The organism is Lacinutrix chionoecetis, from assembly GCF_053604665.1.
The window spans coordinates 115,343-230,685 of the sequence record NZ_JBSHNQ010000087.1 but is presented as its reverse complement, the minus strand read 5'-3'; the positions used below and the strand labels follow the sequence as shown (position 1 = coordinate 230,685).

The 115,343-nt window shown below is 33.1% G+C and carries 112 protein-coding genes and 1 tRNA gene (2 of these 113 running past the window's edge); 22 read left to right on the top strand and 91 right to left on the bottom strand.

Features of this window, described 5'->3' with window-relative positions; genetic code table 11:
* Together ACVC43_RS15930 and ACVC43_RS15925 are read right to left on the bottom strand one after the other, a co-directional pair.
* On the bottom strand, positions 1 to 502 hold the 5' portion of the coding sequence (locus ACVC43_RS15930) for a hypothetical protein (protein WP_452225537.1). Its footprint begins 125 nt before the window's first position; 502 of the gene's 627 nt are visible here — the first part of the coding sequence; it begins with the start codon at positions 500 to 502; the stop codon falls past the left edge of the window.
* Between the two features lie 29 nt (positions 503 to 531).
* On the bottom strand, positions 532 to 1,185 hold the full coding sequence (locus tag ACVC43_RS15925; RefSeq protein ID WP_452225536.1) for a CoA transferase subunit B: 654 nt from the start codon (positions 1,183 to 1,185) through the stop codon (positions 532 to 534).
* Between the two features lie 119 nt (positions 1,186 to 1,304).
* On the opposite strand from ACVC43_RS15925, the gene ACVC43_RS15920 reads away from it, so the two are divergent.
* A complete protein-coding gene (locus tag ACVC43_RS15920; protein ID WP_452225535.1) occupies positions 1,305 to 2,006 on the top strand; it encodes a hypothetical protein in 702 nt (233 codons plus the stop codon).
* A gap of 24 nt (positions 2,007 to 2,030) precedes the next feature.
* Positions 2,031 to 2,294 carry a hypothetical protein gene (locus ACVC43_RS15915; protein WP_452225534.1) on the top strand — a complete coding sequence of 88 codons (264 nt, stop codon included), beginning with the start codon at positions 2,031 to 2,033 and terminating at the stop codon, positions 2,292 to 2,294.
* 23 nt (positions 2,295 to 2,317) lie between these two features.
* Here the strand turns inward: ACVC43_RS15915 and ACVC43_RS15910 are convergent, their stop codons facing one another.
* The 5 genes from ACVC43_RS15910 to ACVC43_RS15890 all read right to left on the bottom strand — a co-directional run bounded on the left by ACVC43_RS15910 (position 2,318) and on the right by ACVC43_RS15890 (position 8,010).
* A complete protein-coding gene (locus ACVC43_RS15910; RefSeq protein ID WP_452225533.1) occupies positions 2,318 to 3,130 on the bottom strand; it encodes a response regulator transcription factor in 813 nt (270 codons plus the stop codon).
* Positions 3,090 to 3,788 carry a CoA transferase subunit A gene (locus tag ACVC43_RS15905; protein ID WP_452225532.1) on the bottom strand — a complete coding sequence of 233 codons (699 nt, stop codon included), beginning with the start codon at positions 3,786 to 3,788 and terminating at the stop codon, positions 3,090 to 3,092. Before ACVC43_RS15905 ends, ACVC43_RS15910 begins: the two co-directional genes overlap by 41 nt.
* Before the next feature lie 111 nt (positions 3,789 to 3,899).
* Positions 3,900 to 6,254, bottom strand: a complete 2,355-nt coding sequence (locus ACVC43_RS15900) for a penicillin-binding protein 1A (RefSeq protein WP_452225531.1) — start codon at positions 6,252 to 6,254, stop codon at positions 3,900 to 3,902.
* Between the two features lie 60 nt (positions 6,255 to 6,314).
* The gene (locus ACVC43_RS15895; RefSeq protein ID WP_452225530.1) at positions 6,315 to 6,794 is read right to left on the bottom strand and encodes a gliding motility lipoprotein GldH; all 480 of its coding nucleotides are present in this window, start codon (positions 6,792 to 6,794) and stop codon (positions 6,315 to 6,317) included.
* Entirely contained in the window at positions 6,784 to 8,010 is a 1,227-nt protein-coding gene (locus ACVC43_RS15890; RefSeq protein WP_452225529.1) for a PSP1 domain-containing protein, read from the bottom strand. The genes ACVC43_RS15895 and ACVC43_RS15890 overlap by 11 nt, the downstream gene beginning before the upstream one ends.
* Before the next feature lie 320 nt (positions 8,011 to 8,330).
* On the opposite strand from ACVC43_RS15890, the gene ACVC43_RS15885 reads away from it, so the two are divergent.
* Positions 8,331 to 9,713, top strand: coding sequence for a peptidoglycan DD-metalloendopeptidase family protein (locus tag ACVC43_RS15885; RefSeq protein WP_452225528.1), 1,383 nt, complete (start codon positions 8,331 to 8,333; stop codon positions 9,711 to 9,713).
* Between the two features lie 35 nt (positions 9,714 to 9,748).
* Here ACVC43_RS15885 and trhO read toward each other — a convergent pair whose 3' ends face one another.
* Entirely contained in the window at positions 9,749 to 10,816 is a 1,068-nt protein-coding gene (trhO, locus tag ACVC43_RS15880) for an oxygen-dependent tRNA uridine(34) hydroxylase TrhO (RefSeq protein ID WP_452225527.1), read from the bottom strand.
* Positions 10,817 to 11,437: 621 nt separating this feature from the next.
* Between trhO and recA the strand changes: the two genes are divergently transcribed.
* The 4 genes from recA (at position 11,438) to ACVC43_RS15860 (ending at position 15,129) form a co-directional block, all read left to right on the top strand.
* Positions 11,438 to 12,442 (top strand): recombinase RecA, encoded by a 1,005-nt coding sequence (recA, locus tag ACVC43_RS15875; protein ID WP_452225526.1) that lies wholly within the window; start codon positions 11,438 to 11,440, stop codon positions 12,440 to 12,442.
* Positions 12,443 to 12,557: 115 nt separating this feature from the next.
* On the top strand, positions 12,558 to 12,965 hold the full coding sequence (locus ACVC43_RS15870) for a hypothetical protein (RefSeq protein WP_452225525.1): 408 nt from the start codon (positions 12,558 to 12,560) through the stop codon (positions 12,963 to 12,965).
* Between the two features lie 18 nt (positions 12,966 to 12,983).
* Entirely contained in the window at positions 12,984 to 13,529 is a 546-nt protein-coding gene (locus tag ACVC43_RS15865) for an RNA polymerase sigma factor (protein WP_452225524.1), read from the top strand.
* 1 nt (position 13,530) lies between these two features.
* Complete coding sequence (locus ACVC43_RS15860) at positions 13,531 to 15,129, top strand: outer membrane beta-barrel protein (protein WP_452225523.1); 1,599 nt, start codon at positions 13,531 to 13,533, stop codon at positions 15,127 to 15,129.
* 98 nt (positions 15,130 to 15,227) lie between these two features.
* On the opposite strand, the gene ACVC43_RS15855 is transcribed toward ACVC43_RS15860, so the two are convergent.
* On the bottom strand, positions 15,228 to 15,977 hold the full coding sequence (locus ACVC43_RS15855; protein ID WP_452225522.1) for a lysophospholipid acyltransferase family protein: 750 nt from the start codon (positions 15,975 to 15,977) through the stop codon (positions 15,228 to 15,230).
* A gap of 180 nt (positions 15,978 to 16,157) precedes the next feature.
* Between ACVC43_RS15855 and trpS the strand changes: the two genes are divergently transcribed.
* Positions 16,158 to 17,126 carry a tryptophan--tRNA ligase gene (gene trpS / locus ACVC43_RS15850; RefSeq protein WP_452225521.1) on the top strand — a complete coding sequence of 323 codons (969 nt, stop codon included), beginning with the start codon at positions 16,158 to 16,160 and terminating at the stop codon, positions 17,124 to 17,126.
* A 69-nt stretch (positions 17,127 to 17,195) separates the two neighbouring features.
* On the opposite strand, the gene ACVC43_RS15845 is transcribed toward trpS, so the two are convergent.
* Both ACVC43_RS15845 and dprA read right to left on the bottom strand, forming a co-directional pair.
* Positions 17,196 to 19,301 carry a T9SS type A sorting domain-containing protein gene (locus tag ACVC43_RS15845; protein ID WP_452225520.1) on the bottom strand — a complete coding sequence of 702 codons (2,106 nt, stop codon included), beginning with the start codon at positions 19,299 to 19,301 and terminating at the stop codon, positions 17,196 to 17,198.
* Between the two features lie 78 nt (positions 19,302 to 19,379).
* On the bottom strand, positions 19,380 to 20,483 hold the full coding sequence (gene dprA, locus ACVC43_RS15840) for a DNA-processing protein DprA (RefSeq protein WP_452225519.1): 1,104 nt from the start codon (positions 20,481 to 20,483) through the stop codon (positions 19,380 to 19,382).
* A gap of 103 nt (positions 20,484 to 20,586) precedes the next feature.
* Here dprA and ACVC43_RS15835 point away from each other — a divergent pair, with 103 nt between their 5' ends.
* Complete coding sequence (locus tag ACVC43_RS15835) at positions 20,587 to 21,525, top strand: HU domain-containing protein (RefSeq protein ID WP_452225518.1); 939 nt, start codon at positions 20,587 to 20,589, stop codon at positions 21,523 to 21,525.
* A gap of 111 nt (positions 21,526 to 21,636) precedes the next feature.
* Positions 21,637 to 22,146, top strand: a complete 510-nt coding sequence (locus ACVC43_RS15830) for an acyl-CoA thioesterase (RefSeq protein WP_452225517.1) — start codon at positions 21,637 to 21,639, stop codon at positions 22,144 to 22,146.
* 4 nt (positions 22,147 to 22,150) lie between these two features.
* On the opposite strand, the gene ACVC43_RS15825 is transcribed toward ACVC43_RS15830, so the two are convergent.
* The 21 genes from ACVC43_RS15825 to ACVC43_RS15725 form a co-directional block, all read right to left on the bottom strand.
* Positions 22,151 to 22,948: a hypothetical protein gene (locus tag ACVC43_RS15825; protein ID WP_452225516.1), complete on the bottom strand. Its 798-nt coding sequence runs from the start codon at positions 22,946 to 22,948 to the stop codon at positions 22,151 to 22,153.
* Positions 22,949 to 23,002: 54 nt separating this feature from the next.
* Positions 23,003 to 24,235 carry a murein hydrolase activator EnvC family protein gene (locus ACVC43_RS15820; RefSeq protein ID WP_452225515.1) on the bottom strand — a complete coding sequence of 411 codons (1,233 nt, stop codon included), beginning with the start codon at positions 24,233 to 24,235 and terminating at the stop codon, positions 23,003 to 23,005.
* A complete protein-coding gene (locus ACVC43_RS15815; RefSeq protein WP_452225514.1) occupies positions 24,232 to 25,011 on the bottom strand; it encodes a DUF4292 domain-containing protein in 780 nt (259 codons plus the stop codon). Before ACVC43_RS15815 ends, ACVC43_RS15820 begins: the two co-directional genes overlap by 4 nt.
* The gene (locus ACVC43_RS15810) at positions 25,012 to 26,376 is read right to left on the bottom strand and encodes a tetratricopeptide repeat protein (protein WP_452225513.1); all 1,365 of its coding nucleotides are present in this window, start codon (positions 26,374 to 26,376) and stop codon (positions 25,012 to 25,014) included.
* A 49-nt stretch (positions 26,377 to 26,425) separates the two neighbouring features.
* Positions 26,426 to 27,445: a sugar phosphate nucleotidyltransferase gene (locus tag ACVC43_RS15805; RefSeq protein ID WP_452225512.1), complete on the bottom strand. Its 1,020-nt coding sequence runs from the start codon at positions 27,443 to 27,445 to the stop codon at positions 26,426 to 26,428.
* 41 nt (positions 27,446 to 27,486) lie between these two features.
* Complete coding sequence (dut, locus tag ACVC43_RS15800; RefSeq protein WP_452225511.1) at positions 27,487 to 27,921, bottom strand: dUTP diphosphatase; 435 nt, start codon at positions 27,919 to 27,921, stop codon at positions 27,487 to 27,489.
* A 33-nt stretch (positions 27,922 to 27,954) separates the two neighbouring features.
* Positions 27,955 to 29,415: an oligosaccharide flippase family protein gene (locus ACVC43_RS15795; RefSeq protein ID WP_452225510.1), complete on the bottom strand. Its 1,461-nt coding sequence runs from the start codon at positions 29,413 to 29,415 to the stop codon at positions 27,955 to 27,957.
* A 62-nt stretch (positions 29,416 to 29,477) separates the two neighbouring features.
* Positions 29,478 to 29,954, bottom strand: a complete 477-nt coding sequence (locus tag ACVC43_RS15790) for a hypothetical protein (RefSeq protein WP_452225509.1) — start codon at positions 29,952 to 29,954, stop codon at positions 29,478 to 29,480.
* 36 nt (positions 29,955 to 29,990) lie between these two features.
* A complete protein-coding gene (locus ACVC43_RS15785; protein WP_452225508.1) occupies positions 29,991 to 30,500 on the bottom strand; it encodes a hypothetical protein in 510 nt (169 codons plus the stop codon).
* 120 nt (positions 30,501 to 30,620) lie between these two features.
* Positions 30,621 to 31,481: an ATP synthase F1 subunit gamma gene (atpG, locus tag ACVC43_RS15780; protein WP_452225507.1), complete on the bottom strand. Its 861-nt coding sequence runs from the start codon at positions 31,479 to 31,481 to the stop codon at positions 30,621 to 30,623.
* 98 nt (positions 31,482 to 31,579) lie between these two features.
* Positions 31,580 to 33,160: a F0F1 ATP synthase subunit alpha gene (gene atpA / locus ACVC43_RS15775; protein ID WP_452225506.1), complete on the bottom strand. Its 1,581-nt coding sequence runs from the start codon at positions 33,158 to 33,160 to the stop codon at positions 31,580 to 31,582.
* 42 nt (positions 33,161 to 33,202) lie between these two features.
* The gene (gene atpH, locus ACVC43_RS15770; protein WP_452225505.1) at positions 33,203 to 33,739 is read right to left on the bottom strand and encodes an ATP synthase F1 subunit delta; all 537 of its coding nucleotides are present in this window, start codon (positions 33,737 to 33,739) and stop codon (positions 33,203 to 33,205) included.
* 5 nt (positions 33,740 to 33,744) lie between these two features.
* Positions 33,745 to 34,245 carry a F0F1 ATP synthase subunit B gene (locus tag ACVC43_RS15765; protein WP_452225504.1) on the bottom strand — a complete coding sequence of 167 codons (501 nt, stop codon included), beginning with the start codon at positions 34,243 to 34,245 and terminating at the stop codon, positions 33,745 to 33,747.
* Positions 34,246 to 34,339: 94 nt separating this feature from the next.
* Positions 34,340 to 34,528, bottom strand: a complete 189-nt coding sequence (gene atpE, locus ACVC43_RS15760) for an ATP synthase F0 subunit C (RefSeq protein WP_013993139.1) — start codon at positions 34,526 to 34,528, stop codon at positions 34,340 to 34,342.
* Positions 34,529 to 34,565: 37 nt separating this feature from the next.
* Positions 34,566 to 35,711, bottom strand: a complete 1,146-nt coding sequence (atpB, locus tag ACVC43_RS15755; RefSeq protein ID WP_452225689.1) for a F0F1 ATP synthase subunit A — start codon at positions 35,709 to 35,711, stop codon at positions 34,566 to 34,568.
* A gap of 141 nt (positions 35,712 to 35,852) precedes the next feature.
* Positions 35,853 to 36,239, bottom strand: coding sequence for a DUF6168 family protein (locus tag ACVC43_RS15750; protein WP_452225503.1), 387 nt, complete (start codon positions 36,237 to 36,239; stop codon positions 35,853 to 35,855).
* Entirely contained in the window at positions 36,232 to 36,453 is a 222-nt protein-coding gene (locus ACVC43_RS15745) for an AtpZ/AtpI family protein (protein WP_452225502.1), read from the bottom strand. Before ACVC43_RS15745 ends, ACVC43_RS15750 begins: the two co-directional genes overlap by 8 nt.
* Positions 36,425 to 36,826 (bottom strand): bactofilin family protein, encoded by a 402-nt coding sequence (locus ACVC43_RS15740; protein ID WP_452225501.1) that lies wholly within the window; start codon positions 36,824 to 36,826, stop codon positions 36,425 to 36,427. The genes ACVC43_RS15745 and ACVC43_RS15740 overlap by 29 nt, the downstream gene beginning before the upstream one ends.
* A 29-nt stretch (positions 36,827 to 36,855) precedes the next feature.
* Positions 36,856 to 39,405: a type IX secretion system periplasmic lipoprotein PorW/SprE gene (gene porW, locus ACVC43_RS15735; RefSeq protein ID WP_452225500.1), complete on the bottom strand. Its 2,550-nt coding sequence runs from the start codon at positions 39,403 to 39,405 to the stop codon at positions 36,856 to 36,858.
* Between the two features lie 124 nt (positions 39,406 to 39,529).
* Positions 39,530 to 40,237: an ABC transporter ATP-binding protein gene (locus ACVC43_RS15730; protein WP_452225499.1), complete on the bottom strand. Its 708-nt coding sequence runs from the start codon at positions 40,235 to 40,237 to the stop codon at positions 39,530 to 39,532.
* Positions 40,238 to 40,261: 24 nt separating this feature from the next.
* Positions 40,262 to 41,734 (bottom strand): DUF5687 family protein, encoded by a 1,473-nt coding sequence (locus tag ACVC43_RS15725; RefSeq protein ID WP_452225498.1) that lies wholly within the window; start codon positions 41,732 to 41,734, stop codon positions 40,262 to 40,264.
* Positions 41,735 to 41,837: 103 nt separating this feature from the next.
* On the opposite strand from ACVC43_RS15725, the gene ACVC43_RS15720 reads away from it, so the two are divergent.
* A complete protein-coding gene (locus ACVC43_RS15720; protein ID WP_452225497.1) occupies positions 41,838 to 42,893 on the top strand; it encodes a 2Fe-2S iron-sulfur cluster-binding protein in 1,056 nt (351 codons plus the stop codon).
* 241 nt (positions 42,894 to 43,134) lie between these two features.
* Here ACVC43_RS15720 and ACVC43_RS15715 read toward each other — a convergent pair whose 3' ends face one another.
* Positions 43,135 to 44,151, bottom strand: a complete 1,017-nt coding sequence (locus tag ACVC43_RS15715; RefSeq protein WP_452225496.1) for a glycosyltransferase family 9 protein — start codon at positions 44,149 to 44,151, stop codon at positions 43,135 to 43,137.
* An 87-nt stretch (positions 44,152 to 44,238) separates the two neighbouring features.
* Positions 44,239 to 44,844, bottom strand: coding sequence for a DUF4254 domain-containing protein (locus ACVC43_RS15710; RefSeq protein WP_452225495.1), 606 nt, complete (start codon positions 44,842 to 44,844; stop codon positions 44,239 to 44,241).
* A 75-nt stretch (positions 44,845 to 44,919) separates the two neighbouring features.
* On the opposite strand from ACVC43_RS15710, the gene upp reads away from it, so the two are divergent.
* A complete protein-coding gene (upp, locus tag ACVC43_RS15705; protein WP_452225494.1) occupies positions 44,920 to 45,579 on the top strand; it encodes a uracil phosphoribosyltransferase in 660 nt (219 codons plus the stop codon).
* Here the strand turns inward: upp and ACVC43_RS15700 are convergent.
* Positions 45,568 to 46,491 (bottom strand): DUF6427 family protein, encoded by a 924-nt coding sequence (locus tag ACVC43_RS15700; RefSeq protein WP_452225493.1) that lies wholly within the window; start codon positions 46,489 to 46,491, stop codon positions 45,568 to 45,570. The genes upp and ACVC43_RS15700 overlap by 12 nt on opposite strands.
* Positions 46,492 to 46,537: 46 nt before the next feature.
* On the opposite strand from ACVC43_RS15700, the gene ACVC43_RS15695 reads away from it, so the two are divergent.
* Positions 46,538 to 46,765: a DUF6341 family protein gene (locus ACVC43_RS15695; protein ID WP_452225492.1), complete on the top strand. Its 228-nt coding sequence runs from the start codon at positions 46,538 to 46,540 to the stop codon at positions 46,763 to 46,765.
* Here ACVC43_RS15695 and purD read toward each other — a convergent pair.
* Complete coding sequence (gene purD, locus ACVC43_RS15690; RefSeq protein WP_452225491.1) at positions 46,760 to 48,031, bottom strand: phosphoribosylamine--glycine ligase; 1,272 nt, start codon at positions 48,029 to 48,031, stop codon at positions 46,760 to 46,762. The genes ACVC43_RS15695 and purD overlap by 6 nt on opposite strands.
* A gap of 64 nt (positions 48,032 to 48,095) precedes the next feature.
* Between purD and ACVC43_RS15685 the strand changes: the two genes are divergently transcribed.
* Entirely contained in the window at positions 48,096 to 49,406 is a 1,311-nt protein-coding gene (locus tag ACVC43_RS15685; protein WP_452225490.1) for a phenylacetate--CoA ligase family protein, read from the top strand.
* Here the strand turns inward: ACVC43_RS15685 and ACVC43_RS15680 are convergent.
* The 32 genes from ACVC43_RS15680 to ACVC43_RS15525 all read right to left on the bottom strand — a co-directional run bounded on the left by ACVC43_RS15680 (position 49,387) and on the right by ACVC43_RS15525 (position 82,852).
* Complete coding sequence (locus ACVC43_RS15680) at positions 49,387 to 50,166, bottom strand: glycosyltransferase family 2 protein (RefSeq protein ID WP_452225489.1); 780 nt, start codon at positions 50,164 to 50,166, stop codon at positions 49,387 to 49,389. The two genes, ACVC43_RS15685 and ACVC43_RS15680, sit on opposite strands and share 20 nt — an antisense overlap.
* 2 nt (positions 50,167 to 50,168) lie before the next feature.
* Positions 50,169 to 51,578, bottom strand: coding sequence for an exopolysaccharide biosynthesis polyprenyl glycosylphosphotransferase (locus ACVC43_RS15675; protein ID WP_452225488.1), 1,410 nt, complete (start codon positions 51,576 to 51,578; stop codon positions 50,169 to 50,171).
* A 3-nt stretch (positions 51,579 to 51,581) separates the two neighbouring features.
* Positions 51,582 to 52,574, bottom strand: coding sequence for a UDP-glucuronic acid decarboxylase family protein (locus ACVC43_RS15670; protein ID WP_452225487.1), 993 nt, complete (start codon positions 52,572 to 52,574; stop codon positions 51,582 to 51,584).
* Positions 52,574 to 53,872: a UDP-glucose dehydrogenase family protein gene (locus ACVC43_RS15665; RefSeq protein ID WP_452225486.1), complete on the bottom strand. Its 1,299-nt coding sequence runs from the start codon at positions 53,870 to 53,872 to the stop codon at positions 52,574 to 52,576. The genes ACVC43_RS15670 and ACVC43_RS15665 overlap by 1 nt, the downstream gene beginning before the upstream one ends.
* A 70-nt stretch (positions 53,873 to 53,942) precedes the next feature.
* Positions 53,943 to 55,070 carry a DegT/DnrJ/EryC1/StrS family aminotransferase gene (locus ACVC43_RS15660; protein WP_452225485.1) on the bottom strand — a complete coding sequence of 376 codons (1,128 nt, stop codon included), beginning with the start codon at positions 55,068 to 55,070 and terminating at the stop codon, positions 53,943 to 53,945.
* Positions 55,070 to 55,669: a sugar transferase gene (locus tag ACVC43_RS15655; protein WP_452225484.1), complete on the bottom strand. Its 600-nt coding sequence runs from the start codon at positions 55,667 to 55,669 to the stop codon at positions 55,070 to 55,072. Before ACVC43_RS15655 ends, ACVC43_RS15660 begins: the two co-directional genes overlap by 1 nt.
* A 4-nt stretch (positions 55,670 to 55,673) precedes the next feature.
* The gene (locus tag ACVC43_RS15650) at positions 55,674 to 56,765 is read right to left on the bottom strand and encodes an MraY family glycosyltransferase (RefSeq protein ID WP_452225483.1); all 1,092 of its coding nucleotides are present in this window, start codon (positions 56,763 to 56,765) and stop codon (positions 55,674 to 55,676) included.
* Between the two features lie 56 nt (positions 56,766 to 56,821).
* A complete protein-coding gene (locus ACVC43_RS15645; RefSeq protein WP_452225482.1) occupies positions 56,822 to 57,916 on the bottom strand; it encodes a glycosyltransferase in 1,095 nt (364 codons plus the stop codon).
* Between the two features lie 4 nt (positions 57,917 to 57,920).
* Positions 57,921 to 59,183: an O-antigen polymerase gene (locus tag ACVC43_RS15640; protein WP_452225481.1), complete on the bottom strand. Its 1,263-nt coding sequence runs from the start codon at positions 59,181 to 59,183 to the stop codon at positions 57,921 to 57,923.
* 25 nt (positions 59,184 to 59,208) lie between these two features.
* Complete coding sequence (locus ACVC43_RS15635; RefSeq protein WP_452225480.1) at positions 59,209 to 60,390, bottom strand: O-antigen ligase family protein; 1,182 nt, start codon at positions 60,388 to 60,390, stop codon at positions 59,209 to 59,211.
* Positions 60,391 to 60,437: 47 nt separating this feature from the next.
* Positions 60,438 to 61,682: a lipopolysaccharide biosynthesis protein gene (locus ACVC43_RS15630; RefSeq protein ID WP_452225479.1), complete on the bottom strand. Its 1,245-nt coding sequence runs from the start codon at positions 61,680 to 61,682 to the stop codon at positions 60,438 to 60,440.
* Between the two features lies 1 nt (position 61,683).
* A complete protein-coding gene (locus tag ACVC43_RS15625; RefSeq protein ID WP_452225478.1) occupies positions 61,684 to 62,769 on the bottom strand; it encodes a hypothetical protein in 1,086 nt (361 codons plus the stop codon).
* Positions 62,741 to 63,694: a hypothetical protein gene (locus tag ACVC43_RS15620; protein WP_452225477.1), complete on the bottom strand. Its 954-nt coding sequence runs from the start codon at positions 63,692 to 63,694 to the stop codon at positions 62,741 to 62,743. The genes ACVC43_RS15625 and ACVC43_RS15620 overlap by 29 nt, the downstream gene beginning before the upstream one ends.
* Before the next feature lie 58 nt (positions 63,695 to 63,752).
* The gene (locus ACVC43_RS15615; protein ID WP_452225476.1) at positions 63,753 to 64,484 is read right to left on the bottom strand and encodes an acyltransferase; all 732 of its coding nucleotides are present in this window, start codon (positions 64,482 to 64,484) and stop codon (positions 63,753 to 63,755) included.
* 24 nt (positions 64,485 to 64,508) lie between these two features.
* Complete coding sequence (locus ACVC43_RS15610; protein ID WP_452225475.1) at positions 64,509 to 65,825, bottom strand: O-antigen polymerase; 1,317 nt, start codon at positions 65,823 to 65,825, stop codon at positions 64,509 to 64,511.
* Position 65,826: 1 nt separating this feature from the next.
* On the bottom strand, positions 65,827 to 67,134 hold the full coding sequence (locus tag ACVC43_RS15605) for a capsular polysaccharide export protein, LipB/KpsS family (protein ID WP_452225474.1): 1,308 nt from the start codon (positions 67,132 to 67,134) through the stop codon (positions 65,827 to 65,829).
* A 19-nt stretch (positions 67,135 to 67,153) separates the two neighbouring features.
* Positions 67,154 to 68,170 carry a pseudaminic acid synthase gene (pseI, locus tag ACVC43_RS15600; RefSeq protein ID WP_452225473.1) on the bottom strand — a complete coding sequence of 339 codons (1,017 nt, stop codon included), beginning with the start codon at positions 68,168 to 68,170 and terminating at the stop codon, positions 67,154 to 67,156.
* Positions 68,170 to 68,592 (bottom strand): MaoC family dehydratase, encoded by a 423-nt coding sequence (locus ACVC43_RS15595; protein ID WP_452225472.1) that lies wholly within the window; start codon positions 68,590 to 68,592, stop codon positions 68,170 to 68,172. Before ACVC43_RS15595 ends, pseI begins: the two co-directional genes overlap by 1 nt.
* Entirely contained in the window at positions 68,567 to 69,121 is a 555-nt protein-coding gene (pseH, locus tag ACVC43_RS15590; protein ID WP_452225471.1) for a UDP-4-amino-4,6-dideoxy-N-acetyl-beta-L-altrosamine N-acetyltransferase, read from the bottom strand. The genes ACVC43_RS15595 and pseH overlap by 26 nt, the downstream gene beginning before the upstream one ends.
* Complete coding sequence (pseG, locus tag ACVC43_RS15585; RefSeq protein WP_452225470.1) at positions 69,118 to 70,134, bottom strand: UDP-2,4-diacetamido-2,4,6-trideoxy-beta-L-altropyranose hydrolase; 1,017 nt, start codon at positions 70,132 to 70,134, stop codon at positions 69,118 to 69,120. The genes pseH and pseG overlap by 4 nt, the downstream gene beginning before the upstream one ends.
* Positions 70,112 to 70,816 (bottom strand): pseudaminic acid cytidylyltransferase, encoded by a 705-nt coding sequence (pseF, locus tag ACVC43_RS15580; RefSeq protein ID WP_452225469.1) that lies wholly within the window; start codon positions 70,814 to 70,816, stop codon positions 70,112 to 70,114. The genes pseG and pseF overlap by 23 nt, the downstream gene beginning before the upstream one ends.
* On the bottom strand, positions 70,809 to 71,960 hold the full coding sequence (pseC, locus tag ACVC43_RS15575; RefSeq protein ID WP_452225468.1) for a UDP-4-amino-4,6-dideoxy-N-acetyl-beta-L-altrosamine transaminase: 1,152 nt from the start codon (positions 71,958 to 71,960) through the stop codon (positions 70,809 to 70,811). Before pseC ends, pseF begins: the two co-directional genes overlap by 8 nt.
* Complete coding sequence (gene pseB / locus ACVC43_RS15570) at positions 71,960 to 72,979, bottom strand: UDP-N-acetylglucosamine 4,6-dehydratase (inverting) (protein ID WP_452225467.1); 1,020 nt, start codon at positions 72,977 to 72,979, stop codon at positions 71,960 to 71,962. Before pseB ends, pseC begins: the two co-directional genes overlap by 1 nt.
* A 131-nt stretch (positions 72,980 to 73,110) precedes the next feature.
* A complete protein-coding gene (locus ACVC43_RS15565; RefSeq protein ID WP_452225466.1) occupies positions 73,111 to 74,379 on the bottom strand; it encodes a nucleotide sugar dehydrogenase in 1,269 nt (422 codons plus the stop codon).
* A 16-nt stretch (positions 74,380 to 74,395) separates the two neighbouring features.
* Positions 74,396 to 75,247 (bottom strand): dTDP-4-dehydrorhamnose reductase, encoded by an 852-nt coding sequence (gene rfbD, locus ACVC43_RS15560; RefSeq protein WP_452225465.1) that lies wholly within the window; start codon positions 75,245 to 75,247, stop codon positions 74,396 to 74,398.
* Positions 75,244 to 75,792, bottom strand: coding sequence for a dTDP-4-dehydrorhamnose 3,5-epimerase (gene rfbC, locus ACVC43_RS15555; RefSeq protein WP_452225464.1), 549 nt, complete (start codon positions 75,790 to 75,792; stop codon positions 75,244 to 75,246). Before rfbC ends, rfbD begins: the two co-directional genes overlap by 4 nt.
* 14 nt (positions 75,793 to 75,806) lie before the next feature.
* Entirely contained in the window at positions 75,807 to 76,670 is an 864-nt protein-coding gene (gene rfbA, locus ACVC43_RS15550) for a glucose-1-phosphate thymidylyltransferase RfbA (RefSeq protein ID WP_452225463.1), read from the bottom strand.
* Positions 76,671 to 76,673: 3 nt separating this feature from the next.
* Positions 76,674 to 77,699 (bottom strand): dTDP-glucose 4,6-dehydratase, encoded by a 1,026-nt coding sequence (gene rfbB / locus ACVC43_RS15545; protein WP_452225462.1) that lies wholly within the window; start codon positions 77,697 to 77,699, stop codon positions 76,674 to 76,676.
* Entirely contained in the window at positions 77,677 to 78,744 is a 1,068-nt protein-coding gene (locus ACVC43_RS15540) for a hypothetical protein (protein ID WP_452225461.1), read from the bottom strand. The genes rfbB and ACVC43_RS15540 overlap by 23 nt, the downstream gene beginning before the upstream one ends.
* Before the next feature lie 17 nt (positions 78,745 to 78,761).
* The gene (locus tag ACVC43_RS15535) at positions 78,762 to 80,450 is read right to left on the bottom strand and encodes a DUF6909 family protein (RefSeq protein WP_452225460.1); all 1,689 of its coding nucleotides are present in this window, start codon (positions 80,448 to 80,450) and stop codon (positions 78,762 to 78,764) included.
* A gap of 28 nt (positions 80,451 to 80,478) precedes the next feature.
* Entirely contained in the window at positions 80,479 to 81,978 is a 1,500-nt protein-coding gene (locus tag ACVC43_RS15530; protein ID WP_452225459.1) for a GH3 auxin-responsive promoter family protein, read from the bottom strand.
* 4 nt (positions 81,979 to 81,982) lie between these two features.
* The gene (locus tag ACVC43_RS15525; RefSeq protein WP_452225458.1) at positions 81,983 to 82,852 is read right to left on the bottom strand and encodes a M23 family metallopeptidase; all 870 of its coding nucleotides are present in this window, start codon (positions 82,850 to 82,852) and stop codon (positions 81,983 to 81,985) included.
* Between the two features lie 126 nt (positions 82,853 to 82,978).
* Between ACVC43_RS15525 and tatA the strand changes: the two genes are divergently transcribed.
* On the top strand, positions 82,979 to 83,158 hold the full coding sequence (tatA, locus tag ACVC43_RS15520; protein ID WP_452225457.1) for a twin-arginine translocase TatA/TatE family subunit: 180 nt from the start codon (positions 82,979 to 82,981) through the stop codon (positions 83,156 to 83,158).
* 68 nt (positions 83,159 to 83,226) lie between these two features.
* Here the strand turns inward: tatA and ACVC43_RS15515 are convergent, their stop codons facing one another.
* Genes ACVC43_RS15515 through ACVC43_RS15500 form a run of 4 tightly spaced genes read right to left on the bottom strand, consistent with a single transcriptional unit; the run spans position 83,227 to position 88,637 of the window.
* The gene (locus ACVC43_RS15515) at positions 83,227 to 84,213 is read right to left on the bottom strand and encodes a DUF4837 family protein (RefSeq protein ID WP_452225456.1); all 987 of its coding nucleotides are present in this window, start codon (positions 84,211 to 84,213) and stop codon (positions 83,227 to 83,229) included.
* Between the two features lie 20 nt (positions 84,214 to 84,233).
* Complete coding sequence (locus tag ACVC43_RS15510) at positions 84,234 to 85,817, bottom strand: LysM peptidoglycan-binding domain-containing protein (protein ID WP_452225455.1); 1,584 nt, start codon at positions 85,815 to 85,817, stop codon at positions 84,234 to 84,236.
* 59 nt (positions 85,818 to 85,876) lie between these two features.
* Positions 85,877 to 87,064, bottom strand: a complete 1,188-nt coding sequence (locus ACVC43_RS15505; RefSeq protein ID WP_452225454.1) for a phosphoglycerate kinase — start codon at positions 87,062 to 87,064, stop codon at positions 85,877 to 85,879.
* A gap of 10 nt (positions 87,065 to 87,074) precedes the next feature.
* Positions 87,075 to 88,637, bottom strand: coding sequence for a hypothetical protein (locus tag ACVC43_RS15500; protein WP_452225453.1), 1,563 nt, complete (start codon positions 88,635 to 88,637; stop codon positions 87,075 to 87,077).
* Positions 88,638 to 88,800: 163 nt separating this feature from the next.
* On the opposite strand from ACVC43_RS15500, the gene ACVC43_RS15495 reads away from it, so the two are divergent.
* Both ACVC43_RS15495 and ACVC43_RS15490 read left to right on the top strand, forming a co-directional pair.
* Positions 88,801 to 89,955 carry a DNA polymerase III subunit gene (locus tag ACVC43_RS15495; RefSeq protein WP_452225452.1) on the top strand — a complete coding sequence of 385 codons (1,155 nt, stop codon included), beginning with the start codon at positions 88,801 to 88,803 and terminating at the stop codon, positions 89,953 to 89,955.
* Entirely contained in the window at positions 89,956 to 90,873 is a 918-nt protein-coding gene (locus ACVC43_RS15490; RefSeq protein ID WP_452225451.1) for a diacylglycerol/lipid kinase family protein, read from the top strand.
* Positions 90,874 to 90,875: 2 nt separating this feature from the next.
* Here the strand turns inward: ACVC43_RS15490 and ACVC43_RS15485 are convergent, their stop codons facing one another.
* The 7 genes from ACVC43_RS15485 to ACVC43_RS15455 form a co-directional block, all read right to left on the bottom strand.
* Positions 90,876 to 92,774, bottom strand: coding sequence for a hypothetical protein (locus ACVC43_RS15485; protein ID WP_452225450.1), 1,899 nt, complete (start codon positions 92,772 to 92,774; stop codon positions 90,876 to 90,878).
* 140 nt (positions 92,775 to 92,914) lie between these two features.
* Positions 92,915 to 93,427, bottom strand: coding sequence for an OmpH family outer membrane protein (locus ACVC43_RS15480; protein ID WP_452225449.1), 513 nt, complete (start codon positions 93,425 to 93,427; stop codon positions 92,915 to 92,917).
* Between the two features lie 228 nt (positions 93,428 to 93,655).
* Complete coding sequence (locus tag ACVC43_RS15475) at positions 93,656 to 94,510, bottom strand: class I SAM-dependent methyltransferase (RefSeq protein ID WP_452225448.1); 855 nt, start codon at positions 94,508 to 94,510, stop codon at positions 93,656 to 93,658.
* A gap of 13 nt (positions 94,511 to 94,523) precedes the next feature.
* Positions 94,524 to 94,766, bottom strand: a complete 243-nt coding sequence (locus ACVC43_RS15470) for a hypothetical protein (protein WP_452225447.1) — start codon at positions 94,764 to 94,766, stop codon at positions 94,524 to 94,526.
* 58 nt (positions 94,767 to 94,824) lie between these two features.
* The gene (gene mnmG, locus ACVC43_RS15465; RefSeq protein ID WP_452225446.1) at positions 94,825 to 96,696 is read right to left on the bottom strand and encodes a tRNA uridine-5-carboxymethylaminomethyl(34) synthesis enzyme MnmG; all 1,872 of its coding nucleotides are present in this window, start codon (positions 96,694 to 96,696) and stop codon (positions 94,825 to 94,827) included.
* A 172-nt stretch (positions 96,697 to 96,868) separates the two neighbouring features.
* Complete coding sequence (ybeY, locus tag ACVC43_RS15460; RefSeq protein ID WP_452225445.1) at positions 96,869 to 97,279, bottom strand: rRNA maturation RNase YbeY; 411 nt, start codon at positions 97,277 to 97,279, stop codon at positions 96,869 to 96,871.
* Positions 97,272 to 100,787, bottom strand: coding sequence for a DUF4175 family protein (locus ACVC43_RS15455; RefSeq protein WP_452225444.1), 3,516 nt, complete (start codon positions 100,785 to 100,787; stop codon positions 97,272 to 97,274). The genes ybeY and ACVC43_RS15455 overlap by 8 nt, the downstream gene beginning before the upstream one ends.
* Positions 100,788 to 100,985: 198 nt before the next feature.
* Here ACVC43_RS15455 and gltX point away from each other — a divergent pair, with 198 nt between their 5' ends.
* Positions 100,986 to 102,494, top strand: a complete 1,509-nt coding sequence (gltX, locus tag ACVC43_RS15450; RefSeq protein WP_452225443.1) for a glutamate--tRNA ligase — start codon at positions 100,986 to 100,988, stop codon at positions 102,492 to 102,494.
* 78 nt (positions 102,495 to 102,572) lie between these two features.
* On the opposite strand, the gene ACVC43_RS15445 is transcribed toward gltX, so the two are convergent.
* Both ACVC43_RS15445 and ACVC43_RS15440 read right to left on the bottom strand, forming a co-directional pair.
* Positions 102,573 to 104,402 (bottom strand): T9SS type A sorting domain-containing protein, encoded by a 1,830-nt coding sequence (locus ACVC43_RS15445; protein WP_452225442.1) that lies wholly within the window; start codon positions 104,400 to 104,402, stop codon positions 102,573 to 102,575.
* A 53-nt stretch (positions 104,403 to 104,455) separates the two neighbouring features.
* On the bottom strand, positions 104,456 to 105,142 hold the full coding sequence (locus ACVC43_RS15440) for a hypothetical protein (protein WP_452225441.1): 687 nt from the start codon (positions 105,140 to 105,142) through the stop codon (positions 104,456 to 104,458).
* A gap of 106 nt (positions 105,143 to 105,248) precedes the next feature.
* On the opposite strand from ACVC43_RS15440, the gene ACVC43_RS15435 reads away from it, so the two are divergent.
* Positions 105,249 to 106,184: an SPFH domain-containing protein gene (locus ACVC43_RS15435; RefSeq protein WP_452225440.1), complete on the top strand. Its 936-nt coding sequence runs from the start codon at positions 105,249 to 105,251 to the stop codon at positions 106,182 to 106,184.
* Positions 106,185 to 106,218: 34 nt separating this feature from the next.
* Here ACVC43_RS15435 and ACVC43_RS15430 read toward each other — a convergent pair whose 3' ends face one another.
* The 5 genes from ACVC43_RS15430 to ACVC43_RS15410 all read right to left on the bottom strand — a co-directional run bounded on the left by ACVC43_RS15430 (position 106,219) and on the right by ACVC43_RS15410 (position 111,667).
* Positions 106,219 to 106,419, bottom strand: a complete 201-nt coding sequence (locus tag ACVC43_RS15430) for a hypothetical protein (protein WP_452225439.1) — start codon at positions 106,417 to 106,419, stop codon at positions 106,219 to 106,221.
* Between the two features lie 65 nt (positions 106,420 to 106,484).
* Complete coding sequence (locus ACVC43_RS15425) at positions 106,485 to 107,654, bottom strand: GNAT family N-acetyltransferase (protein ID WP_452225438.1); 1,170 nt, start codon at positions 107,652 to 107,654, stop codon at positions 106,485 to 106,487.
* A 99-nt stretch (positions 107,655 to 107,753) separates the two neighbouring features.
* Positions 107,754 to 108,230 carry a DUF1761 domain-containing protein gene (locus ACVC43_RS15420; protein WP_452225437.1) on the bottom strand — a complete coding sequence of 159 codons (477 nt, stop codon included), beginning with the start codon at positions 108,228 to 108,230 and terminating at the stop codon, positions 107,754 to 107,756.
* A 75-nt stretch (positions 108,231 to 108,305) separates the two neighbouring features.
* Positions 108,306 to 109,610 carry a TPM domain-containing protein gene (locus ACVC43_RS15415; protein ID WP_452225436.1) on the bottom strand — a complete coding sequence of 435 codons (1,305 nt, stop codon included), beginning with the start codon at positions 109,608 to 109,610 and terminating at the stop codon, positions 108,306 to 108,308.
* Between the two features lie 53 nt (positions 109,611 to 109,663).
* On the bottom strand, positions 109,664 to 111,667 hold the full coding sequence (locus tag ACVC43_RS15410) for a glutamine--tRNA ligase/YqeY domain fusion protein (protein ID WP_452225435.1): 2,004 nt from the start codon (positions 111,665 to 111,667) through the stop codon (positions 109,664 to 109,666).
* A gap of 137 nt (positions 111,668 to 111,804) precedes the next feature.
* Between ACVC43_RS15410 and ACVC43_RS15405 the strand changes: the two genes are divergently transcribed.
* From ACVC43_RS15405 to ACVC43_RS15395, 3 genes are all read left to right on the top strand, one after another.
* Positions 111,805 to 112,005 carry a zinc ribbon domain-containing protein gene (locus ACVC43_RS15405; RefSeq protein WP_452225434.1) on the top strand — a complete coding sequence of 67 codons (201 nt, stop codon included), beginning with the start codon at positions 111,805 to 111,807 and terminating at the stop codon, positions 112,003 to 112,005.
* Between the two features lie 63 nt (positions 112,006 to 112,068).
* The gene (gene folB / locus ACVC43_RS15400) at positions 112,069 to 112,431 is read left to right on the top strand and encodes a dihydroneopterin aldolase (RefSeq protein ID WP_452225433.1); all 363 of its coding nucleotides are present in this window, start codon (positions 112,069 to 112,071) and stop codon (positions 112,429 to 112,431) included.
* 82 nt (positions 112,432 to 112,513) lie between these two features.
* Positions 112,514 to 112,584: transfer RNA gene (locus tag ACVC43_RS15395), tRNA-Cys, on the top strand.
* Positions 112,585 to 112,825: 241 nt separating this feature from the next.
* Here the strand turns inward: ACVC43_RS15395 and ACVC43_RS15390 are convergent.
* The 5 genes from ACVC43_RS15390 to rnr all read right to left on the bottom strand — a co-directional run.
* Positions 112,826 to 113,512 carry a LysE family translocator gene (locus ACVC43_RS15390; RefSeq protein ID WP_452225432.1) on the bottom strand — a complete coding sequence of 229 codons (687 nt, stop codon included), beginning with the start codon at positions 113,510 to 113,512 and terminating at the stop codon, positions 112,826 to 112,828.
* Positions 113,513 to 113,662: 150 nt separating this feature from the next.
* A complete protein-coding gene (locus ACVC43_RS15385; protein ID WP_452225431.1) occupies positions 113,663 to 114,343 on the bottom strand; it encodes a head GIN domain-containing protein in 681 nt (226 codons plus the stop codon).
* Between the two features lie 62 nt (positions 114,344 to 114,405).
* Complete coding sequence (locus ACVC43_RS15380; protein WP_452225430.1) at positions 114,406 to 114,738, bottom strand: YbjQ family protein; 333 nt, start codon at positions 114,736 to 114,738, stop codon at positions 114,406 to 114,408.
* A gap of 4 nt (positions 114,739 to 114,742) precedes the next feature.
* Entirely contained in the window at positions 114,743 to 114,919 is a 177-nt protein-coding gene (locus ACVC43_RS15375) for a hypothetical protein (RefSeq protein ID WP_452225429.1), read from the bottom strand.
* A gap of 125 nt (positions 114,920 to 115,044) precedes the next feature.
* On the bottom strand, positions 115,045 to 115,343 hold the 3' end of the coding sequence (gene rnr, locus ACVC43_RS15370; protein WP_452225428.1) for a ribonuclease R. 1,900 nt of this gene lie beyond the right edge of the window; only the last 299 of its 2,199 coding nucleotides appear in the window; its start codon lies beyond the right edge, outside the window — the gene reads right to left on this strand; the stop codon is at positions 115,045 to 115,047.

Below are 115,343 nucleotides of genomic sequence, written 5' to 3'. Positions count from 1 at the left end.
AAACTTCTTCTGCGTTTGGAAAAGATAAATCGCGACCATCGGCATCTATTTTCTCACCTTTAGAGGTGTGGTCTTGTTTTCGCTTGTGGTAATCTTCGGGATCGAAGATTTCGTTGTAGCAATGAATGAGTTCATGAGACAATAAAGCGACTGGAGAATTGTAGCCCTTGTTACTTCTAAACCATTTCTTTCTATGATTTTTTCTAAAAACAACACCATGCGTATCGTAAAATAAAACGGCATTTTGTGACGGACTATAAGCGTTTTTTTCAGCAGGAATAATAGTAATATTGTTCTCTTTGTCTGCCACCAAGACATCCATAATGTCTATAGTTTTTGGTATACCGTTGTCTATAAAGCTAATAGTTAGCGTGTTATTCTTCATCAAAAAATCGAGAGCAATGGTAGTATTTCTAAGAAAACGATCTTCAATTTTCGTGTAGTCTCGATTGTCTTTGTAAGCGTAGTCTATGTAGTGGTTAGCAAGCGTTTTAATACGCATAACAATAATTTAATAAAAGTTTAGAAGAACTATAAGCTCATTTCAGGGATATCGCCTTCTACAATAAGCGTGCCTTCGGTAGCATTTTTTATGTCTTCAACCGAAACGCCTGGAGCACGTTCTAATAGTTTAAAGCCTTTATCTGTAACTTCTAAAACAGCTAAATTGGTCACTATTTTTTTTACACAGCCAACACCTGTTAATGGTAATGAACACTTTTTTAATAATTTAGATTCTCCTGCTCTATTGGTGTGCATCATTGCAACAATAATGTTTTCTGCGCTTGCCACTAAATCCATAGCTCCTCCCATTCCTTTTACCATTTTTCCTGGAATTTTCCAATTGGCGATGTCTCCATTTTCTGCTACCTCCATGGCTCCTAAAATGGTTAAATCGACATGCTGACCACGAATCATCCCAAAACTTGTAGCACTGTCAAAAAAACTCGCTCCTGGTAATGTGGTAATGGTTTGCTTTCCAGCGTTAATGATATCTGCATCTTCTTCACCTTCAAAAGGAAATGGACCCATACCAAGCACGCCATTTTCACTTTGAAATTCTACTTCTATATCGTCGCGTACATAATTTGCTACTAATGTTGGAATACCAATTCCTAAGTTTACATAGTAACCGTCTTGGACTTCTTTTGCGATGCGTTTTGCTATTCCTGTTTTGTCTAACATAATGTCTTTTTATAAAGTATAAATATAATTGAAATGATTTAGTATAACAACAAAATACCGCATTTGAGGTATTGTAAGACCTATTCTTTTTAAGTTACTTGTTGGCAAATAATTACGCCATGCATAAATATATACTTTTACTTACCTTATTACTTTTTTCTTGTGACAAAGAGGATGACACAAATATAAACCAACTTGAAGCTGTTACTTATACAGATATTTTTACCACTGCTACTGAACACGACAGTACATATAAACTCGAACAAGGTCGACTTACACTAACCATTGTAGGTAGTGGAGGTGGTGGAGGTGGTGGCAGCAGTAATCAAGGCTCTAATGATAATGCTGCATTTGCATCTGGTGGAGGTGGCGGCGCAGGTGAGGTTGTAGTAATAGAAAACTTAGCACTTGGAAGGAACCCAAATTTAAAAGTGATTATACGCTCTGCAGGATTAGGAGGAAACGTCAATAACTCGGGCTCTAACGGAGGTACTACCGAAGTACAATTAATAGGAAACTCTACAAACCTAATTGGTTTAGCTTTAGGTGGAAAAGGTGGAAAAGGTGGAGATATATTTGAAGCAGGCGAAGGTGGCATAGGTTATCCAAATGGACAAAGTGGTTTAAATGGTAACCTTTCAACAAGCCCTCAACAACTGCCAGGTGGTTCTGGTGGTGATAATGGTGCCAATTATGGTTCTGGTGGTTCAGGTGGTCTTGGAGAAGCAACAAATAATGGTGAAGCTACTTTAGGAGGCAATGGAGCTATTGGTTATGTTAAAATTGAAATTATTGGAGAAAGACTTGTTGAAGCCAATTAGATCTATAGCAATAAAAAAATTATCATGAAAACTACAAAAATTATACAACGACTTTTTTTAATTTTATTTGTAATTCTTTTTGAATGCAAATCTGATGATGATAATCAAGATGCACCTATTGCAGAAATATGTTCAAATGGTTTAGATGATGATAATGATGGTTTTATAGATTGTGATGATTTTGACTGCGAAAATTTTGAATGTAATTGCAATGACAGTATCGATAATGATGGTGATGGCAGTACAGATTGCGACGATAGTGATTGTGCAGGTAGAGAAGGTTGCTAAATTATTATTTTTTAAATCCTAATTTATTTAATAATGTGTAATAATTCGACAATGTTTTTACAATCTAATTTTTTGAAAATATTTTTTCGATGTGTTCGTACGGTATGAAAACTAATACTCAATTTATCGGCTACCATTTGGTTTGTCCAGCCTAAAGCTAATAGTTCGATAATTTCTTTTTCTCGATCTGATAATACATTTAATGTTACATTAATTTCATTAGGCCTTTTTGGGTGTACAATCTTGTTTAATTTTCGGTTATAAATATAATATCTAAATTTACCATCAAACTTTAGATGATCAATATTCGTCTCAAGAGTGACAATGGCAAATATTTCTCCTTGTGCATTTACCAAATGTTTAATAGTTTGTTGTAGTACCCAGCGTCTTGAATTTTTATTTCTATATGAATATTCCCTGTTTATAATGTAATGAGAATATTCTTCAACATTTATTTTAGAAAGAAATTTTCTCTCATGAAATGTGGAGCTTATCAAAGCTGGAATATTATCATAAGACACTCTGCTGAATAAGTATTTAATACCTCTATTAAGGTAGGTTTGCTTGGAGATTCCTGTAACTTCTTCTATCGCATCTTCAACATAAAGAAACTTCTTTTCTTCAATATCGAATACACTAAGTGCACAGGTACCTAAACCATTGGTGAAGTTTTTTAAAACAGGTATTTGCTGTGTTATTATATCCTGCTTAATTTGTGATAGCGTACTTTTATTCCCAGAAATAAAGCGATAATTTCTGGCTAATAATGTAAACGCTTCCTCTATGTCTGGAGCATCATCGTTTTCTAACGGTTCGTTGTTCGATTCTCTTTTCATATCGCTCTCCTTGAAAAATACGCTGTACAAATATGCCTGGAATATGTATTTGATTAGGATCAAGCTCACCAACTGGCACAAGCTCTTCTACTTCGGCAACTGTTATTTTTGCTGCTCCACACATAACTGGATTAAAATTTCTGGCTGTTCCTTTAAATATTAAATTTCCTGCTGCATCGCCTTTCCATGCTTTTACAAAGGCAAAATCTGCTTTAAACGCATGTTCTAATACATGCATTTTACCATCGAACTCTCGTATCTCTTTGCCTTCGGCTACTTCGGTTCCAAAGCCTGCTGGTGTATAAATTGCTGGAAAACCAGCTTGAGCTGCTCTACAACGCTCGGCTAAGGTGCCCTGTGGAATAAGTTCTACATCTAATTCTCCCGATAGCATTTGGCGCTCGAACTCATCGTTCTCACCAACGTAAGACGACACCATTTTTTTTATTTGTTTTTTATGTAACAATAAACCTAAGCCAAAATCGTCTACTCCTGCATTATTAGATATGCATGTTAAACCTTTTACGCCACTTTTTACTAACGCTGCTATAGCGTTTTCTGGAATTCCAGATAAGCCAAAACCTCCAAACATACACGTCATATTATCTCTTATACCTTCGGTAGCTTCTTGTATAGAATTTACTTTCTTATTAATCATAATTGTGTGCTTCTTTTGTGCCTTAAATTTATGAAATAAAAAAGCCATTCGGTAAAGAATGGCTTGTAAATATTTTTAAGCTATTTAATTATGGTGTTAAGAATCTTGTTTTTAAAGTTCTAAACCATCTGGTAACTCTTCTGTTGGTGTGTCGTTATCTCCATCTGGATTATCTTCTTGGTATTTTGCGCAATCTACTTCAATAGATAAATTTGTTGGTTTCTCGAAGTTTCCTTTAGATACGTCTAACGTTTCGTCTTCGTAACAGCTTTTCATATACATACCCCAAATAGGTAATGCCATGGCAGCGCCCTGACCGTAGCTTATACTTTTAAAGTGTGCTGCTCTATCTTCTGCACCAACCCATACTCCAGTTACTAAATTAGGTACCATACCCATAAACCAACCATCACTTTGGTTTTGTGTTGTTCCTGTTTTTCCTGCAATTGGGTTTGTTAATTCGTAAGGATATCCTGTAATAATTTCTTTATATAATGTCTGGGTAGCTCGCCACTTTCCTCTTAAACGACTACCAGATCCAGATTGCACCACACCTTCCATGAGGTTTACAGTAACATACGCAGATTCTGCACTTAGTACATCTTTAGTTTCTGGTGTAAATTGATATAGAACTGTTCCGTTTTTGTCTTCTATACGCTCAATCATTACTGGTTTGGTATAGACACCTTTATTCGCAAAAGCAGAATAGGCACCAACCATTTCGTAAACACTTATATCTGGTGTCCCTAAAGCAATGGATGGCACTTCTGGAATCTCGGAAGTTATGCCTAAATTTCTTGCTAATTGTGCAACCGGCTGCGGGCCAACTTTGTCCATTAATCTTGCAGTAACAGTATTAATAGAACCTGCTAAAGCTTGCTTAAGTGTTTTTTCTCCACTGTAGTTACCTCCATCATTACTTGGTGTCCACGGTTCTGGATTCCCAAATTTATTCGCTTCTATTGTTATTTGAGACAAAGGCTGTTTATCGCACGGCGACATATGTAACTGGTCTATAGCTGTGGCATAAACAAATGGCTTAAAGGTAGAGCCAACTTGTCGAGCTCCTTGCTTCACCATATCGAATTGAAAATGACGATAATTCATACCACCAACCCATGCTTTTACGTGTCCCGTCTGCGGATCCATACTCATCATTCCTGTTCTTAAAAAAGATTTATAATAACGCATAGAGTCTATGGGCTTCATAATTGTATCTACTTCGCTGGCTTCGCCTTTTTCCCATTTAAAAACCGTCATTTTTGTTGGTTTTTGGAACGAGGCTTCAATTTCTTTGTCACTTTTACCTTGCTTTTTTAGTATTCTCCAACGTTCTCCACGTCGCATCCCTTTATTCATTAAGTCTTTTTCTTCTTCTTTAGTTAGACCTAAAAATGGTGCTGTAGGATTGCGGTCTGGTGTATTCTGGTTAAAAAATTCTGCTTGCAATCGTGGCATGTGCCTGTTTACAGCTAATTCTGCATATTTTTGCATGCGCGAATCTATGGTTACAAACACTTTTAAACCGTCGCTATTGATGTTGTATTTTGTACCATCTGGTTTTCGGTTTGCTTTGTCGTTTGTCCAGTCTTTCATCCAGCTTCTTAAATATTCTCTAAAATAAGTTGCTGTACCATCGCGATGCGATTGTGGTGAATACCTTAAATCTAATTCGGTTTTTTGAAGGGAATCTTTTTCAGTTTCAGAAATAAAACCATAATTATACATTTGGTACAATACCACGTTTCTTCTGTTTTTTACTCCAACCGGATTTTTATTTGGCCTTGGATTATATAATGACGAATTTTTAAACATCCCAACCAACATGGCAGATTCTTTTACATTAAGTTCTCGTGGTTCTTTATCAAAATATATGTTTGATGCTGAACGAATACCATCTGCATTATTACCAAAATCGTAGATATTAAAATATTGTGCAATAATTTCCTCTTTGGTGTATTGGCGCTCTAAACGTATGGCAATAATCCATTCTTTTGCTTTCTGAAGTACACGTTCTACTATATTTGAAGACCCTTCACCATGAAATAGCTGCTTGGCAAGCTGTTGAGAAATTGTACTTGCTCCACCACTTCCTGGCTTTAAAATAGCTCTTAAAGTTCCTCGAGCATCTATCCCAGAATGATCTTTATATCTCGCATCTTCTGTTGCTATCAAGGCTTCTACCAAATGCGTGGGCAACTCGTTATAACTAACAGGTGTTCTGTTATCATCAAAATAGAATTTTCCAAGTGTTTTACCATCGCTTGAAATAATTTCTGTGGCTAAATTTGTTTTTGGGTTTTCTAAAACTGTATGATCTGGCATTTCCCCAAAAACACTCCATGATGCTAAAAGAAATAATAAAATAAGGGAAACGATTCCGCCTAAAAATATCATCCAAAACCAACGCACGTATTTTTGAAACTCTTGCGGGTCTTGTGTCTGTTTTGTTTTTGTCTTTGCCATCAAACTAATATATTACTTAAAAAACCATCTTGGTTTAAAACCATTTTGGCTATAAAAATTTTATTCTGTTTTTTCGATTCTAAAACCAACATCTGTTATGCCTTCTAAATTTGCAACGCCGTTAACTTCGCCGTTTTCACGCATAGCATGTTGGATATTTACTGTGTATTCTCCACTTTCATTAAACACAACGCCTTCTTTATACCACAATTTATTTTCTTTAATACTCGACATTCCCGTGCCTAAAAACTCTCCATTTGGCTTTGTCATCTTATACTCTAAAGTATCTACAATGTTTTTTCCGTGAGGAAAATTCATTTCAACAATTAAAAATAAATTGCTGTATTTATAAGCATTGGTGTTACGTAAATTAACAAATAAATTATACGGGTTTATTGAATCTGGCGGATTAACTTTAAAACTCACCACTTTGTCTTTATTCCACACTTCTGGAATACTTTCGTACTCATCGAACACTCTTTTAGAGTCACAAGACATTAAAATAATACCTAATAAAATATAAAACAACTTACTTTGCATTATTTGCTTTGTTTTGAGGCTTATTGGGTGACTTAGCGCGTGGTTTATTTTGTTTTTTATTTTGAGGCTTGTTTTTATTTTTATTACGATTACGATTCTTATTATTTCTACGTTTTTTATTGCCTTTTGGACTATCGAATCGTGTTAAACTATCTTGCCCAACAACGTTTTCGAACTCTACTTTGGTCTCTTCAATTAAATCTGAAGCATATTCCTCTAAACTCGCTACTTTTTCTTTTTTCTTATTTAATTCTATAATTTCTCTGGCTTGATCTGTTGTTATTTTATGCCAATTCATCCACTCACCTTCGTAAGCATACCACATGTGACCTTGGAAAATATCGGTTTTTTGGCAAACAGCTGTGCCTTTTTCTGTATATAATTTGGTGTCTGTTTTCGGGAAGGCCTTAAGGGCATCTTGATACGAATCTAATTCGTAATTTAAACAGCATTTTAACTTACCACACTGTCCAGCGAGCTTTTGTGGATTTAAAGATAATTGCTGGTAGCGTGCAGCACTTGTACTTACAGACCTAAAATCTGTTAACCAAGTAGAGCAGCACAACTCGCGGCCACAAGAGCCTATGCCTCCAAGCCTTGAGGCTTCTTGCCTAAAGCCAACCTGTTTCATTTCTATTCGCGTTCTAAACTCGCGTGCAAATACTTTTATTAATTCTCTAAAATCTACACGTTCTTCGGCTGTGTAATAGAATGTTGCTTTACTTCCATCGCCTTGAAATTCGATGTCTGAAATCTTCATTTGAAGCTTTAAATCGATAGCAAATTGCCTCGCACGAACCTTCATGGGTTCTTCTCTATCGCGTGCATCGCTCCATATGTCTATATCTTTTTGTGATGCTTTTCTATATATTTTTAATACTTCTTCTGGCTTTTCATTAATTTTTTTGCGCTTCATTTGTACGCGAACCAATTCACCAGTCAAGGTAACCATTCCAATATCATGTCCTGATTGTGCCTGAGTAGCTACAATATCTCCTATCGATAAGGATAGGTTTTCGGTATTTTTATAGTAGTGTTTTCTTCCGTTTTTAAAACGAACTTCAACAAAATCGAAAGGTTTTTCTCCGTTGGGAACAGACATATTTGCTAACCAATCAAAAACGGTTAGTTTGTTACAACTGTCTGTACCACAAGTACCATTATTTTTGCAGCCTTTAGGTTGGCCGTCTTTAGTTGAGCAACTTGCACAAGCCATATATTATGTAGATATATTGATTCTGAATATGTGTAGGTTACTTTAAGCACCTGTATAATACCAGAAGACGATTAATATTATTCTATTTTAATTAAAGTATTTAACTTTAATCTTCTATAAAATCTAACGGTAAAGATAAGATTATTATTATGACTAATAAAATATAAATTTTTTAAGACTTTGGTCTGGCTGTAAATAAAATTAGAATTTATTGTATTTAAATTTACAAAACTGTGAATCAACACTTTAAACTAAAAATATTTTAAAATATTAAAAAGATTTAATTAATTTTGAAACATTGTCTATTAACTCTTTTTATCATGAAAAAAACGTATTACTTTTTTGGTTTGCTACTATTTATTTGTTGTTTAGGTTATACTCAAACACCTAATGTAAAAGTTAGTGGTGGTGATTACACATTTAATGCAGCAAAAACAAACTGTTTAACAAAAGCGCAGCGCAATAGCATAATTTCAGAACTAAAATTAAGTCATAATAAACTCAAGGCTGAAAATAAATTAGCTTACCAAGGACAAAAAATTCCTAACCCATTATTTATTTGGCCTGTTCAAAAATCAGCAACAAATCCGTTTAATGATGTATGGTCTATTTCTGGTTATGCAGACCACAATGTTGGCTTTGGCGGCCAGTTACAAGATTATGATTGCGGAACAAAAACATACGACACCTCAAACTATAATCATCAAGGTGTTGATATTTTTACATGGCCTTTTCCTTGGAAAATGATGGATGATGACACAGTAGAAATTTTGGCAGCTTCTAATGGACAAATAATTGCTAAAAACGATGGTGAATTTGATAGAAGTTGCAATTTTAATAGTAATATCTGGAATGCTGTTTACATACAACATAACGATGGAAGTGTGGCTTGGTATGGACATTTAAAAAATGGCTCTATTACCACAAAAAATGTTGGAGATATGGTAACTCAAGGCGAATATTTGGGTATTGTTGGGAGTTCTGGCAATTCTACAGGACCGCATTTACATTTCGAAATATGGGAAGATGCTACATACACCAACTTAATAGATCCTTATGCTGGTCCATGTAATAATTGGAATACACAGTCTTGGTGGCAGAACCAAAAACCGTATAGTAATCCTGGATTAAATGCTGTTTTAACTGGTACCGCAGACCCAAACTTTGGTACCTGTCCAACAACAGAAATCACAAATGAGTCCGCAACATTTTCTATTAACGAAGAAATTTATTTTACTATTTACCTACGAGATCAATATCCGGGTTCTTCGGTTAATTTAAGAGTTATAAAGCCCGACAATACAGATTTGTATAATTGGAATCATAATTTAAACGACAACTATCAAGCTTCTTGGTGGCGATGGAATTTTCCTGTTACAGAATCTGGGAATTGGAAATGGCAAGCAACATACGAAGGGCAAACAGTTACCCAGGATTTTTTTGTTGGCACATTGTCTACAGAAGATTTTAATTTTGAAAATATTAGCATTTACCCAAATCCTGTTAAAGATGAATTGTTTTTAAAAGCTAAGATTAATATTACCAAGGCAGTAATTACAGATGTATTAGGAAAAATTATTGTTGAACTTAATAGTAAAGCTATTACCACAATAAATACGCAATCGCTTTCACATGGTCTCTATTTTATAACTTTAACGAATGCACATAATCAATTAAAAACGATTAAAATAATTAAGGAATAGCAAAAAAAATCCCGAAGCAGTGCTTCGGGATTTTATTATTTCTGTTTAAGTGTTTCGAAAATATTTCTTAAATCTTTTTTATAAGGTAAATGGTCTGCTCTTCCTTTTTTAAATATATCGTTGCTATTAGCCTGTCCTTTTCGTAATTCCTTTTGTTCTTCGTAGGGTAAAGCATGAATTTCTTTACAATTTGTAGAACAACAGTTATTCATTTCTTCTTTACAAGCATCGCATTGTAAAAAAAGAAGATGGCAAGCATCGTTTGCACAATTTGTGTGCACATCGAAAGGGTTACCACATTGGTGGCATTTAGCAATAATATCCTCACTTATTTTTTCGGCACGTCTGTCGTCAAAAACAAAATTTTTGCCAATAAATTTGTTTTCAATGCCTTCTTCGTTTACTTGTCTGGCATACTCTATAATGCCGCCTTCAAGCTGATAAACGTTTTTAAAACCTTTGTGTTTATAGTATGCGCTGGCTTTTTCACAACGTATTCCTCCTGTACAATACATTAAAAGGTTTTTATCTTCTTTATGCGCGCTTAAATCTGCTTCAATAATATCTAAGCTTTCACGAAAAGTGTCCACATCTGGCGTTACTGCGCCATCAAAGTGTCCTATTTCACTCTCGTAGTGGTTGCGCATATCTACACAAACAGTGTTTGGGTTATCGAGCATAGCATTAAAATCTTTTGCTGAAAGGTGAACACCTTTGTTGGTAACATCGAAGGTATGATCGTTTAAGCCATCGGCTACAATTTTATCCCTTACCTTTATTTTGAGCTTTAAAAAAGACATGTTATCGTGTTCGACTGCGATATTTAAACGAATTCCATTTAAAAAATCAATACTGTCTAAATGTGTTTTAAAAGCTTCAAAATGGTCTGCAGGTAAAGATAATTGTGCATTTATGCCTTCGTGTGCAACATAAATACGTCCTAAAACGTCTAAACTATTCCATTTAACAAATAAATTGTCGCGTAATTGTTGTGGATTGCCAATTTGAGCGTAGGCATAAAACGATAATGTTAAACGGTCTTTTCCTGCTTTTTCTATAAGCTCTGCTCTTTCTTTGGCGCTTAATTTGTTGTACAGTTGCATGCTATACTAAGTTTTTAAGGTTAAAGAATATAGTATTCACTTCCTTACGGAAGCAATAGATTTAAGTGCAAAGGTATTGATTTAGTTGGATTTGGCAAGTAACTTTTACAAGGAGCACTAAAACACTCTCAAAATATATTCATTTTAAAAACATGCTATCTAAATGAGGGTATAATATTAAATACCAATCGCTTTATAAAATCCAAATTTAAAATTGGGATGTTTTTATAAAATCTTCATTTCTCTTAAATTTATAAAAACAAAAAAAAGTCCGTTGTTTGCGCAACGGACTTTTAATAGACTAACTCGTTATTAATTGTTTTTTATTTCTAAAAACAAAAACGAGCTAACCTCCATCGGCTTTACAGCTGCTGTTTACTAAAACGGCTACTGAAACACCTAATGTTTTTGATGTTAATACTTTTTTTAAATACCTCATGCTATTATCACTTAAAAATTAAACATGAATTTTTAAAAATGCGGCTAATTTTTCTTTTTCACAGCTAAATCTTTCCCGCTTTTATTAGTAGATGCAAAAAGTTTAAAAAGGTTGCGTGAGAAATTAAATAAAAGATTAAAAAAATAGTATTTTAGCACGACAAACAGTTAAAAAAAGAAAAAATGAGCAATGAAAAAGACGCAAAACTAAAGGCATTAAAGCTAACATTAGATAAATTAGATAAAGCATACGGAAAAGGAACGGTAATGAAAATGAGCGACGCTGCAGTTGTAGATGTTGATGCTATTCCGTCTGGTTCGTTAGGTTTAGATATTGCATTAGGTGTTGGTGGTTATCCAAGAGGTAGAGTAATCGAAATATATGGCCCTGAATCTTCAGGTAAGACAACATTAACTTTACACGCTATCGCCGAAGCGCAAAAAGCAGGAGGAATTGCTGCCTTTATTGATGCAGAACACGCTTTCGACCGTTTTTATGCAGAAAAATTGGGTGTTGATATAGATAACCTAATCATTTCTCAGCCAGACAATGGAGAACAGGCTTTAGAAATTACAGATAATTTAATTCGCTCTGGTGCTATTGATATTGTAGTTATCGATTCGGTTGCCGCTTTAACACCTAAAAGTGAAATTGAAGGCGAAATGGGAGATAGTAAAATGGGTTTACATGCACGTTTAATGTCTCAGGCTTTAAGAAAGCTTACAGCCTCTATTAGTAAAACTAACTGTACCGTAATATTTATTAATCAATTACGTGAGAAAATTGGAGTAATGTTTGGAAATCCAGAAACTACAACTGGTGGTAATGCTCTTAAATTTTATGCTTCTGTACGTTTAGATATTAGACGTTCTACACAAATTAAAAGTACAGATGGTGTAGTTATGGGTAACAAAACCAGAGTGAAAGTGGTTAAAAATAAAGTGGCACCTCCATTTAAATTGGCCGAATTCGATATCATGTATGGAGAAGGTGTTAGTAAGGTAGGAGAGATTTTAGATGTGGCAGTAGAAAAAGAAATTATAAAAAAAGCAGGTTCTTGGTTTAGTTATGATGATACTAAATTAGGGCAAGGACGAGACGCTGTAAAAGCTATTATTAAAGACAATCCAGAATTGTTTGATGAGCTTGAACAAAAAATAAAGAAAGCCATTAAAGACGATAAGTAAAATTATATAAATAGAAAATCCCGAAAAAATCGGGATTTTTTTATTTTTAGACGCAACCTTTTAAAGATGTCTGCATCTTCTAATAGAATACACGTATGGAAAAATAAAAATGAAAATGAAAAAGCTCCTTATTTTAATTATTGGTTTAGTAACATTCTCTTGTAGTTTAAGTGACGATTCTCCCACAGATTATCAGGAATTATTACCTGTTGAAGAAGCGGTATTGCCTGAAGAGTTTGTATTAAACGAAACTTACGAAATTACTCTGGTTTATTTAAGACCAACAACTTGTCATGCTTTTAGCGATATTTATTATCTCAAGGAAAATAATGAAAGAACAGTTGCTGTAATTAGTACAGTCTTTCAAAGTAATGGCAATTGTACAGCATTAGGTACAGAGCTTGAAGCAACTTTTAATTTTAAGGCTACCCAAACTGGGTCTTATGTTTTTAAATTTTGGCAAGGAGAAGACGATAACGGAGAGGACACGTACTTAACTGTAGAAGTTCCCGTAGTAGAATAATTAATACATGTATTTAATTTGAGTTTAGATCAACTCATACATAAATGTAAAATTAATGATACTAAAGCACAAGGCGAACTATATAAGCTCTTTTCGAGTAAATTGTTTTCAGTATGCTTAAAGTATTCAAGAAATTATGTCGAAGCGGAAGACAATCTGCAAGACGCTTTTGTTACTATTTTTAATAAGATAGAGCAATATAAAAATAAAGGTTCTTTTGAAGGCTGGCTAAAACGAATTACTATAAATACTGCTTTGCAGCGTTATAGAACTCAAGGCGTTTTCGATATTGTAAATGACGATTTAATAGAAGAAGAAGCAGTTACAATAGATGATGATGATTCTATTTCTATAGATTATCTGTTAAAAATCATTCAAGAATTGCCAGACCGTTATCGTTTAGTATTTAACCTTTATGTAATGGATGGTTATTCTCATCAAGACATAGCCAACATGATAAACGTATCAACAGGAACCTCAAAATCTAATCTTGCACGCGCCAGACAGATTTTAAAAGATAAAATAACAGACTATAAAAAGGGCTTAAATTCCCAATCTTTATAAGATGAGTGAAAAAAAACATATAGATAGACTTTTTCAAGAAAAGTTTAAGGATTTTGAAGCAAAACCAAGCGATAGTGTTTGGGCTGGTATTCAAAGTAAAATAAAACAACCTGAAGAAAAGACCAAATCTGGCGCGCCAATATGGTTGCGTTATGCAGGAATAGCTGCTGCTTTACTGTTACTAATTACAGTTGGAAATGTAGTGTTCAATTCTCAAGATACCCAAAGGAATACTAACGATACCATAGTAGATACTAATACTAAAAATAATACAAAGACAGCACCTTCTAAAAATGATAATAACAATAACGACGATGCTTTAAACGGAACCGTTACAACTTCAGAAGATGAAAACAATAGCTTCAAAAATAAAAGCGAAGCATCAACAAATGAACCCTTGGTAAATGTCAAAAATGATTTAGCAAATGATTCTGAAACTAACAATTCAGCGCAACCGCTCCATAACAACAATGCACCGTATTTAAATACTCAAAATTCAGAAAACCAAAAAGCATCTAATACCTCTAAAAATACTGTAAACCGTTACGCTTCTACTAAAACAAACAGTACTGCAATTGGCATAAATAATAAAGCAGATTCAAATTCGCAAAACCAAGCGTCATCACCCATAAAAAATAATACAGCAGATAATTCAACCATTGCGTCGAACACTACAAATAAAAAAGAATCGAATGGTAACACGCAACAAAACAATTTAAATAAGAACACGGCAACTCCCAATACAACAGTTGCAACAACAGATAATGAAAAAGAAGAAGAAAAAATGATGGAACCAGACAGCGCAAACTCGTCTAACACCATCGAAGAGGCTCTTGCCAAGATTGAAGATTTTGATGAAAAAGAAGAGGAAGAAAACGTAAACAGGTGGTCGGTTAGCGCAAATGCCGCACCTGTTTACTATAATACTCTTGGCAAAGGTTCTCACATTCACGATCAATTTATAAACAATCCTAAAAACGGAGAAATTAATACCAGTTATGGTGTTAATGTTGGCTATGCTTTAAACGATAAATTAAAACTTCGTTCTGGAATTAATAAATTAAATTTAAGTTACGATACTGCAAACGTAATTATTTACGAAAGTGTTGCTAACACTCCAAGCAGTTCGCCATTACGTAATATTAACTTTGTCCCAACCAATCAAGGCGAAAATATTGCTGTTTTGAGCGCTAATAATTTATCTGTACAACAAATTAGCGGTGTTGTTAACGACAATTTAAATGCGGCTTTAAGTCAGCGGTTAAGTTATATGGAAGTGCCTTTAGAATTAGAATATGCTGTCTCAAACAAGCGTTTTGGAGTTAATGTAATTGGCGGTTTTAGTACTTTTATTTTAAATGATAACGAGGTTGTAACAGAAGTAGAAAATAGAAAAACAAAAATTGGTGAGGCTAATAATATTAATAATGTAAGTTTTAGTGCTAATGCTGGAATTGGTATAGATTATAAATTTAGCAAAGCGCTTAAATTTAATTTAGAACCTACTTTCAAGTATCAAATTAATGCTTACAGTGAAACCTCAGGCGATTTTAAACCATACATTATTGGAGTTTATACTGGTTTTAGTTATAAATTTTAAGTTTTAAGTTTTTTAGTTGGTTAGACTTTTACTAAGTATCTCAACACATTGAGAACTCCAATAATTTTAAGCTGCTCTGTGCCAAGGGCAGCTTTTTTTTATAGTTTTTTCTTAGACTGAAACGCCAAAAGCTGATTATAAATAACAGCCTTAGACTGTGCATTAACTTGAGCAGTATCTTTAGTATTTAAGTTTTTTGTTTCTATAAATTTATGAATTTTTACCCTCATTTTTCCTGGACCTCCACTAAAAAAAGTGTAAGAAAAACGTTCTTTATTATCTGCAAAAGTTATAGGAACAATTGGTATTTGGTGATTAATAGCCAACCGGAAAGCACCATCCTTAAACTCAGCAAGCACGATATCCTCCTCTGGCACTAAACCTTCTGGGAAAATACAAATACTCAAGCCTTGTTTTAAACGTCTTTGTGCTCTTAAAAAAACGGCTTGTCTGCTTTTTTGACTATTTCTATCTACCAATATACACGTACGTTTATAGAAAAATCCAAACAATGGAATTTTAGCTAACTCGGCTTTACCAACAAAAACAAACGGGTTTTTAACCGTAACCAACATGAGCATAATATCTGCCATAGAAGTATGGTTGGCAACAAACATATAACTCTTATTTTTATCTGGAGTTTCCTCTCTTATAATTTTGGTTATAAAACCCATTCCTATTAAAATAAATCTTGCCCATATACGCGCTAGCTTAAAAAAATAAGGATACCAGGATTCTTTTAAAATTGATAAAACCAAAAATGGAAATAGAATAATAATTGGCAGTGCAACTAAAATATAAAACCAAACTCTATATAAAATCCAGAAAATGTATTTAAATACAATCATAAGCGCCAAAAATACATAATTGTTTTGAGCTATTTTAATTGAAAAAAAATACCTTTGCTTACCGAATAAAATTTTAGTTTAATAAAACGAGTTTTTGGCTTAATATATTTAGTTAAAACTCTAAAACGCAAATCTATTTAGCGTTATTAAAAAGAGATACCTGCATTCGCAGGTAATGTTATGGCAAGAATATTAACAGGAATACAAAGTACAGGCACACCACATTTAGGAAATATATTAGGCGCATTAATGCCCGCAATGGCTTTAGCAAACAATTCTGCAAACGAATCCTTTTTGTTTATTGCAGACATGCATTCGCTAACCCAAATTAAAGATGCTAACACACTCAAAAATAACACGTATTCTACTGCAGCTACCTGGTTGGCGTTTGGCTTAGATATAGAAAAAACAGTGTTTTACAGACAGAGCGATGTACCGCAAGTAACCGAATTGTCTTGGTACTTAAGTTGTTTCTTTCCATATCAACGCTTAACCTTAGCGCATAGTTTTAAAGATAAAGCAGATAGATTGGAAGATGTAAACTCAGGCCTGTTTACGTACCCAATGCTTATGGCTGCAGACATTTTATTGTATGATGCCGAAATAATTCCTGTTGGTAAAGACCAATTACAACATATAGAAATGACACGTGATGTTGCCTCGCGTTTTCATGCAAAAATGGGTGAAACCTTTGTATTGCCAGAAGGGAAAATACAAGAAAACACCAAACTTGTTCCTGGAACCGATGGCGCTAAAATGAGTAAAAGTAAAGGGAATATTATCAACATTTTTTTACCAGAAAAGAAACTGCGTAAACAAATTATGAGTATTGAAACGGATAGTACGCCACTTGAAGACCCAAAAGACTGGGCGTCTTGTAATTGCTTTGCTATTTATAGTTTATTAGCTTCTGAAGCCGAAATAACAAGCATGAAAGCTAACTACGAAAATGGTAATTATGGTTATGGTCATGCCAAACAAGCCTTGTTTGAATTGATTTTAAAAACATTTGAAACACCTCGTGAACGTTATGATTTTTATATGAATAACCTTGACAAAGTTGATGAAGCTTTAGCTAAAGGTGCTGAAAAAGCAAAGCTGGTTGCTGATAGTGTTTTAAAGCGTGTTCGCAAGAAAGTAGGATACTAAATGTATAAATTAACAAAAAAACTGAATGCTATTAGTATTCAGTTTTTTTGTTAAATATCGGCTACTAACTTACTTCACCATCACTTTTTGTTTCACTGTTTTACCATCAAATTCCGATTGTAAAATATACATGCCTTGTGGTATTCCGCTTAAATCTAACTGGTAATTAGATTGTTTAAATTTACCATCTTTAGTGACTTCTTTTACTTTTTGTCCGTTAACAGCATAAACCGTAAAACGAACAGGTTTAGAGGTTTCTGTGTTAAGACTAACGTTAAGTATTGGCTCTGTTTGAGACACTGGGTTTGGATACACTTTTAGTCTATCTATAGTATCATTTTGTTCTTTAACAATATTATTCGTTTCGTTAATAACTCTATCAGACGATACCGTTACCACAACTGGATCACTTTGTATTATTAATCCAGATATTGCTGGATTACTTGTTGCACAAGAATAGGTTCCACTTGAAGTGGCAACATAAGGATTTCCTGTTCCAGAAGGCGACCAATTATAGTCTGTAGCACCTCCAACACTTACAGAAACAGTATTACCCGAAACCTGAGTTGGTACATTTCGCTGTGGCGCGTAATAAAAGTTAGTTGTATTAAAAATGCTGGTGTATGGCATAAGATCATTAAAATGTAAGTTATTGTTTCTCACATCTATGTGTGTCAAATAACTGTCAACATCCGCAAAATTAGTAGGTAGGGTCAAGTTTTCGTACAAATTATTTCTGGCATAGCACAATCTTAAATTTGACATTGTAGATAAATCTAAATCTCCTATAATATTATTATCCTGAACAATAAAGTAATACATATTGCTATACGTTCCAGACATAATTAATTCGTTTAGCCCTAGACCCTGAACTCTAAAATCCAATAATTCTCTCATAAGAGAAATATCCATGGTCTTTCCAGGTGTAATTGGGTTGTTATATAAATATAGACGTCTTAACTCTGGGTTATTACCTACGCTAAAATCTGTAAATAAATTATTGTGAGCATAAGCTAACGATACGATTGGCATATTAGAAATATCGAATGTTCCAGAAATTTGATTATTATGAATCATAAAATATCTCATATTATCATAATTTCCAGCAACAGTAAGATTCGATATTCCTAAGCTTTGAATTCTAAAATCTAATAAATCACGCATTGTGGATATGTCTAAAGATTTTCCAGGTGTAATTGGGTTATTATACATATAAAAGCGCTGCAGCTTTGCTCCAATTCCCATATTAAAATCTGTAAATTGATTGTTATGAGCATAGACCGTGATAATGTTAGGCATTGCAGACATATCTAAAGTTCCGGTAATCTCATTATCTTGAATTATTAAATATCTTAAATTATTATAATCTCCAGACATAATTAATTGGCTTAAACCTATTCCAACAGCTCTAAAATCTATGAGTTCTCGCATTGCAGAAAGATTAATAATTTTACCAGGAGTAATTGGGTTATTAGAAATATTAACTCTTTGTATGACGTCGTTTGCACTAATTTCAATATCGTTAAAGTTATTATTTTGCGCTCCAAGTGTAACCAAGGAGGTCATTAATGACGTATCTAATACACCCGAAATATTATTAACATTTAAGTGTAAATATTTAAGCCCTGTTAAATTACTAAATGAAGCAGGTAATGTTCCATTTAAATTATTGTCTTGTAAATTGAGTTTTGTTACCCTACAATTTGTAACCGTTACACCTTCCCATGTTTCTATGGGTCCTGTTAGCCAATTCGCATTATTTGTCCATGCAGGTCCGTTTGTGCTATTGTATAAATCTATTAGAGCTTCACGATCAGTGTCGTACGCGCTAATGGTATTTTCAAGTATTGATAAATTTACTGCATTGATTAAAGTTGTACCATCAACGCTAACGGTATATTCTCCAACATCTATATCGTCGAAATTATTAATTATTAAGTGTTGCGTGTTAGCTCCAGAGATATTAACACCGTCCTTAATCCATTGATAACTTAATCCTGTAACAGGAGAAGTGAGTGTGGCAGCTGTGCCTTTAATAATTGTAGCACTCGATATGGCTTGAGCTTGAACACCTATATTTGGAGCATTAGGATCGCACTGCGAATAACTGCTGGTTTGAATGCTTAATATAATTAGTAAGAATGCAAATTTAAGTTTGAAAAATAGCTGTTTCATGACATTAAGTTTTAAGATTAACTATTCTCTTAATGTATTTTGCTATTATAAGGTTAACACAACCTGTTTAAGTATGTACTAAATAACCTCAAACAATTTTCCTGGTAAAGGTCTTACAACTCCTTTTAATTCCATATTTAATAAAACACCAGCAACTTTAAAAGTTGGCATATTACAGTTTAAGGCTATAACATCCAGTAATTGTTTATCATTATCTTTTAAATAATTATAAATTACTTTTTCGTTGTCGTCAAGCTCTACAAATAATTGTTTTTGCACGGCTGGTTTCTGGTCATCTTCCAATTGCCAATTCAATAAATACGGCACATCTAAAGGTGTGGAAAGTAAATGTGCCTGCTGCTGTTTTATAAGGTTATTGCAGCCTACACTTTGCGAATCTGTCGTGCGGCCTGGCACGGCAAACACGTCGCGATTATAAGAATTAGCAATATCTGCCGTTACTAAACTGCCTCCTTTTTCGGCACTTTCAATAACTATAGTTGCTTCACTAATACCTGCAATTATTCTATTACGTTTTAAAAAATTATTTCGATTAAAAGCATCGGTACTCCAAAAATCGGTATAAAAACCACCATTGTTTTCTACCTCAGCCATGTATTTTTTATGTGTTTTGGGATAAATCTGATTTAAGCCATGCGCTAAACAACCTACTGTTTGTAAATTGTGTTTAATCGCTGCCTTTTGTGCAGTAATATCTGTACCATAAGCGAAACCAGACACAACTACCGGATTATAAATGGCAAGTTCTTCAACTAATTTTTCGCAAAATGCAATACCAGAAGTAGTTATTTTTCGTGCACCAACAATACTAATAATATGTTTTTTGTTAAGGTTTATATTTCCTGCTTCAAATAACAAGATAGGACTGTCTATACAATGTTTTAATTTTTCAGGATAAGTTTCAGAATTAAAATAATGGGTTTTTATGCCTTCAGCTTTAATAAATTTTAGTTCGTTTTCTGCAGCTTCGAGGTGGTTTTGTTTGTATAAATCTGAAATATTAACCGTTCCAATCCCATCAATTTTTAATAAATTTTGCTTTTTTTCTTTTAATACAGCTTCCGCAGAACCACAATGTGCAATTAGTTTTTTAGCGGTTACATCGCCAATTTTTACAACATTTTGGAGCGCCAAGGTATAAAGCAAATCGTTTTCACTCATTTTATAATATTGATTTTGAGACTACAATAAAAGAATTTTCACGCTTTTAATAATTAACAAAGTCTATCTTTTATTTTTAAATAAAAAGGTTAACTTTGTTTTTATGCAATTAGAAACTTACATAAGCGATTTATTATACCGTTACGAATGTGTTACTGTGCCTGAGTTTGGTGCTTTTTTATCACAACGTGTTCCGGCAGTTTTGCACGAATCTACCAATGCGTTTTATCCGCCAAAAAAGAAATTATCTTTTAATGAGCAAATACAAACTAACGATGGTTTACTAGCACATTATGTAGCTGATGTGGAAAAGATTCCTTTTGAAGCTGCCACAAGAAAAATTGCCAAACGTGTAAAATCATTAAAATCTTATCTAACAGAAGGCGAAACATTGTCTTTTGAAAATATTGGTGAACTTAAATTAAACAACGAAGGTAAGATTGAGTTTAACCCGAGCTATAATTTAAATTATTTAACGGACGCTTTTGGGCTTTCTCAACTGGTTTCACCTACTGTAACCCGAGAGGTTTACAAAGAAGAAGTAGAAGCTATTGAAAAAGTGATACCATTAACGGTTACGCCAGAAAAACGTAAAGCAAGACCTTATTTAAAATACGCTGCAGTTGCATTAATAGCATTAACTTTAGGTGGCTTGGTTTCTGGTAATTATTATGTTAATGAGATAAACGCGCAAAACCAGATTGCACAAGAAGAAGCAAATAAGCAGTTAGAAAACCAAATACAAGAAGCTACTTTTGTTATAAGCAACCCTTTACCTGCAGCAACTTTAAATGTTAGTAAACAATCTGGAAATTACCACATTGTTGCAGGAGCTTTTAGAGTAGAGAGTAATTGTGATAAAAAAGTAGCTCAATTACAAGAGCAAGGTTTTAAAGCCAGAAAAATTGGTATTAATAAATATGGTTTACATCAAGTAGCTTATGCAAGTTTTAATGATAGAAACGAAGCGCTTCGTGAGTTAAAAACCATACGTGACACTAACAATGACGCAGCTTGGTTGTTGGTTAAAGCCTTAGATTAATATTTCTGTTAATTTCCACTAAAATTTAGGGCTGAAAAATTCTAAATCAGCTTACCTTTGCATCTTACAAATTTTTCCTATTTACCGGAACAATAAACTATTTTTTTTTCGATGGAAGCAAAAGCAGCAAAACACTCAAGGACCATAATGACAGATATGGTTTTACCTGGTGAAACCAATCCAATTAATAATCTTTTTGGTGGTGAATTACTTGCCAGAATGGATCGTGCTGCTGGTATAAGTGCACGTCGTCATTCGCGACGCATCGTGGTAACCGCTTCTGTAAATCATGTCGCGTTTAATCGTGCGATTCCACTTGGTAGTGTGGTAACGGTAGATGCTAAGGTTTCTCGTGCTTTTAAAAGCTCTATGGAAATATACATAGATGTTTGGATAGAAGACCGAGAATCTGGAGTAAAAGCTAAAGCTAATGAAGCTATTTATACCTTTGTTGCTGTGGATGAAACGGGAAGACCTGTTCCTGTTCCAGAGTTAATTCCGGAAACGAAAATAGAAATAGAACGTTTTGAAGGCGCCCTAAGACGTAAACAACTAAGTTTAGTACTTGCTGGTAAAATGAAACCAAATGATGCCACCGAATTAAAAGCACTTTTCGAGTAGCAGACTAATCTGCAAAGCCTGTATATTCTATTTTAATACTGCTTGCCTCAGGTTTAGTGATTACCACAAAATATCCACTTCCTTCTGCTCGCCAGTTGTATTGAATAGTATCTAATCGAGATGCTGCTCTACTTATAAACAAATCGCTCGACCAGATATTAGAATCTTTATCTTTTTCACTAACAGTTTCTTTGTCATTCCCTTTATGACCTGGAAAGTTAAAGGACTTTGGGATGTTATAATTGGCTTTAGCCAAATAAAAAGCTTCATGCCATTGTGTAGCTGGTAATGTAAGAGTTTCGACTGTGCCTTGATGAAAATCTTGAGGTGTATCTTTAGATTCGAAAACCGCATTAGGATTTACTGCTTTTAACCGTGTTATGTAATCCTCGTTTTTTTCTTCTTTCTCCAGAGGTGGAAAAGCACTTAAAAAGCCACTAAAAACATAACCGGTTTTTCCTTCGTAAAGTACTTGCATCATACTACCTTCTATGTTTTCTACTGCTAAATCTACGGTGTAAATGGGTGCGGTTTGTTTTAGTTTTGCACCAAATGGAATGGTGAGGAGCTTTTCGCTACTTAGTATATCCGATTTTCTTAAGGATAATCCGTTAGGCGCTAAAACATAAAAATAAGCATTTGCTAAATCGCTCTCTTGTTCGGCTTCAATTACATCTATAGGGTTTTGTTCTTTGTCGGAAAGGTATATATTGTCATCAATAGTTTTATCTGTTTTAGAAGTATTATTACAGCTAACACACATAAAACTGGCTAATAATAGGATTAAAATGGCTCTTTTCATTCTTGGAATATAGTTTAGCAAACGCTTTAATACTATTAAGATAGTATTTTTAGATTACATCTTATAAATCCAGCTCGAAGGGTCTTGTGTTTTATTATCCTTATCAATCCTGAATTTTAAAATAGTTTCACCAGTAGATGGATTTGTAAAGACTTCGCCAATCTCTTGTTTAGTGGTTATTTTATCGCCAGTTTTAACAAAAATCTTACCTAAATTCTGGTATGTAGTGATATAATTTCCGTGCTTAATCATTACAATAGGATTGCTTCGTTTCGGCGTTAAAATTCCCATAACTTCACCATTAAATACAGCACGTACTTTCGCACCTTTTTCAGTAGAGATTCTAACACCATTACTATTAATAGTTAAAGAGCGATCTACAGGCGATGGTTGTTTACCATACCGTAGTTTTACTATTCCTTTTTCTACTGGCCATGGTAATTTACCTTTACTGCCTAAAAAATCGGCAGCTAATGCCTTGGCCTCTGCAGTTAGTGCAAAGCTTTTTGTTTTAGAAGTGGTTTTTACACCAGCCTTTTTGTTAGATGCGGCAATAGCCTCACTAATAAGTTTGTCTATTTCTCTGTCTATGCGCTTAGCTTCTTTTTGTTTTGCTCTAATTTGAGCATTATAGGTGTTTAAATTCTTTTTAATAGACTGCATGATTTCTTCACGCTGCTTTCGCTCTATTTCAAGTGCTATTTGTTCTTTTTTATTTTCGGCAATGAGTTTACTTTTTGCTTCTTTTTGTACTAATAATTGTGTGTTAGCTTCTTGTAGAGCTTTTGTTTTTTCCTTTATCTTTTCGGCCTGCTCTTTTTGGTAATCGGCATATTGATTTAAATACTGAATACGTTTGTAAGCCTGCTTAAAATTTGCCGAAGACAGCAAAAACATAACACGACTCTGCTTATTTTTATTTTTATAAGACTTTTGGAGCATTTTAGAGTAGCTTGCCTTTAAAACCTCTAATTCATCTCTATTATTAGAAATTTCTTTTTGATTATTATTAATCTGGCGCGTCAATAAATTTGCCTGCTGATTTGTTACTTTTATCAAGTTTTCGCGCACACTCAGTTTATAAGTAAGGTCCTCAATTTGTGTTATCTGCGATTTCTGTTTCGTTTTGTTAGAAGATAATAAAGCATTTATTTTTTCAATTTCTCGAGAGAGTTCTAAACGTCTTGCTTCTAATTCTTTTTGTTTACCACCTTGAGAAAAAGCAAAAATGCTACTTAAAAAAAGCAGGCTAAAAATTAGTATTCTATTCTTAAAAATACGCATCATTTCTTAAGTATTATCTCATCGTAACCTGAAGGAATTGTAAATGGAAAACGAAGGTTTTCATCCAATTCAATGCCTTTAAGTTCTAAGTCTATTTGTAACTGGTCGTCGTTTTCTAAAGCAATCACTTTTATGCTTTCCGGGAGTATTTCTTCTTTTACTTTTTGATAGGCCGTATAATCTATTTGAAGCAAACGTTGCGCTTGAGATTGTGCAATTTGCTGAGAATCCATTTTAAAATGGGTAGGATTGAACAATAAGAATAATTCGAACACATTGTCTTGATTTGTGGGCTTAAGCATGTATGAGTTTTCATAAACTGAAGCGTCGTAATCCTTAGCGTTAGGCTTAAAAATTGGTTCTCCCAACAATAATGCTTGTACTTTATTAAAATCTAATTCTGTCCCTAATAACTCGCTTAAATAAGTAAAATCGCCATCGAAATAGGTGCCATCTAATTTATTGTAAAACGCTACTCTTTCTGGCGTGATTAAAGCTTTAACAATTCCTAATTTACTCATCCAAATGGTTTTATCTTTTTCCATTCTTAAAGACACAGAAACAGATTGTGATTTTTTACCATCGTTAGACTCAATTTTTACTCTTGCGCTAAGGGTGTTAAATTTTGAAAGATTTTTGCTGCTGTTTTTAACAATCTGCTTGGTAGAAAGGTTAGGGTTTAACGCGCCATTTTCTGTGATGGTTTTAGATGTTTTGCAACTTACCAAACCAATACAAAGCACAAGTATTAGCGTAATTGTTTGAGGTTTAAATATCATTTAATTAGGGATTTCTAACTTTTTAGCTTTATCACTAAACGTTTTTGCTTTAGCTAAATTGTTTAAACCAGTATAAGCTTTACTTAATTGTTTATAGAAATCGGCTTCCATTTTATTATCTTCAATAATGTAGTCCAATCCTGTTTCGAGAATTTCGACAGCGTCATTGTACCGTTTTAATTGATTGAGTGCAACACCGTTAGTGAGGTATAAAACAGGTTGCGAAGGGTATTTTTCTAAACCTGCCGCACTTTTTTCTTCGGCTATATCAAATGCTTTTAAATCGATATGCAGTAATATGATATTTCTTAAAATCCCGAAGTTATCTGGCTCAATAGCCTGTGCTTTGGCATAATATTCTATGGCTTTAGTCTTATCATCTTTCGCTAAATAATACTGTGCAATTTCCACAAAGGTTTTTGCGTCTGCTGCACTTTCGCTTACTAAAGTAGTGATATCAACCAAATCTTTTTCGTACTCGGGATTTTTACTTACAAAATTTACAAAATCTGCTAATACTTTTAACTTGGCTTCAGGTTTGATTTGTCTGCTATTTAATACTACTCGCATAGATTTAATAGCTTGTTGTGCTTTGCCATCGTCTAAATAAAACTTATACAATGCCAAATGTACTAATTGCGACTCTGGATTTATTTCAAGTAGTTTTTTAGCTGTCTCAAAGGCTTTATCCTTATCATTATTTTCGCTATACCTGAAGATTAAAGCAAGGTAGTTTTTTTCGGCATCTGGATTTTCATCAACACGATCTTCAAGATTTCTAATTTGCTGTTTCTTTTGTCCTGTAGCATTGTAAATCTGGTTTCTTAATCGGTCTCTCATGTCTGAAATACCTAATTCTTCATCCAATTCGTCTAAAACCTTTAAAGCGTCTTTATACTTTTTTGTCCGTACGTATAGAGACGCTAAATCTTCCTTATAATCAGGGTGGTATTTTACCAGTTGTTTTATGGTTTTAATTGCCTTGTCGTAATCGTTTTGCTGCGCATAACTTTCGTAGAGCTCGTCTAAATACCACTCGTTATCCGGCTCCTTATTAACTGCTTTTTTAAGGGCATCTTCGGCAGCACCAAAATTTTTAAGCTTGTTATAATTTTTCCCTAACTCAAAATACAGAATAGATTTAGAATCGTCTATTTCTATACATTTCTCAAGAGCGATAATAGCTTTGCCGTAATTTTCGATGGCTTTTTCCTTAAGCGCTTCGTAGAACAGTTCCTGGAATTCATCAGACACATTACCCAAGTCGTCATCAGGTGTTGCATTAAAATCAACCTGTGCATTGGAAAGTTGCGGAAACAGAAGCATTCCGAAAATAATTAATAATATGTTTAGTTTGTTTTTCATTGTTAAGAGCTCATTAAACAGGCTCAGCATGACATTCAATAATCAATAGTTATTCCAAAACCGAATAATCACCTATGCTAATTTTGGTGAATTTTCCATCGTACTTTACGTGGTTCCCAATCATGGCTTCGTCTAAATTAGCATTTTTTATTGTGGTTTCGTTCTGAATTAGACTATTTTTAACTGTTGAATCTTCAATTACACAATTATTACCAATCGATACGTTTGGACCTATCGTTGCATTTTTTAAAATTACATTATCGCCAATATAACATGGTTCTATAATTTTTGAGTTCTCTTTTTTTACAGAATTTGCAATTAATTGCTCCTCTGCATCGGCTTTTAAAAAGCCCAACATACGTTGGTTAGTTTCAAGTGTTACTGCTTTATTCCCGCAATCCATCCATTCGCTAACTTCTCCGGTTTTAAAGACTTTTCCGTTTTTCATCATGCCTTTAATACCATCGTTAATTTGATACTCTCCACCATTAATAATGTTATTATCAAGTACTTTCTGTAACTCGGCTTTTAAAACCGCAACTTCTTTAAAATAATAGATTCCTATTACGGCCAAATCGCTAACAAATTGCTCTGGTTTCTCTACCAGTTCTACAATTTCTTTCTTTTCATTGAGTTTTACAACGCCATAGGCTTCAGGTTTATCTACCTGCTTCACCCAAATTACAGCATCTGCTTCTGGATCCAAATTAAAATTGGCACGAATAAGCGTATCTGCATAAGCAATTACTGCTGGTCCAGAAAGCGATTCTTTAGCACACATAATTGCATGTCCCGTTCCTAAGGGTTGGTCTTGTCTGTAAATAGACGCTTTTGCTCCCAAGCTTTTTGCTAAGGCTTCTAAACTTGAAACCACGTCGTCTCCAAACCAGGCAGGATCGCCTAAGACAAAGGCTATTTCCTCAATTGGTTGGTTTAATACTTTGACAATATCTTTAACCAGACGATGTACAATTGGTTGTCCAGCAACTGGAATTAAAGGTTTTGGTACTGTTAAACTATGTGGACGCAGTCGAGAACCTCGACCTGCCATTGGTACTATTATTTTCATATTAATGCCTGCGAAAGCAAGTATTTTTAAATGTTAAACTTTTATTTTACTCCTGTACTTCCAAAACCACCAGAACCTCTTTTGGTTTCAGAAAGTGTTTCTACTTCTTGCCACTCTGCACGTTCATGTTTAGCAATTACAAGTTGTGCTATGCGTTCGCCATTTTCTATGTTAAAAACTTCGGTAGATAAATTAATTAATATTACACCTACTTCTCCTCTGTAATCGGCATCCACCGTTCCGGGTGCATTAAGCACTGTAACTCCTTTTTTAACCGCTAAGCCACTTCTTGGTCTTACTTGGGCTTCTATACCAATAGGCAGCTCTAAAAATAGCCCTGTTGGTACAATGGCTCGTTCCATTGGCTGCAATGTTATACTCTTATCTATGTTAGCTCTTAAATCCATACCTGCCGATGCTATGGTTTCGTAATGTGGTAATTTATGAGCCGATTTATTTATTATTTTTATCTTCATATTTCAATCTTTAGTCTACCCAAAGCAAAGGAATTATTTGGCCTGTAATATTTGTTTGAATTCGTTTTTTTCAAGTTGAAAAACCATGCCTAAAAATACAATTAATACACTAATTCCTATAACATAATTACCTCTAAAATTATAGAAATATACCATAGAAATTACGGTTGATAGGCCTAAGTAGAGTACTATTTTTTTAAGGTTGTAAGGTACTGGGTAATATTTTCTTCCAAAGTAAAAAGACAACAGCATCATGACTGCATAAGCCGAAAGTGTGGCAATGGCAGATCCTTTAAAACCAATAACTGGGATTAAAGCAATGTTTAGTACTAATGTAATAATTGCACCAAATACAGAAATGTAAGCACCAAACTTTGTACGATCTGTAATTTTATACCAGACCGATAGATTGTGATATATGCCTAAGCAGAAATTAGCCAATAAAATAAAAGGCACAATCCACATGGCTTCATAATAGGCTTCGCTTCTAATAATGTACGGTTTTATTACATCTGCAAAAACAACAACAGTTAAAAATATAATAGAACCAAAAGCGACGAAAAATTCTAAAATTTTTGCGTAATTTTTTTGAGGATTTTCGGTTTTAGAATGACTAAAAAAATAGGGTTCAATACCTAAGCGAAATGCTGTTGCAAATAACGTCATAAACAAGGCTAATTTGTAACAGGCAGAATACATACCAATTTGTTCATCGGCTATGTTGGCTGGCAGAAGTTTTTCTAATAAAATACGATCAAACGTTTCGTTTATAGAAAAGGCTATACCTGCAACTAACACTGGCATGGCGTAACGCATCATCTTTTTCCATAAAGCGGCATCGCATTTAAACTTAATTTTGGTGTAAAAAGGCAATAGTAATAGTAATGTTATTCCGCTTGCAATTAGGTTAGAGATAAATATGTAACTAATTTCAAAATCTGGTTTGTAGATGCTGCTAAAAAACGAATGCTCTTTGGCTAACCCTTTTAAATACAATAATAAAAAGACATTGAGGCCTAAATTAATGGCAACATTTAAAATTTTGATAACAGCGTAACGCATTGGTTTTGCTGTGGCTCTAAGCCACGCAAAAGGAATTATTACTAATGCGTCTAAGAGTAAAATAAAGAACACTAAGTTTAGGTACTTAAGTTCAATATCGATTAACACTGAAATTTGATTTCGGAAAAGGAACGCTAATCCTAATAGAGCAAAAGAACTTAATATAATTGAAACTGCTGAGGTATTTATAACTTTTTCTTGGTTTTCCTCTTTATTAAAAAACCTAAAAAAAGCCGTTTCCATACCATAGGCCAGAATAACATTAAACAGTACGAAATAGGCAAAAATAAAAGAAACACGTCCATATTCTGCAGTCGATAACACTTGCGGATCTGTGTAAAGAGGTACTAAAATAAAACTTAACATTCGTGGCAGCACCGTTGCTAAGCCATAAATAAAAGTTTGTTTAAAAAGAGATTTGAATCCGCTCAAAATGCTATTTAATAATTAGCCTAAATGTATTGATTCTATTAGACCTATAAAAGTATTTTACTTTACATTTTGTCTTTTGGTAATCCGTTTGCGTAGTACACACCTTCGCGCTCAAGAATTTTATCGACAAGGAAATATTTTATCACTCCGTTTTCAATATAACTTACTACACACTCGTTGTTCAATAAATCGAATGGGAAATCTCTTGCTGCCTGTGCTCTATCGTCTGGTGCAGCTCTTGTTAGCGTTGCTTCGTACAACCCTCTTCCTTTTTTAAGTTTACCAATCATGTTTCTAAAAAAAACATCTTCGATTGTAATTCCCTTATTGGCTTGTAAATTGGGTATGTAAATGTGCACACCATCCGTTCCAATAGTAATTGGGACCACCCAAGCTTGAAAATAGGGTGTTGTGTAGTCAATTTTTTTCTCTGTTTCTACTGGTAATTTATGTGCTCTTTTTGCGCTTGAACATTGCAATGTAGTTGCTAAAAGCAAGCACAGTAGCATAATTTTTACTGTTGATTTAAAAAAAGTCATTTTGGTTAAATTTGGGTTGGTAAATATAAGTTATTCTTAATTATTTTTTGGAGGCGCAGTAGGATAGTATTGACTTTCCTTCTCAACAATCCCATCAATTTGAATATATTTTATTGTATTATTATCTTCGTAACTTATTACACATTGGGTATCTTTTAATTTAAACGGAAAAGGTTCAGAATTATTTGGAAGGGTATTTCCATATTCTGCGTTTTCTTCGTTACTCATTATAAGATCCTTTTTCTCTGACTTTAAGCTTGCAAAATATGAAGCTTTGCCAATTTGTATTTCACCAATCATTCCTCTAAAATAAACTTGTTTCAGTGTGTAGTTATTTTTATTTATAAGGTTTGGAAAAAATAGAGTGATACCAGAACCTCCTGCCTCTTGCCCTGCAATCCATCGTTGAAAATAGGCTCCCTTAGCTTCAATCGATGCATTTTTTTCAATCTTCATTTCATTTGTGGTAACTGCTTTTTTTGAGTTCGAGCATTGCATTGCGCTTAGGCTAAAAATAGCTACAAATAATACAGTTAAAAGTTTCATTGTCTGTTTGTTAAGAATTGATAAAGATAAAAAATAGAAAGTAAACACATAAAAAAACCTTATTCAAATTGAATAAGGTTTTAAAATATTGGGTATTCCTGTCTGTGCAGGATTAAAAAATTAGTTATTTAAAGCTTCAGCACCACCAACAATCTCAAGAATTTCGTTTGTAATAGCTGCTTGACGCGCTTTATTATATGTAAGTTTTAATTGATCTCTAAGTTCTGTTGCGTTATCTGTTGCTTTGTGCATCGCTGTCATACGTGCACCATGCTCTGAGGCAAAAGAGTCTCTAATACCTTTATACAATTGCGTCTTTAAAGATTTAGGAATAAGTGCTTCTACAATTTCTATTTTAGAAGGCTCGAAAATATAATCAGTATTTACTTCGGCACCTCCTTCAATAGGAACAATTGGTAAAAACTGCTCTGTCATTACAATTTGAGTTGCTGCGTTTTTAAACTTGTTGTATACAATTTCGATTTTATCGAATTCACCACTAACAAATTTATCCATTAACATTTCAGCAATATCTGCAACGTTATCAAAAGTTAAATCATCGAAAAGTTCACTTTTATTTTCGATAACAATTCCTTTTTTAGCAAAAGCGTCATTCACTTTTTTTCCAATAGCTAAAACAGAAACTTTTTTTCCTGCATGTACATTACTTACAAGGTTTTGTGTTTGCTTTATAATGTTTGAGTTAAAAGCTCCTGCTAAACCTCTGTTAGAACTTATAGCAACAATTAATACATTTTTAACTTCACGTTGTTCAGAATACTGGCTTCCTGTATCTGCATCTAAAGTTGCGCTTAAGCTTTGTAAAAGCTCTGTTAATTTATCTGAATAAGGTCGCATTGCAGTAATAGCATCCTGGGCTTTCTTTAATTTTGCAGCCGATACCATTTTCATGGCACTGGTAATCTGCATGGTTGAAGATACCGATGATATTCTGTTACGTATTTCTTTTAAATTTGCCATTTTTTCCTCTCCTTACCTCTCCAAAGGAGAGGGATTGATTAGTGTTAAATAAAAATTCCGTTCCAACTACTCCTTCCTTACCGAAAGTGTGGTATGGATTAAGCTCTATATTTAGCTGAAAGGTCTTTACTTACAGTTAATAATGTATCTGTAACCTCATCAGTTAATTTACCTGCTTTTAAAGTATCTAAAACATCTCTATGTTTAGCGTTTAAGAATTCTAAATAATCTCTTTCGAATTCTTTTACTTTATCTACTGGTACGTCTTTTAATAAATTTTTAGATCCAGCATAAATAATTGCAACTTGATCTTCCACTTTAAATGGATCGTTTTGCGCTTGCTTTAAAATCTCAACGTTACGTTTTCCTTTTTCAATTACATTTAAAGTTACAGCATCTAAATCTGAACCAAACTTAGCGAAAGCTTCAAGCTCACGATATTGTGCCTGATCTAATTTTAAAGTACCAGATACTTTTTTCATAGATTTAATCTGTGCGTTACCACCAACACGAGATACAGAAATACCTACGTTAATTGCTGGTCGTACACCAGAGTTAAATAAATCTCCATCTAAGAAAATTTGTCCGTCTGTAATAGAAATTACATTTGTTGGAATATAGGCCGATACATCTCCTGCTTGCGTTTCGATAATTGGTAATGCAGTTAAAGAACCACCACCTTTTACAATTGGTTTTAAAGAATCTGGTAAATCATTCATCTCTTTAGCAATATCATCATCATTAATGATTTTTGCAGAACGCTCTAATAATCTTGAGTGTAAGTAAAATACATCTCCAGGATATGCCTCACGTCCTGGTGGACGTCTTAATAATAAAGATACCTCACGGTAAGCAACAGCTTGTTTTGATAAATCATCAAAAACAATTAAAGCTGGTCTTCCAGTATCTCTAAAATATTCTCCAATAGATGCTCCTGTCATTGGTGCATAAACTTGCATTGCAGCAGGATCTGATGCATTTGCAGCCACTATAGTTGTGTAAGCTAAAGCTCCTTTTTCTTCTAAAGTTTTAGCAATTAAAGCTACTGTTGATGCCTTTTGGCCTACAGCAACATATATACAGAATACAGGTTCACCTGCATCGTAAAATTCTTTTTGGTTTAGAATGGCATCAATACAAACAGCAGTTTTACCTGTTTGACGGTCACCAATTACCAACTCACGTTGTCCTCTACCAACTGGTATCATAGCATCAATTGCTTTAATTCCTGTTTGTAATGGCTCGGTTACTGGCTCTCTGTAAATAACACCTGGTGCTTTACGCTCTAAAGGCATCTCGTACGTTTCGCCTGTTATTGGCCCTTTACCATCGATTGGGTTACCTAAAGTATCTACTACACGTCCTACGATACCTTCACCTACTTGAATAGATGCAATACGTTCTGTACGTTTAACAGTCGAACCTTCTTTAACACCTACCGATGTTCCTAACAATACAATACCTACATTATCTTCTTCAAGGTTAAGTACAATTCCTTCTGCACCACCATCGAATTCTACTAATTCTCCGTATTGCGCGTTAGCTAATCCGTAAGCACGTACAATACCATCACCTACAGTTAATACTGTTCCAACTTCGTCTAATGTAGCGGTTGCTTCAAATCCTGAAAGTTGTTGTTTTAAGATTGCTGATACTTCAGCTGGTTTTACTTCTGCCATCTTTATTTAATTTTAAATTCAAAATTCTGAATTCTGAATTATTTAATTTAATGTAAATTCTCTTTTTAATTTGCTTAGTTGATTTGCAATACTTGCGTCGTATTGTAAATCGCCCACACGTAAAATAAAACCACCTATAATGGCTTCATCTATAATATTTTCTACCTCGACGTCTTTACCTGTTAGTGCCTTTGCCTTTGCTAAAACTTTTGCTTTCAATTCTTCTGTTAGAGGTAAAGCTGTTGTTACTTTTGCAACTCGAGTTCCTTTTAAATCATCGAATAATAATGAATACTGCTTAGCTACTTCTGGTAGTATGTTAATTCTCTTATTGGTAATTAACGTCTTTATAGCGTTTTCAGACAATGGATTTATGCCTTTAAAAATCTCCAGTAAAGCAGATTTTTTAATTGAATCGCTAACTACAGGGCTATTAAGTACATCACTCAACTCTTTGCTTTGTGCAACCGTATTTGCAATTAGCTTCATATCTTCATTTACAGCGTCTACTGCATTTTGATCTTGTGCCAATCTTAATACCGCTTTAGAATAACGTATTGCTGCTCTTTCTCCTGCCATAACTATTAGTTAAGTGTTGCTTCTCCTAATAAAGAATCAACTAATTCTAATTGTTTGTCTTTGTTAGATAATTCTTGACGTACTACTTTCTCTGCAATATCAATAGATAATCCTGCAACGTGGCTTTTTAATTCTGCCATAGCTGCTTTCTTTTCGCTTTCTATAGCTGCCTGTGCCTGAGCAATCATGCTGTTTGCCTGTGTTTGTGCTTCTGCCTTAGCATCATCAATCATAGCATTTTTCATCTCACGTGCTTCTTTAAGCATTGCCTCACGCTCTGCACGTGCATCGTTTAATAACTTTTGGTTATCTGCTTGAAGATTTTGCATTTCCAACTTTGCTTTCTCAGCAGCGTCTAATGCATCCTGAATGCCTTCTTCTCTTTCATTTAAAGAATTCATTATAGGTTTCCATGCAAATTTCACCATTAAGAATATTAATAGTAAAAGTAATATCGTTTGAACTACGAATAAACCTGGTGAAAAATCATTTAGTAATTTATCCATTTCTAAAAGTGTTTATTTTGTTTTCTTTTTTTAATTTAAAAACACAACCTGCAACCAACCGTTGCAGATTTGTGTTCTAAAGTTTGATTGCTGCTTATTTTCCTAAGAATAAAGCACCGAATGCTAAACCTTCTAAAAGTGCTGCAATAATAATCATCGCTGTTTGGATTTTTCCTGTTGCTTCTGGTTGACGTGCAATACCTTCCATTGCTTTTCCACCAATTTGACCAAGACCAATTCCTGCTCCGATTACGATTAAACCTGCTCCAATTAAATTGTACATAGTAAAAATATTTATAGTTAAATTAAAAAAACTCTTATTAAATGAAATCGCCTCTTACGTCTTCCGCATCAGGTATTTCGTTGCCATGTGCATCATGCTCATGATCATGGTCGTGCTCTGCTACAGCCATACCTATAAATAATGCTGAAAGCATTGTAAAGATATACGCTTGTAAGAAAGCTACTAAAACCTCAATTAATGTTATAAAAAATGATAATATTAAAGACAGTCCTGTTGCACCTGCAACCCCTAAAGATTCTTTTAAAGTGAACATAATAGCTATTAAACTCATTACTACAATATGTCCTGCAGATATGTTTGCAAACAAACGTACTAATAATGAAAATGGTTTTATTATTAATGCACCGGCTAATTCTATTATTGCCAAAACCGGACGGATTAAAATAGGTACGCCTGGCATCCATAAAATGTGCATCCAGTAATCTTTATTACCACTTGCAGTGTAAATAATTAATGTAAATATTGCCAAACATGCTGTAACTGCCAACTGTCCTGTTACATTAAACCCAAATGGTGTTAAACCTAACATGTTAAGAATCCAGATAAAGAAAAATACTGTTAATAAATAGCCTGTAAAACGTCTGTAATGTTTTTCGCCAATATTTGGTTTTGCAATTTCATCTCTAACGTATAATACAAGAGGTTCTAATACGCGTGCAAAACCAGTTGGTATTTGCTTTTTCTTGTATTGTCTTGCTAAACCAGAAAACCAAAATAGCATTAACAGTCCAATAATTAAAACACCAACTACACTTTTAGTAATAGAAAAATCTAAAACTCTGTGTGCATTAGTGGCGTGTTTTTCTGCATCATAATTTACAGTTGTGGCTCCAGCATCTAACTCGTAAATTTTAGAATGGATTTTTACGAATTTAGAACCGTTTTTTTCAACAATTACGCTACCATTGTCATTATGATGAAATGCAGACGACATAAAAGTTGTTAAACCATTGCTCCCCCAAACAATTACTGGTAATGGAAAACCAACGTGTTTACGTTCGCCAGCATCGTTTGTATAAGAAAATAAATGAAAATCGTGAGAATCTTGAATGTGATGAAGAATATAATCTTCAACCTCCTGTTTTGTATCCACTTGACCACCATTGTCACCTCCTTTATTTGCAGGGTTTTCTGCCATTGCAAGTGTGCTTGCAAAAAGCATAGAAATAATGACAAAAAATTTAAAAGTTTGTTTAGCTACCTTCATTGTTAAAAAAATCAAAAAAACTGCGTTTTTAAATTCCGTGCAAAGGTAGGTAATTATTTGAAAATAAAATTAATTTTTTGTGAATAAGTTTTTTAGCTATTTTTTATTTAAAATCTTGGCTATAAAATACACTTCGAGTGTTAAAAAAAGAAAGAGCGGAATTAGTAAATTTAAACTTTCTGTTTTTGTAAAGCTTTCTGTTTTAAATAGATGCTCTTTAAAAGCCGCTGCAAAAAACAAAATCTTTGTTATAAGTGCGAAGAGGTATAAAAAACCTAATTGAGAAATCCATTTTTCGGATTTAGATAACAACAAAAAAACACTACATATTATAAGTGAAGCAAAAAAATGAAAAATATAAATATGAAATAGTGAAAATGATAACTCAATTTTTAAAAGGTCTATAACATACCGTTGAGAAAAGTATGTAATCCCAAACAACGCTAAAAAAGAAAAAAAATAGAGACTAATTTGTTTAGTCATTGTCTTTCGAGATTTTTAAAACCTGACTAATTACTAAATACATGGCAGCAAAAACGGCAAGCATAGTAATGGTATTTTCCCAATAGGTGGTTTGGTATTTGTTATCTAACCATGCTCCAAGCATATTACCTAACCAAATGGCTCCTCCCATTTGAAAAGCAACTGATGTAAACCTTAGATAAGGACTAAGCTGTTTTTTTGGTTTTTTGGTCACCTTTTAAGTCTTTTACTGTAGATTTCATAACGCAAGATACGTTAAACGTGGCGCCTGGCTCTACTGCTAATTTTCCGGTTACCACCTCTCCTTCTATAAATGCGGTAGATTTTAAGGTTAGCGTTTCGGTTAAATTTAATTTTCCAGAAAACTTGCCTTCAAAATGTGCATTACTGCTTTGCAACGAGCCATTAATTTCTCCAGACTTACCAACAACCACTCTGCCTGGTGTTTTAACGTCGCCTTCGATTACGCCATCTATTCTTATATCGCCTTCGCTCTCGAATGTGCCTACAATTTTAGTGCCTTTGGCAATTAAGTTTTGTATTGAGCTAATTTCTTGTTGTTTGCCTTTTTTACTATCAGAAAACATAAATGTTAATTTTTAAAGGTTGTGCGAATTTATGGGTTAGTTGTATAGTCTTGTAATTTTTTATGTATTTGAAGCACCCTGTAATTTGATGAGGATATCCCGAAAAACGGACGCTCTATCTTATATTTTAATTCTGAAGGAAACAATGCTGTAAATCCTTTTGCTGTTTCAATGCTTCGTAAACCATGTACTACAACAAACGTTTTGTCTTTACTGTAAACATCTATTGAAGTGTACATATTATTGTATCCTCCTTTACTAATCGTTTCATCAAGCGTTTTCTTAAAGTTCTCCATTTCGGTATTAGCTGTGCTTGAGAATTGATAAACCACCTTGTTATTTGTCGAGCTAATATCGTCTTCAAACGTAGCATTTTCTAATGCTTTTATAGACGTATCTAAAATAGCTTGCGCCTGTACGCCTTCCTGCGTATTAGCATAGTTTACAGCAACATCGTTAATAGCGTTTTTATAGGCTTCGAAACCGCGTAATCTTCCAATTGAAAATGCTTTTAGCAACTCGAATTTAGGTACAATGGCATCGCCTTCGAATGTTGAAATGTACTTAACACTTTTTGTAATTACCTCCTCGAATTGTTGTTTTTCGAAAAGCTTGTAGGTGTCTTCGTAAATACTTTCCGGACTACTATCGTCTTTAGCTAAGGCTATTTCAGGATTGTTTAAAATTTGAGCGTAACGTGAGTCTGGGTAATTAGAAATGATTTCGTTTTTAAGGATATCCATTTCGGCAGTTCTTCCTAATGTTTCATACATTTTAAGAAGATTATATTTTGAAGGAAGTACTAAACGCTCCTCTGGCTGGTTGTTTAATAAATCTGTAAACTTAGCCTTGGACAATTCATATTCTTTAAACTTTTCCTTATAGATTAATCCTAATTGGTAGTATGCAAAATTGCGTTCTTTTACAATGCTATCTACAACTTTTTCATCGGAAGGTATCTGCGTTAAATAATAATCTACGTCTAATAATTGATTATCGTTAGTTGCTCCATCGTTATTGTCATTACTGGTAATTATTTGCGCTGCTCTTGACACGTCGGACCATCTCCAATTATCTCTGTTTTCGCGTTCTCCCCAAATACGTTGAAACTCATTTTTACCGTAAGCTACTGTTTGGTCATTGTAAAAATAAAATGATGAAGCGCCTGGAGGCCCTCCTTTCGGTTTGAAACTAGCAGCTTGATTTTGCCCTGCGTTATTTTGCGCTAAACCTTTTTTCTGAGCTTCTATTGCTAAACGCTCTTCTTCTGCTTCTTTTTCTAATTTTAGTTTGTTAACGTAATCTTCGAAATAGCGTTGTCTGTCAAACTCACCCATATTAACCAAACGGATAATACTGTCGTTAACTTCTGCTACGCCTTCGTAATAAATAACGTCGTCTAAATTTTCTCTTTTACGCTTTATAACTCTAAAAGGTTTGCTGTTTTCAACCATTTTAGTCATCGTGCTGTCGTAATAAGCTCCTGCTACCTTATAGTTGTTAACATCAAAACTCATGTCGCCAAGTGTCTCGTAGTTTCTCGCCATTAATATTTTATCTGGTGAGTTGGTACGAATAGATTTATTAAAGTAAGCTATCGCGATAGAGTCTTGTTTCTGGTTTAAATGATATTGGGCAACCTGATGATAAATCTGGTCTAAAAAAGGTCTGTTTTCTCTGTCTTTTTCAAGTTTAGTTAAGTGTTTAACAAACTCTAATTTATTACCCTTTTCGTAATCGAAATTCTTAGCCTTTTCAATATGTGCACTAATTAAATATTTACGTGGGATTTTTCGGTTTAAGTCAATTACTTTATTAAACGCAATATTTGCGCTGTCTTTATCCTGCAAGGCATTGTAAAGCTGGCCTTCTATAAAATGGTATCTGCCTTCTTCGTTGTGTTTCTTGGTAGCCTCTGCAGCTATAGCAATTTGCGTTAGCGCGCTATCTAAAGATTTTGTGTTAATATATGCCTGAGCTAAAATAGAGGTGGCATCTGCTAAGTCTTGGCCTTCTAATTCTTCCTGTTCAATTAGTCGCTTTAAGTTTTTTATAGCCAACTCATCGTTCTCTAAGCGCATGTTTGTTTTTTCTCTCCAAACCTTTGCCTGGTTAATATTACTACTGGCTGGATATTTATATAAAATATAGTTAAAAGCCTCTAAAGCAGGTACAAAACGCTGATCGAAATAACGCGCTTTACCTAACAACAAATACGCTTCGTCCATTTGCGGATTGTATTCCTTGCCCTGAATATTCATACTGTGTTTTTGGATGGCTTTTACCGCTTTTTCTTCGGCAGTGGTAAAGCTTGCGTTTTTAGATTGCCCTGGCAATGTAATCTCTTCCTCAATTTGCATGCGCTCTACTGGCAAAATATCCCAGTAATTGTCTCGGTAAGCATCGTTAAGTGTTGTACGGCCTTGCTCTAATGCATTATTACCATTGTATAAGGTGTTGTATTCTGCACCAACAGCATGCCAAGTTCTATTAACAAAACTGTCGTTTTTTCTGGAACACCCAGTTAAGATTAATGCAGCAACTGCTGTAAGTAGTATGAATTTCTTAGCTATTTTCAACGTAATGATTTTTAGTCTAATACATAACTATAAAGTTAAACGAATATTGTTAAGTAGTAGATAAGCGTGTAAAAATAAGCATCTTTTTGAGTTTATGCCAAAAAATGGGTTTAAAGTTGAATATCTAAACTGTAGCTTCACCAGAAAAATGAGCCTCCAATTCTTTTAAAGTAGCTGCACTGGTGGCTAAATCTTTTATAACTTCTCCTTTTTCTAATACCACAATACGCTCGCAAACGTCTGTAACGTGCATTAAATCGTGGCTTGACACTAAAACTGTCACTCCTTTTGTTTGGGCTAAATCTTTAATAATACCTTTTAAACGAATTTGAGTTGTTGGGTCTAAATTAGCGAAAGGCTCATCGAGAATTATAACTTCTGGATTACCAATAAGTGCCGCAACAATACCTGCTTTCTTTTGGTTTCCTTTGCTAAAATCTCTTAAGTATTTTTTCTTGTTTAATATTTCGTCATGGAAAAAATCTTCAAATTGCGATAAAAGGTTATCGACATCTACTTTGTTTTGATTGCGAAGTTCTCCAATAAAATAGAAATATTCTTCGGCTGTTAAATAACCAATTAAAAAGGATTCGTCTATAAATGCAGAAGTAAATGGTTTCCAATCTTCACTTTCATTAACCAGTATATTATTATTTTTTATGTGTCCTGTTGTTGGTTCAATTAAATCTAATAGCAAACTAAAATAGGTTGTTTTTCCTGCTCCGTTATTACCAACTAAACCAAAGCTTTGGCCTTTTGGAATATCTAAATCTTCTATATTTAATACCGTTACTCCGTTGTATGCTTTTGTAAGGTTAGATGTTGTTATCATGATTGTAATTTATTTTTCTTTTGGTTATTTTTTTTCTGAAAATGCTGCGATGGTTTTATATTTTCCTTTTTGGTAAATACCAACAATAAAACTGAAAATATATTTTCTAAAGACAATACCTAACACACCACTCATGGCAACTGTAATAAGTCCTGCATTGAAATTAATTAACTTGTAGGGTATGTAGAATAAAATCATTGGCAAGAAGACTTTTGGTAGCCCAATCATTAATTGTACTGGGTTAAAGCCATTGGTATTGCTAAAGGCTTTTGCTTTTACATTAAGCTCTATTGGCACTCTGTTTAAGGCGCCTCCAAATAATGTAATGAATGAATTTAAGCCCACATTAAATAGTGCTCCGGCAGCAATCATAGCATAAATATCCCAACCAAAGTATATGTAAGGCGTCGCTAAAATAAATGAAAGAACCACGGCAAAAACCATCAAGTACCACTTAGATTCTAAATATTGTTTGTAAGGAATATTTTGGCTCATTAAGAGTTTATAGTATTCGCTATCCCAAGAAGGAACTAATTGCCCAAAAGAGATTAAAAAGCCTCCCGTTATAAACATTGCAGCAAATGCTAAAATTGCTGGCATTTGGTTATAAGTATCTTGCGTAAAGAAAAATAATCCATAAAATAAAAACATGAAAGACATCATCATAACTTGTTTAGGTCTTACATTTCTCCATATTAGCTTCACATCGTTTTTAATAAATGGCGCTACGCTTCCAAAACGGTTCATCCAGGATAAATCGGTTGTATTAACTTCTTTTACTTTTTTAGAGACTGCATCATCTAAATAAAACCCTCTTTTTATAAAATTAAATGTCGCTTTATACAGCAAAACCAATAGACCAAGTGGTAGTAATGCTACATATGGATTATTATATAAAAAGTTGAAGGCTTCACCAATTGGTTGCGAAACATTGAAAATGTTATAATATTCTAATCCCACAAACACTACTAAAATGGTAAGTAAAACATAGAATACCATATTGTTTTTATTTACTAAAAAATTAGTAAAATTTAAACAGAGCGTAATAGCTGTAACCGCTACTAACCAGCCCAAAACGTTAAGTACTGGATAGCCTTTAAATAACATAACAATACTAAATGGGATAAAAACAAAAAGAGGTAAAATATTAAAAAACGAAATACTGGTTTTACCCAATAAATAGTGAATTACTGTACTGCGCTTTATAGGTATAACCATTAATGGTTTTACATTCATTACTGGTAGTTGTTGCATAAAATAGCGAAACAGCAAATCGAATAGAAACCAGAAAATTAGAAACTTGTTTACCGTTTCTACAGGATCGACATTTGGCACTGCTTTTTGAGCGATAAAAAACACACCTGCTCCAAAAATTAATGCAATCCCTCCAAAGTACAGTACTAAAAATGCCATTAAAATTTTTATAGCAAGTCCTTTCTGGAAATAAGAAGCGCGACGAAACTGTTTCCATTCGAGATCAATAAATCGTTTAATCATAATTAGTGGTCTTGGTTTAATGTATTAGTAATATTAACATAGTTTTTGTTACAATCAAAATAGAATTAATTTCTTGTTCACTATTTTTGTTAAAAAACAAAGTATGTCTCATTTTCATAAACTCTCAATAAAAAATATTCAACGTTTAACAGAAGACGCTGTAGCAATCAGTTTTTTAATCCCTGAAAGCCTAAAATCTAATTTTAGTTTTACCGCTGGACAGTACGTTACTTTAAAAACCACCATAAACGGTAAAGAAATACGACGAGATTACTCCTTATGTGCATCGCCAAAAAGTGGTGACATAACTGTAGCTATAAAAAAAGTGGAACATGGAACGTTTTCAAAATTTGCTAATAGTACACTACAAAAGGGAGATACAATAGAAGTTGCCGAACCTCAAGGTCGTTTTATTTTTAAACCCAACCCATTAGAAACAAGAACAATTGTTGCTTTTGCAGCCGGAAGTGGTATTACTCCTGTTATAAGTATTGCAAAAACTGTTTTAGAAGAAGAACCCAACAGTAAATTTGTTTTGGTTTACGGCAATAAATCTACAGATGACACGATGTTTTTAGAGCAATTGCTTAAACTACACCATGACTACAAGGAGCGTTTTGATATTCAGTTTGTGTTTAGTCAAGCTAAAGAGCCTGATGCTTTATTTGGACGTATTGAGAAAAGTACAGTCAATCTTATTATAAAAAACAGGTATAAGCACAAAACCATTGATGCCTTTTATCTTTGCGGACCAGAAGCAATGATTAATACGGTTAAAGACGTATTATCCGAAAATGGAATTGCCATAGACCTCATTTTTTATGAACTTTTTAAAGTCGCAAAAGCACAACAGGCTATTGAAAGCGAAGTAAACACTGGAGAAACTAAAATAAAGGTAATCGTTGACGATGAAGAAGAAACCTTTACAATGCCTCAATCTCAAACCATTTTAGAAGCTGCATTAGATAACGATTTGGACGCTCCTTATTCTTGTCAAGGTGGTATTTGCAGTAGCTGTATAGCAAGAGTTACAGAAGGTACTGCTGCCATGAGACAAAACAATATTTTAACAGATAGTGAGGTCGCAGAAGGGTTGGTTTTAACATGCCAAGCACAACCAACAAGTGCTAATATTGTTGTAGATTATGACGATGTTTAAAACAATAGTTTTACAAAAGAAGCACATTAGCTGTTTTTTTAGCATTTTATCGATTTAACAAAAAAACATAACATATTCAAATATTTATGACGTTTAACTGTATAGATTTGTCTACAGGTTCTAACGCTAAATTTATTAGTTTAAGGGATAAAACAGTTTATATTTTTATAATGTTATGCAACCTAAAAGCCTCACTTAATCGTGAGGCTTTGCTATTTTAGGTATTATTTAGGAACAAAGTTTACAGCAGGGCTTCAATCTTTTTTATTACCGTTTCGGGTGCAATAGTTCTTGCCGCTTCTTTATAATGTTCTGGATATTTATTACCATAAACAGAGGTAGGAATTAATGGAAACTGACTTCTATTTGGTAATAAGCTGTAGTCTTCGGGTTGGTGAAAAGGTGCAAAACCAGCAAAAGGGTGCGTAACACTCCATATGGTTACAACTTTTCTTCCCAGGAAGGCTGCGATATGAGCGTTACCAGAGTCCATGGAGAGCATAACATCTAAATTTGAAATCACGTCAAGCTCTTGATCTAATGTGAGTTTTCCTGCAAGATTAATAACATTCTCATATTTATTTTGAAACTCATTAAGCATTTTTATCTCTTTTTTTCCACCTCCAAATAATAAGATTTTATGGTTTTTAGATAATTGAGCAATAACACGCTCCATTAAATCTAAAGGATACATTTTAGATTGGTATTGTGCAAAAGGCGCAATACCAATCCATCGCTTATTATCTTCTCCTAAAAGTGCTTGTGTACGTTGTTCCAGCTTAGATTGTTCTGGAAAATTTGGGTTAGAAAGATTTAAGGTATACCCTAAACTTCTAAAAACATCTGCATAGCGTTCGTGCGTTGTTTTTAATTGCTCGAATGTTTCACCTGCTATCAAGGCTTGTTTTTCGCTTCTACCCTTATTAATTTGCTTGAAAGTTTTTCCGAAGAAAAAAAACTTTAAAATGTTTGTTCTTAACACATTATGTAAATCGGCAACTTGATCAATGCCTAAAATTTTTAATTCTTTAGAGAGTTTGTAAAGACCAATTACACCTTTGTGTTTGCCTTTTAAATCTGCCGAAAAAACAGTAACATTTTTTAAATCTTTAAAAAAAGGTTTGAAAAATTCCCGCGTTAAAACTGTGAGTTTAATATTAGGATATTGCTGTGTAAAAGCGCGCAAAACAGGAACAGACATAGCTACGTCTCCCATTGCCGAGAGTCTAATAACTAAAATATGTTTTGGTTTTGGCATTATAAATGGCTGTAGAATACTGCGCTGTCGATGTATTGTCGTTTGTAATAATAATTATCGACTGCGTACAGACTACGCGTACACGTTTTACTTTTCTCCTCTCAATACAGGATTAAGCTCATCGTCATTATACATTTTCATTTGCTTATACACTTTCATGTATTTATCGCCATTACTAATATCCTGTAACAGCGTGTCTATTGCTGTAGATAAATCCACGCGTTGCTCTAATAATATGTCGAGTTTTTTCTGGCAGGCAGCTCGGTGCGCATCAGAGGCATTTGTTCTATTGGCCTCTTCTTCCATATGGTATACTTTAAGTGCTAATATGGACAACCTGTCTATTCCCCAAGCTGGACTTTCGGTATTTATTGTTGCATTTTCTTTAACTTCAACATCTTTATATTTCTCTAAAAAATAACTATCAATATACTCTACCATGTCTGTTCTGTCTTGGTTCGAGGCATCGATTTGGCGCTTAAGTTTTAAGGCAGCAACAGGGTCTATTTGTGGATCGCGAATAATATCTTCGTAATGCCATTGTACGGTATCTATCCAACATTTTCTGTATAGCAAATGCTCCAGTAAATCGGTTTTATCATATTTATTTGTAAAAGTCTGATCTACAGTGTTGATTTCGTGATATTTGGCAATTACACCTTGAAAAATAGCATTGGCTTTTGTTGAAAACATATTCATTTAATTTTTAAGTCTGTAAAATTACGTATAAATATTTAACTTTACCATTCTCTAAAATAGTTATAGCGCATGCACATTCATAATTTAACCCAAAACAATTCTATTTTAAATACTTTTATTTCAGAATTACGGGATGTTAATATTCAAAAAGACCGAATGCGCTTTAGACGCAACATAGAACGTATTGGAGAGGTTTTAGCGTTTGAAATGAGTAAATCTTTCAGCTTTAAATCACAAAAAGTAAATACACCTTTAGCTGAAGCTGAAGTACAAATTCATACTAACACTATCGTTTTATGTTCCATTTTAAGAGCAGGAGTGCCCTTGCACAATGGGTTATTAAATTATTTTGATGATGCAGATAATGCCTTTATTTCTGCCTACAGACATCATTTAAAAAATCCTGAAACGTTTGAAATTGTTGTAGAATATCTGGCTTGCCCAAATTTAGAGGGTAAAACGCTTATTCTTGCAGATCCAATGGTTGCGACTGGGCAGTCGCTAGTTGCCACTTACGAGGCTTTAAAACCTTTTGGAACGCCTAAAGAAATACATTTGGCTGCTGTTATTGGTGCAGAAGAGGGCATTAATTTTGCGGCTAAACATTTTCCCGAAAATACCCATTTATGGATTGCTACTGTAGATAAAAAACTAAATAATAAAGGCTATATAGTACCTGGTTTAGGTGACGCTGGCGATCTGGCTTTTGGTGAAAAATTACAACAGTAGCAGGACAACTGGGATAATAAAAATTAATAAAACAAACAGCTCTTTAAACCACCGCTCTTCGATGGTTTCTACATAGTTTGAAATTATAATGGTTAATGGCGCAAATAAAAACAAAAATTCACTGCCATTTTTATTAGGCTCTATAACCACTATTACCAAAGCTATTACACAAGCTATAAATACTACTTTGTAAGAAGGCCTGAAGGTTTTCATTTTCTTCCTAATATCCTTTAAATAAAAGAGCGAAGACCATATCCCAAAAGATAATAACATAGTAATGACCACAATAAATTGAATAGAATTATAGGCACTAAAATCTAAACTCATTTGTGGATTTACATTTAGCGTAGTAAAAAAATCGTCATTATATATAATTGAGAAACCTATGGAAATGACTGCTATGGCTGCCAGCCCTAAAAACGGAATAATCCAGTTTTTAACTTGAGATTCGGCGTAAAATAACAGGGCAAAAAAGACTAAAATAAAAAAGAGCAAGGCCCAAAAATAAAAAACACTTGCCAAGCCTATTAAAAAACCAGCGTCGAAAAGTTTTTTAACATGTTCTTTTTGTGTTCGCAGGCTAATAATTCGTCTTAAAGCTAATAGTATAAAAAAATTAGACAAAATTATTTCCCAATTTAAAAATATTTGTGGCACAGCCAGTATAAAAGCGCTAAATAAAAGCACTTCGGCGTTTCCTTTTTGAGATAAGGAGTTTTTAGTAACTATAAAATCGACAAGTAAAACCGACACGTAACAGCATATAAAAATAGCTGTAAATTTAAAAATTGAAAGCGTAGATAAAGGTATTTCAGCAAACTTATAAATAGCAATTAGTAACGCCAGAAAGGACAACACAAAAACAATTAAAAAATTAATTGGTTTAGATTTACTAAAAATACTTGTTATCATTATCTGTTTTTGTATTTTTGCTCTTTAAAGATACTACAAATTTATTATGAAAGACTTATTTTACGCCATTCAGGACTTCTTTGTAAACGTTGCTTTTGCTCCTTTAGATGCTTTAAGAGCTTTAGAACTTGAAAATTGGTTTCTGGCTAACTTTTTTAACTGGATATTAATGATTGTTGGCGCTGTAGCGATGGTTTACTGGATGTTACAACTAAAGAAATTTAACGATAATAACGAAGAAGATAAATCTATCTCTTCACATTCTTATTTATAAATCGAAACCAATATCTTTTCGATAATTCATCTTATCAAAATGTAGTTTTTCTATATTTCGGTAAGATTTTTTTATGGCTTCTTTGTAGGTTTCCCCATAGCTTGTAATGGCCATTACACGTCCTCCAGAAGTAATAATTTTACCATCTGTTTTTTGTGCGCCAGCATGAAAAACAATGGAATCTTCAATCTTTTCCAACCCTGTAATTTCTTTTCCTTTTTCGTAAGCTTCAGGATAACCTCCAGATACTAACATGACTGTTGTTGCAGCACGTTCATCTATTTCGATGTTGATTGTATCTAACGTTTGATTAGCAACCGCTTTAAAAACCTCAACTAAATCGTTTTTTAAACGTGGTAAAACCACTTCTGTTTCTGGGTCACCTAAGCGCACGTTGTATTCTATAACAAAAGGATCGTTTCCTACTTTAATAAGTCCAATAAATACAAATCCTTTATATGGTAAATTATCTTTTATTAAACCGTTAATAGTAGGGACAACAATACGTTCTTCTATTTTGGATAAGAATACTTTATCTGCAAAAGGAACAGGAGAAATGGCTCCCATTCCACCAGTGTTTAAACCTGTATCTCCTTCGCCAATACGTTTATAATCTTTTGCGGTAGGTAAAATTTTATAGTTTTTACCATCGGTTAACACAAAACAGCTTAGTTCAATTCCGTCTAAAAACTCTTCAATAACAACTTTGGTACTCGCCTCTCCAAATTTGGCATCAACAAGCATGGCTTTTAGTTCTGTTTTAGCCTCCTCTAAATCTCCTAAAATAACTACACCTTTTCCTGCTGCCAAACCATCTGCTTTAAGTACGTAAGGTGGGTTTAATGTTTCTAAAAAAGCATAGCCTTCTTCTACGTTATTTGCATTGAAACTTTTATAGGCTGCTGTTGGAATATGGTGTCTAAATAAAAATTCTTTTGCAAATTCCTTGCTGCCTTCTAGTTCTGCGGCTGCTTTTTGCGGACCAATAACGGCTACGTTTTTTAACGCTTCATCATTTAAAAAGAAATCGTGAATGCCTTGCACTAAAGGGTCTTCTGGCCCTACAACAACCATTGTAATATTATTACTTAAAACAACCTCTTTAATGGCTTTGAAGTCGGTTACACTCACAGGAACGTTAGTTGCGATAGTAGCTGTCCCAGAGTTTCCTGGTGCTACATAAAGGTTTCTGCAATTATTACTTTGTGCAATTTTCCAAGCGATGGTATGTTCTCTTCCTCCAGAACCGAGTATTAAAATGTTCATTGTTGTAGTTGTTTGCGCAAAAATAATTATTTACTTTACAAATTCATATTTATATAATTTTCTTTTGAATCTATTTGAACTTTCTTTAAAATTAAAAGGCTTTCCTATTAAAAAAGCTAAACTTGCTTTAGAAAAAATTATACTATTAAGCACCACAGAGAAAGCAGACTATATTTTAAACAAAAGGCAGGCTATTGTAGCTCACCATTTACAGCATAATGCCTTTTATAAATCGTTTATTGGTAATGTGGATGTAACAGATTGGAACGCTATTCCTGTGTTGTCTAAACGCGATTTACAACAACCATTAAACAATAGATTATCTCAAGGGTATTCCACTAAAAATTGCCAGGTTAACAGTACTTCTGGGTCTTCTGGATACCCATTAACCTTTGCAAAGGATCAATTTTGCCATGCGTTATCATGGGCTATTTTTATGGACCGTTATTCGTGGCACAAATTAGATTTAAACAACTCGAAACAGGCACGCTTTTATGGGATTCCGCTAAATAAAGTGAGTTATTACAAAGAACGATTAAAAGATAAATTAAGTAAGCGTTTTCGGTTTTCGGTTTTTGATATGAGTGATAAGCAACTGGCTAAAAATGTGGAGTTATTGAGCCATTCTGATTTTGAATACCTTTACGGTTATTCTAATGCATTAACACTTTTTGGAAAATTTTTAGAACGAAAAAACATGGTGTTAAAAGATAAATGTAAAACTCTTAAAGCTTGTATTGCCACCTCTGAAACGTTATTTGAAAATGACAAAAAATTACTTGAGAAACAGTTTGGAGTGCCTGTTATAAACGAATATGGTTGCGCCGAATTGGGTTTAATTGCGTTTCAAAATTTAAACGATGAATGGCTGATTAATAGTGACGATTTATACATTGAAATTTTAGACGATAACGGTAACATTTTACCCTATGGAGAACAAGGTAGAATAGTAATAACATCGCTCTATAACAAAGCGCATCCGTTTATTCGTTACGATTTAGGTGATATAGGAACGCTTTCTAAAAACAGTACTTTAAGTAGACCAATTCTAAAATCTTTAGCTGGCAGAACTAATGATACTTTGCATTTACCAAGCGGAAAAACTGCTGCAGGTTTTACTATGTACTATGTCACAAAAACGGTAATTGAAGATGCATCTAAAATTAAAGAGTTTATGTTAGAGCAGTTTAAACTCGACACTTTTAAGGTGAGTTATGTTGCTGAAGAACCTCTTTCTGAAACACAAAAAACAACCATAAAAAAAGCACTTAACGACTATTTAGAACCAGGATTAACGGTGTCTTTTGAAAGAAAAGAAAGTTTACAACGCAAAGCAAGCGGCAAAGTGAAGCAGTTTATTTCTTATGTAGAGTAACTGTTTGTTTCCTTTTTACCACAAAATGTTCCCATAAAAAAATAAGCATAAAATACAGCGATTTAACTGTAGAAAAACCTAAACCTTTTTTATATACCCAATAGTTGTGTTTTAATAATTCTACTTTATTCGAAGACATTGAATTCTCTCGAACCCGATAATAGGCTAACGATTCTTGAATACCTTGAGCAGGTTTCTTTGACGTTTTTATAGCATTGAGCCATAGTAACCAATCTTGACGTTTACGCAGGTTTGGAGACATTATCTTTCCTAAGGTTTTAGCATTATAAATACCTGTTAGGTTTCCTATATAATTACTTTTAAGATATTTTTTATAGGTTAAAACGGGTAAAGCTTGCACTAATTTATGGCGTGGCCTTCCGCTTTCGTCTATTTGTTCGTAACTGCTATAACTAACATCGCAGTTTGCTTTTTGCATAAATGTAATTTGAGTTTCAAGTTTAGCAGGTTTCCAAAGATCGTCTGCATCTAAAAATGCAATAAAATCGCCATTAGCCTCCATTATGCCCTTATTTCTTGAAACGGCTGCACCTTGGTTTGTTGAGTTTTCAAGCAACTTAATGTTATTGTATTTAGTAAGATAATTGTTTATAACAGCAAGTGTATTGTCTGTTGAACAATCGTCTATTAAAAGCAATTCCCAATGAGGGTAGGTTTGATTTAATACTGACTGAATGGTCTGGCTAATAAACGCTTCGGAATTATATAGTGGTGTAATGATAGAAACGAGTGCGCTCACAATTAATAGGCTTTTTCTTGTCCTCTAAATATATTTAAAACCGTTTGAATAATGATTTTAATATCTAATAATATAGACCAGTTCTCTATGTAAAAAATATCGTATTTAATACGATTAATAATATCTTCGTCTGTTTTTATTTCTCCTCTATAGCCTTTAATTTGTGCTAAACCCGTTATTCCTGGTTTTGCATTATGGCGGAAAATAAAATTGTATTTATCAATTTTTTTCGAATAATCTTCGGTGTAGGATAGCATGTGTGGTCGCGGTCCAACAACAGACATATCGCCTAAAAGCACATTTATAAATTGCGGTAACTCGTCGATGCTAGTTCTGCGTAAAAACTTACCAATTTTAGTTACTCTGTTATCATTTTGCTTAACATAAGTTCCTTTTTCCTCCTTTATTGTTCTAAGCGACCTGAATTTATAACACGTAAATTCTTTATAGTTTATACCGTTACGCTTATGAGTGTAAAACAATGGGCCTTTAGATTCTAATTTTATTAAAATAAATAAAATTAAAGACACCCAAGACAAAATAAATACAATCACTACTAATGAAAACAGCACATCGAAGGTTCTTTTTACTAGTTTGTTAAAATCGTGGTTTAAAGCTACTTGTTGTATAGATAATACGGGTAAATAGTTGTAAAAATCTGTTTTTAAACGCTTTGTAAATAGTTTTTTTGTTTCTGGAATAAATTTAATATTACAATGGTGTATGTTAGCGTATTTTACAAACTTATTTACTTCATTTTCAGAAAGCTCGTCTATGGCGCAGTATATTTCGTCTATACCAGTAGTATCTTCTAAAAACTGAAAGCTTTCTTTTATATTTCCGGTAATGTCTTTTGCTAAGCTATCACTAAAGCGACCCAAGAGCCTATATCCTAATTCTTTTTTATTTTGAAAAATAAATTTAAGTTCCTTGGCGCCTTCAGTATCACCTATAATAACAACACGACGAATGTTGCCTTTTAGTTTTAAACGGTAAGTTTTAAGTAAATAATAGCTTAATAATTTAACAAATCCTATAATGGCAAAAGAGCCTATTAAATATTTAAAAGTAATAAATGCCTGAATATTTATACTTCTAAATACACCAATAAACGCATAAACTAATATGCCAAAAATTAGAAATTGTTTAATTAAAAGTGAAATAATATTTAATACCGAAGTATACCGATATACTCTGTAAAAACTAATAAACGATGTAGAAAACATCCACACAATAATAGAATAAACAATAAATAATAAATGCTTATTATTAAAGAAAGCTGATGAAAAGAAGTATAGGTTTTCCTGATTAAAATTGAAAGAATAAAACGCCAGAATGTTAATAATAAACAAGTCGAATAGCACCAACAAAGGCCTTATTAACCACGAATATCTTCCGCGTGTGTATTCCATTGACTATTTGTTATTATAGCTTGAAAAATCTTTGTGCTCACTTTTGTAAAGTTCATCCTCACTTAAATTTTTAAAATAATCAAAAGTCATTTTCATTCCTTCTGCTCTCCCAACTTTAGGTTGCCAGTTTAATATTTTCTTTGCCAAAGAAATATCTGGTTGACGTTGCATTGGGTCGTCTACTGGCAAATCTTTATATATAACTTTTTGGGTTGTGCCTGTAAGTTTTATAATTTCTTCAGCAAAATCCTTTATCGTAATTTCATGAGGATTACCAATATTTACAGGGTAACTGTAATCGCTTAATAGTAACTTGTAAATGCCTTCAACCTGATCATCTACATAGCAAAAAGAACGCGTTTGAGAACCGTCTCCAAAAACGGTTAAATCTTCTCCTCGTAGTGCTTGTCCCATAAAAGCCGGAATTACACGACCATCGTTAAGCCTCATTCTTGGGCCATACGTATTAAAAATACGTACGATTCGTGTTTCTAACCCGTGAAATCTATGGTAAGCCATTGTAATGGATTCTTGAAAACGTTTGGCTTCATCATACACGCCTCGTGGACCAATTGTGTTTACATTGCCATAATAGTCTTCGGTTTGTGGGTGTACTAATGGATCTCCATATACTTCGGATGTTGATGCAATGAGTAATCTTGCTTGTTTGGCTTTAGCCAAACCTAACAAATTATGTGTACCCAAAGAGCCAACTTTTAGTGTTTGAATTGGAATTTTTAGATAATCTATTGGGCTTGCAGGAGATGCAAAATGTAAGATGTAATCTAAATTGCCTTCAAAATCTATAAATTGTGTGACATCGTGTTTTATAAAACGAAAATTGGGGTTACTGTAAAGATGCTCAATGTTTTTTTTATCGCCAGTAATAAAATTATCCATACCAATAACCTGGTAACCTTCTTTTATAAGGCGATCGCATAGGTGAGACCCCAAAAACCCAGCTGCTCCTGTTATTAGTACTTTTTTTAATTCCATTATCTTCCTATTGAAATGTATTTAAACCCTTCGCTCTCAACATCTTTAACATCGTAAAGGTTGCGGCCATCGAAAATGACATTGCTGTTCATTGCAGCTTTCATTTTTTCGGTATTTGGTGTTCTAAAAATGCTCCACTCTGTACAAATTAATAATGCATCTGCATTATCTAAAGCATCGTACATGCTATTGGCAAATGTAATTTTATCTCCTAATTTTCGTTTTACGTTAGGCATGGCTTCTGGATCGAATGCCTTGATATTAGCACCAGACTCTAGTAAACTATCTATCATATACAGCGATGGTGCTTCTCGAATATCGTCGGTTTCGGGCTTAAATGCCAGTCCCCAAATGGCAATATTTTTTCCTTTTAAATTATTATTGAAATGGGCTTTAATTTTAGGTATTAATATGAGCTTTTGTTTAGCATTTACATTTATAACTGCATCTAAAATTTGAAAGTCGTAATCATTGTCTTTACCAGATTTGTGAAGTGCTTTTACATCTTTTGGAAAACATGAGCCTCCATAACCAATTCCAGGAAAAAGGAAACGTTTACCTATTCGGGAATCTGTTCCCATACCTATTCTCACTTTATCTACATCTGCACCAACTTTTTCGCAAAAGTTGGCAATCTCGTTCATGAACGTAATTTTTGCTGCTAAGAATGAATTTGAAGCGTATTTTGTTAATTCTGCAGACTTCTCATCCATTATAATTATTGGGTTTCCTGAACGTACATAAGGCTTATAAAGCTTCTCCATAAGCTTTATGGCTTTGTCGCTACTAGCTCCCACAACAATACGTTCTGGCTTTAAAAAATCGTCTACGGCGAAACCTTCTCGCAAAAATTCTGGATTAGAGACTACATCGAAATCTACTGTTGCATGCTTTGCAATTGCTGCTTTTACTTTGTCTGATGTGCCTACGGGAACTGTACTTTTATCTACTATAACTTTATAGTCTTTTATAATCTTACCAATATCGTCTGCAACACCTAAAATATACTTTAAATCGGCAGAACCGTCTTCGTCTTCTGGTGTTGGTAAGGCTAAAAACACAATGTCTCCATGTGCTAAACCATCGGCTAAATTAGTTGAAAATTTTAATCGGTTTGCTTTAATATTTCGTTCGAATAAAACATCTAAATGCGGTTCGTAAATAGGCACTTTGCCTTTTTGCATTTGTTTTACTTTATTTTCATCTATGTCTATACAAAGTACATCATTACCTGTTTCTGCAAGGCATGTTCCTGTAACCAAGCCAACGTATCCCGTACCAATTACTGCTATTTTCATTTATTATTAAATCTTATTGAGCAAATATAAATAAAGTGTAGGGAATAATAACATCTGTAAGACTTTAGACTTATATAAACTCATTTAATGCAGATGAAATTCTGTTTTTATCGTCTTTGGATAAATTAGACCCAGATGGCAAACACAATCCTGCGTTAAACAAATTTTCGGAAACTGAGCCACCAAAGTATTTAGCGTTTTTAAATACTGGTTGCAGGTGCATGGGTTTCCAAAGTGGTTTGGCTTCTATATTTAATGTTTGTAAATGCACAATAACATCGGTAACGGTGAAGTTCACTTGTTCATTTATAAAAACAATGTTAAGCCAATAGTTGGATGAAAAATCTATTCCTGGAGCTTTAAATAAGGTAAAGTTCTTTGATTTTTCAAATAATGCATCGTAGAAATTATAGTTTTTTTTAAGTTGTTTTAATCTGGTCTCTAACAATTTAATTTGTGCGCAACCAATACCTGCTAAAACATTACTCATTCTATAATTATAGCCTATTTTAGTGTGTTGATAATGTAGCGCATCTTCCTTTGCCTGAGATGCCAAATGAATAATTTCATCTTTTTCTTTTTGTGACTTACTAATTAAAGCGCCTCCTCCGGTTGTGGTAATAATTTTGTTTCCGTTGAAGGAGAAAATAGCATAATCACCAAAAGTACCGCATTTTTCAGATTTATATGTGGAGCCTAAAGCTTCTGCTGCATCTTCAATTAGAGGAATATTATAGTGTAAAGAAAGATTTTTAATGGCATCGATTTTTGCAGGCATACCATATAAATGAACTACTATAATTGCTTTTGGTTTTTTATTTTTTTTTATGCCCTCTAAAATTGCTTTTTCTAAAAACTCAGGACACATATTTAGTGTCTCTTTTTCACTATCAATAAAAACGGGATTAGCTCCTAAATAGGCGATTGGGTTAGCCGATCCACAAAAGGTTAGGCTTTGGCATAATACCTCATCGTTGGGTTTTACTCCTAATTTAATTAATGCTAAATGGATGGCTGAGGTTCCAGAATTTAAAGCGGTAACCGAAACTTTGTCTTCTAAGTACGATTCAATTAATGTTTCAAAATGGTCGACATTTTCGCCAGATGTAGTCATCCAGTTACTTTTGAATGCTTTATTAACGTATGCTATTTCTTTGTTTCCTATGTGTGGTGGAGAAAGCCAAATTTTTGAATTCATTATACGCTAAATAAAGTCTGAAACATGTATTTAATATCTTTAAAAATACTATAGTTTTTAATATATTCTTTATTTATAGCTACCTTTTTTGGCCAAAGAACATTTTTACTGTAGGCTTCAGGGTCTGTTTGTTTTTCTAAAAGGGTTTCTTCATTTTTAAAATATAAAGTTGCTGGGCCAGTAATACCAGGTTTTACATTAAGTATTATACGGTCTTCATTTTTTAATGTGTTGGCAAAACCCTCTACATCTGGTCTTGGTCCTACAAAACTCATTTGCGCCATTAAAACGTTATATAGTTGTGGTAACTCGTCTAATTTGTAACGCCTTAATACACGTCCTAATGGTGTTATTCTGCTGTCGTTTAAAGTGGTAACGGTGGAGGTTTTATTGGGTATTTTTTTCATGGTTCTAATTTTATAGAGCATGAATGGTTTTCCTAAATAACCTATTCTTTTTTGAGAAAATAAGCCTAAAGACCTGGTGCTAAGAGAAGCCAGTATGATTAATAAAATAATAAACCAAGATAATGAGATTAATAAAAAAATTGAAAGTATAATATCTATAGCTCGCTTTATTATTTTATTGGAGCGTGTCATTCATCTAGTCTTTATCTGTGTCTTTATCTAAATTTTCCTTGTCCAATTTCATAAATTTAAAATTTAGTTTATATAAAATAAACAAAAGAATAAACGCAAAAACTACAATAAAGGAAATAAGAAAATATTGTCTTGAAGTACTCGATAGATAAATAAACAGTACTACAAATAACAAATTAGATATTGTAAGTATTATGGACGTTTTTAAATGGCTAAACCCTAAATTAAGTAAAACATGGTGCAAATGATTTCTATCGGCAGAAAACGGGCTTTTTTTGTTTAAAAGTCTTATTACGAAAACACGAGTAGTATCGAACAACGGTAGTACCAAGATTGCTAAAGCTACTAACGGTATGTTTTCAATTAGCAATGGAAAGTCTGAAGCCACAATTAAGTTTTTAACGCTTAACAGTTTTAAAGTAAAGACACCTAAAACAAATCCAATAAGTAATGAACCTGTGTCTCCCATAAATATTTTTTGTGTTTTAGATAAGTTGAATCTTAAAAAAGCGATGAGTATTGCAATAGTAATAATAGACAAATACACATAAAAATCCATTTTTAAATAGTAAAAAATAACCAAATAGACTGATGCTATTACAATCCCGATTCCGGCAGCTAAACCGTCGACACCGTCGATCATGTTATAGGAGTTTACAATTAAAATCATTAAAAAACCACTAATAAAAAGCGACACCAAATAAGGTATTTCGTGGAATCCTAAAAATCCATTTAAGGAATTTATAAGAAAAGATTGATTGGCAAGAATAAAACTAACAGCAACAAGCTGTGCGATTAGTTTAGATAACGGAGATAATACTACTAAATCGTCTTTTAAACCAAAAATAAATAAAACTGTTAGACCAGGTATTAAATTATAAACAATCTTATAACTATCATAATCCTTTAAAAAAAACATAGAAAACATGAGCGTAAAGTAAAACGCAATACCTCCCAATGTTGGTGTTGTGTTAACATGCGAGCTTCTGTTGTTTGGGGCGTCAAGCAAATCTTTATACTTTACAACACTTATTATTTTGGGTATTGTAAAGTAGGTTAAAAAAAAGGCGCCTAAGAAAAGTATTATAGCTGTCAAATCCAGTACAAGTGATATTTGGGCAAATTTAAGAAAATTTTATGATTAAAGGCTTCTTACACTTTACTGTTTACAAATATCTCGAATTCTTTTTCAAACCTTTCTTTAGAAAAACGCAATGCATTTTCTCTAACCAAATTGTAATCGAAAGTTAATTTTTCGAAAGCTTTTACAGCTTCAATTATATGTTCATGGTCTTGCTCGTAGAAAAAGAGTCCAGTTTCTTTATTTAAAATAGTTTCTGCGCAACCACCTTTTCCTAAACATATTACGGGTGTTCCACATGCCTGAGCTTCTACTGGAGCAATACCAAAATCTTCTTCTGCAGCAAAAACGAAAGCTTTTGCTTTTTGTAAATATCCAACTAATTCGTGATATTCTACATGACCAAGCAACTCTATATTAGGTGTTGCGAAAGACTTAATTTGTTTCATTTCTGGTCCGTCTCCTAAAATGATTAATTTTTTGTCTTTCATTTTAGAAAAAGCCTGTGCTATCACTTTTATCTTTTTGTGAGGCACCATTCTTGATGCGGTTAGGTAATAGTCCTCTTTTTTAGTTTCTAAAGTAAACGTGTTAATATCTACTGGTGGATATATTACATGTGCATCGCGATTGTACGTTTTCTTAATTCTTTTGGCAATATGATTGGAGTTGGCAACAAAATGGTCTACTCTGTTTAACGATGCGATATCCCAAAGTCTTAATTTATGAAGTACATATTTTACATACATGCCTTTTAAACCTTTGTTTAAGCCCACATCTTTTAAATAAGAATGGTACATATCCCATGCATAGCGCATAGGGGAATGGCAATAGCAAATGTGTGTTTGGTTTTGATGGGTTAAAACACCTTTAGAGACAAAGCCTGAGGAAGATACTATTAAATCGTATTGAGACAGATCGAATTGTTCTATAGCATGCGGAAAAAACTGTAGAAATTTTCTGTGGTTAGATTTTGCAGTTGGTAAATTTTGAATATAACTGGTTTGCGCTTTCTTTCCGTTCAAAATAAATGCACGGTCCTCATCATTTAAAAAATCTATTAACGCAAAGTGGTCAAAGTCGTCCCAAATATTGTTTATTGAATGAATTACCTTTTCTGCACCACCATTAACGTAATACCAATCTTGTACAAGAGCCTTTTTCATTCTGTTAAGTAATATTTTTTCTTGCGTTTATGCGTTCTATTATTAATATAAGTAAACCTAAAATTGTTAAATAAGCAAATAAGTATAATTGGCTACCCGAAAGCAAATTAAAAATTGGCATAACCAAATTAACAGATAGCAGGTACACCCAAAATGCTTTAAATACAGGATGTTTTTTAGATTGCAAATATATACTTTTTTGAAGTGCTCCAAAAAGGAAAATCACGATTAAACTATACCAACCAAAATCTATAAATAAAGAGCCAAAAAAGGTAACATACACATAACCTCTTGGGTGGAATTTATTTCTATTCATATTAACCGCTGTAAAACCTAAACGATTAGTAAGTTTAAAAACAGGGTTAAAAGTATAGAGTCCTCCGGCTCTTGTTAAATCTTTATTTATAATGTGATCTAATTCGTAAAAGCCATGAACAAAGTACTGCCCTGTATGTATAAGTAAGAGCTGTATTTTTGTATTTACACTATTAGGGTTTTTATAAAAATAATCCATTTTATTTTTATCGATTTTTACAAAATCGTTATATCTGGATTCTGTGATAGAAATAAGCGCTTTATTGTCTTGACCTTCCATCCTTTTGTTTAATATGAAATAAGAAAACAAACCAAGGATTATTAATGTTATTAATGTTATTAATATCGATTTATAAGTTGTTATTCTTTTTAGGTTATAAGCTATAAGAACCGCAATTACGATTAGTATAAAAAGATGAAAGTAGGGTTTTCTGGTACCAAAAATAAACACCTCTAATCCAGACATACACAATATAAACAGAGCTAATAACCAATACTTAATGTTTTTGCTTTTTAAAACAATGAGTAAAATTAATGGTACGGTATTTAATACCCTTAAGGTGGCAAAAGATTTTAGCCAGAGTGGTGCTTTAATTGCACTTTCTAAACTTAGTTGTTTGTTAATTTGGTAAGTGTTAGAAAACGATAAGTTTCTATAGAAAAACAACTCGAAATACCTACACAACAAACCAATAAATGCAAAGATTATTAATAGTAGAAAATACTTTTTCAGTTTAATTGACTTGCTTTTTGCAATATATGTAGTGCTGTTACCAAAAGAGTAGAATCCAGCAAATAAAGCAACTACAGATAGTGCAATAAAGGTAATGGTTTTGGTGCTAATTCCATTAGTAGAAATTGGTAATAAAAAAAATGTTAAAGCCCATATTATAAAACCTAAAAAAACACTAGCTATAAACGAGATACTATTTAGGTTCTTTAATTTAAGCATTTGTACAATTACTACTTTAAATTTATTAATTTATAATGTCCTGTTCTTTTCCCTTTTCGATAGCGTAGAAAAGAGACAGAAAAAAAGCGGTAAACATTATACCATGCTGTCTGTTAATGTACGATTCTGTTATACAAACTATAGATACAAAAAGTGCTATATAAAACAAATGTCGCTTATTTTTTACCGAAGTCTTAATAATATAAAAAATAAATATTAAAAATATTACGCCTCCCAATATTCCTGTTTTTGTAAACTCTTCTAAATATTGATTGTGGCAGTTATAATTAGCCTTTATTCCTGCTTTAAAACCAATGTCGTTATATTTATCTAACAATGCATCTCGGTTATCTCCTGTGCCTACTCCAAAAATATTTTCTTTAAAAATGTTAAAGCTGCAGTAATTGATTAATACTCTATATTCCAGAGAGTTTCGTGTTAGTGTAATCTGGTTTTTGGTTAATATGGTTTTAAAATCGAAATCTAAGGTTTTATAAGAGATGTCTATTTTTTTTCTAAGTGGAGGAACTTGGTATGCCGTTAAACCTATAGCGAAAAATAATACTACTGTTAACGCTATTTTTTTAATTAATGCAACCGATTTAAATTCTTTAAAAAACTCAATTAAAAGAAAGAGTATTAAAACTAATAAGCAGATTCTGGCGCTTAACAATAATATGCAAAACCCAAAAAACAGCAATAAAAAATAGTTGATACCAAATTTAAAATGAGCTTTCTTTAAATTAAAATAAGTAATTAAAACGGCTAAAAACAAAAAAGCTGAATAATAAAAAGGACTAATATCTAAAACCTCAAATGCTTTATTTTCAAAAGACATTAGTGTTTTATGCATATAGAATTGGTAACAAAGCAATACAAATAAAACGGAAAACATATACCATTTATAAAAGGCCAACAACTGCTTGTAATTGGCTTTTTTCTCTGTTAGCATGGTAAGTGGTAACGCAATAAACGGCAAAAATGTTTGTACCGTTTTTAAGCCTCGAGACATATTGTTAGTGTACAGCAAACCTATTAACTGAACAATTACAATTAATAAGAATAACAAAAAGAGTTTGTTGTTTTTAAGTACTTTAAATTTACGCTTAAAATTCTCTTTATAATCTAAAAAAAAGAAGACGCCTAAAACTATAGCGCTAACAGAATTTAGCCCATAACTTACAGGTAGCGTTACAACAAAAAGCATAAGCAACACAGTATAAGTAGTTGCTCTTTTTGTTTTAAATATTAAGTTTAATATTGAATACAAATAATAGAGATAATAAAAATTAATAAACCAAAAGCAGATGTTTTTACTAGCTTAATTTTTTTGGTTTTATATAATACTAACAGCTGGATTACATTTGCTAAAACTATTAATATATATAATGCATAAACGGCATCAAAAAAATTAAGGCTGTTTTTAAAACTTACAGCAAATATTAAAAAACAAGATAGCAAGATAATAAACCCTATGTTCATTTTTGTTGCAATACCCTCTCTATAAATTATATTCTCGTTGTTGGCGAGCATTATCCAGAAAAACATTTGAAAACAAAGTACTAAATAAACATCTTTGTATTCGGTAAAAGACGCAAACAGCTTAAAAAATGAGCGCCCAAAATAAGGTACAGCAAAATACGTAATTACAATACCAACACTTATAAGTACTAAAAAAGCCGCAAAATAGATGTCTAACTTATGCACATTAAATGTATAGATTTTTTTAAAATAAATAATATTTAAAATTTGATGTGCAATAATAACAAAAGATGCCATCCTGAAATAAAAACTAAAAATTGCAATAAGTTCTTTGTCGTTAAAAAGGTATTCTATTAATAATCTACCAGAATTTGCTATTAATAAAATTAGCAATCCCGACACCATAACGCTTATTCCATACTTAATTAATTTTCTATGTTTTTTAAGGTCTACCTTTACCGTATTTTTTAGTTTTAAAAGGGTAATAACCGCGTAACATATGGCATAAATTGCAGAAAAGAACACGATGTAGGTTATCGAGTTGTTATTAAATATTATTATTGCAATGTAAGCTGTAATTAATACGATATAGAATAACGAATCTATAATTACTGCTTTAACTATATTCTCGTTGGACTTTTCTTTTATAGAGTAATTGACTTGGTTTGCTAAGGTATAAGCAAATAACACTGCTAAAAGATATTCAACCTTATTAACAAATAAAACTATACCAATAAGACAAAGCAAACTTGTAATGAGCAAATAGGCGAAGTGCACATTAAAGCCACTAAAAACAGTTTTAAAGCCTCTTTTTAATTTAAAATAGGGATACGCGTTAGGCACGCCCAGATTAAGCACTGCTGCTGCTAAAAATGCAATATTCATAGCATACTCTATACTACCATAATCTACTTCGGTAAGCGAATTTGACAACAACAAAGGCGCAAAAAAAACAGTTGCTTTTGAGAATACAAAAGCAACCAAAAAAAACAGTTTATTTTTTAAAAATTGTTTCAATTTATTTTTTTAAATCTCTAACCACTACATTGGTTGTTTCTTCTGCAAATAGTGGCAGTTTTTTATCGCCTCCTGTAAGTGTAATACTTTCTATGGTGGTTGGTTGTGCGGTGTTGCCCTCGTCTAACCAAACCGAATAGGTTCCTTTTGAGTTTGCTGTATTTATTGTAACATTTCCAATTGATGTATTGTTACATTTGTTAAGCCATAAGCCTGTTACGTTATCTGTTTGGCCTTTTGCAGAATCGTCTAAATCGTTCATTCCTTTATAACTACCAACTCCAAATTTATCTATAGTTATTTTTTGAATGTTATGGTTGTTTCCTGTTAAATAAACACCATGCCTATCAGAAGAAATAATTTTTAAATGATCGATAGTTAAACTCTCTGGATTATTATTCCACCCATGCACTTGTAAAGCAGCCCTATTTAGTTTGAAACTGTCTCCATCTGAGCCTAAGCCATCAATTATTAAATTCTTAAAATAAATAAATTTACTGCCTCCATAAATGTCGCAACCCATACTATTTAATTTAGCGATGTTTTTTTCTGGGTTAGAAACAACATTTACCGTTTCGAATTCGATATCTTGACATTTTCTCATAAAAACTTTATAGTAAGTTGTTATGTTTCCGGTAATTTTAATGTCTTTAGACTCGTTACCCTCTGCGTCCTCTATAAAGTACAATGGACCGCCAAATTCTGCACCATCAGATTCTATGGTAATGTCTTGTATGCCTTTAAAGTAAAGTCCAAATTTGTAATAGCCCTTTGGGAAAAATAATTTAATATTCTCTTTTTGCGCTAATTCTAATATGGATTGTGTTGTTGGTTTTTTGGTGTAAGGGTGTGTTGGGTCTCCACCTTCGTTTACAATACCATAGCGTCTTACATCTCCAACCGGAAAACCGTCGTTTATTACATATTTAAGTTCTTCAGAATTAACTTTATCTACAGTTTCTTGAGTATTAACATTTTCTTCTCCATTTTCTTTTTTATTTTCGTCCTTACAAGAGCTAAAAAACAGCGCCATGACAGCCACTATTATAAATTGATATTTAATTGATGATTTCACCTGAATATTCATAAGTTAGTATTTTGTTATTGTGTTTTACTTTATTAATTTTTATGGGATATTTTTTGTCTCCCATATCGAAGAAAATATCTAAGTATTCATTTTCTGATTTAGCTTTATTTATTTCTAAATAATTTATTTGAGTATTATAACATTCGTTAAACCAAATGCCTATAAAGTTCTTCTCATTATAATGTGTTTTGCCTTGCATTGCAGACATATTAACGCCATTTCCTATACCATAATTGTTTACTATAAGCGTGTCTATTTTGTGATTAAAACCCATAATATATGCTCCGTGTCTTTTTGAAGATTCAATAATAGCCTTTTTAATGTGAATATTTTTAGGATAGTTAGGAAAACCGTCTACAGCTAACGCTGCATGATTATTTTTTTCTTCATCACCCAAGTCTTCAATTTTTAAATAGTTAATTGACAGATTAGTTGTATTTGTGTAAATATGGCAACCTCTTGATTCTTTTCTATCTTCGTGTATGTTTTTATTTGATTTTATTATTAGAGTATCTACTTTAATATTGTCACTTTCGTAAACACCGAATCTATCATAAGTTATTAATTTTCCTTTTAAATTTATATTACTTGATTTATCCCCATTTTCATTGGTTATATGAATCACATTTGTAAAAGAGGCATTATCGAAATAGATTTCTATATTTTTTCTTGAATTTATATTGAAACCTCCTTTGTAAGTTCCTTCAGGAAAAAATAATTCTACACCTTTTTCTGCCACATCTAATGCTTCTTGTAAAAATTTTAAATCGAAGTCTTGATTAGGTGTTACGCCATATCTTCTTACATCTCCAACTTTAAAGTCCTTGTTAACTACATATTTGTTTTCAAATTCTAACACTTCGTTACTTAGCTTTTTTTCTCTATTAGTATCAGTATCACAGCCTGTAAAACATAATAGGCACATAAGCGAATAGGCGAATAGGCGAATAGGCGAATAGGCGAGTTAAATATTATCGTTTTTTTCATTTTTTATAAACTATTTCTCTTAGCCCTTCAATTTCTACCTTCTCAAGGTTAGCCATAACATCTTTAATATTTTTATCAAGAAAACGTAATTTTTGTCCAACGTACATTCCTGGTTCTATTAAGTCTTTAGATATTGTAGAATTACTACCTACCGTTATGGCGTTATTAACTGTAACTCCTGCATTTACTATGCATTGAGAGCCAATGTAAACATTATTACCTAATTTAACACTTCCATCTACTCTTATTCTATCTGGACCTTCTTGTGCATGTATGTATCCATGTGTCCATATTTGTGAACCAGCTCCAGCTAAAATAGAGTTTTCACCAAAATCGATAGTGTTCGTTAAATCAAGATAGTGTCTTGCAGTAATTTTAGTTAATTCTCCTAAACGTAATTCAGATTTCCCGTAAGTAACCCCTAAAGAAGCTCTTACTACAGTGTTTAAATTTCCTAAAGCAGCTTTTTTATCGAAATTTAAAGACAAAGGTCCTTTAATAATGTTGAGTTTGCCAATATAAGCTTCTTTTTGAAAAATTATTTCGTCTATTTTTATAAAATTTAAGTGCCCTATTTTGCAATTTTGCCCTAAATTAAGCTTATTAACGTAAATAAATGAAAACCCAATTTTACAGCTCCAATCTATTTTATGTCCTAAAAGCCTTAAACATAAAACAGCGATTTTACTAGGTAATAAACAAGATATAAATGTTAACGTTTTTTTCATTTCAAAATATAACAAGTTTATTCATTATTTAAAAACTCTAATAAACAGCCTTTTATTATTAATAGTTGCAAAATAAAGCTTAGAGGTTAATGCTGTGAATACCATAGCAAAAATCACGAAAGCAATTATTATATACAAACCTTGAGCGCTAATAATGAAATTAATTACTGGCATAAAGAAATTAATAATCAAAAAATAAAATAATAATGGCAAATATTGACTCTTTCCAGTTAAAGTTTTATTGTACACAAACTTCTGTATCCATCCAAACATAAACATAAACACAAAAGACAACCAGCCAAAATCCATATAAATTGGTCCAAAGAAAGTGGTATAAATTCCTGTTCTTGGAGGGCTTGTTTGTATTTTTTGTAAATCTATATTTGTGCCTAAAGTAATATTTAAAAATTTGGCAAAGGTGTTGAATGTGAAAGCGCCATAATGGTGTTCGCCTTCGTATTCGTTATATAAATAATTAAACTCATAAGCACCGTGAAGATAGTATTGTAAAAAATTTATACCACCCAGTTTTAATGCTTGAGTTATACTGTTTTCATCGTTAATAATATTTTCTTTTAGGCCTTCTGTAGGCTCAATAGTAAAATTGTAATTAGCAACACTTAGTATATGTTTAACCGATCTTTTATCAGATTTTGTAAAATCGTTTGTTCTGTCTATAAAGAGATTAACTGAATAAATAGCAAGAAAGAATAAAATGCTTGCCGCTAGTACTGCTTTACCAAGTGATATTTTTATAACCTTAAAGTAAGTTATAACCATAACAAAAAGTATGATTAAAATAAACAAGCCAGATCGCGATCCTAGTACTAAAAATTCGAGCGCAGCCGAGAAAAACAGAAGCATACAAAATATAAGCAAATACTTATTTTTTACTTTCAATTGATAGCAAATAAATAACGGAATAAAGCTAAAAGGATTGGTAATCGCTGAAAAAATACTTAAAATAGAAGGTCCTGTTTCTGATAATAGTATTCTGTTTTCAGACATAGAATTGCTAAAAGACGTCTGCCTAAGTACAAACTTATCGAATAGTTTCAAAAAAAGTCCAAACAAGGCAATCGCAATAGTAACATACAATATTTTATACAGAATATTTTTTTGATTCTCTGTAAGATTAACACTATCTGTTGGTGTTTTTGTTTTGGTTAATCGATAACCCAAATACATTGCAAAATAGCATGAAATAATATAAAATATTGGTATAAATGAAAATTGGTATTTAACGTTTAAGGGTGTTAATAAGTAGAATAATAACCATAGTAGAAACCCATTACGCATGGTTTTCATTGGACTATTTTTAACTAAAAAATTAGTATTCATTCTACTTTGATTCTAATACGGTTAAGAAAGCTTTCTCAACATTTTCTATATTACTACTCCCCACACAGTTAGCATCGCAATACGGATCGGAAATTATACCTTTAAAACTTGTGCTATTTAACGCATTAATAAAATTTGCTTTTTCGTTATCTTTTAAGGTGATAAATGTACTGCTTTTTACTTTAGAAATAACACTATCCAAATCCTTTAGGTTAGGCAAATACAAACAATTAGCTGCTTTATTATTAAGTGTTTTTACCATAGTCACTACGGGTTTGTTACTTAAAATACATTCTATAGCAATAGTGCCTGTTACTGTAACCACTAAATCTATATCCTTAAGTACATCGTCCATTTTTGTACTATGCGCTAAACAAATTATGTTTTGGTGATGTTTAACGACATCTAATAATCCAGCACTTAATTCGTATTTAGATTTTGGATTGGGTTTTACCACTAATGTTACATCTTCTGGGATGGCGTTAGCCAAAGCATTTATAAGTTCGCTTTGGTTTCTGTAAGCGCGTCCCCAAACATCTATATTTGCTTCGGGTTGCATTTGTAAAGGGTAAAGTAGTAGAAATTGTGTTTTAGACAATTTAGTCATAGCCTGTTCATCCCACATTTTTATATTTCTGCGCTTTACTTGTTCTATACTAAATTTTGTTATTGGGTGAGGCGTATTAAAGCTTTCGCCTTCTACAAAACCTTTTACCAACTTAATTTTGTCTGCAATCTTAGCTTTTTTAGAAATGCTAAGCGCTTTCATGTAATCTGGCTTCGCTGTTCTATTAACAATGCTATCTACAACTTGTAATGCAATATTGGTTTCTAAAACCTCTCCACTACCTTTAAAGGGTTCTAAAGTATCGTATTTATAAAACGAAAAACGTCCTAATGGATAGCGACATGTTGAAGGGTTTAAATAGAGTATGTCTTTCTTTTTACACAAATTAATTGTTAAAAGCTCATGAAACGCTGTAGACTCACCAAATACAAAATCTGGTTTAACAGTGTTTAAAATTTGTTCTATTTTATTATTGTAATAATAAAAATACGATTGATCTCTTTTCTTAAAATGATTTTGCTGTCTGTCGCTTTCTATAATTAGAGCGATATCTTTATCTGGTGTATAGTCTTTATAAACTCTTTTAGGATAAGTAATCTTATGGTTGGTAAACTTCTTTTTAGGTAAAAAGTTTTTATTTTGAATTAAAAAGTGGATATCGAACCCTTTTTTTGCTAACTCTAATGCAATGGCTTCAAAAAAATAAGTTTTATACCTATTTTCTACAAATAATAATGTCATAAGATTTAGTAAAGAACGGTTAATTAATTAATTCCATTGCTAAAGGCGTACCTTTTATGGCATCTTTAGCAAATGCTTTTCCTAAAATATCATGGTAATGCTTTGGGTGTAAACCATAACCAGGCCTAATAGAACGCACATTTTCTGGTGTAATAATTTCTCCTGCTTTTATGTCTTCTACTATAAATAAAGACCGTGAAAACTCACGACTTTTTAATTTTTTCTCGGTTAATTCGTAATCTACCTTACCAAGCATCTTTTCTGCGTTTCTTACTGCTTTTACCATTTCTGTAAAGGCTGCTTCATCTAAAGAAAAATGTGCATCTGGACCACCAACTTCTTTATTTAAAATAAAGTGTTTTTCTATTACTGTTCCACCAACACAAACAGAAACTACTGGCGCTTCTATGCCTAAAGTATGATCAGACAAACCAGATTTTACATTAAAACGCTTTATTATATCTGGAATGGTTAATAAATTAGAATCTGCAGGATCTGCAGGATAAGCCGATGTGCATTTTAAAATGGTAATATCGTGATTACCTGCATTTTTACAGGTCTCTATCGCTAATTCTATGTCTTCTATCGAGGCAATTCCGGTTGAAATTATAATAGGTTTATTTTTCTTAGCCACATATTCTATTAAAGGAATATCTGTGATTTCGAAAGAGGCTATTTTATAAATTGGGCAGTTTAATTCTTCCAGAAAATCGACAGCTGTAAAGTCGAAAGGAGAGGAGAAACAAATTAAGCCTTCCTCTTTTGCCACATTAAATAACTCTTCGTGCCATTCCCATGGTAAATAGGCGTCTTTGTATAGATCGTATAAATATTGACCATCCCAAAACGTACCTTGTGTAATTTTAAAATGCTCCTGTTTACCGTCTGTAGTAATCGTGTCTGCTGTGTAGGTTTGTAATTTAATGGCATCTGCGCCTGCACGTTTTGCTGCGCGAATGGTTTCTTTTGCTATCTCTATGCTTCCGCCATGATTTGCAGATAACTCTGCTATAATAAAGGTCTTATTATTAGTCATTATAAATAGCTTTTATTTTGTATTAAAGCTTCTCCCGACACTGTTATTTCATTTTCAGAATTAAAAATTTCTGTTTTTACTAATGCTCTATGTTTAACGGTGTCCAGTTCTAAAACCGAAAACTTAGCGGTGTAATTTACCTCAACAAACATTGGTCTTAAAAATTTTAAGTCCTGTTTTAAATAAATTGTGCCTTCACCAGGAAAATCTGTAGCAAATACTTTAGAAAAAATACTTGAGCCTAAATAGCCATGTATTATTCTTTTCTTAAAAATGGTTTTACTTGCGTAATCCTCGTCTAAATGTAGCGGATTTCTATCTCCTGAAATCTCGGCGAAATCGTTAACATTTTTTTGGGTGTACGAAAAAGATTCTGATGTGTAGGTAGTTCCTACTTTAATTTTTTCTGTAAACTTTGCCATGCATTTTTTCTTTTACAATATTCCACTCTGATGCTAAAAGCGCTAAGCCAACAGCATCTTTAAAACTTCCGTCTTTATAGCAATGCTCTCGATAATAGGCTTCACGTCTAAATCCGAATTTTTCGTGCATTTTAATTACTTTATCATTAAAAGTAAATACTTCGCACCTCAATTTATTTAAATTTAAATGCTCGAAAACATATTCTAAAACATTGTATTCTACTTTACCACCTATTCCTGCACCTCTTACCGAAGTGTCTCCTAAGTAAAACGCCCAATAGCAACTACTAAGATTTTTATTAATACCTGTTAAGCTTGCAAGCCCTAACTGTTTACCATTATATTCAATAACCCAATATTGAGACGTGTCGTCTTGTTGAATTTTTTTAAACCAATGTTGTTGTTGTTCGGCAGTAATTTTATCTTCAGAATACATGTAAGAAGCTACTTCTGGAGAGTTTCTCCAGCTTCTTATTAATTCTATATCTTTTTCTTTAACTTCTACTAGTTTAATATCGTTTGCTCTCATTTTGCAACGTTGTTTATTATTTTAAGATGCCTTATGCTTTGTAAGCCGTCTATGGTATCTTCCTGTTTTTTTATTAAGGTATTAATGTTACAAGATTTTATAAACTTCTCAATATCATTTTTAATGTTTATATCGTCTTTATTTATCATATTTCCGTTACCTCCAACTATTCCCTGATCCTTAAAGGCCTGATAAGCTTTTTTCTGGTTTTCAACAAAGTAACCAGAATACACTGGCATTTTAACACATAGAATTTCAAATAATATGGTGCTTGTTGGAACTACCGCAAAATTACAATTTTTCATGAGTTCAATAAGCTTTTCTGCTGAAAGGTTTTTATGGATTTCTACAATATCTTTATTATTTGCTTTTAAATTAACTATCTCATTGTGCTTATAAGCTGCTCCTACAATAACATGTATTTTTTTAAAAATATTTAAGCCTAACAATGCCTGAGTATACTTAAAGCAAAGATTATGTGTGTCTGCACCTCCAAAACAAACAAATGCCGAATCGATTTTAGAAATCGTTCTTCCTGCTTTTGCTTCCTTTAAAAATTGTGGTCTTAAAAGTGCATAATTAGTTCCTAAAGCGAATTTTGTATAATTTTCTGAAGAAAAGTCGTTTTCTTGAATGTGTGCAGAATGATTTATTACTACATCGGCATACATATGCTCTGTGGCTAAATCGTCTATATAAATGAGCTTGTATTGATTAATTTTAATGGCTTTTTGATAGGCTGAAGTAAATTGATAACCATCTGCAATAATCATGTAATCATTGCTTGGGAAATTGGTGTTTAACCACTGTGGCTCTTGGCTAAGAGTAATGTGCTTTGGAATTGTAACTAAGTTATACGCCTTAGGAATAATTTCTAAGTTTGACGTTTCTGATGTTAAAAACGTAAATTCGTAATGGAATTTCACCGTTTCTACCAAACTAAACAAACGATACAGATGTCCTAATCCTGTTGTTGCGTTACCATCGGCTCTAAAAAGTATTTTTTTCTTCATTTAAGATTAACTTGTACTTTATTTCGGCTAACTTCCAGTCGGTTTCTGTATCTATATCTTGTGCTTCTAATTCTGAAATAACGATAGCGCCAGCGTTTGTAGTTAATAATTTACCTTCCTTTTTAAAACTCGCATTGGTAATCCAGTAAAATTGTCCAGAATCGTGATATCTTGGTTCTAAGTCTTGAGAGCGTGTGTTTAAATGCTGTGGCGCCACCATGCTCACTTTATTGTGTTCTATTTGTAATGCACGTTGTATAGGAAAAGAAAATTCTAACACTGGAAAAACACTATCTAATTGGTAAGTGGTTAAAGTGTTGTATGCTTCTTTAATTTTTTTAGCATTAACAAATGGCGCTGTAGGCAAAATACAGCATATGTTATCGAAGGTTATATTTTCTGTGGCATAATTAACCGTCACTTCTTTTACCACATCTGCCAGAACAGCAAAATCATTTGCGTTGTCTTTACTTCTTAAAAACGGGACTTTTGCACCATATTTAATTGCAATGTCTGCAATTTCCTTATCGTCTGTAGAGACCATAACCTCATCAAAAAGTTTGCTATTTAAAGCTGCTTCAATGGAGTATGCAATAATTGGTTTTCCTAAAAAAGGTTTTATGTTTTTTCTAGGAATGCGTTTGCTTCCTCCTCTAGCTGGTATGATTGCTAAATTAGCCATTAGTAAATTCTAACACCTTTTCTATTACAAAAGCTTGTTCCTCATTGGTTAAACTTGGATACATAGGTAAACTTATACATTTACTATAATAGTCTTCTGCGTTACTTAAATTGGCTTTATTATAACCAATATCTTTATAATATGGCAATGTGTGAACAGGAATGTAATGTATTTGAGCGTAAATGTTTTCTGTTCGTAAAAAGTTGTATAATCCTTTACGGTCTTCTACTTCAATAATAAATAAATGATGAGCGTTATACGTCTTTTCTGGTAAATTTTGGTATTTTAATTTCCCATCAAACGCTTTTTTATAATTATTAGCTATTTCATTTCTTCTTTTTACACCAGCATCATTTTTAGCCAATTGGGTAATCCCTAAAGCAGATTGTATGTCTGTTAACCTGTAATTAAACCCTAATTCTTGCATCTCATAAAACCATGGACCATGGTTTTCGCTCATGTTATCTTTTGTAATACCATGAGTTCTTAATAATGATAATTTTTTATAGAGATTTTCTGAGTTTGTGGTAAGCATGCCGCCTTCTCCACATGCTATATGTTTTACTGGGTGAAAAGAAAACACACTTATATCTGCATAATTACCATTACCACATTTTTGTTTGTTTTCTTTAGCGTCTGTAAAATAGCCTCCTGGCGCATGGCAGGCATCTTCTATAATCCAAAGGTTATGTTTATTGGCTAAATCCCTAAATGCTTCAAGATCTACTGGTAGCCCAGCAAAATCTACAGGTATAATGCCTTTAAAAAAACCTTTAGGTTTACTTTCTATAAGTTGTCTTGTAGACTCTAAGGATAATAAATACGTATCTCTATCTATATCTGCAAACCATACTTCTCCTTCTGCATATCTAACGCAATTTGCCGATGCTGCAAAAGTTATTGGGGTTGTAATAACACGTTCTCCTTCTTTTAAGTCTAATGCTAAAACAGATAAATGTAATCCAGCTGTTGCATTGTTTACTGCCACAGCATATTTTGCGCCTGCATATTTAGCAAAAGCGGTTTCAAATTCTGCAACTTTTGGACCTTGTGTTAAAAAATCTGAAGTTAGAGCATTAATTACCGCATCAATATCGTCTTGCTGTATGTGTTGCTTACCGTATGGAATACTTTTATAACTCATTATACTTCGAATGAAGAATCTACGTGTTCCTTAATTAGCTTTCTTAGGCTATCTACCGTTTCCCAATCTTCATTATCACCAGAATTGTAGCTAAAACCTTGTTTAACTTTTTTAGCGTTAAACGTGTTTTTAAATTCTTCTAAATCCCAAGAATGCGTGGCAGGAATTATAGTGTAATATTTACCTAAATCGTAAGTATAAAAGGAATCTGATGCTGTTATCATTTCTTCATGTACTTTTTCTCCTGGTCTTATGCCTACAATGGGTTTATCGCAATTTGGACCAATAGCTTCGGCTACATCTGTAATTTTATAAGATGGGATTTTAGGTACAAATAATTCGCCTCCCCAAGCATGTTCTAATGCATGCATAACCATATCTACACCACCTTGTAGTGAAATATTGAAACGCGTCATATTAGGGTCGGTTATTGGTAAACTGTTTTCTTCTTTCTTTTTGTTAATGAAAAAAGGAATTACAGAACCATTAGATCCCATTACATTACCATATCGCACAACAGAAAAACGAATATTATTCTCGCCCTTAATATTGTTAGCTGCAATAAATAACTTATCTGAGGTTAATTTTGTAGCGCCATATAAATTTATTGGAGCACAAGCTTTATCTGTAGATAATGCCACTACGCGTGTAACATTTGTTTTAAAACAAGCATCAACCACATTTTCTGCACCTCCAATATTTGTTTTAATACACTCATCTGGATTATACTCCGCAATGTGAACGTGTTTCATTGCTGCAGCATGAATTACGTAATCCACTCTTTGTAAAGCACGTTCTAATCGTTCCCTGTCTCTAACATCGCCAATAAAATAACGTATTTGAGGATATTCTTTATCTGAATATTCCTGAGCCATTTGAAACTGTTTTTGCTCATCACGAGAAAAAATAATCAACCTACGAACTTCAGGATACTTATTTAAAATATGGGTGGTTAGTGCTTTTCCTAAAGAACCTGTTCCTCCAGTAATTAAAATTGATTTTCCTTTTAAATCTAACATGTGCTTTGTTTAGTGAAAGTTATAATTCGATTATAATGAATTACAACATTTTTTTTATGGGATGCAAATTTACTAATTAATTTTGTTTTGGTAAACATCCTTGAACAATTGAAAGTATTTAATTTTAGCGACTAAAGCCTTTTATCTATGTCTTTTATCGATAATGTGCCTTTAACATCGTAAATAATTCCTTTTTGCGCCTTAATTTTAGTGAAAGTTAAACTTTTAAATTTATCGTGAGCTACCACATGGATAATTACATCGTAAGTTTTTGTTAAGGTATCGATCAACTCGAAATTGTAGGTCGCTTTCACCTCTTCTTTTGAAGCCCATGGATCGTAAACATCTACATTAATATGAAATGATCTTAATGCGTTATAAACATCTATTGCTTTGGTATTTCTTATATCTGGACAATTTTCTTTAAAGGTAATACCAAGCATTAAGATTTTAGCATTTTTTATTTCTATTTCTTTCTGGGCCATTAATTTTAAAACCTCAGTAGCTACAAACTCTCCCATAGAATCGTTTATGCGTCTACCTGCGAGAATAATTTCTGGATGGTAACCAACTTCTTGAGCTTTCTGTGCTAAATAATAAGGATCTACACCTATACAATGCCCACCAACCAAACCTGGCTTAAATGGTAAAAAATTCCATTTTGTGCCTGCTGCCTCTAACACGTCATGCGTGTCAATATCTAGTTTATTAAAAATTTTTGCAAGTTCGTTTACAAATGCAATGTTAATATCGCGTTGTGCGTTTTCAATTACTTTTGCTGCTTCTGCCACCTTTATAGAGGTTGCTAGATGCGTTCCTGCAGTAATAATGGAAGCGTATAAATTATTAACAACGTTACCTATTTCTGGAGTAGACCCAGAGGTAACTTTTTTAATTTTTGTAATGGTATGCTTTTTATCTCCAGGATTAATACGCTCTGGAGAATAACCACAATAAAAATGCGTATTAAACTTTAGATTACTCTCTAATTCTAAAACTGGAACACAAATATCTTCCGTTGCTCCAGGATACACTGTAGATTCGTAAATAACAATATCATCCTGTTTTAAAAATTTACCTACAGTTTTAGAAGCATTTATTAAAGGTGTGAATATGGGTCTTTTGTTTCCGTCTACTGGTGTTGGTACTGTAACAATATATGTATTCGCTTCAAGAAGATCTTCTGGGTTAGATGTTAGTGTTAATCCGTTTTTTTTAAGAGCTAATACTTTTAATAAAGCACCAGATTCTACTTCCAGTGTTTCGTCTACACCTTTTATTAAAGACTTTACTCGTTTTTTATTTATATCGAAACCAATTACTCGATATTTTTTTGCAAACTCAACAGCTAATGGCAACCCAACGTAACCTAATCCTATTATTGCAATTTTATGTGTCATAATCGTACTTAATTCGCTAAAGTAATGCTTTTAAGCATCGTTCTAAACTTTCTTGCCAATAAGGTATTTTAATATTAAAGGATGTTATAAACTTAGTTTTGTCTAAAACACTGTAATATGGCCTTCTTGCTTTAGTTGGATAAGCTGTTGTAGGTATGGCATCTACCTCTATAAGCGTATTGCTTTTATCAAAAATAGTTTTAGCAAAATCATACCAGCTTGCGACACCTAAGTTACTGTAATGATATAAGCCGTATTGATCATTATTATTAGTAATAATTTGTAAAATAGCCTTTGCCAAATCCATTGCGTAGGTTGGTGTGGCAATTTGATCGTCCACTACTCCAAGACTTTTTTTAGTTTTAGCTAAGTTGAGCATGATTTTTACAAAGTTATGGCCATATTGAGAGTAAAGCCAAGAGGTTCTAATAATAAAATATTTAGTTAATAGTGCCTCAATAACTTGTTCTCCGTCTCGTTTGGTTTGCCCATAAATTGAAATTGGATTTGCGGAATCCTCTTCATTGTAAGGTCTGTTCTTTTCGCCATTAAACACAAAATCTGTAGAAATATGAATGAGTACAATATTGTTTTTTAAACAGGTTTCGGCCAAATATTTAACTCCTAAATGATTAATTAAGTTGGCGTTTTCTGTGTCTTCTTCTGCATTATCTACAGCTGTGTAAGCTGCACAGTTAATACAAAAATCGTAATCGTCTTTTACCAGAGACGCTATGTCTTCCTTAGAAGTTATGTTTAATGAAGCACTATCGTAAAAAGAAAACTCTAATTCAAATTGAGGTGCTAATTCCTGTAAGCATTGTCCTAATTGTCCACTTGCGCCTGTGACTAAAACTTTCAATTTCATGGTAAACTGGCATTTTTAAAGGTTGGAAGTTCAATATCCTTTTCCGAAACTATAAGTTCGCTTTCTAATAATTGCCAATCGATATTTAAATCTGGATCATTGTAGATGACACCTTCTTCTGAATGTTTATTGTAATAATTGTCACATTTATAAGAAAAAATAGCGGTATCGCTTAAAACAACAAATCCATGTGCAAAACCTCTTGGCACGAATAGTTGCTTTTTGTTAGTTCCTGAAAGCTCTATTGAAAAATGTTCTCCAAAAGTCTTGGAGTCTTTCCTTAAATCAACGACCACATCTAGTATTTTACCTTGTACAGCCCTAACTAATTTTGCTTGAGCATGCGGTCCAGTTTGGTAATGTAAACCTCGTAAAACACCTCTGGTAGAATAGGACTCATTGTCTTGAACAAAAACAGTTTTTGTTTTAGTGAGTTCCTGAAATTTTAAATTATTAAAACTTTCAAAAAAATAGCCTCTTTTATCGTTAAATATATTCGGCTCGATTATAAAACAGCCTTTTAAGTTGGTTTCAAAAACGTTCATTTAAGTTTTTTATTTTAATGCTCTAAAATACTAAGAAGGTGTTTTCCATAACCACTTTTAACTAATGGTTGTATAAGTTCTTGAAGCTGTGTTTTAGAAATATAGCCCATTCTATATGCTACTTCCTCAATGGCACCAATTTTTAATCCTTGTCTCTCCTCAATAACTTGAACAAATTGTGAAGCTTGCATTAAAGATTTAAAAGTACCTGTGTCTAACCAGGCTGTACCCTTATCCAGTACACTTACCTTTAATTTCCCTTGTTCTAAATAAGCCTTATTAACATCTGTTATTTCTAATTCACCTCTATGACTTGGCTTAATATTTTTAGCAATATCTACAACATCATTATCATAAAAATAGATACCAGGAACGGCATAATTAGATTTTGGATTTTCGGGTTTTTCTTCGATTGAGATTACTTTACCATTGGCATCGAACTCGGCAACACCATATCGTTCTGGGTCATGAACATGATAAGCATAAATAATACCTCCATCTGGGTTGTTGTTTTCCTGTAATAGTTTCTCTAATCCTGTTCCGTAAAAAATATTATCTCCTAAAATGAGTGCAACCTTATCGTTCCCAATAAAATCGGCTCCAATAATAAAGGCTTCTGCCAAACCATTTGGTGCTTCTTGTACTGCATACTGAAAATTACATCCAAATTTCTTTCCGTCACCAAGAAGCGCTTCAAATAATGGTAAATCGTGAGGTGTTGAGATTATTAAAATATCTTTAATACCAGCCCACATTAATGTAGATAATGGGTAGTAAATCATTGGCTTATCGTAAATAGGCATCAATTGTTTACTTACCGCCAACGTTAATGGGTGTAAACGTGTTCCTGAGCCTCCTGCCAATATAATTCCTTTCATAATCTAATTATATTTTTTTAAATACCAATCTATGGTTTTTTTAATTCCGGTTTCGAAGTTTTCATCGGCTTTCCAGCCTAATTCATTTTCAATTTTAGAGGCATCAATGGCATATCTAAAGTCATGGCCAGGCCTGTCTTTTACAAAAGTGATTTGATTTTTATAAGAATTTTTGCTTGGTTTGATAGTGTCTAAAATTTCACAAATTGAATTTACAATATACAAATTATCTCTTTCATTTCTTCCGCCAATATTGTATGTTTCCCCTGCTTGTCCGTCTTTAAAAACTAATTCAATTCCCTTGCAGTGATCCAATACGTATAACCAATCACGAATGTTTTTTCCGTCTCCGTAGATAGGTATATTTTCTCCCGAAATTGCTTTTCTAATAATTGTAGGTATTAATTTTTCGTTGTGTTGTTTGGGCCCATAATTATTAGAGCAATTGGTTGTAACTACATTCATACCGTAAGTGTGAAAATAGCTTCTAACAATAAAATCTGAAGCGGCCTTGGAAGCACTATATGGGCTATTAGGAGCATAAGGTGTAGCTTCTGTAAATAATCCTGTTTCTCCTAATGTACCATAAACTTCGTCTGTAGATATGTGGTGAAACCTCGCATGCTTGAAATTTTCTTTAACCTGATTTGGTTTATCCATCCAGAAGTTTTTAGCAACGTCTAAAAGGTTAAACGTTCCTGTAATATTTGTATCTATAAAAGCACTTGGGTTTTTAATAGAATTATCCACATGGGACTCAGCAGCAAAATGTATCACACCATCGAATGTGTATTGCTCGAACAGCCTTTCGATAACAGTTCTGTCACAAATATCTCCCTTAAAAAAAGTGTAATTCTCATGCTCCGCTATTTCGTTTAAGTTCGATATGTCACCTGCATAGGTAAGTTTATCTAAGTTAACCACTTTTACTTCTGGATTAGCTTCTAAAAAATACGGAATGAAATTAGAGCCAATAAATCCTGCTCCTCCAGTTATTAAAACACTTTTACTCATCATAGTTTTTGGCATAAATAACCACTTTTTTAATAACATAAAACAGTGCTAAAAGAAACATAGCTAAAACTGGAAAAATTAAGGAATATTTTTCTTTCCATGTTGTTTCCTTGTTTCCAACGGGTTGAAAACTACTAATAACATCTACAAAGACATCTTCGTTAATTCGTTTTGCATCGAGCTGTCTTAATTGTTCTCTTAAACCTAATTCTTTTTCAAGTAAGGCATACTCTTTAGTATCAAGCTCTGTATCTTTAGATAACAAAAGTTCTCCAAACTTTACAGGTTGACCAGGGTTTTTGGCTTGGTCTTGTAATGCTTGTATGTATATTTGCTGCAACTTTTCTACTTCGCTTAAACTGGAATCTATGTTCTTCTTTTGTAAATCGTATAATAAAGAATCTTTTACCTTTTTAGAGCTAGAAAACTCGTTTGTAAAAGCGGTATTTATACCGTTGGTAAGACTTTTAAAAATATCTTTTTTATTAGACTTTGCAGTAATTAAGAATAAATCTCCAGAATAAATACTTCTATTTTCGATAAAATCGTCATAATTGGCTTGTAACAAACCTACACTATCGAGCTCTTGGGTAAATCTTTGGTATTGTAGAATACGGTCATTCTCAGTTTCTGGACCTGGCTCTATTTTAAAACCTTTTATGTCTTCAACATTTACGCTTTTCGCACTGTCTTGGTTAAATATTTTATTTAATTGATCGTAATCCTTATTTGCAATTAAGGCGTTAAAGAAGCTAATATTATTAACTAATTGAAATTTTGAGTCGAAATAAGGCCTCACCAACATTTCAGATTTGTAGGTAACTGGACTTTGTTTTTCGGCTACATAACCTAAAATTATAGCAATTATTAATACTCCTAAAATAATTTTCCAACTATTAATGATTACTTTTAAAGTATAAATAATAATAGAAAAAATCCCTTTAATAATATCTTTAATTACCTTAAAGATGCTATTGATTATTGTTCCTATATAATTAAAAAACACGATTAAGTCTACTTCTTCATTGGTGTTTTTGTTTGGTGGTAATTCTTGATTCATAATTGGTACTACTCGTGTTAGTTAAATATTTGTTGTAATATCTTTCTGGTTATTAAATAGGTTGGTTTTACACCAGAGGTACCTAATCCTCCAGAAGCAAGTGTACTACCCGTTTCTAATGGGTTATCACTAGCATAATAAGCATACCTCACCTTAACGTCTTTATTGATGCTACTTCTTACTTTTGAAGCTGCTTGAATGGCTTTTTGGTAATGTGCGCCCTCCATTTCTAGTCCTATAACGTTCCATGTTGAAGTATAAAAGAATTTTAAAATATCTTTATTTTGAAGCGAGGTACCCAATACGGTAATCATACTTCCTTCATAAATATTAACACCATGTCCTTCTAAATCCTCCTTGCTTAACTCGTTTTCAAAAGGATAATTATCTGCTGTACCTTCAAATATGTGTGCAGAGGGTATCATAATATCTCCTTTCCCACCTTCTAGAATTCCTGCTTTTCCCATTATTGAAATAGACTCGATATTCAGGTGTGTTTTTTCATCACCGTCATCATATGGTTTTAACAACTCGTCTATAGTTTCGTAGGCCTGTTCTCCAAATGCATAATCCATAACGAAAAGCACAGGCTTTTCACCATTACTATTTGTTTTTAAAATTTCAAGGTCTGTGAATTTTAAATCAAGCTTCGCTGTATCAAAAATCTGAACATTTATGTTGGTTCCAGAGGTGTCTTTGATATAAATCATCCCTTGCTGTAACGCTTTTTGTGTTACTTTATTGCGTAGTGCCTCGTTTTCAGGGCTACTTAAGGCTTCGTACACTTGAAAAATATCTTTTTTAGCTACCAAACTTTTTAGGGCTTGAGGCGCATATAGTGTATTCATCACACTATGTAAATTTGCACTAATTATATGTATTGGCCTGGATAATAACCCTTCCTTTTTAAGTGTTTCTTTAATAGTATTTGCCCAACGTTCACCATGAATGTGGTGTCCTAAGCGCTCGCGTAGCACAGGACTAAAAGTCACTGTTCGTTTGTTGTTATTTATAATCTCATCAATTGCCAATTTCCCAAGCCAATATACTATTTCCAATAAACGTTCTGGATGTTTTGGGGTAGCAAAAACACTATAAACATCACTAAGTTCTTTAAAAGTTCGACCTAAAATATTTGCTGTATGTGTAATTGCTATTTCGCGTTCTGGTTTAGTAAGTTTCTTTTTGCTTAATACAGCATTTTCCAGTTTAATCCAATCGCGAGTGGTTTTTCCTTTTTCATCTATTACAACGCGTTTACAAATTTTGTGAGATTCTACAAACAGGAAAGTTAAATGTGTTAAAATATCGTAAATTTCACTACGTCCACGTGTAATTTCAATATTCATTTGCTCCTCGTCTATGCGATAACAATTTCGTCTTCTTTTTGGTGGAATTATAGGTTCGAAATGTGAATTCGCATAGCCTTCGTCACTTGTAAGATTAATAAAACGACATTGTTCTATACCAATAGGCAATCTGTCTACAACATATAAGAGTCCATCTAATTCTGCCTTTTCATCAGAAATAGATCCATAAATTTCTGGTCTTAAAACTAAAAGTGCTTCTCGCAAAGTCTCTCCCGAAATGCCCATAGGCTTATAAAAGCCACGATTGAATAAATGTCGCATGGTAATGTACATTCGTTCAATGGCATTAGAGCTTTCTTGTGCTCTGGTTCTTTCGTGTCTTTTAATTTTAGTCATTAAGTCTCTTTAGCTGGCAAATATACTATTATTTACTAATAATCTCAGTATTTAAAGCGTCTGCGATTTTACGATCGTTTGCCAAACGCGGTATTTTATTTTGGCCTCCCAACTTGCCAATAGACTTCATATAATTTTGAAAGCCTTTTTTCCGGATAACAGAAATTTTTAGTGGTTGTAACACTTTACCGCTTATCAAGTCTAAATAGTAACTGTTTTGTTGCTGTAAAGCGGTATCTATTTGTTGTGCTAAAACTGAAATACTTTCTGGTTCGTTTTCAAATTCTATAAACCATTCGTGATATGGTAAACCTGATGCTGGATTAATTTGTGGTGCCACAGTAAACTCGTTTATTCTAACTGAAGAATTTTCGGTAGCTTTTTTTAACGCCTGTTCAACCTCTTTACCTATAACATGCTCTCCAAATGCAGAAATAAAATGTTTAATTCTGCCAGAAACAACAACGCGATAAGGTTTCGTGCTGGTAAACATTACTGTATCGCCAACATTGTAAGCCCACAATCCTGCATTTGTTGAAACAATCATCACATAATTTTTATTTACTTCTACGTCCTTAATGGTGATTCGTTTTGGATTTTCGTTGAAGAATTCTTCGGCTAAAACAAATTCATAAAACATCCCAGAGTTTAATTGTAATAGCATGCCTTTCTCGTCTTGTTTGTCTTGATACGCAAAGAAACCTTCGCTTGCAGGATAAAGTTCAATACTGTCTACTTTTCTCCCAATTAAGTTTTCGAACTTAGCACGATAGGGCTCATAATTAACACCTCCAAAAATAAACAGGTTGAAATTTTTAAAGATTTCGCCAACTTTTTTTCCTGTTTTTTGTTGGAGTTTTTCAAAATACATTTGTACCCAAGATGGAATACCCGAAATAATTGTCATGTCTTCTTTCAGCGTTTCTTCTACTATAGCGTCTACTTTAGTTTCCCAATCTTCTATACAATTAGTTTCCCAAGATGGCAGTCTGTTTTTTTGAAGATATTTTGGTACAAAGTGAGCAACGATACCAGAGAGTCTGCCAAGTTGCACACCGTTTTCCTCTTTTAAAATGGGACTACCTTGAAGAAATATCATTTTACCATCCACAAATTTCGAGTGTCCTGTTTCATGTATGTATAATAAAATAGCATTTCTTGCCGCGTTTACATGATTAGGCATGCTTTCGGCAGTAATAGGAATGTATTTCGCACCAGATGTTGTACCAGATGTTTTTGCAAAATAAAGTGGTTTCCCTTTCCAAAGTATGTTTTCTTCACCAGCAACTACTCTATCAACATATGGTTTTAGATCTTCATAATCACGAATAGGCACCTGCTTTACAAAATCGTCATGACTATTTATACTCATAAAATCGTGGTCTTTTCCAAATTGAGTTTGAGCAGCTTTGTCAATTAACTCTTGAAATACTTTGTTCTGTGTTTCTACTGGATTATCGGACCATTTTTTAACTTTATTATAAACAATAGCTGCAAAGGGTTTAGCGAAAAATGATTTTAATGACATATTATTATTTAAAATCTATAAAATTAGTGGGATTTACAGGATAACCATCACTCCATAGCTCGAAATGTAAATGTGGTCCTGTTGATAACTCACCTGTGCTTCCTCCTGTAGCAATTACCTCTCCAGCCTTTACTAAATCTCCTTGCGTTTTGGTAAGCGATGCGTTGTGTTTATAAACTGAAATTAATCCATGACTGTGCTCTATAATAATAACATTACCTGTTTGGGCTGTCCACTCTGCAAATATTACAGTACCATCTGCAGTAGCTTTTATAGGCGTGTCTTTGGCAACTATAACGTCTACCGCATAATGCTTTTCTTCTGCATTGTACTGTTCGCTTATTACGCCATTAACGGGAGGAAAAAGCACAAAATTGGTTTTCGATCTTGCGGTTTCAAACAGGTTGTACTTATCTTCTTTATCTACTTTAGCTCTTAATATCGAATCTGCAGCACTTGCAGATAAATCTACATTACTGGCATCTATATTGGCAGCCTCAATTATTGAGTCTCTATTAAATTCCACTGTATTTACCTCACCTTGTAATACTTTTTTTATAGACGCGTAGTATTGGTCGTTGTAGGTTATAATTTGCTGTAAGGAATCTGTTTTAAAATTAAGCTCTACTGCTTGTTTTTTGAGTGCTGTTGAAGAGTATCCTGGAATATATTCTCTTAAAGGTGTAAAGGCTATGAGTAGAATGGTGAAGGCAATAAGCATAATTGTTGATATACCAACTAATACAAAAACATTTAAACGTGTGAGTTTAAATGCCAGACGTTCTTCGAAAGTGTCTTCATTTAAAATGACTAAACGATACTTGTGAAGTAGTTTTTTTGATATTTTTTTTGTCTTTTTTGTCTTCTTAGCCATTGGAATTTATGTTGAAACAAAAGTAAATAAAATTATTATGACATTATTTTACAATATGCTAAAGTTAACTTTTAAACGCTTTAATTAAACTTTAATTATTAACTTTGTAGCTTAAATTTAAAAGTTATGAATTTATTTACATTACCATTATTTATTGGTTGGCCGCAAGTAGTATTAATAGCAGTGGTTGTTTTATTATTATTTGGAGGTCGTAAAATACCTGAATTAATGCGAGGACTTGGAAGCGGTATTAAAGAATTTAAAGACGCTAGTAAAGAAGAGGAAAACGCTAAAGAGAAGAAGTAAAATCCTTAATTAAACGATATAAAAAAACCATCGCAAAGCGATGGTTTTTTTATGGTATGAATTTAGTTTTAATCTATTTTAATAGACTTAATAATGGATTCTAATTCAAAAACGTAATTACGTTTAGATACCGATGGCGCGTAAGCAAAACCTTCGGCTACAACATATCTGTTATTAACCTTATCTTCTATATAGTAAGTAATAAAAGGGCCTGACATGAATTGATTTTCTACATCCCAAAGCCCTTTTACCTCTATAGTGGGTTTATTGTCTATAATAGTTTCAAAAACATGTGGAGCATAGGCCATTTCGGTAGCCATATAACTCCCATCTACAGGTCCTGGAATGTATTTTTTTCCAATAGAATCTCTAATTTTTATTATCTGACTCACCAAGCTGTCATTCTTCTTAATGGCATTTAAAGGAATCTGATAAAACAAAACGTTTGTATAACCTGTTGGGATGTCTCGTTTAATCCAGTAAAATTTATCTTCTTTAGTGGCTTCTGTTTTAGCCACACGATAATAAGAAGGAAATCGTACTTTAATATTTAATGCTTCTTCAATATCTTTAGATTGGTAAAGCGATTTACTCATTTGATGTTGCTTGTACCTTATTTCTTCGGCTTTTAAAGCTTCAGTAATATTATCTGCGTTTTTGGTTATTTGCTCTTTAATTTCTGCAATATTTTTTCCAGAAACTGTTACAATTTTTTGTGGCCTTGCGTGCACGTCTCTTTCAATCTTAAAATCGGCAATGCCTTGCTCAATTTTTAAAATACTTCTGTTTTCTTTAGCAAAACCAGTAAATACTTGAGTTGGTATCTGGGTTAAAGAAAACATAGGTTCTTCTTGCGGTAAACCATCTATGGGTTGTGCCATAACATTTCTAATAGTTTCACCAACAGAGTTTTGCCATAATTCGTTGTCTATTACAATTGCAATTTTATTAACTGGTCCAGCAGAATCCGGAAGGATTCTTGTACCAGGTTTATCGCTATCTTTACATGAAATAGCAGTAATTATTACAGCTATAATTAGTATTATTTTTCGCATAATATGTTTATTTTAAAGCATTAACTTTTAGACACGCGTAATGTCATGCCTGGTTTTAAATTAGTACCACTAATATCGTTCCATTCTTTGATATTTTGAACAGAAACACCAGGAAATTTTTGCGAAATGCTCCAAAGTGAGTCTCCACTTTTTACAGTATACGTCTTTCCACTAAAATTTGAAACACTTTTGGGCGTATTTGAAGTTGTTGTCGTTGCCGAAGGGTTTCGAGGGTAGACAGTTAATCGCTGACCAATTTTAAGGTCATTACTACGCAGTCCATTCCACTTTTTTATCTGGCTTACACGCACACCAAATTTTCTTGCTATTTTTCCTAGATAATCGCCACTTCTTACTTTGTAGCGTGTTTTAGTATCCGATGTTAATAACTGAGGCATTGGTTTTTCCCGCTTATCCAATTCTGCTTTAGCAAAGGCGTACATTTGTTTTTCGTTGTTAACAAAAGCGCCTACTACAGTTCTTGGCAATCTTAATGTGTAGTTTTTTCCTTTTATGTATGGGATGATGTCTAATTTATATGAAGGGTTTAAAAATTGAAGCACTTCTATTTTAACATTTGTAAATTCTGAAACTTGATCTAAAGTTATCGTCTGTTTTACATGAATTGTATCTGTTTCAACATAATTAAATTGTGGCTTATGTTGTATAAAGCCATGCTCTTTTGCGTATTCAAAAATGTACATGGTTGCTAAAAAGGCTGGTACATAACCCGCTGTTTCACGTGGTAAATTAGGTCTAATATTCCAGTAATTTTTATATCCACCTGATCGTCTAATAGCCTTATTTACATTACCTGGTCCTGAGTTATAGGCTGCTAATGCCAAATCCCAATCCCCAAAAATTTGATATAATTTTGCTAAGTATTTAGATGCAGATTCTGTAGATTTTATAGGATCGCTACGCTCGTCTACATAACTGCTTACCTCTAAACCATATTGTTTTCCTGTTGCAAACATAAATTGCCACAAACCTGTTGCTCCAACACGAGATTTTGCTCTTGGTTTTAATGCAGATTCTACAATGGCGAGATATTTCATCTCCAACGGTATATTATAATTGTCTAATTCGCGTTCAAACATTGGAAAGTAAAATTTACTTAATCCCATTAAACGCTCCATAGATTGGTGCCTTGTTTTTAACCAACGTTTTATCAGGTTTTCTAATTGTGGATTATATTCTACATTAAAAGGTGTTTTTGCATTTAGTCGTTGTAATCTTGCCTTTAGAGTGTCTGTAGATAACTCTGGATAGTAAACGGCTTCGTATTTTAAGTCTGTTACATCACGGTAAATGGTATCGAAAAGTGAAGTGCTATATAACTCTTCCATCCATTTTTTATCGAACTCTGAAGCGAGTTCATGATCATTTAATTGTTTTGTTAAATCAACTTCAACAATGGGTTCTATAGATTTTTTAAAGAGCGCTTTACCATCAATAATAGTATCTATTACATAGCTTTCGCCTGCAATTAATTCAGATTCTGATAACCTTGTTGTTTTAACTTCGGGCGCATCTTGTGCATTCAGCAAAAAAACGAAGAAAAAGAAGCAATAAAAATAGATATATTTAGAAAGTGATCTCATTAAATTTTTTGTTTTAAAACTAACGTTAAATAACCTAAAATGGTATTTAAATGCATGTATTAAGATAAAATCGCTGCAATTCCTGGTAAGGTTTTACCTTCTAAACTTTCTAACATAGCTCCTCCTCCAGTACTTACGTAGCTCACTTTTTTCTCGAAACCAAATTGCTTTACTGCAGCTACAGAGTCTCCTCCTCCAACTAATGAAAAAGCTCCTTTTTTAGTTGCTTCTGCAATAGAATTACCAAGAGCTATAGTTCCTTCAGAAAAGTTTTCCATCTCAAAAACTCCTAAAGGACCGTTCCATAAAATGGTTTTGCTTTGCATTACGACCTTGTGAAATTGTGTTCTGGATTCTGGTCCAGCATCTAGTCCCATCCAGCCTTCTGGTATAGTATTTATATCGTTAATTTTAATATTGGCATCGTTGCTAAATGCATCTGCGATGACCGAGTCTGTAGGTAGATGTATGTTTACATTTTTTGCCTCGGCCTGCTTTAATATATCTAAAGCCATTTGTAATTTATCATTCTCTACTAAAGAGTCGCCAATATTGCCGCCTTTAGCTTTTACAAATGTAAATGCCATACCGCCTCCAATAATAATATCGTCAACCTTGTCTAAAATATTTTCTATCACTGTGATTTTTGAAGATACTTTTGCACCTCCTAAAATGGCTAGAACTGGACGTTCGTCCGATTTTAAAACTTTATCGATACTTTTTATTTCCTGTTCCAATAATTTACCAAAACATTTATTATCTGGGAAAAATTTAGCGATTACTGTGGTAGAGGCGTGGGCTCTGTGTGCTGTTCCAAAAGCATCATTAACATAAATGTCTCCAAGTTTAGAAAGTTCCTCTGCAAAACCACTATCTCCTTTTGTTTCTTCTTCATGAAAGCGTAAGTTTTCTAAAATTAATAGTTCGCCTGGCTTTAATTCTGAAGCTGCTTTTTCAGCTTCTGCTCCAACACAATTAGAAACAAATTTGGTTTCTACGCCAATAATGTCCTCAACAGTATTAGCGATGTGCTTTAAAGAAAATTCTTCTTGAACTCCTTTTGGCCGTCCTAAATGCGACATTAAAATGCAGCTTCCGCCATCTTCTAAAATTTTAATTAGTGTTGGTTTTGCGGATGTTATTCTGGTGGCATCGGTAACCTTAAAATTATCATCTAATGGAACATTAAAATCTACCCTTATTAATGCCTTTTTATTTTTAAAATTAAAATCGTCTATTGTTTTCATTTATAATGTTTTAATCTAAGTTAACTTTTAATATCCAAGTGTCTCTAAAGGGGTATTGTTGTATTAATTCCTGTTGTTTTGCAAATGCCTCTTTGGCACTGTTGGTTTGTAAAATTGCAACAAATTCCCAATTATTTTTTGGGTTTTTTACAGTTACTGGTGTGTAGCCTTTTTTTATCATGTAGGCTTCCCATTTTCGAGCTCTAAAACTTTCGGAAAATACATTTGTTACTACATAATAACCACCACTTACATTGTTAAACTTGGTTGAGCGTTTAGATACTAATAATTTAAAATCTCTTGAATTAAAATCCTTAATTCCTGGTGGTTTCCAAACGTATTTTCTTTTATTTTCTTTAGCTTCGGCTTGTGTTGTTCTAATAACCTGCGGCTCCACTTTAGAAACTTTACTTACAGGTTGGCTTTCTTCGACAACATCTTCAAAGAAATCTTGACTAATTTCTGTTTGAAATGCTGCAAAATACATGTAAAAACGATCAGATTTTGTTTTTAATCGTAGGGTTGTAGAACTCATATTATTGTCTATAATAGAGTTGTTATAGTTGGGTATTTCTAACTCAGCTATATCAAAGCCTAATGTGTTTCGGCTACTTGGAATACGATCGTAATTAACCAAACTATTGTTAGTTATGGCACTATTAAAGAAGTTTTGCTGGTTTCTTGCGCCATTACTTAAGGATTGATAAGAACCATCGCGTTTTATTATTGCGCATTCATCTTGCATTAATGTTAAATCGCCTTCTAAGGCAGACACAACCAAGGATGTTTTTACATCGCCTTGATCTACGGCTTTAAAGTTTTTAAAGGTAATATCTACTGGTAAATTATTTACTAATGCAAAACCATCGTAAGCGGCAATGTACTTTGGATTATCTGTTGGAGATTGGTATACTACGTACAACATCCATCCTGCTGCACTTCCGCCAGAAATGTAACCTTGCGATGCTTTAATGTTTGCCACGGTATAGTTTCCGTTTAATGTGTCTGCCTCTCGTAAAATTTTGGTCACATCAGCATAACATACATAGGGGGAATTTATAGCATGTGTTGGGTTAGTAGCACCATCGTATAAAATTTCGCCACCAACGGTTTTGTATTCACCTGCTGGTGTTTTAAACATAATGGTATCTATGGCTGTTTGTTGCCTAAAGTCGCCCTTAAATTCGTAGCTATCTCTTGATTTTCGGCGTTTACCTTCTTCTAAACTATAAGTAGCTGTCCAATATAATGCGGCAAAGGTGATTTTTTTTAGATTATCTGGTAATTTTAATTGGGCTGCACTGGAGCTAAAAGTCGATTTATCGTCGTCTATGTCAATGTATTTCATTTTTACATCGTCATTATCAACATTCATGTCGTTGAACTCGTTTTTTTTATGTTCACCTAAAATGCTGTTTCCAATAGCTTTGGCATCTCCATAAATATAAAATTCATTTCGTGATTTAAAATCAACACCATCATATCCCAAACTATCTTTAATAGCTTGATTTTCTTGTGAATAAAGGTTGTATAACCCTAAAAACGAGAGAAAAATTAAAAATAAAAATCTCATTAAAACTGGTTTAATCTTTTAAAAATTAGCGTTACTATATTTCAAGATTCAAATATATGGAAATACTACGACTCCGTTTTTAGTTCAACTAGTTAATATTAATGCTTAAACTTATACAGAGCAAAAAATAGTTTTTATTTCCTGCGTGAACTATATTTGCTTTATGCTTTTTAGTGAAATAATAGGTCAAACACATATAAAAAAACACCTTACTGCAAGCGTAGATAACGGTCGTATACCACATGCACAGTTATTTATAGGTCCAGAAGGTTCCGGTACGTTACCTATGGCAATTGCATATGCGCAGTATGTTTTATGTTCTAATACAGAGGGAGAAAATAATAAGGGAAACGAAGCATGTAATCTAAAGTTCAAGAATTTCTCGCATCCAGACTTACATTTTGCTTTTCCAGTTACTACTAACGATAAGGTAAAAAGACATCCTGTTTCCAGTCATTTTTTAGAAGAATGGCGTGATTTACTTATTAAGCAACCGTACGGTAACTTATTCGATTGGTATAAACTCTTGGGTGTTGATAATAAGCAAGGACAAATTGGTGTCGATGAAGCCCAAGATATTATTAAGTCTCTGGCTTTAAAATCGTACGAAGGTGGTTATAAAGTTATGTTGATTTGGATGGCAGAAAAAATGAATACTGCAGCAGCTAACAAACTCTTAAAACTCATTGAAGAGCCTCCAAATAAAACTGTTTTTATACTTATTGCTGAAGAAGAAGAACAGATTATTAATACTATTACCTCTCGTTGCCAGATTTTACATTTTCCTCCTTTGGCAGAGGTCGATATTAAAAACGCACTTATTAAAAATTTTAATTTAAGTGAAACTGTAGCTACTAAATTAGCGCATCAAGCCAATGGTAATTACAATAAAGCCTGCGATTTAGTTTATAACGATAGCGAAGACACCCAATTTGAAACCTGGTTTATTTACTGGATTCGTGCTGCCTTTAAAGCTAAAGGAAATAAATCGGCCATTCATGATTTAATAAAGTGGAGCGAAGAAATAGCTAAAACTGGTCGCGAAACACAGAAGCATTTTTTAAACTTTTGCTTAGATTTTTTTAGGCAGGCCTTGTTATTAAACTACAATGCAGATGCATTGGTTTACATGGAAATTAAAAATGAAAAGTTTGAGCTCAGTAAGTTTGCACCTTTTGTACATAACAATAATATTATAGATATCTCAAACGAGTTGCAAGATGCTATTTATCATATTGAGCGCAATGGTAACTCAAAAATTATCCTTACCGATTTATCTATAAAATTAACGCGATTGCTTCACAAAAAATCGGAGTAAATGGATGCTCTTAAATGGTTTGTAATTATTAATCCTCAGTCTGGAAACGGCACTGCTTTAAAACGTTGGCCAACGATACAAAAGCTTCTAAACGCCTCTCACTTTAATTATAAATTTGCCTTTACCAAATACAAATGGCATAGTACAGAATTGGTTACAACGGCAATTAGCCAAGGTTTTAAAAACATTATTTGCGTTGGTGGAGATGGTACTTTGCATGCAATAGTTAATGGGATCATGCATCAAAATATCGAAGCATGTTCAAAAATACAGGTTGGTGTTATCCCTATAGGTACAGGTAACGATTGGGCAAAACATTATAACATTCCAAACCGAATGGAAGACGCTATTTCGCTTATAAAAAAGAATCGTATTTATAAACAGGATCTTGGTAAAATAGAATTTTTAGACTCTAATAATCCGCCTGTTTATTTCAATAATATTGCTGGTATTGGTTTTGACGGTTTAGTCTCTAAAAAAACCGAGAAATTAAAGCGGTTGGGCAGGTTATCTTACTTTATCGCTGCCTGCCAAGCCTTAGTGTCACTTTCAAATTTTGAAATTTATATTTCCAGTGATAAGGAAGAATTTAATACAAAATCGATGATGGTTATTGTTGGTTTATGCAAATATTCTGGAGGAGGTATGCAATTAACCAGTGACCCAGACCCAAAGGACGGTTTGTTAGATGTTACCAATGTAGCCAATTTTAATGTTTGGGATTTTATAAAAAATTTACCTAAGCTCTATAATGGTAGAGTCCATAAAGCTAGTAAAATAAGTACTTTTAAAACGAAACGTTTAACATTACAAATTGCCCAAGAAGAAGGGTTTTACATGCAGGCAGATGGCGAAGTTTTTAATGCTGAAACTATAAGAATTTCTTTGTTAAAAAACACCTTTTCCTTTTACGGTTAGTTTTATAATTTTTTAATGACTTGCTTTTCTATATTGATATTTAATATCCAAACCTGCTCTAAAAATTCGCTTTTTATAAATGCTTTTCTAAGCATAAAAACATCGTAGAAATTTTCAGAATTAAAGAGGTATACATAATACTTTTCTTGAGAAATATCTTTAAAAATTTTAGAATTTACGCCTTGGTCTTTTAGTTCGTTTTGGTATTCTAAAGCATGGTCTAAATCGTATAATAAACCGGCAATTACGTAATATCCTTTTTCAACACCATTTATGTAGGTTGTTTCTTGGTTGAGCATACGCTTGAACTTTTGTGTTTCGTATACATAGTCTTCTTTGGTTAAAAGCTTTTCGTAGTTTTCTCTGTTCATTACAAGAGAATTATTAAAAAAATCTGGGTTTTTTAATGCTACGTCTGGTTGGTAAACGTTATTCTCTTCTACGACAACAACTTCCTCTTGTTGTTTCTTTTTTAGCCATATAGGTAATGGTTTTTCTTTGGTTTCAATTTGCGGTTGGTAGGTTGTTGTTTCAGGTATTTCGGTTTTTGGAGTAAAAAATTTTTCTTTTGGCTGTATAGGTTTTTCCGTAATGAGTGGCGCTTCGGTAGTTGCTAAACGCTCTTTTTTATTTTCTTCTTTTTGTGGTTTTTCACGTTTAGACTTTTTGGCTTTAACCTTTTTTTCTTTTTCTTTTTTTGCGGGCTTTTCTTTTTTAGGTTTTGCCTCTGCTATTTCGTTTGTGTTGTCATCTTGAGGAACTTCTACTACAGTATTTTTATTTTCTTCGTAAGAACTCTTGCTTATTTCTGTTTGAAATGCAGTAAAAAACATGTAAAACCTATCGGATTCCGTGTTAAAAACCACCTCAATTTCAGTAGTATTATTATCTATTAACGGCTGTGGTTCACTAGTGACATCCAAAGAAACAATATCGAACCCTAAGGTGTTTTCGCTTTTAGGAAACCTGTTGCTAAAAACAGTACTATTATTAGTGATTTTACTATTGAAAAAATTATTTCGCGGACGATCGATTGTGCTTAGAGATGACGCCCTTTTGGTGATTGGGTTTATTAATATGCACTCATCTTCTGTTAGGGCCGAATCGCCTTCGAGTGCTGCAAAAGTTAAAACCGTTTGCACATCTCCTTTTTCTAAAGATTTAAAATTATTAAACTTAAGTTTTACTGGTACGTTACTCACGTGCGCAAAACCATCGAAAGTAGTAATATATTTTGGGTTTTTTGTTGGTGCTTCATAAACAACATAAAGTAACCATCCAGCAGCACTTCCGCCAGAAATAAAACCTTTAGTAGCATTAACATTTGCTACTGTATATTCACCATTAACATCATCTAAATTTCTCAACAATTTAGTGACATCTGCAACACAAACATAAGGGGAATTTAATGTAAAAGCACTGTCTTTATCACCATCGAATATAATGGTCCCTTTAATGTCTTTATAACTATCATTTGGTAATTTGAGTTTAACGTTATTTATGTCGTCACGTTTTTTTATACGTTTACCTTGAAATAAAAACTGACCACCAGATTCTTGCCTGTAACCTTGTTCGTAACTGTAGGTTGCTGTCCAGTACAAGGCTGCATACACAATTTTGTTTTGGTTTTCTGGTAGTTTTAAACTCGCATTACTGGAGTTAAAAGTAGAAGGATCGTTGTCTATATCAACAAAAACCATGTCAATATCATCATTGGTAAGTGATGTATCGTTAAAAGCTTCTTTAGCATCTTTACTTAATATGTTATTTCCAATAACAGTTGCGTCTCCATATATATAAAATTCCTTTTGAACTTTAAATGGAACCGCTTCTTGAGCATACATATGCCCAATAAAAGTAAAGATAATGAAACTGAAGGTTAAACAGTTTTTCATCATCATTGTATAGAATAATTAATAGCGTTAAATTATTGCAATAAAGATAGCTAAATATTTGAAAGGGCTGAAATATAAGAGATTAATACGTAAAAAAAACGCTAAATAACCATTTAGCGTTCTATTTATTTAATTGTTTACTAAAGTTATTTTTTATACGCCTCATCTAAGGCTTTAATTACAGTTTCTGATAAGTCCTGCTCTTCCTTACCATATATTACACTTGCCGCAGCATCGCTGGTGCCTAATATATACGTGTAGCCGTTATTTTTACCATAATCTTTAACATGGTTTTTAACCTTTACTATTACAGAATCTATTTCCGTTCTAAAGGATTGAGCTAATTGTTGTTTCTCGAATTGCAGACGCTGATCTTGCAACTGCTTTTTTTGCACTAATTCTTGATAAGCCTTTTCTTGATTGGCAGTACTCATACGTTGCGCTTTTACTTGAAACTCCTGCGCTTCCATTTGAATAGATTTTTCTAAACTGTCTGCTTTCGCATTGAAGGCATCTTCTCGAACTTTAAATTTGGCTTCAATGTCTTTTTTCTCTTGAATTTCGTTTATTACTTTTCCATTGTCTATATATCCAATTTTTTGTTCATTACAAGACAATAGACTTATTGTGGCAGCGACTAGCAATATTATTTTTTTCATTTCTTAAATTTTTAATTCGCACAAAAATAGGAAAGCCTAAAGGAATTTATATTAATAATTAGGCAGAAATATGGATTATAAGTTTTATTTATATTAACAAAACAACTTCATAATTAGAATTTATAGAAATTAGCTATAAATAAGACGTTTTAACGCGTTTTAAAGTTATTTAAAGCAATTTGTATGTCTATATTAAAAATAGGCTAATTAAGCATGCTATAATCAATTTTAATCGTTTTTAATGATGTAAATTATTGAAGAATACTCACCTGATCCTAAAGCCTTCAAGTTTGAATACAACCCAACAAAAAAAGCACGGAATGGATTCATTGTATTCGTTTTATATTTTTCTGAAAGTAAACTCACATAAAAAGCATCGAAAAGCATAGGAAGCTCTTTTTCTACAGTCATGCTTTTAGACTTAAACAACTTTGAAACTGACGCCTTATTGAAATGCCACAAATGCCTTGGTACATCGTAAGCAGCCCAAAAATTTTTATAAAAACTGGCATCGTAACTTTTATAATTAGGTACAGCGACTACTACTACTCCGTTTGGTTTTAAAAGTGTTTTTAAAATGGAAACTTGATGAGCTAAATTTGGTAAGTGCTCTAAAACATGCCATAAGGTAATAACATCAAAACGCTCTGGTTCCATCACTTCGAGTTGGTCGACATCGTAGACAGCATTTAAACAATTTGTATTTGCTATTGTTCTTGCTTTTTCATTAGGTTCAATACCCACAACTTCCCAACCGTTATCTTTAGCAACTTTTAAAAAAGCGCCTGTGCCACAACCAATATCTAATATTTTTTTTTCATTTGTATTAAATGAATTGATAAGCTTTATTTTTCTTTTTAAGGAAATATTACGGATAACATGATAGACTCTCTCAAAAAGATTTCGTTTTGAATTGGTATGCGAAATATAATCTTCGCTTTCGTAATAATCTGAAAGTTTATCTAAACTAGGTTGCGGTTGTGTTTCTAAATAACCATATGCTTTATTTTCTACGAGTTTAAATGCTTCTCCAGAAACCGAATAATCCTTTACTGAAATATTTGTTTGATGTTTTTTCTCCACTTATAATTGCTAATTATTCAACTCTCTTTAATATAAGATCTTTTAGCCATATTGTTTTTGAATACATAATCTGAATAGTATCATCTCTTAAGAGCATTAATTCAGTGCCTTCTAAATTTAAGAGTTTATTTTGAGCTGGTTGAATATCTTTGTCTTTAAATTGTACTTCGTTTATATATTTACCAACCACATTTTGAGCATAAACAAATGAAAAAAAGCCTAACATAAATAGTAAAATCAAACTGTTTGCTTTCAAAATTTAAGTCTTTAATTGATTTGTTCCACGTGGAACGTTTATTATACTAACCCTGTATTTACCTCCCCATATAAACTAATAACACAGAAATATCTGCTGGTGAAACACCGCTGATTCTAGATGCTTGAGAAATAGTAACCGGCTGTATTTTATTTAGTTTCTCTCGCGCCTCCAAACTCATGGATTGTAATTTAGAGTAATCAAAATTAGTTGGTATTTTAATGTTCTCCAATCGGTTTAACTTGTCCGCATTGTTTTTTTCTTTATCAATGTAACCAGAATACTTAACTTGTATTTCTGTTTGCTCTATTACTTCTCTATCCAGCTCATGGGTTTTAATATAATCATCAACAGACTGTATTTTACGCATGTCATCTATAGTAATATTTGGTCTTGCAAACAACTTATGCATTTTACCTTGCTGCTTTACAGCAGCAGAATCCTTAGCTTCTAAAACAGGATTAGCCTCTTCTGCGGTCACGCTTGTATCTTTAAAGAACTGTACAAATTTCTCTGAAGCTTCTCGTTTTTCTTCCATGCGCTTCAAACGTTTCTCACTTGCCAATCCTAATTCGTATCCCTTTGGTGTTAGCCTAAAATCTGCATTATCTTGCCTTAATAATGTTCTGTATTCGGCACGGGATGTAAACATTCTATAAGGCTCTTCTGTACCTTTTGTGATTAAATCGTCTACCAACACACCTATATATGCCTCGTTTCTTTTTAAAATAAAAGGTTCTTTTTCCTGGACTTGAAGTGCAGCATTTATTCCAGCCATTAAGCCTTGCGATGCAGCTTCCTCGTAACCTGTTGTGCCATTTATTTGTCCAGCAAAATATAAACCTTCCACCAACTTGGTTTCTAAAGTATGTTTTAATTGAGTTGGTGGAAAATAATCGTATTCAATAGCGTAGCCTGGTCTAAAGAACTTTACATTTTCAAAACCAACAATAGAACGCATTGCTTTAAATTGAACATCTTCGGGCAGTGACGTTGAAAACCCATTCACATACATTTCAACTGTATTCCATCCTTCTGGTTCTACAAATAATTGATGACTGTCTTTATCTGCAAAACGATTTATTTTATCTTCGATACTAGGGCAATATCTGGGTCCTAAACTTTGAATCCTGCCATTAAACATTGGTGAGCGATCGAATCCTTCACGCAACAAATCATGCACTTGATTACTAGTGTGTGTCATATAACAAGAGCGTTGGTGCTCTAAAGCTTTTGTTGTATCTAAATAAGAGAATTTTTCAGGTGATTTATCACCAGGCTGCTCAACCATTTTAGAATAATTTAAAGAACGACCATCTACTCGTGGTGGTGTTCCTGTTTTCATTCTACCCGACTCAAAACCTAAATTAACTAACTGTTCTGTAATACCAGTTGCAGCTCTTTCGCCAGCTCTTCCACCACCAAAATTTTTATCACCAATGTGTATTAATCCGTTTAAAAAAGTACCATTAGTTAATACAACTGTTTTGGCTTTTACTGTAATCCCTAAAGATGTTTTTACACCTCTTACTTTTCCGTTTTCAACAAGCAATCCAGAAACCATCTCCTGATAAAAATCAAGATTTTCTGTTTGCTCTAATAACAATCTCCAATCTTCAGCAAAGCGCATTCTGTCGCTTTGTACTCTAGGACTCCACATTGCAGGACCTTTAGATTTATTTAGCATTTTAAACTGAATAGCAGACGTGTCGCTAACAATCCCGCTGTAGCCACCAAGCGCATCAATTTCACGAACAATTTGTCCTTTGGCAATTCCACCCATAGCTGGGTTACATGACATTTGAGCAATGTTCTGCAAATTCATTGTAATTAATAATGTTTTGCTACCCATATTAGCAGCAGCGGCAGCAGCCTCGCTACCTGCGTGACCAGCTCCTACAACAATAACATCATATACTTCGTTAAACATAACTTTAAAATTGTTCCACGTGAAACATCTAATTTATAAATATTAAATACGTGTCATTTTTATTAAACTGAGGTGTTGTTCTAATTGTTTCACGTGGAACAAATAAACAAACCTAAAAAATTTGTAACTCTCTGAAAAATCAGTTTGCAAATATACGACGAATTAACGAATTCTAATGCAGTAAATTTAGATAGTAATTTTCCTTCTCTCGCATTAGTCTTGCATCATCTTCAGTTTTGTCTTTATACCCACAATAGTGCAAAATGCCGTGAACGATTACACGATGAATTTCATCTTCGAAAGAAGTATCAAAATCTTTGGCATTATCTAACACTCTTTCTGTGGAAATAAAAATATCTCCTTGTAGTGTTTTTCCTACTGAATAATCAAAACTAATTATATCTGTTAGTGTGTCGTGATGTAGAAAATCTACATTTAATTTGTGTAAATAGTCATCGTCGCAAAAAACATAGTTTATCTCATCTTCTTTACAATCTTCAGCTTTAATAACAGAAGATATCCAATTTGAAATTTTAGTTTCGTTAGGAAGCTTAAAACTGTTTTCGTAATTGAAACTAATCATTTTTTTGTTTGAAGTATTCTTGTACCTTTTGTTTATAAACTTGCTGCAAAGGTAGTGCTTGCTTATTCAAAATTTCGGTAGTGTTAAAATATTCTTTAGCCTTAGGTATTTGACTATTAGTTGTATTTGAAAACTCTTTCTTATTCGACTGAGATTTTCGCTTGTTATCCTGACCTTGTTGAAAGGTTGCTTTTTCCATTTTTAAAAGCTGATGCTGTAAATTCATCATTTTCGAGAGCGTTTCATTAGTAAAACCGTTATTAATAAGGTCTAACTCCACATCTTCCATTTGCTTAAGCAACTGTTTCGCATTTGCAGGTGTGCCTTTACCATTTTTTTCGTCCATTGCTAATTTATCTTCCAAAGCCTGACGAATAAGCTGTTGTTGTTGGTAAATCTTGAATAATTCACCATTAATGTCTTCGTTAAAACCATCTCCTCCTTCTTGGTTTCCACCTTTGCCTTCGCCGTTTTTGCCATCACCTTCACCTTCGCCTCCTTTACCATCTTTACCTTTCTTGCCTTTTTCACCCTGTTTACCGTTTTCACCTGCTTCGCCATTTTCTCCTTCCTCTCCTGGTTTTTTGCCTTCGCCAGGTTTGTCTCCAGGTTTGTCTCCTGGTTTTTCGCCAGATTTATCACCTTCTCCATCCTGAGGTTTGTCTCCATCGCCTTTTTTCATGCCTTCTTTCATTTGCTTGTTTAGCTCCTCCTGGCTCATAATAATGTCTGGTAGTGGCATACCACCTTCACCCTGCCCTTGCCCTGGAGATGGCATTGCCATGGCGTTTTGTAAATTTTCTAAAGCATCACTTAAAAAATTCGCCAAATTATTTGCAGATGTTACTGTGTATTGTTGCGCAGAAACGCCTTTGTATAAATTGTTTTCGGCTAATTCTGCTAACGCTTTGTCAATATTAAAATACACTTCGGAAATCTCTTTATTAACTTCTTCCGATATTTTAGGCTGGCGTAAAGACATGGCGAACAAACTATCGTCTATATGCTCAAAATGCGTGCGCAACTCTTTTTGCTTTTTTAAATAAGTAGCATATTCATTATGGTTAACCTCAATGCTTTTAAATTGCTTCATTACCTTTTCTTCATCAAAAGAAAACAAGACTAAATTATCGAGAATTTGGCGTAACATTTCTATGTCTTCCTGAAGAGCATCCTGAGCTGCTTGGCCCATTTGTGCTTGCATTTTCATGCTCATTTCTTTCATTTTCTGAGCAGCTGCTTTTTGTTTTTGCTTAGCTTTCGCGTTCTGATTTTGCTTTTGCTCTTCGTTTGGAGCCTGTTCTTTTTTCTCTAATTCTTCTGATGCTTTTTCCTGATCTTCTTTTACGTTTTCCTCTTTATTTTCATCTCTTGGCAGCTTTACAGGTTGTTTTAATTCTTGATTATCTTTTTCGAGCTCGTCTAGCTGCTTCTGGATGTCTTCAAACTTTTTGTTTAATTCTTCTTGTTTCTCTTTCGTATTATCTTTTGGCTCTTCATTGGCTAATTTATCTTGTTCTTTTGCTAACTTATCTAACTCATTGCCAATTTTTTCCATTTTTTTATTGACATAATAACGCTTTGTTAATTCCAGCATTTGTTCCAAACTTCGCTTTTGGTTCTTTGCTTTCTTAGCGAGTTTATCTAATTTTTCAGAAAACTCTTCTTTATTCATTTTTTCACGCAGTTTCTCGAGTTCCTCCAAAAGTTTTTCGTCTTCCTTAAGTTGCTCTTCGTTTTCTTTTAAACGCTCCTTTAAATCCTCTTTAAATTCGTCTTCTTTTTTATTCTCTTTCTGAAAATCTTCTAAATTCTCTTGAAGCTTTTTATTAAACTTCTGCATCATCTGCTCTTGTTGCTTCTGGCGCTTTAAAAAGTTTTCGAATTTCTTTTTATCGTTAAAATTAAGTTCAGACTTTTCTTTTTGGGTTTTAGAAAGTTCCTCTAACTCTTTTTGTTGATCGTCAAACTTTTCTAAAGATTTGTTTAAATCTTGAATTGTTTCATTTTGTTCCTGTAACTGTTTCTGCTCTTCTTCATCGGCGGTTCGTTTTCTGTAGCTAAACACGCTACTTTTAGTACTCTTGTTTTTACTAACTGCGTCATTATCGAATACTTCAAAATACAGGTCGTAACTAATGCCTTCCGTAATTTGCAAATTGTTAGGAAACGCGCTAACAAACTCGCTAAAATTAGTTCCAGAAATAGGAAGACGTTCTATCTTTTTATCTTTATCATTTCCGCTTGGATAATAGACTAATTGTAGCTTACTTAATCCGTAATCATCACTCACCTGACCGAAAAAATATAGTGATTGCTGATCTAACGAATCGACTTTAGACTGTAATTTTAATTCTGGGTATTCATCGCGAATAACTTGAATGTTAAAGGCTAAATTTTCGTAATCTTTAAGTTGCTCGTTGCTTGTGGCAATGCTATAATCTAAGTTATTATAAAGTCTTTTTCCAGCAGTAAAATCTCCGTTCTCGTTATTTGCAAACTTAGTGGTGTCTTTAGCATAAAGTGTGGCGTAATCTGTAGCTTTAGTTCTTAATTTCCAAGTAACGTTTGTTCCTACAGGTACTATTGCATTTCCTGTGCTTTTTAAAACCTCATCCCGCTTATTGGTATAATTAGGGTAGTTTAAAACCATGTCAAAACCCAGTAAAGTTGGTACAGGAGCAACGGTAATGGTGTATGGTTTAGAGTTAACATTATTAGCGCTTAGATTGAATGTGATGTTGTTTTTTGGTTGCTCGAATACATATTCAAAGGCTCCTGCTCCACGTTTTTGTAAATAATAAGTCTCATTATTAAAGCTTATTTGTGCATTTTCAGGAATAACATTACCAGCGGTTTTAACAATTAATCGAAACTCTTTATTTTCTACGGCTTGCAGATTTTCATTTAATACAAAAAACTGAAAAGGTGCTGGAGGCTCGTAGGCTGTTTGATAATTTACCACACGCTCGTAGCTATCGCTAAACCAGTTTAATTTTCCAGAAAGAGCAACTATTAATATAATAAGTAACGGAATGGCTGCGTATTTTAAATATTTAGCATTTTTCTTAAAATTTATGGCCAATTTAAACGGAATTGGCGTTAATTCTGCCGATTTCTGATCGATACTTGCCACAAGCAACTCAGAATCTGAATTGGTTTTTTTAAGCTGAAGGACATTAAGCAGCTTGTCGTTAACCTCGGGAAAATGATTGCCTATTTGCAAGGATGCCTCCTCGTAATTAATTCCTTTATGAAGCTTAAATAATTTCGCTAAAGGGATAGCAATAAACTTAATAAATAATCCTAATTCAACAGCAATAAACAGCCAAAACAACACTGTTCTCGCTATAGGGTTAAGCCATAAAAAATGCTCAATCAACAATGTAATTAAAAGATATAGCAAGCCAATACTAAAAAAGAGTATGGCTCCTTTAATAAGTTCGTTAGTATAAAACTTTCTTATAAACTGCTCTAACTTATATTGTATGTTTTTATAATTATTCATTAATCTTACTTCATCATTTGTAAACAAGTGCGTACTCGCTTGTTTTTAACTCATAAAACTACAATTTTATTTTTCAATCTCTAATAATTATGTGTTAATTGTATCTTTGCAATCCAGATCTTGAAACAAGTTCAGGATGTTAATTAATAAGTACCTTAAACATATAAACTGTTTAAGCGTTAATATTTCACAAAAACAATGTCTAAAAACGTTCGTGTGCGTTTCGCACCAAGTCCAACAGGACCGTTACATATTGGAGGTGTTCGTACAGCTCTTTTTAACTATTTATTTGCCAAGAAACATAAGGGTACATTTGTGTTGCGTATTGAAGATACAGACCAAAACCGTTATGTTGAAGGTGCCGAGCAATATATTATTGATGCCTTAAATTGGTGTAATATTCCTTTTGATGAAGGACCTGGTAAAAACGAAACATTTGGACCTTACAGACAAAGTGAACGTAAGCATTTATATAAGCAGTACGCAGACCAGCTTATTGCTAGTGGAGATGCTTATTATGCTTTCGATACGTCTGATGAGTTGGATTACTATAGAAAAGACCACGAAGCAAAAGGTAAAACCTTTATTTATAACTGGCATAACAGGCACTTTTTATCCAACTCTATTATGCTTGATGCCAAAGAAGTTCAGGCAAAATTAGATGCTGGAGACGATTATGTTATCCGTTTTAAGTCGCCTAAGGACGAAACGCTTCACCTAAAAGATATTATTCGTGGTGATATAAAAATTGATACCAATGTTTTAGACGATAAGGTATTATTTAAAAGCGATGGTATGCCAACCTACCATTTGGCGAATATTGTCGATGATCATTTAATGGAAATCTCGCATGTTATTCGTGGTGAAGAATGGTTACCTTCTTTAGCTTTACACATGCAGTTATATACTGCTTTGGGTTGGAAAGCTCCCGAATTTGCACACTTACCATTAATTTTAAAGCCTACCGGAAAAGGCAAATTAAGCAAACGCGATGGAGATAAGTTAGGTTTTCCTGTGTTTCCATTAGAGTATACTTCTCCAGATGGAGACGTTTCTAAAGGTTATAAAGAAGAAGGTTATTTTGCAGATGCAGTAATTAACTTTTTAGCTTTTTTAGGCTGGAATCCAGGCACAGAACAAGAGTTATTTAGCTTAGAGGAATTAATTCAGGCTTTCGATTTAGATCGTGTTAATAAAGCAGGTGCTCGATTTGATCCAGATAAAATTAAGTGGTTTAATCACCATTATATGCAAGAACAAAATAACGATGAATTAGCTGAAGCTTTTCAAAAAAACCGTTCTGAACTAAAAGACATTGACACAAATTATATTTCATTAGTGGTTGGCTTAATAAAAGAACGTGCAACGTTTGTAAACGACTTTTGGGATTTAAGCAGCTTCTTTTTTGTTGCTCCAAATAGTTATGATGAAAAAGCCTCTAAAAAAGCTTTTAAAGAGGATACTAAAGCGTTAATGACACAATTAGTCTCTATTATTTCTAATATTGAAAATTTTGAAGTAGAAACACTTCAAAAAGAAATAAAAGGCTGGATAACTGGAAACGATATTGCTTTTGGAAAAGTAATGATGCCTTTACGTTTAGCACTTGTTGGCGCTTTACAAGGTCCTGATGTATTTGATATTATGTTTATGATTGGTAAGGCCGAAACGATTAAACGTATTGAAAATGTAATTGCTATACTATAAATCTCATAGCTATTTTAAATAAAAAAAGCGAGCTCTTAATTAAATTGAGCTCGCTTTACTTTAAGTATTATAAAATAATTACTCTTTTATAAACTTCAATACAGTATCTATTCCATTAAATTTAATGAAATAAGTGCCTGTTGCTAAGTTTGAAACATCCATAGTATTGGATGTTGCATCAATGGTTTGGTCTTTTACTTTTTGACCTAACATATTAAATATAGCAACGTTATATTCTTGCTCGATATGCTTTAATGTTATAATTCCATGGGTTGGGTTTGGGAATATTGAAATGGTATTAGCTGTAAACTCTTCTACACTTAAATTACAAGTGTAGGCTGGCATATTATAACCTTGTGCATTAAATCTATCTGTAAATGCCTGAATATCTGCACAGGTATAACCGCCTGCTGTTCCCATATCTATAGCCGCTTGTCTTACTGCAACAGCAGCTTGTTGTTGGTTGGTTCCACTATTGGTCATCCCTAAACCCTCCAAAAAAGCTTTATCTGTTTTTTCACGACCTATATCTTCCCATATTTCCATTAATGTTGTTGCCCACATTTGTCCGTCTGTATGAATAGACCCTGTTAAACCTCCAGGATATTGCGCCCCATAAACTGTTGAGCGACCATTCCAACATACGTTATGTCCATCCCAACCAAAAACCCAGTTTCTTGCCGCATCACCTGCAGACCATAAACCTAAACTTCTTTTGTAAGAGTTTGCCCAATAGTCTCCACTACCTTCACTTAATCCATTTACCTGCGATAAACCACCATTAGTAATCCAATCGTGTAATCCATGACCTAATTCATGCAAAATTACATCTGCATCTTCGGCATCATCCACACAACCTTCGCCAAAATTTAAGGTTCCTCCAGAATAATAAGAGTTATCTGCTCCATTTGCTCCATGAGGATCAAAACGAATAACGCCACCATTTTGTGGTGGAGCTAAAGCTATGCCTAAATCATTATTAATATATCGCATACTTTTATCTGTATGGTAGTACGTATTTGCAGCCTCAAAACCATCTTCTTGTCTGTTAAATTCAAAATTATTTGAAGTTTGAATAAATAACCCTTTATTAGGTGAGCTCAATTCTGCAATTTCAGTATATGGTCCACTTAACCTGTAGTTACCACCTGAAAGCTCTATATCTAAAAGTGTAACAGGTGTTCTTGCTGCATCTAAGGCCGCGTTTGTAGCATCGTTTCCATCTACATATTGTCCGCCATAAGCACTTGTTGTTGCTGTTAAAGGATCTGTATCAAAAATCATTGCTGTTCCTGTTGCCATCATAACAGAAGAAGCCTTTTCTTCCTTCTTTTGCTTATTCTTATCCTTGTCTTTTTGCTTATGATAGTAAATAGCAACATCCTTAGAGCTTATAACTTCTCCTGTTTGTGCGTCTACCATGACTTCCCAAGCTCCTGCTTTGGTATAAGCATGAACATAAACTCTTCTTACTAAAATAGGATTATCGTTGTTTTTTATAATAAAAAGTTTGTTTTCTTGCTGAGTAATACTTGAAGCTTCAACATTCAGGTTTGTTAATGCAATCTCAAAAGCTTGCGCTTCAGTAATTGTTGGCGTTGTATTTATCGTTTCAATAGATGGATCGTAAGTACTAGCATGAAAAGTAACACTGTTTCTATTAGAAACGTGTACGGTAACTTCAGCATTAAAAACCTGTACACCATTCATCATCTGGTAAAAACGAAAGGTTTCTCCCGCAAGTCCTGCTCTGCTATATTGCATATCCAATTCGTGATTGTCCTGAATATTTAGTAGATGTTTATTGTCTTCTAACCAATTGGTCGCAATGGTTAGTTTTTCGCTTTGCGCAAAAATAGTTCCACAGCAAAGTATCGTGACAAGTAATAAAAGTAGTTTTTGTATCATGATTAATAATATTATTAGTTAAATATAACCTCCTGCAATATAATAACTTAAACTTAAAACGTAATCATTGCAGAAAAGGTAAAAATAGATTGGTGTCCGTTAAACTTTTTGTCGTTGCCTAATAAATCTAATTCGTTGTTGTTATTTAACTTGCTTAGGGTATTGGTGAAGCCATAAATATAATGTGCCTTAAACTTTATAAAACTAAAACCTGCAGTAATACCAACGGTTCCATTGGCATTAAAATTCGAGATTTCTGTAATATCATTGGCTGTTAAGTTGTTGTAATTATTAACTATAAAGTTTTCTTGCTGCTCGTCTTTTAATTCTAAATCGCTATTGTATTGTAACATGGGTCCAAAATCTATGGTTACAAAACTTCCAGCTAATTTGGCATGCCATAAAAAAGCAATTTGCGCTGTAAACATTTTGTATTCTAATTCCTGAACCGCTAAATCGGTATTAGAAGTTCTGCCTGAAATTCCAATTGTGTTTTCGGATAATTGCATACCATAACTGGCATTGTACCATTTATGAGGAATATCTACCGTAGCGCTCATGCCACCAATCCAACCATCGCCTTTTGTGGTTTCAAAGTTGTCTGTAATAATATCGAATTGTGTAATTCCTCCAAACAAGCCAAAGCCGTTTTTAATATCGTAATTTTTGTGTTGGGAGAAGCTTTTTGTAACAAAACATAGGGTAATTGCTACTAATAAGGTAAGTTGTGTTTTTTTCATTGGTTATTTAGGGATTTCTGAGCAAATATAACTTATTTTAGTAATTCGATTTTTTTTAACCTTAAAAGCTCATTTTTTAGCTTTTTTAAACCATTTAAAAACTGTTATGGGACAATTTATTTTTATTCCGATTATATTTTTCGGACTTATTATTTTAATTTCTGCTTTCTTCGTAGTAAAGCAACAAACAGCTGTTATTGTAGAGCGTTTTGGTAAATTTCAAAGTATCAGGCAATCTGGTTTACAGCTTAAAATACCTTTGGTAGATAAAATTGCTGGCAGATTGAGTTTAAAAATTCAGCAATTAGATGTTATTATCGAAACAAAAACGTTAGACGATGTATTTGTGCGTTTAAAAGTATCTGTACAGTATCGCGTTTTAACACAAAAGGTATACGATGCTTTTTACAAGTTAGATTATCCGCACGATCAAATTACAAGTTATGTTTTTGATGTGGTACGTGCCGAAGTACCAAAAATGAAACTTGATGATGTTTTTGTGAAAAAAGATGATATCGCTTTGGCTGTTAAAGCTGAGCTTAACGATGCTATGTTAGACTATGGGTTTGATATTATTAAAACCTTAGTAACAGATATTGATCCAGATGCACAGGTAAAAGCAGCAATGAACCGTATTAATGCCTCTGATCGTGAAAAAACTGCTGCACAATTTGAAGGTGATGCTGCACGTATTTTAATTGTAGAAAAAGCAAAAGCTGAAGCAGAAAGCAAGCGTTTACAAGGACAAGGTATTGCAGACCAGCGTCGTGAGATTGCTCGTGGTCTGGAAGAAAGTGTAGAAGTATTAAACAAGGTTGGTATTAACTCACAAGAAGCGTCTGCGCTTATTGTTGTAACCCAACATTACGATACCTTACAGTCTATTGGCCAGGAAACAAATAGTAACTTAATATTGTTACCTAATTCTCCACAGGCAGGAAGCCAGATGTTAAACGATATGGTTGCTAGTTTTACGGCAAGTAACCAAATTGGAGAGGCGATGAAAAACGCCAAAAAGAAGAAAAATAACGATAACGAATAACGTTATACGACATAGTATTAAAAACCTGAAGTTATTACTTCGGGTTTTTTGCTTTTTCTAAAATGGTTTCAAGACTGTTTAAATAATCTTCAAGTTGTTTTTTATGCACTTCCGGATTTTCTTCAGATGGGATGGTTTGTGGAATTTCGTCTAAATGCTCGTAAACTTCTGGGTGATTTTCCTCTATTTCTCTTGTAACTGCACTTATTTTAGTAAGAAGGTCTCTATTTTTCATAATATTGGCTTATTTTAATTCAATTTAAAAAAAACGAGTATTTATACCACTATCTATTGCGTTAATTAATTCTTAAAAGGATGTCTCTCTACCCATTGTCTTGTTGGGTTTAAGTACTTTACAATGAGTTTTAAAACAGAATTGGCAATAAAATTAGTATGCTTCATGTAAATATGCATGGTCTTTGGTTTTGCACCAATTGAGCTTTTTATTTCCATGGCTGTTCGTGCATAAATAACCTCATTAAAATTATTATCGATACCAAACTGTGCCATATCGTACAACATATTTAAATACATTTGATGTTGATGTTGTAGTTTGTGATTATAACCCAAGAAATAGGTTTCTAAGCTGTTATTATTTAAAATTAAAGTGAAGAAACCTACAAGCACTCCATCTAAAAAGTAACCGAAAACTTTAAAATTTTCTTTTAATTCTTTTTTAAGCTCACGAATGTGATTTTTACTTAGAACAAAAGAATTTACACGTGCATTGTCTGAAACATTTTTATAAAGCTGAAATAGTTCTGGCTCTAAATGGTTTATCTCCTCGGAGCTTAGTTCTTTTTTAGTCAGGTTTTTTCCTTTTTTTCTTGCCGATTTATAACGGTCTCGATATTTTTTATTGAAAGCAGCAATATACTCTGAAGTTTTCTTCCATGATGGCGGAATATTAAAAATCATATTTGGCTGTACTTGTACTTTATAGAGTTTATGATTATAGAAAAATTCTTGGTTATCATGTATACTATCGTCTTCAAAATAATCCTTAAATGCTATAATTCGTACTTTCTTTTTATGTTTCTGTTTTATCTGAGCTTCAATAGTTTTAATGGCTATCGAGACTTGAGATAAATATTCAGAATAACTTATTGCTTGAGTATTACAATACAATCCATGTTGCCCTGTATGCATAATATTGCCTATAATCAAGGCATTACCTCTTACTATTTTAGAAACTAATTGTTTCGATTTCCGTATTAAATATTTGTCGTCTGCATTTCTAAATATATCTTCTAAATACATCTCAACACGTTGTATAATAGCTATAGCAACAAGTTTTTCTGCGTTGTTTTCAGATTTGAAAATACCGACATAAAACGAGGTAATATTTTTTGGGCAAGAATTTTCTAATGCCCTTAAAAAGTTCGATTTTAAAAACAAATCGTTGTGTGGCAAAGCGTTCCAAGACTCTGGAAGTTCGTTTACTGAAGAAAAAATTTTAAAAGTCGTCAAAATTAAAGACAAGAAAAAAGACTGAAATTTTCTATTTCAGTCTTTGTAAAGTTAGCGTTTATGGTTGTTTTTCCAAATAATTTCTACAGATAATCATTATTACACCCAACCACATACAATGGCACCCATAATAGCTAAAGTAACTACCCAGTAACCTGAATTAATAAAAATATATTTCCAGCTCTTACGTTCGAACATACCATTAATTGCAATGACAGGGAAAAACAAGAAAATTCCAGCTAATACGCCATGCAAAGCACCATGTTTATAGGTTCTAAAAGCATTACCATAGTCTGCCATAAAGGCATCGAAAGATGGTTTTGCCATCGCAGGATCACCACCTGTTAATTGCACAGCTCCTGTTTGGTGGTTTGTTAATTGTTGTAAAAAGAAAGATAACATAAAGGAAAGTATAAGTGTTATTATAAAAATAACGGCCATGTTTCCTCCTTTCATTTTTTCTGGTGTCATTTCGGCTTCACGCATCCAGGCGTTTCCAAAAAGCTTTGGGTTGTACCATAAAAAGCCTAATATAATTGGCACAATAGCAGCAACTGTAATTGCTAAAAAATTCATTTCCATATCTTTAAATGTGTTAGTTAATATTTTAAAAGTACAAAAAAAATGCTTTATCGCACTATAAAAGTGCTGTTACCAACTTCCGCTTGCTCCACCACCACTGGAACGTCCTCCACCACCAGAAAAACTACTGCTTGAGGAACTACTCCTTGATGACGAATAACTTGAAGAACCTGATGACGAATAGCCTCTGGAAAACCCTCCTCCAGTAAAATTTCTTAAAAAGGTTTTGTCTATTTTGAAAAATGAAAAACCAAACGATTCTTTTAAGCTGTTTTTAATATCTCTACATGCAACTATTCCTGTTGTAATGAAAAACAAAATAATAACACTTATTATAACAGATAAAACATGATATATTGTTACGCCAGACATAATGTCGTTCATGCTTTTTTCGAAAACAATATCTATTAAAAACATACCTCCCATTGCAAGAGGTAAAAAGACAAATACAAGTCCAGCAAATAATAACATTAGAGTTATAGGTAGGTAAAAAGGAAAAATAAATACGCCTAGTTTACCAGTAAACAATGCTGTAAATAGGCTTACAGCTCTTTTAAATACAGACTTTAAAAGCATAAAAAAACCTATACCTACAAAAACAGATAAAAAACCAGTAACAAAAACGGCAATGAAAGCATACCAGAAAAAAGCATTAAAATAGGTAACGAAACAAATAGCTAATAACCAAATGGTTATAAATTTCGTTTTGTTGTTTAGAAACAACTGTTTTATACTTAATTTTTTTAATTTCTTCTTTAAAATTATGTAATTATACCCTAAAACACCAATTACAAAGAAAAATACAGTTAAGAATATAGATGAAATAAATTTGGTAATTAGGCTTACTGGTTCCTCTATTTCTTCTGTATTTGCAAATTCTTCGGCATAAATAGGGTCATCTATTATTTTAATAATTGCAGAAGTAGCCTTGTCTATACCTTTAAAATAATCACCTTCTTTAAAAGCTGGAGTAATAATGTGGTTAATTATTCTTTTAGATAATAAATCAGTAATTATTGGCGTAAGGCCATCGCCAACCTCAATTCTAACTTTACGATCGTTTTTTGCAACCAGTATAAGAATACCATTATCTACGCCTTTTTGCCCTAATTTATTACCTTCTAAATTAAAGGTCTGATAAGCATAATTTTCAACCGTATCATTACCTAAATAATTAATGGTTAGCACCACTATTTGATGCGTCGTTCGGGTTTCGTAAGCCGTAAGTTTTGTGGTGAGTTCGAGGTTCTCGCTTTTACTGAAAAGCTCTGCTTTATCTGTTACAATTTTATTAAGTTCTGGATATGTATTTTGTGTATTTGCTGTTTGAAAGCAAATAAAAAAAAGGAAGCATATTAGTTTTAGATGGTTCAAATCTCCATAAATAAACCTACACGGTTTTAAATACCTTGCAGGTTGTGAAATTATTATTGAATTGCTTTAGCCTCGGCAACCAGCAAATCGTTTTTATCTTCAAGAGCTTTAGTAATAAAGTCGTTTATCGCTTCATTTTTTTGTAATCCGTTAGCTAATAAAACACCTAAACTAATCATAGTAATAATGCGTGTTCCAGCTTTTTTTACAGAAGTGCCAAAAAGTGGTTCTAAATCTTCGTAAGTAACGCTTTTAGCTAATTCTTGTATCTCTACCTTTGCTTTTTCACGTTGCTCTTCTTTCATTCTATCGTACTTTTTACCATACGATTTAATTTGATCAATCGCAGAGCGATTATTAGGTTGCGATTGCTTTTGTTGGTTATTATTAGATTTCGGTCTTACTTTAGCCCATGAATCTCGTAAGCCAACGGTTTTATTAAATACTAATTTTTTAGGTGTTGAATCATTATCAACATTAAAATAGCCTAAACGCTGAAATTGAAACTGCTCGCCAATTTTAGCATCTGCCAGACTTGGTTCTACAAATGCCTCTACAATTTTTAAAGAATTTGGATTTATAAATTCCATAAAATCTTTCTCTGGATGGCTATCTGGAGCTTCGTCTGTAAATAACCTGTCGTATTCGCGAACCTCAGCTTTTAGAGCATGTTTTATAGACACCCAATGCAAGGTTCCTTTTACTTTCTTTTCGGTATCTTGAGAATAAGTACAATGAATTTCTTGTATCTCGCCATTGGTGTCTTTTACTACACTTTCGGCTTTAATTATATAAGCGTTTTTAAGTCTAACTTCACCTCCTAACCGTAGTCTAAAAAACTTATCGCTTGCTTCTTCTTTAAAGTCCTCCTTTTCAATGTAAATTTCGCGAGAAAATGGTACTTTTCTAAAGCCAGCACTGTCATCTTCCTGGTTGTTTTCGGCTTCTAACCATTCTTCTTTATCTTCCGGATAATTAGTAATCACGAGCTTTACAGGATTTAAAACAGCCATGACTCTGTCTGCTTTTTTATTTAAATCCTCTCGAATACAAAATTCTAAAAGCGACACGTCTATAATATTATCGCGTTTAGCAACACCAACAGTTTCAACAAATTTTCTAATAGATTCTGGTGTATAACCACGACGACGCAAGCCAGAAATGGTAGGCATTCTTGGGTCTTCCCAACCCGAAACAATACCTTCCTCCACTAATTTAAGCAACTTACGTTTACTCATAATTGTGTAGCTAAGGTTTAAACGTGCAAACTCACGCTGTTTAGGTAACATAGGATACTTGCTTTTAGCAAAGTCGTAAACTTGCTGCTTAAACCAATCGTAAAGCTCTCTATGAGGCTTAAATTCGAGCGAGCATAAAGAGTGCGAAATCTGTTCGATGTAATCGCTTTCACCATGCGTCCAGTCGTACATTGGGTAAATACACCAATCGTTAGCTGTGCGATGATGATGCTTTTTTAATACACGATACATAATTGGGTCGCGCATGAGCATATTGGGATGCTGCATATCTATTTTGGCACGTAAAATATGCTCACCTTCGTTACAGTCTCCAGCTTTCATTTTTTCAAATAGCGCTAAGTTTTCTTCAACGGTTCTATTTCTGTAAGGCCCATCGACACCAAGTTGTGTTGGTGTTCCTTTTTGTTCTGCCATGGCTTCGCTGGATTGCGAATCGACATAAGCCTTTCCATCCTTAATAAGTAAAATTGCCCAATCGTACAATTCCTGAAAATAGTCTGATGAATAGCGTTCTTCGGCCCACTCGTAACCTAACCACGAGATATCCTCTTTTATAGCATCTACATATTCCTGCTCCTCTTTTGCTGGGTTTGTATCGTCGAAACGTAAATTTACTGGTGCATTATATTTTTCTCCTAATCCAAAGCTTATGCCAATGGCTTTTGTGTGGCCAATGTGTAAATAGCCATTAGGTTCTGGAGGAAAACGAAAACGTAACTTATCTTTAGATAAACCATTTGCTAAATCCTCTTCTATAATATGCTCTAAAAAATTGAGCGATTTGGTTTCTGTAGCCATAAATAAAATCTTAATTTTAATTGATTATTTGCTATTAAATCAATTTGAAAAACACCGTAAAATTAATGAAAATACGTAACAAAATATGTGTTTATTATACTTATAGTTGTATTCTCTAATCTATTAAATTCTATACTATGAATTACGAATGTCCTAAATGCCACAATACCTCTTGCGATATCGACCAGATGCAAGCTACTGGAGGTTTATTTACGAAGCTGTTTAATATACAGAGTAAGCGTTTTACAACAGTAACTTGTAAAAAATGTACTTATACCGAGTTTTTTAAGACCAAAACCAGTACAATTAGTAATATCTTTGACTTTTTTACAAACTAATCTATCGATAAAAATTTTACAAAAATGCTATCGAAGAGATAAAAGACCTATTACATTTACCTTATGGGAATAATTAAAGTTGAAAATATTCGTGTTTTTGCAAATCATGGTTGCCTTAAAGAAGAAACTGCTATTGGCAGCGACTACCGTGTAGATTTAAAGATAAAAGCCGATTTACAAAAAAGTGCAAATTCTGATGTGCTTAGCGATACTGTAGATTATGTGCTTTTAAATAGAATTGTTGTTGAAGAAATGGCAATACCGAGTGCCCTTTTAGAACATGTTGCTAAGCGCATATTAGATCGTATTTTTACTGAAGACAAATTAGTGACTATTGCTACGGTTGCGGTGAGTAAAGTTAACCCACCTATTGGTGGCGATGTAGAAATGGTAACGATTGAATTAACCGAAAAAAGAAAAAGTTAAGAGAGATAGTGTGAAAACATTATTTTTTTTACATTTGTCGTCTCGTTACTTTTAATGAGATTCCTGTTTTTGCAGGAAACCTGGTGTCGTGGCCGAGTGGCTAGGCAGTGGTCTGCAACACCATCTACAGCGGTTCGAATCCGCTCGACACCTCAAGAAACCTTCAACACACGTTGAGGGTTTTTTTTATTTTTAAATTTTGAGAAAATTTAGAGTAATATGTTACAGCGGTTCGAAACCGCTCGACAACTCGAGAAATGCTGAAAAAATTTGAATTTTGGTCTGTAAAACCGAATAATACGCTAAAACGAGGATCTTCTTTTTTATTGATACAACGATTACAAAATTTTAATCGTTCTTGTTCTTGAGAATGCATCATAATAATTTTAATAAATTATTTAATGTTTCTACTTTGTTCTATTTCCTCTATAATATTTTGAGGATTAAGTTGGTCTTTAGGAAGGAATCCTTTTATAATAAGTACCGTTCCACAAACTACTAAAATAAGCCCTAAAAGGCGCTTTACTTTTACAATGGCTTCTGGAGTAAGTTTATTTTTAAGTTGTTTGGCCAAAAGAATTTTAAAAATATCTGTAATTAAATAGGCTGTAATCATGGTACCAAAAAAGACTACAAACCGGTTGGTATTATTTTCTAAGCTTGGTCCAACTACAATAATAACACCTAACCAAAAAACTAAAACGCCAATATTAATAAAGTTTAAAAAGAACCCTTTGATAAATAATTTAAAATAGTTGGTTTTTGGAACCACAATTTTCATTGTTTCTATGGCATTTTTCTTAGGTTTTTTAAAGTAGATAATAAACCCGTAAACAGCTAAAATAGTACCACCAAAAACATACAGTCCTGGTTGGTTACTTAAATTTTCTAATAACTGGAAACTTGAAAAATAAGCAATTGCAATAAATAAAACATCGGCAACTATTACGCCTAAATCGAAAGCTAAAGCAGCTCTAAATCCTCTTATTACACTGGTTTCTAATAGTACAAAAAACACAGGACCAATCATAAAAGCTAAAAAAAAGCCTAATGGAATTGCCGCCTGAATATCTTCGATCATAAAAAAGTAACCTGTTTATTACAAAGTAAAGAAATTATGCGGTTAAAGTAAAAGATTATGGGTTTTTAAGTATATGAGAATGGTTTATTGTAAATAAAAAAGCTTCAGAATTAACTGAAGCTTTAAATTATATTTTTATTAAAAGTATAATTACTGGTTGTTTTTCATCTCTATTCTACCTCCAAACGTTGTTTTTTGCTTAACATTATTAGGGTTTCCGTAGATATAAATATCGCCTCCTGCATTTACTCTTGCATCTACCATTTGGCTCGCTTTTACATCTGCTTCGCCTCCTGCGCTAATTTTTACTGTGGTTTCTTCAGTTTCAAATTCCTGACCTTGATAGATACCTCCAGTATTAATAGTTATTTCCTGTGATTTGGCTTTTCCTTTGGTTTCAATTATGCCTCCAGTAACGGTTCTAACTTCAAGATTATTAACATCTAATCCTATTTTTAAAACAGCTCCTTCTTGTGCACGAAGTTCTATTTTGTCTTGCTTAATTAGCTCGTTACCCACAATTTTTGCGCCTTCATTACCATCAATAATGTCTAAGTTTTTATAGTGAACAGCTACAAAGGTTTTAGTTCCATCAAAAATACGCTCGAATTTCATGCGTACTTTTAAAATTCCATTTTTCGAAATTATTTCAACATCGTCTGCATCTTCTCCAGAAATAATCACTTTATTGTCTTTAGATTTAACTAAACTTATGTGCATTAAATCGTAAACTTTAACTGTTGTAAAGTCTTCAACCTTAATTTCTTTTGGGTTTTGTGAAAAAGCTGAAATTGATAGAAATAGGAGTAAAGCTGCTATAATTGTTTTCATTATAAAGTATTTTATTTCTTTAAAGAGCAGTAAAAAGTAAGACTGTTACAGTTTTTTTAAAATTATTTTTCTGCTACAACATGCACAGCAGTACCAGTTATTGAAACTATTAATGTAGAAGTATTAGATAAAGGTTCTATATCTACGCTTATGCCAACTATAGCATTGGCATTTAATGCTTTACCATTGTCTTTTAATTTTTGAAAAGCTTCTTCTTTAACATTTTGTAATCCTTCTTCGTAGGCAGCATAATATTTTTTGGTATTAAACATGTCTTTAAATGATAGTTTTGTGCCTTTGTATGAGTAGCTGGAATTGTAAGATATACCAGTTACTATGCCTTTATAATCTAATATTTTAAACCCTTCGATTGAATTAGTTGTTGTTAAAACCATGATTTTATAAATTTTTATTTTTTTGATAGAAATCCCAAAGTGCCTGAAAATGATCCACACGTAAATCTACATGACCACAATTGCCACAAATATTACCTTTTATAGATTCGGTTTTAGACGCCTTAAATTCATTTTTAGAATCTTCAACGAGTTCTAATTTTAAACTCGATTTAATGTTCATGTGTGTAAAATCTATAATTTTTACATTTGGAACAATTTTTTCTGACTGGCAATTTGAACAATGCGGTTTCATAACAGAAGTATGAGCGGTTAACTAAGGGACTAACAAGTTAAGAAATTTGTTTTTTATTCTGTTACTTTTCCTATAAGTTCGAAATCTAAGTGACGTTTTACCAAATCGGCTTGTTTTACTTTTACCACAACTTCGTCGCCTAATTGGTACATAGTTTTCGTTTTTTTACCAATTAATGCAAATTGGCTTTCATCAAACTCGTAGTAATCGCCTTTTATATCGCGTGTTCTTACCATACCTTCACATTTATTAGAGATTATCTCTACATAAATTCCCCAATCTGTAACACCAGAAATTACACCAACAAACTCTTCGTCTTGATGATCTTGCATAAAACGAATTTGCATGTATT

What these genes read in the sequence shown, in the direction of transcription:
- ACVC43_RS15790 (WP_452225509.1), bottom strand. Translation starts at nt 29,954, where the DNA reads ATGACTTTTTTTAAATCAACAGTAAAAATTATGCTACTGTGCTTGCTT.
- ACVC43_RS15710 (WP_452225495.1), bottom strand. Translation starts at nt 44,844, where the DNA reads ATGTTTTCAACAAAAGCCAATGCTATTTTTCAAGGTGTAATTGCCAAA.
- atpA (WP_452225506.1), bottom strand. Translation starts at nt 33,160, where the DNA reads ATGGCAGAAGTAAAACCAGCTGAAGTATCAGCAATCTTAAAACAACAA.
- ACVC43_RS15445 (WP_452225442.1), bottom strand. Translation starts at nt 104,402, where the DNA reads ATGATACAAAAACTACTTTTATTACTTGTCACGATACTTTGCTGTGGA.
- ACVC43_RS15915 (WP_452225534.1), top strand. Translation starts at nt 2,031, where the DNA reads ATGAAAACTACAAAAATTATACAACGACTTTTTTTAATTTTATTTGTA.
- ACVC43_RS15740 (WP_452225501.1), bottom strand. Translation starts at nt 36,826, where the DNA reads ATGTTTTCTGATAGTAAAAAAGGCAAACAACAAGAAATTAGCTCAATA.
- ACVC43_RS15830 (WP_452225517.1), top strand. Translation starts at nt 21,637, where the DNA reads ATGGAAGCAAAAGCAGCAAAACACTCAAGGACCATAATGACAGATATG.
- ACVC43_RS15765 (WP_452225504.1), bottom strand. Translation starts at nt 34,245, where the DNA reads ATGGATAAATTACTAAATGATTTTTCACCAGGTTTATTCGTAGTTCAA.
- recA (WP_452225526.1), top strand. Translation starts at nt 11,438, where the DNA reads ATGAGCAATGAAAAAGACGCAAAACTAAAGGCATTAAAGCTAACATTA.
- dprA (WP_452225519.1), bottom strand. Translation starts at nt 20,483, where the DNA reads ATGAGTGAAAACGATTTGCTTTATACCTTGGCGCTCCAAAATGTTGTA.
- ACVC43_RS15715 (WP_452225496.1), bottom strand. Translation starts at nt 44,151, where the DNA reads ATGCCAAAACCAAAACATATTTTAGTTATTAGACTCTCGGCAATGGGA.
- ACVC43_RS15910 (WP_452225533.1), bottom strand. Translation starts at nt 3,130, where the DNA reads ATGAAAAGAGAATCGAACAACGAACCGTTAGAAAACGATGATGCTCCA.
- ACVC43_RS15490 (WP_452225451.1), top strand. Translation starts at nt 89,956, where the DNA reads ATGGATGCTCTTAAATGGTTTGTAATTATTAATCCTCAGTCTGGAAAC.
- ACVC43_RS15750 (WP_452225503.1), bottom strand. Translation starts at nt 36,239, where the DNA reads ATGACTAAACAAATTAGTCTCTATTTTTTTTCTTTTTTAGCGTTGTTT.
- rfbB (WP_452225462.1), bottom strand. Translation starts at nt 77,699, where the DNA reads ATGCCAAAAACTATGATGAGTAAAAGTGTTTTAATAACTGGAGGAGCA.
- ACVC43_RS15535 (WP_452225460.1), bottom strand. Translation starts at nt 80,450, where the DNA reads ATGACTAAAATTAAAAGACACGAAAGAACCAGAGCACAAGAAAGCTCT.
- ACVC43_RS15635 (WP_452225480.1), bottom strand. Translation starts at nt 60,390, where the DNA reads ATGCTTTTTGTTGTAACGCTACCTGTAAGTTATGGGCTAAATTCTGTT.
- ACVC43_RS15920 (WP_452225535.1), top strand. Translation starts at nt 1,305, where the DNA reads ATGCATAAATATATACTTTTACTTACCTTATTACTTTTTTCTTGTGAC.
- ACVC43_RS15405 (WP_452225434.1), top strand. Translation starts at nt 111,805, where the DNA reads ATGAATTACGAATGTCCTAAATGCCACAATACCTCTTGCGATATCGAC.
- ACVC43_RS15410 (WP_452225435.1), bottom strand. Translation starts at nt 111,667, where the DNA reads ATGGCTACAGAAACCAAATCGCTCAATTTTTTAGAGCATATTATAGAA.
- ACVC43_RS15870 (WP_452225525.1), top strand. Translation starts at nt 12,558, where the DNA reads ATGAAAAAGCTCCTTATTTTAATTATTGGTTTAGTAACATTCTCTTGT.
- atpE (WP_013993139.1), bottom strand. Translation starts at nt 34,528, where the DNA reads ATGTACAATTTAATTGGAGCAGGTTTAATCGTAATCGGAGCAGGAATT.
- pseG (WP_452225470.1), bottom strand. Translation starts at nt 70,134, where the DNA reads ATGAAGAAAAAAATACTTTTTAGAGCCGATGGTAACGCAACAACAGGA.
- trpS (WP_452225521.1), top strand. Translation starts at nt 16,158, where the DNA reads ATGGCAAGAATATTAACAGGAATACAAAGTACAGGCACACCACATTTA.
- tatA (WP_452225457.1), top strand. Translation starts at nt 82,979, where the DNA reads ATGAATTTATTTACATTACCATTATTTATTGGTTGGCCGCAAGTAGTA.
- ACVC43_RS15390 (WP_452225432.1), bottom strand. Translation starts at nt 113,512, where the DNA reads ATGATCGAAGATATTCAGGCGGCAATTCCATTAGGCTTTTTTTTAGCT.
- ACVC43_RS15430 (WP_452225439.1), bottom strand. Translation starts at nt 106,419, where the DNA reads ATGAAAAATAGAGACCTTCTTACTAAAATAAGTGCAGTTACAAGAGAA.
- ACVC43_RS15820 (WP_452225515.1), bottom strand. Translation starts at nt 24,235, where the DNA reads ATGATGCGTATTTTTAAGAATAGAATACTAATTTTTAGCCTGCTTTTT.
- ACVC43_RS15815 (WP_452225514.1), bottom strand. Translation starts at nt 25,011, where the DNA reads ATGATATTTAAACCTCAAACAATTACGCTAATACTTGTGCTTTGTATT.
- ACVC43_RS15720 (WP_452225497.1), top strand. Translation starts at nt 41,838, where the DNA reads ATGTCTCATTTTCATAAACTCTCAATAAAAAATATTCAACGTTTAACA.
- ACVC43_RS15925 (WP_452225536.1), bottom strand. Translation starts at nt 1,185, where the DNA reads ATGTTAGACAAAACAGGAATAGCAAAACGCATCGCAAAAGAAGTCCAA.
- ACVC43_RS15670 (WP_452225487.1), bottom strand. Translation starts at nt 52,574, where the DNA reads ATGGAATTAAAAAAAGTACTAATAACAGGAGCAGCTGGGTTTTTGGGG.
- pseC (WP_452225468.1), bottom strand. Translation starts at nt 71,960, where the DNA reads ATGAGTTATAAAAGTATTCCATACGGTAAGCAACACATACAGCAAGAC.
- rfbD (WP_452225465.1), bottom strand. Translation starts at nt 75,247, where the DNA reads ATGAAATTGAAAGTTTTAGTCACAGGCGCAAGTGGACAATTAGGACAA.
- ACVC43_RS15420 (WP_452225437.1), bottom strand. Translation starts at nt 108,230, where the DNA reads ATGAATTTTTTAGCAATTACAGTTGCTGCTATTGTGCCAATTATATTA.
- ACVC43_RS15530 (WP_452225459.1), bottom strand. Translation starts at nt 81,978, where the DNA reads ATGTCATTAAAATCATTTTTCGCTAAACCCTTTGCAGCTATTGTTTAT.
- ybeY (WP_452225445.1), bottom strand. Translation starts at nt 97,279, where the DNA reads ATGATTAGTTTCAATTACGAAAACAGTTTTAAGCTTCCTAACGAAACT.
- dut (WP_452225511.1), bottom strand. Translation starts at nt 27,921, where the DNA reads ATGAAGATAAAAATAATAAATAAATCGGCTCATAAATTACCACATTAC.
- ACVC43_RS15845 (WP_452225520.1), bottom strand. Translation starts at nt 19,301, where the DNA reads ATGAAACAGCTATTTTTCAAACTTAAATTTGCATTCTTACTAATTATA.
- purD (WP_452225491.1), bottom strand. Translation starts at nt 48,031, where the DNA reads ATGAACATTTTAATACTCGGTTCTGGAGGAAGAGAACATACCATCGCT.
- ACVC43_RS15810 (WP_452225513.1), bottom strand. Translation starts at nt 26,376, where the DNA reads ATGAAAAACAAACTAAACATATTATTAATTATTTTCGGAATGCTTCTG.
- pseF (WP_452225469.1), bottom strand. Translation starts at nt 70,816, where the DNA reads ATGGCTAATTTAGCAATCATACCAGCTAGAGGAGGAAGCAAACGCATT.
- ACVC43_RS15890 (WP_452225529.1), bottom strand. Translation starts at nt 8,010, where the DNA reads ATGGCTTGTGCAAGTTGCTCAACTAAAGACGGCCAACCTAAAGGCTGC.
- pseH (WP_452225471.1), bottom strand. Translation starts at nt 69,121, where the DNA reads ATGAGAGCAAACGATATTAAACTAGTAGAAGTTAAAGAAAAAGATATA.
- ACVC43_RS15665 (WP_452225486.1), bottom strand. Translation starts at nt 53,872, where the DNA reads ATGAAAATAGCAGTAATTGGTACGGGATACGTTGGCTTGGTTACAGGA.
- ACVC43_RS15695 (WP_452225492.1), top strand. Translation starts at nt 46,538, where the DNA reads ATGAAAGACTTATTTTACGCCATTCAGGACTTCTTTGTAAACGTTGCT.
- ACVC43_RS15855 (WP_452225522.1), bottom strand. Translation starts at nt 15,977, where the DNA reads ATGATTGTATTTAAATACATTTTCTGGATTTTATATAGAGTTTGGTTT.
- ACVC43_RS15625 (WP_452225478.1), bottom strand. Translation starts at nt 62,769, where the DNA reads ATGAATATTCAGGTGAAATCATCAATTAAATATCAATTTATAATAGTG.
- ACVC43_RS15440 (WP_452225441.1), bottom strand. Translation starts at nt 105,142, where the DNA reads ATGAAAAAAACACAACTTACCTTATTAGTAGCAATTACCCTATGTTTT.
- ACVC43_RS15480 (WP_452225449.1), bottom strand. Translation starts at nt 93,427, where the DNA reads ATGAAAAAAATAATATTGCTAGTCGCTGCCACAATAAGTCTATTGTCT.
- ACVC43_RS15505 (WP_452225454.1), bottom strand. Translation starts at nt 87,064, where the DNA reads ATGAAAACAATAGACGATTTTAATTTTAAAAATAAAAAGGCATTAATA.
- ACVC43_RS15620 (WP_452225477.1), bottom strand. Translation starts at nt 63,694, where the DNA reads ATGTGCCTATTATGTTTTACAGGCTGTGATACTGATACTAATAGAGAA.
- folB (WP_452225433.1), top strand. Translation starts at nt 112,069, where the DNA reads ATGGGAATAATTAAAGTTGAAAATATTCGTGTTTTTGCAAATCATGGT.
- rfbA (WP_452225463.1), bottom strand. Translation starts at nt 76,670, where the DNA reads ATGAAAGGAATTATATTGGCAGGAGGCTCAGGAACACGTTTACACCCA.
- atpG (WP_452225507.1), bottom strand. Translation starts at nt 31,481, where the DNA reads ATGGCAAATTTAAAAGAAATACGTAACAGAATATCATCGGTATCTTCA.
- gltX (WP_452225443.1), top strand. Translation starts at nt 100,986, where the DNA reads ATGTCTAAAAACGTTCGTGTGCGTTTCGCACCAAGTCCAACAGGACCG.
- ACVC43_RS15905 (WP_452225532.1), bottom strand. Translation starts at nt 3,788, where the DNA reads ATGATTAATAAGAAAGTAAATTCTATACAAGAAGCTACCGAAGGTATA.
- ACVC43_RS15805 (WP_452225512.1), bottom strand. Translation starts at nt 27,445, where the DNA reads ATGAAAATAATAGTACCAATGGCAGGTCGAGGTTCTCGACTGCGTCCA.
- ACVC43_RS15455 (WP_452225444.1), bottom strand. Translation starts at nt 100,787, where the DNA reads ATGAATAATTATAAAAACATACAATATAAGTTAGAGCAGTTTATAAGA.
- ACVC43_RS15860 (WP_452225523.1), top strand. Translation starts at nt 13,531, where the DNA reads ATGAGTGAAAAAAAACATATAGATAGACTTTTTCAAGAAAAGTTTAAG.
- ACVC43_RS15375 (WP_452225429.1), bottom strand. Translation starts at nt 114,919, where the DNA reads ATGAACATTAAATCGAGTTTAAAATTAGAACTCGTTGAAGATTCTAAA.
- ACVC43_RS15485 (WP_452225450.1), bottom strand. Translation starts at nt 92,774, where the DNA reads ATGATGATGAAAAACTGTTTAACCTTCAGTTTCATTATCTTTACTTTT.
- ACVC43_RS15725 (WP_452225498.1), bottom strand. Translation starts at nt 41,734, where the DNA reads ATGATTAAACGATTTATTGATCTCGAATGGAAACAGTTTCGTCGCGCT.
- ACVC43_RS15605 (WP_452225474.1), bottom strand. Translation starts at nt 67,134, where the DNA reads ATGACATTATTATTTGTAGAAAATAGGTATAAAACTTATTTTTTTGAA.
- ACVC43_RS15615 (WP_452225476.1), bottom strand. Translation starts at nt 64,484, where the DNA reads ATGAAAAAAACGTTAACATTTATATCTTGTTTATTACCTAGTAAAATC.
- ACVC43_RS15645 (WP_452225482.1), bottom strand. Translation starts at nt 57,916, where the DNA reads ATGAAAAAGGCTCTTGTACAAGATTGGTATTACGTTAATGGTGGTGCA.
- ACVC43_RS15700 (WP_452225493.1), bottom strand. Translation starts at nt 46,491, where the DNA reads ATGATAACAAGTATTTTTAGTAAATCTAAACCAATTAATTTTTTAATT.
- ACVC43_RS15595 (WP_452225472.1), bottom strand. Translation starts at nt 68,592, where the DNA reads ATGGCAAAGTTTACAGAAAAAATTAAAGTAGGAACTACCTACACATCA.
- mnmG (WP_452225446.1), bottom strand. Translation starts at nt 96,696, where the DNA reads ATGTTTAACGAAGTATATGATGTTATTGTTGTAGGAGCTGGTCACGCA.
- ACVC43_RS15500 (WP_452225453.1), bottom strand. Translation starts at nt 88,637, where the DNA reads ATGAGATTTTTATTTTTAATTTTTCTCTCGTTTTTAGGGTTATACAAC.
- ACVC43_RS15540 (WP_452225461.1), bottom strand. Translation starts at nt 78,744, where the DNA reads ATGAATCAAGAATTACCACCAAACAAAAACACCAATGAAGAAGTAGAC.
- ACVC43_RS15885 (WP_452225528.1), top strand. Translation starts at nt 8,331, where the DNA reads ATGAAAAAAACGTATTACTTTTTTGGTTTGCTACTATTTATTTGTTGT.
- ACVC43_RS15495 (WP_452225452.1), top strand. Translation starts at nt 88,801, where the DNA reads ATGCTTTTTAGTGAAATAATAGGTCAAACACATATAAAAAAACACCTT.
- ACVC43_RS15435 (WP_452225440.1), top strand. Translation starts at nt 105,249, where the DNA reads ATGGGACAATTTATTTTTATTCCGATTATATTTTTCGGACTTATTATT.
- ACVC43_RS15825 (WP_452225516.1), bottom strand. Translation starts at nt 22,948, where the DNA reads ATGAAAAGAGCCATTTTAATCCTATTATTAGCCAGTTTTATGTGTGTT.
- ACVC43_RS15895 (WP_452225530.1), bottom strand. Translation starts at nt 6,794, where the DNA reads ATGCAAAGTAAGTTGTTTTATATTTTATTAGGTATTATTTTAATGTCT.
- ACVC43_RS15385 (WP_452225431.1), bottom strand. Translation starts at nt 114,343, where the DNA reads ATGAAAACAATTATAGCAGCTTTACTCCTATTTCTATCAATTTCAGCT.
- ACVC43_RS15900 (WP_452225531.1), bottom strand. Translation starts at nt 6,254, where the DNA reads ATGGCAAAGACAAAAACAAAACAGACACAAGACCCGCAAGAGTTTCAA.
- ACVC43_RS15675 (WP_452225488.1), bottom strand. Translation starts at nt 51,578, where the DNA reads ATGGAATACACACGCGGAAGATATTCGTGGTTAATAAGGCCTTTGTTG.
- ACVC43_RS15785 (WP_452225508.1), bottom strand. Translation starts at nt 30,500, where the DNA reads ATGAAACTTTTAACTGTATTATTTGTAGCTATTTTTAGCCTAAGCGCA.
- ACVC43_RS15525 (WP_452225458.1), bottom strand. Translation starts at nt 82,852, where the DNA reads ATGGCTAAGAAGACAAAAAAGACAAAAAAAATATCAAAAAAACTACTT.
- ACVC43_RS15610 (WP_452225475.1), bottom strand. Translation starts at nt 65,825, where the DNA reads ATGAATACTAATTTTTTAGTTAAAAATAGTCCAATGAAAACCATGCGT.
- ACVC43_RS15640 (WP_452225481.1), bottom strand. Translation starts at nt 59,183, where the DNA reads ATGCTTAAATTAAAGAACCTAAATAGTATCTCGTTTATAGCTAGTGTT.
- atpB (WP_452225689.1), bottom strand. Translation starts at nt 35,711, where the DNA reads ATGCTTTTTGCAAGCACACTTGCAATGGCAGAAAACCCTGCAAATAAA.
- atpH (WP_452225505.1), bottom strand. Translation starts at nt 33,739, where the DNA reads ATGGCAGGAGAAAGAGCAGCAATACGTTATTCTAAAGCGGTATTAAGA.
- pseB (WP_452225467.1), bottom strand. Translation starts at nt 72,979, where the DNA reads ATGTTAGATTTAAAAGGAAAATCAATTTTAATTACTGGAGGAACAGGT.
- trhO (WP_452225527.1), bottom strand. Translation starts at nt 10,816, where the DNA reads ATGCAACTGTACAACAAATTAAGCGCCAAAGAAAGAGCAGAGCTTATA.
- ACVC43_RS15730 (WP_452225499.1), bottom strand. Translation starts at nt 40,237, where the DNA reads ATGATAACAACATCTAACCTTACAAAAGCATACAACGGAGTAACGGTA.
- ACVC43_RS15660 (WP_452225485.1), bottom strand. Translation starts at nt 55,070, where the DNA reads ATGAATTCAAAAATTTGGCTTTCTCCACCACACATAGGAAACAAAGAA.
- ACVC43_RS15380 (WP_452225430.1), bottom strand. Translation starts at nt 114,738, where the DNA reads ATGGTTTTAACAACAACTAATTCAATCGAAGGGTTTAAAATATTAGAT.
- ACVC43_RS15515 (WP_452225456.1), bottom strand. Translation starts at nt 84,213, where the DNA reads ATGCGAAAAATAATACTAATTATAGCTGTAATAATTACTGCTATTTCA.
- upp (WP_452225494.1), top strand. Translation starts at nt 44,920, where the DNA reads ATGCACATTCATAATTTAACCCAAAACAATTCTATTTTAAATACTTTT.
- ACVC43_RS15835 (WP_452225518.1), top strand. Translation starts at nt 20,587, where the DNA reads ATGCAATTAGAAACTTACATAAGCGATTTATTATACCGTTACGAATGT.
- pseI (WP_452225473.1), bottom strand. Translation starts at nt 68,170, where the DNA reads ATGACTAATAATAAGACCTTTATTATAGCAGAGTTATCTGCAAATCAT.
- ACVC43_RS15565 (WP_452225466.1), bottom strand. Translation starts at nt 74,379, where the DNA reads ATGACACATAAAATTGCAATAATAGGATTAGGTTACGTTGGGTTGCCA.
- ACVC43_RS15510 (WP_452225455.1), bottom strand. Translation starts at nt 85,817, where the DNA reads ATGAGATCACTTTCTAAATATATCTATTTTTATTGCTTCTTTTTCTTC.
- rfbC (WP_452225464.1), bottom strand. Translation starts at nt 75,792, where the DNA reads ATGAACGTTTTTGAAACCAACTTAAAAGGCTGTTTTATAATCGAGCCG.
- ACVC43_RS15655 (WP_452225484.1), bottom strand. Translation starts at nt 55,669, where the DNA reads ATGACACGCTCCAATAAAATAATAAAGCGAGCTATAGATATTATACTT.